107 protein-coding genes and 1 pseudogene (1 of these 108 cut by a window edge) are annotated in these 113476 nt (G+C 75.0%); 41 read left to right on the forward strand and 67 right to left on the reverse strand.

Translation table 11 applies throughout. The features are described from left to right. Positions 1-641: 641 nt before the first annotated feature. From ZF1_RS17785 to ZF1_RS17800, 4 genes are all read right to left on the reverse strand, one after another. Positions 642-1076, reverse strand: coding sequence for a GlcG/HbpS family heme-binding protein (locus ZF1_RS17785; protein WP_073574172.1), 435 nt, complete (start codon positions 1074-1076; stop codon positions 642-644). Between the two features lie 67 nt (positions 1077-1143). Then, positions 1144-1566, reverse strand: a complete 423-nt coding sequence (locus ZF1_RS17790) for a nitroreductase/quinone reductase family protein (RefSeq protein WP_224402117.1) — start codon at positions 1564-1566, stop codon at positions 1144-1146. 12 nt (positions 1567-1578) lie between these two features. Then, positions 1579-2292, reverse strand: coding sequence for a M50 family metallopeptidase (locus tag ZF1_RS17795; RefSeq protein WP_482637844.1), 714 nt, complete (start codon positions 2290-2292; stop codon positions 1579-1581). Between the two features lie 27 nt (positions 2293-2319). Further along, positions 2320-3213, reverse strand: coding sequence for a TIGR03619 family F420-dependent LLM class oxidoreductase (locus ZF1_RS17800; RefSeq protein WP_251785026.1), 894 nt, complete (start codon positions 3211-3213; stop codon positions 2320-2322). Positions 3214-3250: 37 nt separating this feature from the next. Between ZF1_RS17800 and ZF1_RS17805 the strand changes: the two genes are divergently transcribed. After that, entirely contained in the window at positions 3251-4216 is a 966-nt protein-coding gene (locus ZF1_RS17805) for a MerR family transcriptional regulator (protein ID WP_482637845.1), read from the forward strand. Here ZF1_RS17805 and ZF1_RS17810 read toward each other — a convergent pair. Beyond that, complete coding sequence (locus ZF1_RS17810; protein ID WP_482637846.1) at positions 4195-7230, reverse strand: bifunctional [glutamine synthetase] adenylyltransferase/[glutamine synthetase]-adenylyl-L-tyrosine phosphorylase; 3036 nt, start codon at positions 7228-7230, stop codon at positions 4195-4197. The two genes, ZF1_RS17805 and ZF1_RS17810, sit on opposite strands and share 22 nt — an antisense overlap. A 68-nt stretch (positions 7231-7298) precedes the next feature. On the opposite strand from ZF1_RS17810, the gene ZF1_RS17815 reads away from it, so the two are divergent. Next, entirely contained in the window at positions 7299-8513 is a 1215-nt protein-coding gene (locus tag ZF1_RS17815) for an FAD-dependent monooxygenase (protein WP_482637847.1), read from the forward strand. A gap of 50 nt (positions 8514-8563) precedes the next feature. Next, positions 8564-9453 (forward strand): IS5 family transposase gene (locus tag ZF1_RS17820; RefSeq protein WP_482638720.1). Its coding sequence is split into 2 segments (ribosomal slippage): positions 8564-8936 and positions 8936-9453, totalling 891 coding nucleotides; the frame shifts between segments, so codons are not numbered across the junction. Here ZF1_RS17820 and ZF1_RS17825 read toward each other — a convergent pair. The 3 genes from ZF1_RS17825 to ZF1_RS17835 form a co-directional block, all read right to left on the reverse strand. After that, on the reverse strand, positions 9450-9935 hold the full coding sequence (locus ZF1_RS17825) for a cupin domain-containing protein (protein WP_208822393.1): 486 nt from the start codon (positions 9933-9935) through the stop codon (positions 9450-9452). The genes ZF1_RS17820 and ZF1_RS17825 overlap by 4 nt on opposite strands. Beyond that, positions 9932-11275 carry a type I glutamate--ammonia ligase gene (gene glnA / locus ZF1_RS17830; protein ID WP_073574178.1) on the reverse strand — a complete coding sequence of 448 codons (1344 nt, stop codon included), beginning with the start codon at positions 11273-11275 and terminating at the stop codon, positions 9932-9934. Before glnA ends, ZF1_RS17825 begins: the two co-directional genes overlap by 4 nt. A 93-nt stretch (positions 11276-11368) precedes the next feature. After that, positions 11369-12997 (reverse strand): alpha/beta hydrolase, encoded by a 1629-nt coding sequence (locus ZF1_RS17835; RefSeq protein ID WP_482637848.1) that lies wholly within the window; start codon positions 12995-12997, stop codon positions 11369-11371. A gap of 178 nt (positions 12998-13175) precedes the next feature. Between ZF1_RS17835 and panB the strand changes: the two genes are divergently transcribed. Next, positions 13176-14030, forward strand: a complete 855-nt coding sequence (gene panB / locus ZF1_RS17840; RefSeq protein WP_482637849.1) for a 3-methyl-2-oxobutanoate hydroxymethyltransferase — start codon at positions 13176-13178, stop codon at positions 14028-14030. Between the two features lie 57 nt (positions 14031-14087). Here panB and ZF1_RS17845 read toward each other — a convergent pair whose 3' ends face one another. Then, positions 14088-15245 carry a glutamate-cysteine ligase family protein gene (locus ZF1_RS17845; protein WP_482637850.1) on the reverse strand — a complete coding sequence of 386 codons (1158 nt, stop codon included), beginning with the start codon at positions 15243-15245 and terminating at the stop codon, positions 14088-14090. Positions 15246-15428: 183 nt separating this feature from the next. Here ZF1_RS17845 and ZF1_RS17850 point away from each other — a divergent pair, with 183 nt between their 5' ends. Further along, on the forward strand, positions 15429-15596 hold the full coding sequence (locus ZF1_RS17850) for a hypothetical protein (protein WP_405416510.1): 168 nt from the start codon (positions 15429-15431) through the stop codon (positions 15594-15596). 4 nt (positions 15597-15600) lie between these two features. Beyond that, positions 15601-16404: a hypothetical protein gene (locus ZF1_RS17855; RefSeq protein ID WP_346109142.1), complete on the forward strand. Its 804-nt coding sequence runs from the start codon at positions 15601-15603 to the stop codon at positions 16402-16404. Here ZF1_RS17855 and ZF1_RS17860 read toward each other — a convergent pair. The 3 genes from ZF1_RS17860 to ZF1_RS17870 form a co-directional block, all read right to left on the reverse strand. Continuing rightward, entirely contained in the window at positions 16387-17172 is a 786-nt protein-coding gene (locus ZF1_RS17860) for a maleylpyruvate isomerase family mycothiol-dependent enzyme (protein ID WP_251785034.1), read from the reverse strand. The two genes, ZF1_RS17855 and ZF1_RS17860, sit on opposite strands and share 18 nt — an antisense overlap. Further along, positions 17169-18008, reverse strand: coding sequence for a fumarylacetoacetate hydrolase family protein (locus ZF1_RS17865; protein WP_346109140.1), 840 nt, complete (start codon positions 18006-18008; stop codon positions 17169-17171). Before ZF1_RS17865 ends, ZF1_RS17860 begins: the two co-directional genes overlap by 4 nt. A 397-nt stretch (positions 18009-18405) precedes the next feature. Continuing rightward, the gene (locus ZF1_RS17870; RefSeq protein WP_476651888.1) at positions 18406-20781 is read right to left on the reverse strand and encodes a xanthine dehydrogenase family protein molybdopterin-binding subunit; all 2376 of its coding nucleotides are present in this window, start codon (positions 20779-20781) and stop codon (positions 18406-18408) included. Positions 20782-20892: 111 nt separating this feature from the next. Here ZF1_RS17870 and ZF1_RS17875 point away from each other — a divergent pair, with 111 nt between their 5' ends. Next, positions 20893-22542 carry a fumarate hydratase gene (locus ZF1_RS17875; protein ID WP_073574184.1) on the forward strand — a complete coding sequence of 550 codons (1650 nt, stop codon included), beginning with the start codon at positions 20893-20895 and terminating at the stop codon, positions 22540-22542. 179 nt (positions 22543-22721) lie between these two features. Here ZF1_RS17875 and ZF1_RS17880 read toward each other — a convergent pair. The 3 genes and pseudogenes from ZF1_RS17880 to ZF1_RS17890 all read right to left on the reverse strand — a co-directional run. After that, positions 22722-25421 (reverse strand): annotated as a pseudogene (locus ZF1_RS17880) (bifunctional acetate--CoA ligase family protein/GNAT family N-acetyltransferase); the annotation flags it as partial. An 8-nt stretch (positions 25422-25429) separates the two neighbouring features. Continuing rightward, a complete protein-coding gene (locus ZF1_RS17885) occupies positions 25430-26602 on the reverse strand; it encodes an acetoin utilization protein AcuC (RefSeq protein WP_208826907.1) in 1173 nt (390 codons plus the stop codon). 34 nt (positions 26603-26636) lie between these two features. Continuing rightward, positions 26637-27575 (reverse strand): sulfurtransferase, encoded by a 939-nt coding sequence (locus ZF1_RS17890; RefSeq protein ID WP_482637851.1) that lies wholly within the window; start codon positions 27573-27575, stop codon positions 26637-26639. 72 nt (positions 27576-27647) lie between these two features. Between ZF1_RS17890 and ZF1_RS17895 the strand changes: the two genes are divergently transcribed. Together ZF1_RS17895 and galE are read left to right on the forward strand one after the other, a co-directional pair. Further along, the gene (locus ZF1_RS17895) at positions 27648-28364 is read left to right on the forward strand and encodes an iron-dependent transcriptional repressor DtxR (RefSeq protein WP_405416501.1); all 717 of its coding nucleotides are present in this window, start codon (positions 27648-27650) and stop codon (positions 28362-28364) included. A 15-nt stretch (positions 28365-28379) separates the two neighbouring features. Beyond that, the gene (gene galE, locus ZF1_RS17900; protein ID WP_482637852.1) at positions 28380-29348 is read left to right on the forward strand and encodes a UDP-glucose 4-epimerase GalE; all 969 of its coding nucleotides are present in this window, start codon (positions 28380-28382) and stop codon (positions 29346-29348) included. A gap of 17 nt (positions 29349-29365) precedes the next feature. Here the strand turns inward: galE and ZF1_RS17905 are convergent, their stop codons facing one another. Next, positions 29366-30520, reverse strand: coding sequence for a DUF4192 domain-containing protein (locus ZF1_RS17905; RefSeq protein ID WP_482637853.1), 1155 nt, complete (start codon positions 30518-30520; stop codon positions 29366-29368). A 69-nt stretch (positions 30521-30589) separates the two neighbouring features. Then, entirely contained in the window at positions 30590-31849 is a 1260-nt protein-coding gene (locus tag ZF1_RS17910; RefSeq protein ID WP_482637854.1) for an FAD-binding domain-containing protein, read from the reverse strand. Positions 31850-31952: 103 nt separating this feature from the next. Here ZF1_RS17910 and ZF1_RS17915 point away from each other — a divergent pair, with 103 nt between their 5' ends. Together ZF1_RS17915 and sthA are read left to right on the forward strand one after the other, a co-directional pair. Then, a complete protein-coding gene (locus ZF1_RS17915) occupies positions 31953-33446 on the forward strand; it encodes an FGGY-family carbohydrate kinase (RefSeq protein ID WP_482637855.1) in 1494 nt (497 codons plus the stop codon). Between the two features lie 57 nt (positions 33447-33503). Next, positions 33504-34943 (forward strand): Si-specific NAD(P)(+) transhydrogenase, encoded by a 1440-nt coding sequence (gene sthA / locus ZF1_RS17920; RefSeq protein WP_482637856.1) that lies wholly within the window; start codon positions 33504-33506, stop codon positions 34941-34943. Between the two features lies 1 nt (position 34944). Here sthA and ZF1_RS17925 read toward each other — a convergent pair whose 3' ends face one another. After that, complete coding sequence (locus tag ZF1_RS17925; RefSeq protein WP_476651898.1) at positions 34945-35928, reverse strand: M23 family metallopeptidase; 984 nt, start codon at positions 35926-35928, stop codon at positions 34945-34947. 492 nt (positions 35929-36420) lie between these two features. Between ZF1_RS17925 and ZF1_RS17930 the strand changes: the two genes are divergently transcribed. The 3 genes from ZF1_RS17930 (at position 36421) to ZF1_RS17940 (ending at position 38759) form a co-directional block, all read left to right on the forward strand. Continuing rightward, positions 36421-37239, forward strand: a complete 819-nt coding sequence (locus ZF1_RS17930) for an SGNH/GDSL hydrolase family protein (protein WP_405416492.1) — start codon at positions 36421-36423, stop codon at positions 37237-37239. A 111-nt stretch (positions 37240-37350) separates the two neighbouring features. Next, positions 37351-38175 (forward strand): glycerophosphodiester phosphodiesterase, encoded by an 825-nt coding sequence (locus ZF1_RS17935; RefSeq protein WP_482637857.1) that lies wholly within the window; start codon positions 37351-37353, stop codon positions 38173-38175. Positions 38176-38288: 113 nt separating this feature from the next. Continuing rightward, positions 38289-38759: a hypothetical protein gene (locus tag ZF1_RS17940; protein ID WP_145983027.1), complete on the forward strand. Its 471-nt coding sequence runs from the start codon at positions 38289-38291 to the stop codon at positions 38757-38759. Here ZF1_RS17940 and ZF1_RS17945 read toward each other — a convergent pair. Next, complete coding sequence (locus ZF1_RS17945; RefSeq protein WP_482637858.1) at positions 38735-39130, reverse strand: YkvA family protein; 396 nt, start codon at positions 39128-39130, stop codon at positions 38735-38737. The genes ZF1_RS17940 and ZF1_RS17945 overlap by 25 nt on opposite strands. 78 nt (positions 39131-39208) lie before the next feature. Beyond that, positions 39209-39652 carry a CBS domain-containing protein gene (locus ZF1_RS17950; protein WP_208824165.1) on the reverse strand — a complete coding sequence of 148 codons (444 nt, stop codon included), beginning with the start codon at positions 39650-39652 and terminating at the stop codon, positions 39209-39211. 119 nt (positions 39653-39771) lie between these two features. Between ZF1_RS17950 and ZF1_RS17955 the strand changes: the two genes are divergently transcribed. Both ZF1_RS17955 and ZF1_RS17960 read left to right on the forward strand, forming a co-directional pair. Then, on the forward strand, positions 39772-40236 hold the full coding sequence (locus ZF1_RS17955) for a MarR family transcriptional regulator (RefSeq protein ID WP_405416488.1): 465 nt from the start codon (positions 39772-39774) through the stop codon (positions 40234-40236). A gap of 11 nt (positions 40237-40247) precedes the next feature. Then, positions 40248-40802, forward strand: a complete 555-nt coding sequence (locus tag ZF1_RS17960; protein WP_224402097.1) for an NADAR family protein — start codon at positions 40248-40250, stop codon at positions 40800-40802. 16 nt (positions 40803-40818) lie between these two features. Here the strand turns inward: ZF1_RS17960 and ZF1_RS17965 are convergent, their stop codons facing one another. Next, entirely contained in the window at positions 40819-41169 is a 351-nt protein-coding gene (locus ZF1_RS17965; protein ID WP_178373413.1) for a hypothetical protein, read from the reverse strand. Positions 41170-41459: 290 nt separating this feature from the next. Here ZF1_RS17965 and ZF1_RS17970 point away from each other — a divergent pair, with 290 nt between their 5' ends. Beyond that, on the forward strand, positions 41460-42161 hold the full coding sequence (locus ZF1_RS17970) for a PadR family transcriptional regulator (protein ID WP_405416486.1): 702 nt from the start codon (positions 41460-41462) through the stop codon (positions 42159-42161). A 136-nt stretch (positions 42162-42297) separates the two neighbouring features. Here ZF1_RS17970 and ZF1_RS17975 read toward each other — a convergent pair whose 3' ends face one another. Then, positions 42298-43596, reverse strand: coding sequence for an MFS transporter (locus tag ZF1_RS17975; protein WP_482637859.1), 1299 nt, complete (start codon positions 43594-43596; stop codon positions 42298-42300). Positions 43597-43743: 147 nt separating this feature from the next. On the opposite strand from ZF1_RS17975, the gene ZF1_RS17980 reads away from it, so the two are divergent. Continuing rightward, a complete protein-coding gene (locus tag ZF1_RS17980) occupies positions 43744-44718 on the forward strand; it encodes a proteasome assembly chaperone family protein (RefSeq protein ID WP_062396020.1) in 975 nt (324 codons plus the stop codon). Positions 44719-44744: 26 nt separating this feature from the next. Here ZF1_RS17980 and ZF1_RS17985 read toward each other — a convergent pair whose 3' ends face one another. The 6 genes from ZF1_RS17985 to amiA all read right to left on the reverse strand — a co-directional run bounded on the left by ZF1_RS17985 (position 44745) and on the right by amiA (position 49856). Beyond that, positions 44745-45167 (reverse strand): hypothetical protein, encoded by a 423-nt coding sequence (locus tag ZF1_RS17985; RefSeq protein ID WP_482637860.1) that lies wholly within the window; start codon positions 45165-45167, stop codon positions 44745-44747. A 681-nt stretch (positions 45168-45848) separates the two neighbouring features. Further along, complete coding sequence (locus ZF1_RS17990; protein WP_482637861.1) at positions 45849-47210, reverse strand: YcaO-like family protein; 1362 nt, start codon at positions 47208-47210, stop codon at positions 45849-45851. Continuing rightward, positions 47207-47917: a CocE/NonD family hydrolase C-terminal non-catalytic domain-containing protein gene (locus ZF1_RS17995; RefSeq protein WP_482637862.1), complete on the reverse strand. Its 711-nt coding sequence runs from the start codon at positions 47915-47917 to the stop codon at positions 47207-47209. The genes ZF1_RS17990 and ZF1_RS17995 overlap by 4 nt, the downstream gene beginning before the upstream one ends. A 334-nt stretch (positions 47918-48251) precedes the next feature. After that, positions 48252-48812, reverse strand: a complete 561-nt coding sequence (locus tag ZF1_RS18000; protein WP_482637863.1) for a CocE/NonD family hydrolase — start codon at positions 48810-48812, stop codon at positions 48252-48254. Further along, complete coding sequence (locus tag ZF1_RS18005; protein ID WP_482637864.1) at positions 48809-49636, reverse strand: hypothetical protein; 828 nt, start codon at positions 49634-49636, stop codon at positions 48809-48811. Before ZF1_RS18005 ends, ZF1_RS18000 begins: the two co-directional genes overlap by 4 nt. 100 nt (positions 49637-49736) lie before the next feature. Beyond that, positions 49737-49856 carry a streptamidine family RiPP gene (gene amiA / locus ZF1_RS18010; protein ID WP_345652532.1) on the reverse strand — a complete coding sequence of 40 codons (120 nt, stop codon included), beginning with the start codon at positions 49854-49856 and terminating at the stop codon, positions 49737-49739. Between the two features lie 159 nt (positions 49857-50015). Between amiA and ZF1_RS18015 the strand changes: the two genes are divergently transcribed. Next, positions 50016-51257: an MFS transporter gene (locus tag ZF1_RS18015; RefSeq protein WP_208824181.1), complete on the forward strand. Its 1242-nt coding sequence runs from the start codon at positions 50016-50018 to the stop codon at positions 51255-51257. Between the two features lie 208 nt (positions 51258-51465). On the opposite strand, the gene ZF1_RS18020 is transcribed toward ZF1_RS18015, so the two are convergent. The 6 genes from ZF1_RS18020 to ZF1_RS18045 all read right to left on the reverse strand — a co-directional run bounded on the left by ZF1_RS18020 (position 51466) and on the right by ZF1_RS18045 (position 58588). Then, positions 51466-52257 carry an ABC transporter ATP-binding protein gene (locus tag ZF1_RS18020; protein ID WP_405421769.1) on the reverse strand — a complete coding sequence of 264 codons (792 nt, stop codon included), beginning with the start codon at positions 52255-52257 and terminating at the stop codon, positions 51466-51468. Between the two features lie 2 nt (positions 52258-52259). After that, positions 52260-53324 carry a FecCD family ABC transporter permease gene (locus ZF1_RS18025; protein WP_482637865.1) on the reverse strand — a complete coding sequence of 355 codons (1065 nt, stop codon included), beginning with the start codon at positions 53322-53324 and terminating at the stop codon, positions 52260-52262. Beyond that, positions 53321-54370, reverse strand: coding sequence for an iron chelate uptake ABC transporter family permease subunit (locus tag ZF1_RS18030; RefSeq protein ID WP_482637866.1), 1050 nt, complete (start codon positions 54368-54370; stop codon positions 53321-53323). Before ZF1_RS18030 ends, ZF1_RS18025 begins: the two co-directional genes overlap by 4 nt. Then, positions 54367-55434, reverse strand: a complete 1068-nt coding sequence (locus ZF1_RS18035; RefSeq protein ID WP_476651916.1) for an ABC transporter substrate-binding protein — start codon at positions 55432-55434, stop codon at positions 54367-54369. Before ZF1_RS18035 ends, ZF1_RS18030 begins: the two co-directional genes overlap by 4 nt. Next, positions 55431-56219 (reverse strand): sugar phosphate isomerase/epimerase family protein, encoded by a 789-nt coding sequence (locus ZF1_RS18040; RefSeq protein ID WP_476651918.1) that lies wholly within the window; start codon positions 56217-56219, stop codon positions 55431-55433. Before ZF1_RS18040 ends, ZF1_RS18035 begins: the two co-directional genes overlap by 4 nt. Before the next feature lie 68 nt (positions 56220-56287). Further along, complete coding sequence (locus ZF1_RS18045; RefSeq protein WP_179762386.1) at positions 56288-58588, reverse strand: transketolase-like TK C-terminal-containing protein; 2301 nt, start codon at positions 58586-58588, stop codon at positions 56288-56290. A 173-nt stretch (positions 58589-58761) separates the two neighbouring features. Here ZF1_RS18045 and ZF1_RS18050 point away from each other — a divergent pair, with 173 nt between their 5' ends. The 5 genes from ZF1_RS18050 to ZF1_RS18070 all read left to right on the forward strand — a co-directional run bounded on the left by ZF1_RS18050 (position 58762) and on the right by ZF1_RS18070 (position 65461). Then, entirely contained in the window at positions 58762-59304 is a 543-nt protein-coding gene (locus ZF1_RS18050; protein ID WP_073574206.1) for an Lrp/AsnC family transcriptional regulator, read from the forward strand. Further along, a complete protein-coding gene (locus ZF1_RS18055) occupies positions 59301-60122 on the forward strand; it encodes a DNA/RNA non-specific endonuclease (RefSeq protein WP_482637867.1) in 822 nt (273 codons plus the stop codon). The genes ZF1_RS18050 and ZF1_RS18055 overlap by 4 nt, the downstream gene beginning before the upstream one ends. A 26-nt stretch (positions 60123-60148) precedes the next feature. Next, the gene (locus ZF1_RS18060) at positions 60149-61498 is read left to right on the forward strand and encodes a serine hydrolase domain-containing protein (protein ID WP_482637868.1); all 1350 of its coding nucleotides are present in this window, start codon (positions 60149-60151) and stop codon (positions 61496-61498) included. A gap of 134 nt (positions 61499-61632) precedes the next feature. Continuing rightward, positions 61633-63432, forward strand: coding sequence for a BCCT family transporter (locus ZF1_RS18065; protein WP_482637869.1), 1800 nt, complete (start codon positions 61633-61635; stop codon positions 63430-63432). A 286-nt stretch (positions 63433-63718) separates the two neighbouring features. Then, a complete protein-coding gene (locus tag ZF1_RS18070) occupies positions 63719-65461 on the forward strand; it encodes a hypothetical protein (RefSeq protein WP_179762383.1) in 1743 nt (580 codons plus the stop codon). Between the two features lie 6 nt (positions 65462-65467). Here ZF1_RS18070 and ZF1_RS18075 read toward each other — a convergent pair whose 3' ends face one another. From ZF1_RS18075 to ZF1_RS18085, 3 genes are all read right to left on the reverse strand, one after another. Next, positions 65468-66433 carry an NADPH:quinone oxidoreductase family protein gene (locus ZF1_RS18075; protein WP_350589178.1) on the reverse strand — a complete coding sequence of 322 codons (966 nt, stop codon included), beginning with the start codon at positions 66431-66433 and terminating at the stop codon, positions 65468-65470. An 85-nt stretch (positions 66434-66518) separates the two neighbouring features. Beyond that, positions 66519-66827: a hypothetical protein gene (locus tag ZF1_RS18080; RefSeq protein ID WP_073574211.1), complete on the reverse strand. Its 309-nt coding sequence runs from the start codon at positions 66825-66827 to the stop codon at positions 66519-66521. A gap of 185 nt (positions 66828-67012) precedes the next feature. Then, positions 67013-67438 (reverse strand): hypothetical protein, encoded by a 426-nt coding sequence (locus tag ZF1_RS18085; protein ID WP_073574212.1) that lies wholly within the window; start codon positions 67436-67438, stop codon positions 67013-67015. Positions 67439-67723: 285 nt separating this feature from the next. Between ZF1_RS18085 and ZF1_RS18090 the strand changes: the two genes are divergently transcribed. The 4 genes from ZF1_RS18090 (at position 67724) to ZF1_RS18105 (ending at position 70552) form a co-directional block, all read left to right on the forward strand. After that, positions 67724-68290: a hypothetical protein gene (locus ZF1_RS18090; RefSeq protein WP_073574213.1), complete on the forward strand. Its 567-nt coding sequence runs from the start codon at positions 67724-67726 to the stop codon at positions 68288-68290. A 168-nt stretch (positions 68291-68458) separates the two neighbouring features. Next, positions 68459-68815 carry a hypothetical protein gene (locus tag ZF1_RS18095; protein ID WP_073574423.1) on the forward strand — a complete coding sequence of 119 codons (357 nt, stop codon included), beginning with the start codon at positions 68459-68461 and terminating at the stop codon, positions 68813-68815. Positions 68816-68841: 26 nt separating this feature from the next. Continuing rightward, positions 68842-70197: an MFS transporter gene (locus ZF1_RS18100; RefSeq protein WP_253069008.1), complete on the forward strand. Its 1356-nt coding sequence runs from the start codon at positions 68842-68844 to the stop codon at positions 70195-70197. Next, on the forward strand, positions 70163-70552 hold the full coding sequence (locus tag ZF1_RS18105) for a hypothetical protein (RefSeq protein ID WP_139282694.1): 390 nt from the start codon (positions 70163-70165) through the stop codon (positions 70550-70552). The genes ZF1_RS18100 and ZF1_RS18105 overlap by 35 nt, the downstream gene beginning before the upstream one ends. 5 nt (positions 70553-70557) lie before the next feature. On the opposite strand, the gene ZF1_RS18110 is transcribed toward ZF1_RS18105, so the two are convergent. The 3 genes from ZF1_RS18110 to ZF1_RS18120 are packed head-to-tail and all read right to left on the reverse strand — an operon-like array spanning position 70558 to position 72299. Beyond that, complete coding sequence (locus ZF1_RS18110; RefSeq protein ID WP_073574216.1) at positions 70558-70926, reverse strand: hypothetical protein; 369 nt, start codon at positions 70924-70926, stop codon at positions 70558-70560. 52 nt (positions 70927-70978) lie between these two features. Next, positions 70979-71815 carry an Fpg/Nei family DNA glycosylase gene (locus ZF1_RS18115; RefSeq protein WP_073574217.1) on the reverse strand — a complete coding sequence of 279 codons (837 nt, stop codon included), beginning with the start codon at positions 71813-71815 and terminating at the stop codon, positions 70979-70981. Between the two features lie 28 nt (positions 71816-71843). Beyond that, positions 71844-72299: a DoxX family protein gene (locus ZF1_RS18120; protein WP_073574218.1), complete on the reverse strand. Its 456-nt coding sequence runs from the start codon at positions 72297-72299 to the stop codon at positions 71844-71846. Between the two features lie 147 nt (positions 72300-72446). On the opposite strand from ZF1_RS18120, the gene ZF1_RS18125 reads away from it, so the two are divergent. The 3 genes from ZF1_RS18125 (at position 72447) to ZF1_RS18135 (ending at position 75066) form a co-directional block, all read left to right on the forward strand. After that, positions 72447-73673: a threonine synthase gene (locus ZF1_RS18125; RefSeq protein WP_179762380.1), complete on the forward strand. Its 1227-nt coding sequence runs from the start codon at positions 72447-72449 to the stop codon at positions 73671-73673. A gap of 40 nt (positions 73674-73713) precedes the next feature. Continuing rightward, positions 73714-74196, forward strand: a complete 483-nt coding sequence (locus ZF1_RS18130) for a hypothetical protein (protein WP_062396040.1) — start codon at positions 73714-73716, stop codon at positions 74194-74196. 84 nt (positions 74197-74280) lie between these two features. Beyond that, positions 74281-75066, forward strand: coding sequence for a TauD/TfdA dioxygenase family protein (locus ZF1_RS18135; protein WP_179762379.1), 786 nt, complete (start codon positions 74281-74283; stop codon positions 75064-75066). A gap of 101 nt (positions 75067-75167) precedes the next feature. On the opposite strand, the gene ZF1_RS18140 is transcribed toward ZF1_RS18135, so the two are convergent. The 7 genes from ZF1_RS18140 to ZF1_RS18170 form a co-directional block, all read right to left on the reverse strand. Continuing rightward, entirely contained in the window at positions 75168-76208 is a 1041-nt protein-coding gene (locus ZF1_RS18140) for a D-alanine--D-alanine ligase family protein (RefSeq protein WP_350589183.1), read from the reverse strand. A gap of 3 nt (positions 76209-76211) precedes the next feature. Then, positions 76212-77669 carry an ATP-grasp domain-containing protein gene (locus ZF1_RS18145; protein ID WP_482637870.1) on the reverse strand — a complete coding sequence of 486 codons (1458 nt, stop codon included), beginning with the start codon at positions 77667-77669 and terminating at the stop codon, positions 76212-76214. Continuing rightward, positions 77666-78442 carry an O-methyltransferase gene (locus ZF1_RS18150; RefSeq protein WP_073574223.1) on the reverse strand — a complete coding sequence of 259 codons (777 nt, stop codon included), beginning with the start codon at positions 78440-78442 and terminating at the stop codon, positions 77666-77668. Before ZF1_RS18150 ends, ZF1_RS18145 begins: the two co-directional genes overlap by 4 nt. Next, positions 78439-79668 (reverse strand): sedoheptulose 7-phosphate cyclase, encoded by a 1230-nt coding sequence (locus tag ZF1_RS18155; protein WP_073574224.1) that lies wholly within the window; start codon positions 79666-79668, stop codon positions 78439-78441. Before ZF1_RS18155 ends, ZF1_RS18150 begins: the two co-directional genes overlap by 4 nt. Positions 79669-79800: 132 nt before the next feature. Beyond that, a complete protein-coding gene (locus ZF1_RS18160) occupies positions 79801-80466 on the reverse strand; it encodes an HAD family hydrolase (RefSeq protein ID WP_179762375.1) in 666 nt (221 codons plus the stop codon). Positions 80467-80683: 217 nt separating this feature from the next. Further along, positions 80684-81616 carry a TauD/TfdA dioxygenase family protein gene (locus ZF1_RS18165; RefSeq protein ID WP_482637871.1) on the reverse strand — a complete coding sequence of 311 codons (933 nt, stop codon included), beginning with the start codon at positions 81614-81616 and terminating at the stop codon, positions 80684-80686. A 67-nt stretch (positions 81617-81683) separates the two neighbouring features. Continuing rightward, on the reverse strand, positions 81684-82322 hold the full coding sequence (locus ZF1_RS18170) for a hypothetical protein (protein ID WP_253067832.1): 639 nt from the start codon (positions 82320-82322) through the stop codon (positions 81684-81686). 150 nt (positions 82323-82472) lie between these two features. Between ZF1_RS18170 and ZF1_RS18175 the strand changes: the two genes are divergently transcribed. After that, a complete protein-coding gene (locus ZF1_RS18175) occupies positions 82473-84455 on the forward strand; it encodes a M13 family metallopeptidase (protein WP_482637872.1) in 1983 nt (660 codons plus the stop codon). Positions 84456-84505: 50 nt separating this feature from the next. Continuing rightward, complete coding sequence (locus ZF1_RS18180) at positions 84506-84724, forward strand: hypervirulence associated TUDOR domain-containing protein (RefSeq protein WP_062396049.1); 219 nt, start codon at positions 84506-84508, stop codon at positions 84722-84724. On the opposite strand, the gene ZF1_RS18185 is transcribed toward ZF1_RS18180, so the two are convergent. After that, positions 84693-86072, reverse strand: a complete 1380-nt coding sequence (locus ZF1_RS18185; protein WP_482637873.1) for an amino acid permease — start codon at positions 86070-86072, stop codon at positions 84693-84695. The two genes, ZF1_RS18180 and ZF1_RS18185, sit on opposite strands and share 32 nt — an antisense overlap. Positions 86073-86201: 129 nt before the next feature. Further along, entirely contained in the window at positions 86202-86732 is a 531-nt protein-coding gene (locus ZF1_RS18190; RefSeq protein WP_100878103.1) for a GNAT family N-acetyltransferase, read from the reverse strand. A 53-nt stretch (positions 86733-86785) separates the two neighbouring features. Between ZF1_RS18190 and ZF1_RS18195 the strand changes: the two genes are divergently transcribed. Further along, positions 86786-88084 carry an MFS transporter gene (locus tag ZF1_RS18195; protein WP_482637874.1) on the forward strand — a complete coding sequence of 433 codons (1299 nt, stop codon included), beginning with the start codon at positions 86786-86788 and terminating at the stop codon, positions 88082-88084. A gap of 63 nt (positions 88085-88147) precedes the next feature. On the opposite strand, the gene ZF1_RS18200 is transcribed toward ZF1_RS18195, so the two are convergent. The 7 genes from ZF1_RS18200 to ZF1_RS18230 all read right to left on the reverse strand — a co-directional run bounded on the left by ZF1_RS18200 (position 88148) and on the right by ZF1_RS18230 (position 94579). Next, complete coding sequence (locus ZF1_RS18200; RefSeq protein WP_253067829.1) at positions 88148-89167, reverse strand: hypothetical protein; 1020 nt, start codon at positions 89165-89167, stop codon at positions 88148-88150. A 79-nt stretch (positions 89168-89246) separates the two neighbouring features. Further along, positions 89247-90476 carry a DUF418 domain-containing protein gene (locus ZF1_RS18205; RefSeq protein WP_482637875.1) on the reverse strand — a complete coding sequence of 410 codons (1230 nt, stop codon included), beginning with the start codon at positions 90474-90476 and terminating at the stop codon, positions 89247-89249. A 74-nt stretch (positions 90477-90550) separates the two neighbouring features. Continuing rightward, complete coding sequence (locus tag ZF1_RS18210; RefSeq protein ID WP_073574233.1) at positions 90551-90979, reverse strand: pyridoxamine 5'-phosphate oxidase family protein; 429 nt, start codon at positions 90977-90979, stop codon at positions 90551-90553. 17 nt (positions 90980-90996) lie between these two features. Beyond that, positions 90997-91398 carry a transglycosylase family protein gene (locus ZF1_RS18215; RefSeq protein WP_100878118.1) on the reverse strand — a complete coding sequence of 134 codons (402 nt, stop codon included), beginning with the start codon at positions 91396-91398 and terminating at the stop codon, positions 90997-90999. A gap of 199 nt (positions 91399-91597) precedes the next feature. Then, positions 91598-92818, reverse strand: a complete 1221-nt coding sequence (locus ZF1_RS18220; protein ID WP_482637876.1) for an MFS transporter — start codon at positions 92816-92818, stop codon at positions 91598-91600. A gap of 182 nt (positions 92819-93000) precedes the next feature. After that, on the reverse strand, positions 93001-93876 hold the full coding sequence (locus ZF1_RS18225) for an alpha/beta hydrolase (protein WP_482638721.1): 876 nt from the start codon (positions 93874-93876) through the stop codon (positions 93001-93003). Positions 93877-93967: 91 nt separating this feature from the next. Further along, positions 93968-94579, reverse strand: a complete 612-nt coding sequence (locus ZF1_RS18230; protein ID WP_482637877.1) for a DUF1275 family protein — start codon at positions 94577-94579, stop codon at positions 93968-93970. Positions 94580-94624: 45 nt separating this feature from the next. Between ZF1_RS18230 and ZF1_RS18235 the strand changes: the two genes are divergently transcribed. After that, entirely contained in the window at positions 94625-95119 is a 495-nt protein-coding gene (locus tag ZF1_RS18235) for a hypothetical protein (RefSeq protein WP_161152389.1), read from the forward strand. An 89-nt stretch (positions 95120-95208) separates the two neighbouring features. Here the strand turns inward: ZF1_RS18235 and ZF1_RS18240 are convergent, their stop codons facing one another. Both ZF1_RS18240 and ZF1_RS18245 read right to left on the reverse strand, forming a co-directional pair. Beyond that, the gene (locus ZF1_RS18240; protein ID WP_482637878.1) at positions 95209-95700 is read right to left on the reverse strand and encodes a Dps family protein; all 492 of its coding nucleotides are present in this window, start codon (positions 95698-95700) and stop codon (positions 95209-95211) included. Between the two features lie 127 nt (positions 95701-95827). After that, positions 95828-96247 carry a universal stress protein gene (locus tag ZF1_RS18245; protein WP_073574428.1) on the reverse strand — a complete coding sequence of 140 codons (420 nt, stop codon included), beginning with the start codon at positions 96245-96247 and terminating at the stop codon, positions 95828-95830. Between the two features lie 150 nt (positions 96248-96397). Here ZF1_RS18245 and ZF1_RS18250 point away from each other — a divergent pair, with 150 nt between their 5' ends. From ZF1_RS18250 to ZF1_RS18260, 3 genes are read left to right on the forward strand one after another with little or no spacing between them, the layout of a single operon-like run. Beyond that, on the forward strand, positions 96398-97396 hold the full coding sequence (locus ZF1_RS18250) for a Bug family tripartite tricarboxylate transporter substrate binding protein (RefSeq protein WP_482637879.1): 999 nt from the start codon (positions 96398-96400) through the stop codon (positions 97394-97396). Continuing rightward, entirely contained in the window at positions 97393-97935 is a 543-nt protein-coding gene (locus ZF1_RS18255) for a tripartite tricarboxylate transporter TctB family protein (protein WP_482637880.1), read from the forward strand. Before ZF1_RS18250 ends, ZF1_RS18255 begins: the two co-directional genes overlap by 4 nt. A 4-nt stretch (positions 97936-97939) precedes the next feature. Further along, the gene (locus ZF1_RS18260) at positions 97940-99445 is read left to right on the forward strand and encodes a tripartite tricarboxylate transporter permease (RefSeq protein WP_253067823.1); all 1506 of its coding nucleotides are present in this window, start codon (positions 97940-97942) and stop codon (positions 99443-99445) included. Here ZF1_RS18260 and ZF1_RS18265 read toward each other — a convergent pair whose 3' ends face one another. The 5 genes from ZF1_RS18265 to ZF1_RS18285 all read right to left on the reverse strand — a co-directional run bounded on the left by ZF1_RS18265 (position 99446) and on the right by ZF1_RS18285 (position 105076). Beyond that, entirely contained in the window at positions 99446-100489 is a 1044-nt protein-coding gene (locus tag ZF1_RS18265) for an LLM class flavin-dependent oxidoreductase (protein WP_482637881.1), read from the reverse strand. Next, positions 100486-101376, reverse strand: coding sequence for an SCO6745 family protein (locus tag ZF1_RS18270; RefSeq protein WP_312888924.1), 891 nt, complete (start codon positions 101374-101376; stop codon positions 100486-100488). Before ZF1_RS18270 ends, ZF1_RS18265 begins: the two co-directional genes overlap by 4 nt. Before the next feature lie 55 nt (positions 101377-101431). Then, positions 101432-103237 carry an NAD(P)/FAD-dependent oxidoreductase gene (locus ZF1_RS18275; protein ID WP_179762361.1) on the reverse strand — a complete coding sequence of 602 codons (1806 nt, stop codon included), beginning with the start codon at positions 103235-103237 and terminating at the stop codon, positions 101432-101434. A 158-nt stretch (positions 103238-103395) separates the two neighbouring features. Beyond that, positions 103396-104199 (reverse strand): DUF1684 domain-containing protein, encoded by an 804-nt coding sequence (locus tag ZF1_RS18280; RefSeq protein WP_337825917.1) that lies wholly within the window; start codon positions 104197-104199, stop codon positions 103396-103398. 49 nt (positions 104200-104248) lie between these two features. Further along, positions 104249-105076 carry a hypothetical protein gene (locus ZF1_RS18285; protein ID WP_482637882.1) on the reverse strand — a complete coding sequence of 276 codons (828 nt, stop codon included), beginning with the start codon at positions 105074-105076 and terminating at the stop codon, positions 104249-104251. 100 nt (positions 105077-105176) lie between these two features. On the opposite strand from ZF1_RS18285, the gene ZF1_RS18290 reads away from it, so the two are divergent. Genes ZF1_RS18290 through ZF1_RS18300 form a run of 3 tightly spaced genes read left to right on the forward strand, consistent with a single transcriptional unit; the run spans position 105177 to position 109175 of the window. After that, positions 105177-107048, forward strand: a complete 1872-nt coding sequence (locus ZF1_RS18290; RefSeq protein WP_482637883.1) for a hypothetical protein — start codon at positions 105177-105179, stop codon at positions 107046-107048. A 47-nt stretch (positions 107049-107095) separates the two neighbouring features. After that, positions 107096-108385 carry a DNA polymerase IV gene (dinB, locus tag ZF1_RS18295; protein ID WP_482637884.1) on the forward strand — a complete coding sequence of 430 codons (1290 nt, stop codon included), beginning with the start codon at positions 107096-107098 and terminating at the stop codon, positions 108383-108385. Between the two features lie 49 nt (positions 108386-108434). After that, positions 108435-109175, forward strand: a complete 741-nt coding sequence (locus ZF1_RS18300; RefSeq protein ID WP_482637885.1) for a Clp protease N-terminal domain-containing protein — start codon at positions 108435-108437, stop codon at positions 109173-109175. Between the two features lie 39 nt (positions 109176-109214). On the opposite strand, the gene ZF1_RS18305 is transcribed toward ZF1_RS18300, so the two are convergent. The 4 genes in view from ZF1_RS18305 to ZF1_RS18320 are tightly spaced (each overlapping or abutting the next) and all read right to left on the reverse strand, a layout consistent with a single transcriptional unit that may run on beyond the window. Next, positions 109215-110090: an HTD2 family dehydratase gene (locus ZF1_RS18305; protein WP_073574245.1), complete on the reverse strand. Its 876-nt coding sequence runs from the start codon at positions 110088-110090 to the stop codon at positions 109215-109217. Then, positions 110087-110881, reverse strand: coding sequence for an alpha/beta fold hydrolase (locus tag ZF1_RS18310; protein WP_073574246.1), 795 nt, complete (start codon positions 110879-110881; stop codon positions 110087-110089). The genes ZF1_RS18305 and ZF1_RS18310 overlap by 4 nt, the downstream gene beginning before the upstream one ends. Continuing rightward, the gene (locus tag ZF1_RS18315) at positions 110878-112314 is read right to left on the reverse strand and encodes a wax ester/triacylglycerol synthase domain-containing protein (RefSeq protein ID WP_161151302.1); all 1437 of its coding nucleotides are present in this window, start codon (positions 112312-112314) and stop codon (positions 110878-110880) included. The genes ZF1_RS18310 and ZF1_RS18315 overlap by 4 nt, the downstream gene beginning before the upstream one ends. Beyond that, positions 112311-113476, reverse strand: partial view of an HAD-IB family hydrolase gene (locus ZF1_RS18320; RefSeq protein ID WP_100878128.1) — the 3' portion only. The gene runs 352 nt beyond the window's last position; only the last 1166 of its 1518 coding nucleotides appear in the window; its start codon lies beyond the right edge, outside the window; the stop codon is at positions 112311-112313. Before ZF1_RS18320 ends, ZF1_RS18315 begins: the two co-directional genes overlap by 4 nt.

Consider the following 113476-nt stretch of genomic DNA (forward strand, 5'->3'; position numbering starts at 1 on the left):
GTCCCCGGTGGTCACCGTTCGGATGCGATCAGGAGACGAGGGAACATCGGCCCGCTCCGGCTGCTCCGAACGGCACCGTGGAGACGCCCGTCCGCCGACCGGTGTACGGCCGTCGGCACCACGCGGTTCCCGATGTCGTGTAGGACGTCGCCGACGCTAACCACTGCCGGTCACGGAAACATCGCAGAACACCCCTGCCCCACCATCAGGTGCCGGAGTTCGCACGGTCGGGGTCTTCCCGGATGCGGACGCGTCACGAGGCGGTCACCGCGGACGGATGCGACCCCCGCTCGGGGTCAGGTCCGCGCGGAGCATCCCGCACGCGGAATCGGTGCAGAGATCATCTCATCGCCCGCGTCCGCGGATTCGTTGACAAGGAAGGGACGCGAATGCTTGACTCAGAGCTACCGTGTTCCAGGTCACACGGAGTGAGGGCCGCACCGGCCCGTCCACTCCGCTCGGTGACACCGCCCGGGTGTCCAAGGAACGGCACCGGCAACGCGCGACCCCCTGCGTCACCCTGCGCCCTCGGCGCGACCACGAACGTGCACGGTCCTTCCTCGGCGGCAGGATCGTGTCCCCTCCGCGCCCCCGGGCTGACCTCGTCGCCCGGGGGTGCGGCACATTCCGGGACGGCGGGACTACTCGGCGCCGGTGACCGCCACCAGACCGGCGGCCTCGATCCCCGCGAGGGCGGCGGCCTCGTCGTTGAGCGACGCGTCGCCGGTCACCCCGACGGCGCCGAGCAGCGCGCCGGCCGCGTCCTTGACGAAGACCCCGCCGGGCACGGAGAGGATCTTGCCGCCGGCGAGGTTCGCCACCGAGGTGAAGAACTCCGGGGAGTCCGCGGCGCGGGCGGCGATCGCGCGGTTGGTCATGCCGAGGGCGAGCACACCGCTGGCCTTGGCGACGGCGAGGTCGGGCCGCAGGAAGCCCGAGCCGTCCTGGCGGGCCAGCGCGACGATCGCGCCGCCCGGGTCGAGCACCGCGACCGTGAGCGGGTTGAAGCCCTGCTCGGTGCCGTGGGCCAGGGCAGCGGCGGCGATGGTCTGGGCCTGCTCGAGGGAGATCGTCATACCGCGAACCCTGCCATCACCGCGCCGCGCACGCCCACCCCGGCCTCACACGGCGGGTGGGCGGCGGTCAGCGCCGGGTGAGGCCCACGAGCGGGATCGTCCGGTCGGTCCTGCGCTCGTAGTCGGCGAAGCCGCCGTTGTTCTCCTTGATCCAGGTCCAGACGCGGTCGCGGTCGGCCTCGTCGAGCTCGGCCGCATGCACCGGCACGGTCTCGACCCCGCCCTCGCCGTCGGCGATCTCGGCGGTGACGTCCGGGTTCGCCATCAGGTTGTGGAACCACGCGGGGTGGCGCGGCGCGCCGGCCGCGGAGGCGACGACGACCCAGCGGTCACCGTCGGCGAACCAGCGCAGCGGCGCGATCCGCTCGGCGCCGCTCTTCGCGCCGACGTGGTGGACCAGGATCATCGGCAGGCCGGTGAACGGCTCGCCGACCCGGCCGTCGTTCTCGCGGAACTCGCGGATCACCCTGGTGTTGAAGTCCTCTGCCATGGCCCCATGCTGTCAGGCGGGCGCCCCGCCGGGGGCGAACACGACCCAGCAGGCGGCGAGCGTCGCGGCGAACGCGACGAGGACGAACACCGCTGCCCACGCCCCGCCGCCGAGCGGGGTGAGCTCGGCGAGCCGGTCGGCGTCGGAGTGGCGCAGTCGGCCCCCGCGACGGCCGCGGCGCAGCTCCAGACAGGCCTTCACCCCGCCGAACAGCAGGAACCAGGTCAGCGCGGCGGCGAACCCGGTCCGCAGGTCGGCCGGGGCACGCAGCGCGACGAGCACGAGCACCGCCCCGGTCGCGACGACGGCCAGCCCGCCGTAGAGGTTGCGGATCTGCAGCAGCGTCGCGGCCAGCAGCACCACCGCGATCCACAGCATCGCCTGCGCCTCGTCCGCCGCGACCAGCACCGCACCGCCGAGGCCGAGCAGCGGCGGGAAGACGTAGCCGGCGAAGAACATCGCGACCACCCCGGGCCCGCGCCCCGCGCCGGTGGAGTGCGTGACGCCGGAGGAGTCGACGTGCAGCCGGATCCCGGCCAGGCCCCGCCCGACCAGGACCGCGACGAGTGCGTGCCCGCCCTCATGGGCGATCGTGACCGCGGTGCGCGTCAGCCGCCAGGTCGGCCGCCACGCGACGACCGTCAGGGCCAGCAGCGCGGCCAGCAGCGACGCCGGCCGGGCCGCGACGAGTTCGTACCCGCGGGTGATCACGTCGAGGTCTGCCACGGACCCCAGTGAACCAGCGGGGTCCGGTCACGCCGCGCCGAGGATCTCCTCGACCGCCTCCAGCGCCGAGTCGGTGTCGTCCGCCAGGTACATGAGGTCGACGAAGGTGTGGTCGACGTCGGTGTCGGTGGCCGCCCGGCGCACCAGCGCGGCGGCGTCGGCGGCGGTCTCCCCCGGCTTCGGGTTCACCCGCAGCACCGCACCGACCGCGTCGGCGGGGCGGCCCGCCTCGGCCGCGGCGGCACGCAGGTCCGCCCAGGGCGCGGAGACCGCGGCGTCGAGGTCGGTGACGTCGGAGGTGACGACCGGCAGGAACCCGTCGGCCCGTTCCGCGATCCTGCGGCGCGCCCGGGGGCTGAAGCCGCCCAGGTAGACCGGCACGTGCTGCGGCCGGGCGTGCACGTACGACGGCGCGACGCTCGCGAACCGCCCGGTGAACTCCACCGGGTCGTCGTGCCACCAGGTGTCGAACAGGTCGAGGGTCTCGTCGAGGCGGGCGCCGCGCTCACCCATCGGGACCCCGACCGCGTCGTACTCCTCGGGCGACCAGCCGATGCCGAGGCCCAGCAGCAGCCGTCCGCCCGACAGGTTGTCGATCGTCGCCGCCTGCCGGGCCAGCAGCGCCGCCGGGTACCAGGGCGCGTTGAGCGTGCTGGTGCCGAGCTGCACCCGCGCGGTGACGGCGGCCGCCGCGGTCAGCAGCGCCAGCGGGTCGTGCGCGGCGGTGAACTGCTCGGGCACGCTGCCCGGGCCGCCGGGCCCGCCGCCGTAGCCGACCGTCGGGTCGACGGCCACCAGCAGCCGGTCGCCCGTCCACAGGCTCGCCGCGCCGCGCTCCTCGGCGCCCGCCGCGAACCGCATCGTCCCGTCCACGTGGGCCGCGGACGCACCGAACTGCGGGATCCCGAAACCGATTCGCACTTGACCTCCAGCCGCTGGAACACCCGACGCTGTACCCGTGACCGCACCACCTACCGATGATCACCCTGTCACGCTGACGATCGGGCAGCTCGCCCGGCGCAGCGAGGTCCCCGTGCGCACGCTCCGTTTCTGGTCGGACGAGGGGCTCGTCCCCGCCGACCGCAACGGCGCGGGCCACCGGGTCTACGGACCGGCCGCGGTCGCACGGCTCGACCTCGTGCGCACCCTGCGCGAGCTCGGCCTGGGCCTGGACGACGTGCGCGCCGTGCTGTCCCGCCGACGGGGGGTCGGCGAGATCGCGGCGGCACACGTCCGGGCCCTGGACGACCGGATCCGCGAGCTACGGGCGCAGCGGGCGGTGTGCGCACTGCTCGCCCGCAACGGAACCGGTGACACCCCACCCGACGAACGGAGCGTGACCCTGATGAACGACCTCGCCCGGCTGTCCGCGGCGCAGCGGCAGCACCTGATCGACGAGTTCGTGAACGAGGCCTTCGCCGGCATCGACGCCGACGCGCCCGGCGCGGGCATCGCCACCGCGATGCGGTCGATGCCCGCCGAGCTGCCCGACGACCCGACCCCGGAACAGGTCGGGGCCTGGGTGGAGCTGGCCGAGCTGGTCGGCGACCCCGGCTTCCGGGCCCGCTGCCGGGAGATGGCCGTCGCCGGCGCCACCGTCCCGGCGCACCGCGAGCGGCAGGCCGACCCGGCCGCGGTGGCCGAGCACGCCGGTGGCGCGCTCGCCGCGGGCGTCGACCCGGCCTCGCCCGCGGCCGCCGCGGCGCTGGCGCGGATCCCCGGCGTCGCCGGACTGTCGATGGGCGAGCGGACCGCCTGGGCGGACACGGTCGACCTGTTCGCCGACCGCCGCGTCGAGCGCTACTGGACGCTGCTCGGGGTGCTCAACGGTTGGCCGGCCCGGGAGCCGGCGATCCCCGCGTTCGAGTGGTTCGCCACGGCGCTGCGCTCGGCACCGGCCGGTCAGTCCTCGGACCAGCCGTAGAACACCCGCTCGACGACCGCGCGGGCCCGCCGCGTGACGCGCTTGTAGTCGTCGAGGAACTCCCCCGGGTCGCCGCCCGCCGGGTACCCGAGCGCGACGGCGACGGCGGCCAGCTCCCGCCCCGAACGCGGGAGCTGGTCGCCGGGCTTGCCCTTGACCAGCATGATCGCGTTGCGGGCCGCGGTCGCGGTGCGCCAGCCCTCCTCCAGCTCGGCGGCGTCCCCGGCGCTGATCAGCCCGGCCTCCGCGGCCTCGTGCAGCCCGTGCAGCGTCGACGGGGTGCGCAGCTCGGGGACGTCGCCCGCGTGCTGGAGCTGCAGCAGCTGCACCGTCCACTCGACGTCGGCCAGCCCGCCCAGGCCGAGCTTGGTGTGGGTGGTGCGGTCCGCGCCGCGGGGCAGCCGCTCGGCGTCGACCCGGGCCTTGATCCGGCGGATCTCCGACACCGCGGCCGCCGACACGCCGTCGGCCGGGTAGCGGATCGGGTCGACCAGCGCGGTGAACTCGCGGCCCAGCGTCCGGTCCCCCGCGATCGGGCGGGCCCGCAGCAGCGCCTGGGCCTCCCACACCTCGCCCCAGCGGGCGTAGTACTCGCGGTAGGAGGCCAGGGTGCGCACCATCGGCCCGGACCGGCCCTCCGGGCGCAGGTCCGCGTCGACCGACAGCTCCGGATCCGGGCTGGGGGAGCCGAGCAGCCGCCGCACGCGTTCCACCACCCGGGTCGCCCACCTCACCGCGGTGTGGTCGTCGACGCCCTCGGCGGGCCTGCAGACGAACATCACGTCGGCGTCGCTGCCGTAGCTGGACTCGCCGCCGCCGAGGCGGCCCATCCCGATCACCGACAGGACGGCCGGGCGCTCGGGCTCCGCGCGCAGCACCGCGTCCAGGGTCGCGGCCAGCACCGCCTCGTTGACCGAGCTCAGCGCCGTGCACACCGCGTCGACGGGCAGCAGGCCGAGCAGGTCGGCGCAGGCGATCCGCAGCATCTCGTGGCGGCGGTAGGACCGCGCCGACGCCACCGCGGCCTCCGGCGTGCTCTGCCGGGCGACGGTGGTGCGCAGCGCCATCGACACCTCGGCCGGGTCCCGGGTCAGCTCCGGGCTCTGCACCCCCGAGGAGGTCGCCAGCATCCGCAGCACCTCCGGCGCGCGGGCCAGCAGGTCCGGGACCAGGGCCGACGTCCCGAGCAGCGTCATCAGCCGCTGCGCGACCGCGCCCTCGTCGCGCAGCAGCCGCAGGTACCAGGGGGTGTCGGCGAGCGCCTCGGACACCCGCCGGTAGGCGAGCAGGCCGCGGTCGGGGTCGGGGCTGCGCGACAGCGAGTCCAGCAGCACCGGCAGCAGCGCCCGCTGGATCGACGCGGCCCGTGACACCCCGCCGGTGAGCGCCCGCAGGTGCCCGAGCGCCCCCTCCGGCGACGCCCAGCCCAGCGCCTTCATCCGTGCCCTCGCCGCCTCCGGAGACAGCACGGCGTCGGCGCCGTCGGCGGCCAGCCGGGACACCGCCGACAGCAGCGGCCGGTAGAACAGCTTCTCGTGCAGCCGGGTGACGCGGCGCGCGTTGCGCTGCCACTCGTCGACCAGCACCCCGACGACGTCGCGGCGCCCGTCCGGGCGGATCCGCGCGGCCCGGGCGAGCCAGCGCAGTCCGTCGACGTCGTCGGCGGCCGGGAGCAGGTGGGTGCGGCGCAGCTTCTGCAGCTGCAGCCGGTGCTCCAGCAGGCGCAGGAACCGGTAGGACGCGGCGAGGTTGGCGCCGTCGTCGCGGCCGACGTAGCCGCTCTCCGACAGCGCGGCCAGCGCGACCAGGGTGTTGCCCGAGTGCAGCGAGTCGTCGCCCCGGCCGTGCACCAGCTGCAGCAGCTGGACGGCGAACTCGACGTCGCGCAGCCCGCCGCGGCCGAGCTTCAGCTCGCGTTCGCGCTGCTCGGAGGGGATGTTCTCGATGACCCGGGCCCGCATGGCCTGCACGTCGGTGACGAAGTCGTCGCGGGTGGAGGCCTGCCACACCATCGGCGACAGCGCCTCGACGTAGGCGGCGCCGAGCTCGCGGTCCCCGGCGATCGGGCGGGCCTTGAGCAGCGCCTGGAACTCCCAGGTCTTCGCCCACCGCTTGTAGTACGCCACGTGCCCGTCGAGGGTCCGCACGAGTGCGCCCTGGCGGCCCTCGGGGCGCAGGTTCGCGTCGACCTCGAAACAGGCCTCCCCCGCGATGCGCATGACCCGCGACGCGAGCTTCGTCGCGGCCTGGGTGAGATCCCCGCCGGGTTCGGCGACGAACACGACGTCGACGTCGGAGACGTAGTTGAGCTCCCGGCCACCGCACTTGCCGAGCCCGATCACCGCGAGCCGCAGCTCCTCGGGCGGGTCCTGCTCGGCCGCGGCCACCGCCAGCGACGCCGACAGCGCGGCCTCGGCGAGGTCGGCGAGCTGGGCGGCGACGTCGTCGACCTCCATCACCGGCAGACCCGGGTCGCCGACGGCGGCCAGGTCGGCCGAGGCGAGGCCGAGCAGCTCGTCGCGGTAGGCCGTGCGCAGCGCCGCGACGGCCTCGGCGCCGGTCAGCGACGCCCGCGCTCCGCCGGCCGTCCCCGGCGGCGGCGCGGCCGGGTCGGCCCCGACCGCGCGCAGCAGGTTCGCGGTGCGCCGGGCCAGGTCCGGCGGCGGGTTCCCGCGCTCGGCGGTGTCGGCCAGCAGCGGCCAGCGGTCCGGGTGGCCGACGAGGTGGTCGCCCAGCGCCGTCGACGACCCCAGGGTCGCCAGCAGCCGCCCCCGCAGCCCGCGGTCGGTGCGCAGCGCCCGGTCGATCGCGGGCCACGGGGCGGTCTGCGCCAGCCGCTCGACCGCCCGCAGGGCGAGGGACTGGTCGGGGCTGCGGGCCAGCGCCCACATGATCTCCTCGCAGCCGGGCGCCGGCCCGTCGGTCGCCCACCAGCCCAGACCGCGCAGGGTCGTGGCCGCGTCCTCACCGGTGAGGCCGAGCCGGGCGAGCGAGGTCCCCGTGCGACGGTCCATGACCGGTGATCCTGCCCCATCGCGGGCCGCCCTTCCCTCAGGGGCGTCCAGCGGTCAGGCTCGGGGGCATGCACGTCGTGATCGTCGGTGGGGGTATCGGAGGACTGACCACGGCCCTGGCCCTCGAGCGGGCCGGGATCGGGTCCACGGTCCTGGAGCAGGGGTCCGGCGCGGGCGAGCTCGGTGTCGGGTTCAACCTGCTGCCGCACGCCGTACGGGTGCTCGACGGGCTCGGCCTGTCCGCGGAGCTGGCCGACGTCGGCATCGCGACCACCGACCTCACCTACGCCCACCGGCTCGGGCAGCCGATCCTGCGCAGACCCTGCGGGGTGGCGGCCGGCTTCGCGTTCCCGCAGGTCGCCGGGCACCGCGGCCGGGTGCACCGGATGCTCACCGACGCCGTGCGCGCACGGCTGGGGTCCGACGCGATCCGCACCCGGCACCTGGTCGCCGGCGTCGAGCACTCCGACGGGGGTGTCCGGGTCCGCTTCGCCGACGACGCCCTGCCGGAGGCGACCGGCGACGTGCTGGTCGGCGCGGACGGCATCCACTCCGCGGTGCGGGCGGGCCTGTTCCCGGGCGAGGGACCGCCGCACTGGAACGGGGTGTCGATGTGGCGCGGCGCGACGGACTGGCCGGCGTTCCGCGGGGGCCGCTCGATGGTCGTCGCGGGCGGGAACGCCGCCAAGCTGGTGGTCTATCCGGTCGGCGCCGGCAGCGCGCCGGGGACGGTCCTCACGAACTGGGCGGTGTGCATCGCGACCGACGCCGACGGCGACCCCGCCCCGCAGCGCCAGGACTGGTCACGGCCCGCCGACCGCGACGAGACCCTCGCCCACGCCCGCCGCTTCCACCTCGACGACGTCGACCACCTCGCGCTGGTCGCCGCGACACCGGAGATCTTCGAGTTCCCGATGTGCGACCGGGACCCGCTGCCGCGCTGGTCGCACGGGCGGGTCACCCTGCTCGGCGACGCCGCGCACCCGATGGTCCCGATGGGCTCCAACGGCGCCGGGCAGGCGATCCTCGACGCCGAGTCGCTCGCCCGGCACCTGGCCGCGGGCGGCGACCCGGCGGCGGCGCTGGCCGCGTACGAGGCCGAACGGCTGCCGATGACCGCCGACGTCGTGCTCCGCAACCGCGTGGGTGGCCCGGAACGGGTCATCGACGAGGTCGAGCGCCGCGCACCCGACGGCTTCGACGACCTCGACGCGGTGATCACCGGCGGGGAGCTCGAGGAGATCTTCGCCGGCTACCACCGCGCGTCGGGCAACACCCGCTAGGGCGTGTCCTGTAAGGGTTCTGACCTGCTGTCGGTGATCATGCTCGGGTGGTGGGTCGGGGTGAGCTGACGGACAAGGCCTGGGCGCGAATCGAGCCGTTGCTGCCCCCGGTCGCAGGGCGAGGCCGGCGGTGGCGCGATCACCGTCAGGTGATCAACGCGATCCTGTGGAAGCTGCGCACCGGCGCCCCGTGGCGCGACCTGCCCGAGCGCTACGGACCCTGGAAGACCGCGCATGAACGCCTGCGGATCTGGACCGCGGACGGCACCTGGGAACGCATCCTCGACGACGTGATCGTCAAGGATGACGCCGTCGGGAACGTGGAGTGGACCTTCAGCATCGATTCCAGCAGCGTCCGGGCTCACCAGCACTCCGCCGGTGCCCGGAAAAAGGGGGCTGCACCACTGGGTGGGTCGAAGCCCTCGCCGTCGACGGAGAAGCCCTCGGACGGTCCCGTGGCGGGCTGACCAGCAAGATTCATCTCGCGGTCGATGGGCGCGGACTGCCGATGTCGGTGATCCTCACCCCGGGCCAGGCCGGGGACAACCCACAACTGCTCCCGCTGCTCGATCAGATCGTGGTCGGCCGAGACGGACCCGGCCGACCACGCACCCGGCCCGACCGGGTGCTGGCCGACAAGGCCTACTCCCACCCCTCGACCCGCGCGGCGCTACGCCGGCGCCGCATCGCGTTCACCAGCCCCGAACGCAGCGACCAGATCCAGCGCCGACGCGCGAAGGGCCCCCGCGGCGGTCGCCCACCGGCGTTCGACCCGGCCCTCTACACCAGTCGCAACGTGGTCGAACGCTGCTTCAACCGGCTCAAACAGTTCCGCGCCCTCGCCACCCGCTACGCGAAGCGCGTGGCCTACTACCGATCGGAGATCATCATCGCCGCGACCGTGTTGTGGCTGCGCACCGACTTACAGGACACGCCCTAGTCGGCGCCGGGGACGCTGCCCGGCGGCAGGAAGTCGACGTCGTGCAGCGCCGACTGCCGCACGACCTCGGCCGGGTCGGTCAGGTCGTGCAGCCGGTCGAACAGCGACGCCAGCCGGCCGGCCGGGCTGACCCAGAACAGCGCGCGGGCGTCGCCCTGCTCCTTGTTGTAGTAGGCGTGCGGCAGGCCCTTGGGCATGAGGACGGTGTCGCCCGGCCCGGCCTTCTCCCACTGCCCGTCCAGGTAGAGCGTGAACACGCCGTCGAGGACGTGGATGTGCTCGTCCTGGGTCGGGTGCACGTGCGGCGGGACGCCCGTGCCGGGCGGGTCGAGGGTCTCGAAGGCGAAGCTGGTCTCGCTGACGGCCTTCGCCCAGTAGGTGTGGCCCAGCACGTTCCACACCCGCTTGTACTGGCCCTCACCGGCCCGCGTGATGCCCTTGGGCAGCGGGCCCAGGATGATCTCGTCCGAGAAGTCGGTCACAGCACGGGAAGATACGTCGCGAGCTCGTGCGGCGTCACGTTCCGGCGGTAGGCGTCCCACTCGGCCCGCTTGTTCCGCAGGAAGAAGTCGAACACGTGCTCGCCGAGGTACTCGGCGACGAGCTCACTCTTCTCCATGACGTCGAGGGCCTCGGTGAGGTTCTGCGGGAGCAGCTCGTAGCCCAGCGCCCGGCGCTCGGTGTCGGTCAGGGCCCACACGTCGTCCTCGGTGGGCGGGGGCAGCTCGTAGCCCTTCTGGATGCCGGTGAGGCCGGCGCCCAGGATGACCGCGTAGGCGAGGTAGGGGTTGCACGCGGAGTCCAGCGTCCGGACCTCCACCCGGCGCGAGGACGACTTGCCCGGCGAGTACATCGGGACCCGGACCAGCGCGGAGCGGTTCGCGTGGCCCCAGGACACCGCGGTCGGGGCCTCGCCGCCGGTGATGAGGCGCTTGTAGGAGTTGACCCACTGGTTGGTGACCGCGGTGATCTCCCGGGCGTGCTTGAGCACGCCGGCGACGAACGCCTTGCCGGTCGCGGACAGCTCGTAGGGATCGTCCGGGTCGTGGAAGGCGTTGTGGTCGCCCTCGAACAGCGAGAAGTGCGTGTGCATGGCCGAGCCGGGGTGCTCGGAGAACGGCTTGGGCATGAACGAGGCCCGCACGCCCTGGGTGAGCGCGACCTCCTTCACGACGTAGCGGAACGTCATGAGGTTGTCGGCCATGGTCAGGGCGTCGGCGTAGCGCAGGTCGATCTCCTGCTGGCCGGGGCCGCCCTCGTGGTGGGAGAACTCCACCGAGATGCCCATCGACTCCAGCGTCTCGATGGTGTTGCGCCGGAAGTGCGGGGCGACGTCGTGGCTGGCCTGGTCGAAGTAGCCGCCGGAGTCCGCCGGGACGGGCCGGGTGCCGTCGCCGGGCAGGTCGCGCAGCAGGTAGAACTCGATCTCCGGGTGCACGTAGCAGGTGAACCCGGCCTCGCCCGCCTTGTTCAGCGCGCGGGTCAGCACGTGCCGCGGGTCGGCCCAGGACGGCGACCCGTCGGGCATGGCGATGTCGCAGAACATCCGCGCCGAGTAGTGCTCGCCCGAGGCGGTCTCCCAGGGCAGCACCTGGAACGTCGACGGGTCGGGCTTGGCGACCATGTCGGACTCGTAGACGCGGGCGAAGCCCTCGATGGCCGAGCCGTCGAAGCCGATGCCCTCGGCGAAGGCGCCCTCCAGCTCGGCCGGGGCCACCGCCACCGACTTGAGGTATCCGAGCACGTCCGTGAACCAGAGACGGACGAAACGGATATCGCGTTCCTCGAGCGTGCGGAGCACGAACTCCTGCTGGCGGTCCATGCGGCGGAGCCTAGGAACCCCGTGTTACGCGGAAGTTACCGGGGTGTGCGGGCGACCCGGTCGTCGTCGCCCGCACACCCCCGACGACGGCCCTCAGCTGGGCGCGAGCGTGCACTCCGCGCCCTGCGGCGGGAGCGTGAGGTTCACCAGATAGTCGATCGCGAGCTTGTCGGTGCACGCGTCACCCTGCAGTGACGCGGTGTGCTGGTTGCCGTTGACCGTGATCAGGCTGCCGTTCAGCTGCTGGGCCAGGTCGACCCCGGCCTGGTACGGCGTGGCCGGGTCACCGGTGACCGACACCACGACGACCGGCGGGAGCCCGTCGACCTTCGGCGTGTGCGGCTCGCTGGTGGGCGGGACCGGCCAGAACGCGCACGCGTCGCGGGCACCGACCGGGCCGCGGCCGGTGGAGCGGAACGGGGCGGCCTCGTCGGCCCGCGTCGCCAGCTCCAGGGCCTCCGACGGCTCCTTCAGCGCCGGCTGGTTCACACAGCTGATCGACTGGAAGGCCTGCAGCATGTTCGAGTAGCGGCCCTGGTCGTCGCGCTCGTAGTAGAGGTCGGCCAGGCGCATCAGCAGGTCGCCGTTGCCGTTCGCGACCTGCGAGATCCCCTGCTGCAGCGCGGGCCACAGCTGGGAGACGTAGAGCGCCTGGCTGACGCCGGTCTGGGCGTCGGAGAAGCTCAGGACGCGCCCGTCTCCGACCTTCGCGGGCGTGTCGATCAGTGGCCGCATCACCGTCTGGAACGCCTGGGTCGCCTTCGCCGGGTCGGTGCCCAACGGGCAGCCGGGGCGGCTGGTGCAGTCCTCGGCGAAGTTGTCGAACGCGAGCTGGAACCCGGCGTTCTGCTTGACCGTGGAGTCGATGGTCGACTGCGTCGGGTCGATCGCGCCGTCGAGCAGCAGCGCGCGGACGTTCTGCGGGAACGCCTCGGCGTAGGCGGTGCCGAGCTCGGTGCCGTAGGAGAAACCGGCGTAGGTCATCTTCTGGTCGCCGACGGCGGCCCGCATGACGTCCATGTCCTTCGCGACGTCACGGGTGCCGACGTTCGCCAGCACGTCGGCCCCGGTGCGCTGGGTGCAGCGCTCGGCGAACTGACGGCTGTCGGCCTCGGCGGCGGCGACCCCGGCGGGCGAGGGGTCGGCGAAGACCTTGGTGCGCTCCTCGTCGTTCTCCGCGTCGGTGAGGCACTGGATCTTCGGCAGACTCGCACCGGTGCCACGGGGGTCGAACCCGACCAGGTCGAACCGGTCCCCCAGACCGTTGGTGGCCCAGGTGGCGGCCTGGCGCGCGACGAACGAGGTGCCCGAGGCACCGGGGCCGCCCGGGTCGGCGAACAGCGAGCCGATCTTCGCTCCGGTCGCCTTCTTGCGCAGCAGCGCGATCTGCATCGTCTTCCCGTCGCCGGGCCGGGCGTAGTCCTGCGGGACGGTCACCCGGGTGCAGTCGAACTGCGGGTCGGCGTAGGTCTGCGCGTCGTCCGCGGTGGGGGCGTAGTCCGCGCAGGGGCCCCACTGCAGCTGCTGGTCGTAGAACTGCGCCAGCTCCGGCGGGTTCTGCGCGGCCTGCGGCTGGTCGCCGGTGCCCGCGTCGGCGCACGCGCCGACCAGGACGAGGGTCGCCGCACCGAGCACGGCGAGCGCGGCCGGACGCGCCCGCCGGCGGGCCGGGGCCGGTGTCTCTCGTCGGTGGGCACGTCGTCGCAACAGCCGAGGGAGCATGACCGTGAGCATGCCACCGACCCCCGACGGTGACCGGTCGCGGGTCACGGCCCGGGTGAGGGTGCCCACACCACGGGGCGGTCGGGGCCCGTGCGCTGCCACCCTGGCGTCCGCCATCGACGGCGAACCCGGGGACCCACGACCAGCGTGGGCCTCGAGGCACGGAAGGAGCTCACCGGTGAGCACACAGGAGAGCGGAGAGGTGGCGGCCCCGTACCGGGCGCCCGCGACCCCGCCGAAGCGGACCCGCGTCCACCACCTGCTGCAGTGGAAGCAGGAGGGCCGGCGCTGGCCCATGCTGACCGCCTACGACGTCTACTCCGCCGAGATCTTCGACGACGCCGGCATCCCGGTGCTGCTCGTCGGCGACTCCGCGGGCAACAACGTGTTCGGCCACGACAACACCATCCCGGTCACGGTCGACGACCTGGTCCCGCTGACCCGCGCCGTGGTGCGCGGCGCCCGCAGCGCGCTCGTCGTCGCCGACCTGCCGTTCGGCAGCTACCAGATCTCCCCCGCGCAGGCGCAGGAGACGGCGTTCCGGTTCATGAAGGAGGGTGGGGCGCACGCGGTCAAGCTCGAGGGCGGTGCGCGCTTCGCGCCGCAGGTCGAGGCGCTCACCGCGTCCGGCGTGCCGGTGATGGGCCACCTCGGGTTCACCCCGCAGAGCGAGCACGCGCTGGGCGGGTTCCGCATCCAGGGCCGCGGCGACGCCGCCGACCGGCTCGTCGAGGACGCGCTGGCCGTGCAGGAGGCGGGCGCGTTCGCCGTCGTGATGGAGATGGTGCCCGCCGACGTCGCCAAGCGGGTGACCGGGGAGCTGCGCATCCCGACCGTCGGCATCGGCGCCGGGCCCGACTGCGACGCCCAGGTCCTCGTCTGGTCGGACATGGCCGGGATGAACCGCGGGAAGGTGCCGCGCTTCGTCAGGAAGTACGCGGAGCTCGGCTCGGCCCTGCACGACGCGGCGGCCGCGTTCGCCGCCGACGTGGCGCACGGCGAGTACCCCGCCGAGGAGCACAGCTACCGCTGAGCCCGACCGGGGCCCCGGCGCGCGTCGCCGGGGCCCGGCCGGCCGGGCGGGACCGGTTCAGCCTGCGCCGTGCGTCGCCGGGTGCCCCAGCCCCGGGATGCCGCCGCCCGCGCGGTGGCGGGCCAGCATCCGGTCCGCGGGGGTCTCGCGGCGCGCCAGCCGCCGTGCCAGCGACGCCAGCCGCGCGCCGTGGGCGTCGTCGCCGGCCAGCGCGGCGGTCGCGGCGTCGAGGACGGCCTGCGACCCCGCCCGCACCGCCGGGTCGGCCCAGCCCCGCAGCGCCGAGCGGCGGTGCGCCGCCGTGTCCGGGGTCCGGCGCCGGCCGGGCAGCGTGTCGTCGCGCAGCAGGCCGGTCAGCAGGCTCAGCAGCGCCGCGGGCAGGTCGGTGCCCACGCCGTCGGCGGGTTCCTCCCCCGCGACCGCCGGGACGGCGTCGAACGCCTTGAACTCGATCCGCCCCACCTCCCCGGGGATCCCCGCGTGCCGCACCAGGGTGGGGTCGGTCACCAGCAGCGGGGCGTCGGGCGGCAGGTAGGCCAGCGCCGCCGGGCGCGCCCCGGTGCGACGCGCGGTGCGCGCCGACAGCCCGCCCCAGACCCGGCCGTCGCGGAACGGCGAGGAGAACGACCACGGCACCAGGTAGGGGCTGTAGAAGGTCAGCTTCGCCGCCGCGTCGGCCAGCACGGCGGGGTCGGTGCCCGACTCGGGGAAAGACAGGTTCAGGTCCGGCCCCCAGGTCACCATGTGCAGGTGCGAGGTCCGCTCCTCCGGCGAGGCCGCCATCAGCGCCCGCTCGTGGGCGTTCGGCGGGGGGTCCAGCCGGTAGGCCGACAGCTGCGGGTGGTGGGCGAACGCGACGGGGCGCAGTCCGTGCCGGGCGGCCACCGCGGCCAGGGTGACCGCGTCGGCGGCCAGCGCGTCGGCGGCGGCCTCGACCGAGTCGTGCACGCGGGTCCGGATCTCGATGCCCTTGGGGTCGAACCGGAGCAGCCCGCCGTTCTCGTCGAGGCGCTCGTAGCCCTCGGCGTACCAGCGCTTGCGGCGGATGCCGGCGTCGCCGATCCGCAGGTCGGTCTGGTCCCCGGGCAGCTCCGGCAGCTCGTCGACGACCGCCGCGACCTGCGCGTGGGTCAGCGACCGGTGGTCGGCCACCGTCCCGTCGTCCCGCAGCAGCGCGAGCTCGTGCTCGAGCCCGTAGCGCGCCTCGCCCCGCATCGACCACCCCCGGTCCCCGTCCTGGCACAGGACGTTACCGAGGCCGGGCCCGGCGCCGGCTGTGATCCGTCCCCGCACCCTCCTCACCCGTTCCGCCCTGGACAACCCCGCGACGAACGGTCAGCCTGGTGACGGCGGCCACGTCCACCAGGTGGCCGGGACCCGGAGCACACGGGAGGCGTCATGAGGCTGGGCCGCAAGATCTCCGAGGGATTCGCCGTGGACCACGAGGCCGACCGGGTGGCCGACGCCCAGGAGCGCCCGCGCCCGGCGCGCACCGTCGAGCCCGAGTTCACCGAGTGGACGCCGGCCGCCCCGCAGCCGGCGCACTCGGGGTCCCACGAGGACTGACCGGGTGCGCGGGCTGTTCCGCCGGACCCCGCTGGAGTACCCGACCGGCCCGCTGGAGGGCCACAAGCTGGCGTTCCCGATGCTGTCCGCGGACGGCACGACGGTGGGCTTCAGCGGTGTGACGCTCGGGCGGGCGCACGTCTACCGCACGGTCGACGACGCGGTGTGCGCGCACGGTTGCCGGCACGCCTGCCCGTCACGGTGGTGCGACTGCGGGTTCTACTGCTTCCACACCGCCGACGACGCCCGCGAGCTGGCGTGCGCGCCCGAGCACCAGGGCGCGATCCTGCTCGAGGTGGCCGTCTCCGGCCGGTTCCGTCGCTACGAGCTGGGCCTGCGCTACGCCCGGCAGCGGGTGCGCACGATCCGGATGCGGCCCTGCCGCTGCGGGGCGCGGGTCGCGGTGCTCGCCGACACCGGCTCCGGGCAGCACGGCTGGCGCCGACTGGAACCGGTGTGCCTGCGGTGCGCCGGGGCCCGTCCGGTGCTGTCGGCGCAGCGCTTCGCCGAGCTGGCCGAGCTCACCCTGCTGCCCGACGACGTCGCGACGGGCCCGCTGACCACGCCCGGCGACGCGGCGGGGTTCGCCGAGCACCCCGACCCGCACGGCACCGAGGCGGCCGACGGGCTGATCGGCGACCCGGTCGCCGCGGCGGGCGCGGTCGCCGTGCTCACCGCGGAGATGGCGCTGCTGCAGGCCCGGCTCGACGAGATGGCCCGCCAGCTCGGCCGGGCCACCGCACGCCTGGACGCGCTCGAGGGCCGCGACCGGCCCGCGGCGGAGCCGGGGTCAGAGCCAGACCGGTAGCGGCGGCGGGAGCTTCCCGTCGGCGTCGCGCAGGCCCTTGTCGAACGGGCGGCCGAGCAGCCAGGCGATGATGTCGTGCGCCTTGCCGCGGACCGTGCCGAGGTCGCGCGGCTCGGCGCCGTCCGGCCCGGCGGGCCCCGGCCCGAACTCCAGCGTCGCGCCGGTGCGGACCTCCTCCAGGCGCACGTGCGGGCAGCCGGGCTTGCGCTCCAGCCGCGCGACCACGTCGGCGACCAGCACCTCCCGCATCGGGATCGGCAGGTCCTTGAACGAGGCGCCGACGTCGAGGTCGACGGCGTGGATCCACACCTCGCGGGCCCGGTTCCAGGGCACCGCCGTCACCGGCATCTCGACGCCCTGCGGGTTGCGCACGGTCGCCGACCAGGCCTTCTCGGGCATCGCCCGGACCGCGTCGGCGAGCCGGTCGGAGGCGGCGACGACGTCGGCGCGGATCTCGTCGGAGCTGCGCCCGGCGCCGGCCTCGATGTCGGCGTCGCGGGACGCGGGATCGGGGTAGGCCGGGGTCTCGACGCCGGTCCGCGCCCAGGTCAGCAGGTTCACCATGGCGTCGGCGTTGCGGGCCAGGTGGGTGAGCACGTGCGCGCGGGTCCAGCCCGGCAGCGCCGACGGGGCGCGGAACGCCTCGCCCGCCATCCGGGTCATCAGCCCGCGCAGGTGGGCCTGGCCGTCGCCGGCCCAGGCCAGCGCGTCGCCCACCGGTGGCGGGACGAGGGCGCGGCCGTCGCCGGGGGTGCGCGCGGGGGTCACCGCACCGCCCGGCACACGTTGCGGCACTCGCCGATCCCCTCCACGGCGGTGACGATCTCGGCGCCGTCGGTGAGGTAGCGCGGGGGCGTGCGCGCGTCGCCGACGCCGCCGGGGGTGCCGGTGGCGATGACGTCGCCCGGGTTGAGCGTGAGGATCTCCGACAGGTAGACGACCAGGTCCACCGCGCCGAACACGAGCTGGTCGGTCGTGGAGTCCTGCATGGTCTCCCCGGACAGCTCCGAGGAGATCCGCAGCGCGCCACCGGCGGCCGGGTCGGCGGGCAGCTCGTCGGGGGTGACCAGCACCGGCCCGAGCGGCGTCGAGTGCTCCCAGGTCTTGCCCTGCAGGAACTGCTTGGTGCGCCGCTGGTAGTCGCGCATCGACACGTCGTTGAGCACGGTGTACCCGGCGATGGCGGCCGTCGCCGCCTCGCGGTCGGCGCGCCGGACCGAACGCCCGATGACGACGGCCAGCTCGGCCTCGTAGTCCACCCGGTCGGACTGCTCGGGCAGCTCGATCTCGTCGTGGGCGCCGACCAGGGCGGGCGCGAACTTGCCGAAGACCGTGGGGTACTCGGGCAGCTCGTTGCCCATCTCGAGCACGTGGTCGCGGTAGTTCAGCCCGATGCAGATGATCTTCTCGGGCGACGGCACCAGCGGCGCGTAGTCCAGGCCGGCGGTCTCGTGGACCGGGCCCGCCGCGCCCGCGGCGTGCTCGGCCCAGTCGGGGCGCTCCAGCAGCGCCCGCACGTCGGCCTCCCCCGTCTCGAGGGCGGTGTCGCCGTCGACGCGCACCGCCCGGTGCCCGGTCGCGGTCCGGATCGTCGCGAGCCTCATCGTGCGGGTGCCTCCCGGTATCGGTTGCCGTCCGGCGGAGAGTCTGCGCCACCGGGGGCCCGCGGGACAGTCAGGGGGTGGGTTACCGCGCGTCCCGGCCGGTGGACGGGCCGAACTCACCCGTACGGCTGACACCGTCGACGGACCGCGACACGCGTTCCGCCACCACGGCGACGGGGCGGCCCCGTCCGGGCATCCGCCCCGCCGGTGCGGCGCCACCCGTCCCGCCCGCAGGTGACCGCCCGCCCTCGCCGACCCGGCCTCGTGGCGGTCCGCAGCCACACCCGCTGTCCGGTGACCACACCCGTTGCAGCAGGTGTGGATGCCGGACAGCGGGTGTGGATCCGCCACGGCACTCCCACGGCCCGGCGGTGACCGACCCGGGCCGGCACCCGGGTCAGATCGCGGCGTCGTCCTCGGCGCCACCGCCGCGCACGGGCAGGTCGTCGAAGACCGCGGGCGGCTCCCGCCACGCCTGCTCCGGCGCCCCGGCGCGGGCCGCGGCGACGGCCCGCCACACCCGCTCGGGGGTGCAGGGCAGGTCGATGTGCCGCACACCCAGGTCCGACAGTGCGTCGACCACGGCGTTCTGCACCGCGGGGGTCGACCCGATCGTCGCGGACTCGCCGATGCCCTTGGCGCCGAGCGAGTTCAGCGGGGTCGGGGTCTCGGTCGTCGCGGTCTCGAAGGAGAACAGGTCGGCCGCGGTCGGGATCGTGTACGCGGCGAGGCTGGAGGTCAGGGGCTGGCCCTCGTCGTCGAACAGGACCTCCTCGTGCAGCGCCTGGGCGACGCCCTGGGCGAGCCCGCCGTGCTGCTGGCCCTCGACGAGCAGCGGGTTCAGGATCCGCCCGCAGTCGTCGACGGCGACGTGCCGGCGCGGGGTGACCCGGCCGGTGTCGGTGTCGACCTCGACCACCGACAGGTGCGCCCCGAACGGGAAGGTCGCCCCGTCCTGCGCGGAGTCGAGCCCGACGTGCAGCTCCTCCCCCGTGGCGGCGGCCTGGCGGTGCACGTCGCTCCAGGTCGCGGTCGGGCCGCCGGGCACACCGGCGACGCCGAAGATGCCCTCGTCGGTGATCTCGACGTCCTCCGCGGCGGCCTCCAGCAGGTGCGCGGCGAGCTTGCGGGCCCGCTCGTACAGCTCGTGCGCGGCCTCGGACACCGCGGTCCCGCCGAGCTGCAGCGACCGCGAGCCGCCGGTCCCGGCGCCGCGCGGGACGAGCGCGGTGTCGGACTGGACGTAGCGGATCCGGTCCATCGGGATGCCGAGCCGGTCCGACACCAGCATCGCGAACGACGTCGCGTGCCCCTGACCGTGCGCCGAGGTGCCGGCCGACACGGTCGCCGTGCCGTCGTCGTGCACGGTCACCGAGCCGTACTCGCCGCCCCCGCCCCCGGCGGTGACCTCGACGTAGACCGCGATGCCGATGCCCAGGCGCACCGGGTCGCCCGCCTCGCGGCGGCGGGCCTGTTCGGCGCGCAGCTCGTCGTAGCCGGCGATGCGCAGGGCCTCGCGCAGCGGCAGGTCGTAGTCGCCGACGTCGTAGCGGGCGCCGGTCGGGGTGGTGTACGGGAAGACGTCGGGCGCGAGCAGGTTGCGCCGGCGCAGCTCGACCGGGTCGATGCCCAGCTCGGCGGCGGCGACGTCGACCAGGCGCTCCAGGTGGGCGGCGGCCTCGGGGCGTCCCGCGCCGCGGAAGGCGCCCATCGGGGTGGTGTTGGTCAGCGCGGAGACGGCGTCGTAGCGCAGGTCCGTGATGTCGTAGACGCCGGTCGCCATGAGGTAGGTGGTGCGCAGCGGGAGCGCGCCGCCGAAGCCGGCGTAGGCCCCGGCGTCCCCGACGACCCGCACGCGCAGGCCGGTCATCCGGCCGTCGCGGGTGAGGCCGAGCTCGTAGTAGCCGACCTGGCCGCGGCCGTGCGGCATCGAGACGAGGTTCTCCGAGCGGGTCTCGACCCAGGCCAGCGGCCGCCCCAGCGCCCGGGCGGCGGCGACGGTGGCGGTGTGCTCGGCGAGCACACCGGCCTTCGCGCCGAACCCGCCGCCGACATGCGGGGCGATCACCCGGACCTGGTCGGCCTCCAGACCGGTCAGTCCGGCGAGCTGGGTGCGGAAGCCGTGCGGCATCTGGGTGGAGACGTGCACGGTGAGCGGGAAGTCGGTGGTGGTGGGGTCGGCGACGATCGCGTTGCCCTCCATCGGGACGGCCGCGACGCGCTGGTTCACCATCCGCGCGCGGACGACGACCTCGGCGCCGTCGAGCGGGTCGCCGGTCCCCCGCTCGCCCGCGGCCAGGTTGCTGCCCTGGTCGGGGAACTGCAGCGGGGCGTCGTCGGCGAGCGCGGCCTCGATGTCGGTGACCGCGGGCAGCGGGTCGTAGCCGACCTCGACGAGCTCGGTGGCGTCGACGGCGGCGGCGCGGCTCTCGGCGACGACCAGCGCCACCGCCTCGCCGACGAACCGCACCCGGTCGGTCGCCAGCGGCGGGCGCGGCAGCGCCGGGTTGAGGACCATCAGGCCGTGGTGGGCGGGCAGGTCGAGGTCGGCCGCGGTGTACACGGCGAGGACGCCGGGCGCGGCCGCGGCCTCGGTGGTGTCGATACCGGTGAGCAGCGCGTGCGCCACCGGCGAGCGGACGAACGCCACATGGGCCAGGCCCGCCGGTGCGTCGGCACCGTGGACCAGGTTGCCGACGAAGGTGCTCGCACCGGTGATCAGGTCGGCGTCCTCGACGCGGCGGACGGAGGTTCCCAGGATCGAGCCAGGCATGTGGCCCACACTACAGCAGTAACCGGAGGCTCGTCCGCTTAGCGCCGGTCACACGTCGCCTGCGTCTCCACCTGCGGTGCCTGCCCGGCAACGGCCGGTAGCGTCCCCGCCATGCCCGAGTTCCACCACACCGACGTGCTCCCGCTCGGCCCGGACGACACCGAGTACCGCGAGCTCGACCTGCCCGCGGGAACCGTGACCGAGGCCGCGGGCCGCACCTTCCTCGAGGTCCCTCCGGAGACGATCACCGGACTGGTCCGCGCGGCCGTCACCGACATCCAGCACCTGCTGCGACCCTCGCACCTGAAGCAGCTGCGCGCCATCATCGACGACCCCGAGGCCTCCGGCAACGACCGGTTCGTCGCCACCGACCTGCTGCGCAACGCCTGCGTGTCCGCGGGCGGGGTGCTGCCGATGTGCCAGGACACCGGCACCGCGATCGTCGTCGGCAAGAAGACCGAGACCGTGCTGACCGGCGGCGACGACGAGGCCGCGGTGTCGCGCGGGGTCTTCGAGGCCTACCAGGAGCTGAACCTGCGCTACAGCCAGATGGCGCCGATCAGCTTCTGGGACGAGAAGAACACCGGCACCAACCTGCCCGCGCAGGTCGAGCTGTACGCCAAGCCGGGCCGGGACCCGTACTACGAGTTCCTGGTCATGGCCAAGGGCGGCGGCTCGGCCAACAAGACCTTCCTCTACCAGGAGACCAAGGCGCTGCTGAACCCGAAGCGGCTCGCGGCGTTCCTGGACGAGAAGCTGCGTAGCCTCGGTACCGCGGCCTGCCCGCCGTACCACCTGGCGATCGTCGTCGGCGGCATGTCGGCGGAGTTCAACCTGAAGGTCGCCAAGCTGGCCTCGGCCCGCTACCTGGACAACCTGCCGACCGAGGGCTCGCCGCTCGGGCACGCCATCCGCGACACCGACCTGGAGCAGCAGGTCCTGGAGCTGACCCGCAACTTCGGGATCGGCGCCCAGTTCGGCGGCAAGTACTTCTGCCACGACGTGCGCGTCATCCGGCTGCCCCGGCACGGCGCCTCGCTGCCGGTCGGCGTCGCGGTGTCCTGCTCGGCGGACCGCCAGGCCAAGGCGAAGATCACCCCGTCCGGGGTCTACCTGGAGCAGCTGGAGCGCGACCCGGCCCAGTACCTGCCCGAGGCCACCGACGCCGATCTGTCCGACGAGGTCGTGCGGGTCGACCTGAACCGGCCGATGGACGAGATCCGCGCGCAGCTGTCGCAGCTGCCGGTGAAGACCCGGCTGTCGCTGACCGGGCCGCTGGTCGTCGCCCGCGACATCGCGCACGCCAAGATCGCCGAGCGGCTCGACGCCGGCGAGCCGATGCCGCAGTACCTCAAGGACCACGCCGTCTACTACGCCGGACCGGCCAAGACCCCCGAGGGCTACGCCTCGGGCTCCTTCGGTCCGACGACGGCCGGCCGGATGGACTCCTACGTCCAGCAGTTCCAGGAGGCCGGCGGGTCCCTCGTGATGCTGGCGAAGGGGAACCGGTCGAAGCAGGTCGTGGACTCCTGCGCCGCGAACGGCGGCTTCTACCTGGGCTCCATCGGCGGCCCGGCCGCCCGTCTGGCCCAGGACTGCATCCGCAAGGTCGACGTGCTCGAGTACCCCGAGCTCGGCATGGAGGCGGTCTGGAAGATCGAGGTCGAGGACTTCCCGGCGTTCGTCGTGATGGACGACAAGGGCAACGACTTCTTCGCCGACACCAGCGCCCCGACCCTGCAGGTCACCTTCCGCACCTGACCGCTGCGACGCCCGCCCCCCGGGGGTGTGCCCGCGGCCCCCGTGCACGGCGCGCCGTGCACCCAGGGGAACCCTCGTAGCGCTCTAAGCCACGAAGGTTCCCCTGGGGGCCACCCGGCGGGTGCCCGGCGACGGCACCGGGGGCTCCCGGGGTGGGCGGGCGGGTCAGCGCAGGCGGCGGGGCCCGCGTCGCGGCGGTCGGGCACCGGGCCGAGCGTCACCCGGGCGCCGGCCACGAACGCGCCCTGCGGCGAGGCCAGCACCGGGTCGAGGGCGAGCGAGCGGACCTGCGGCAGGTCCTCGACGAGCCGCCCGATCCGCAGCACGACGTCCTCCAGCGCGGCGAGGTCGACCGGGTCGGTGCCGCGGTAGCCGGTGAGCAGCGGCGCCGCCCGCGGGGCCCGCACCAGCCGGGCCGCGTCCTCGGTCGACACCGGCAGGACCCGGTAGGCGCGGTCGTCGAGCAGCTCGGTCGCCATCCCGGACAGCCCGAACGCGACCAGCGACCCGAACGACGGGTCGTCGACGACCTCCACCGTGCACGACGTGCCCTTCGGGGCCATCCGCTGCACGTAGACCTCGTCGGACCCGGTCACCCGCGACAGCTCCGCGTGCGCGACGCGCAGGGCCTCCTCCGAGACCAGGTCCAGGCGCACCCCGACGAAGTCGCCGCGGTGCCGCCACTGGTCCGCGGTCGCCTTGATGACCACCGGGTAGCCGAGCTGCTCGGCGGCGGCGACGGCGTCGTCGGCGCCCTTGGCCCGGCGGAAGGTGATCACCTCCAGGCCGTAGCAGGCGAGCAGGTCGACGGCCTCGTCGTCGGTGAGGGGGTGCCGGCTGTCCGGCCCGAACGACGCGATGAGCTCCCGCGCGCGGTCGGCGTCGATGCCCTCGGACACGACGAACTCCCCGACCGGGGTGTCACGCCACTGCGCGTAGCGGCTGACCCGGCCCAGCGCCGACGTGGCCCGCTCGGGGCTGGCGAAGCTCGGCACCGACCCGCGGCCGGGCGTGCCGTCGGCGCCGGGTACCGACAGCTCCGCCGGGATGCCCTCGGCGGCGAGGAACACCGCGATGACCGGGACCCCGGCACCGTCCGCGGCGTCGCGCAGGGCGTGCGCGTGGTCCCGGCCGGCCACCGCGACCGGCGGGACGAACACCGCGATGAGCGCGTCCGGGCGGGCGTCGCCGTCCAGGGTCGCGCGGACCGCGCCGGCGAACGCCTCCGGCGAGGCCTGGGTGCCGACGTCGACCGGGTCCCCCGCCAGCTCCAGGCCCTCGTCGAGCAGCCCGTCGAGGACCAGCAGGTTCACCGCGGTGGAGTTGCCGACGACCGCGACCCGGCGGCCCTTCGGCAGCGGCTGGTGGGCGATGAGCAGGGCGGTGTCGAACATCTGCGGCAGTGTCTGCACCCGGATGACCCCGGACTGCTCGAACAGCGCCTGCACGCTGGACTCGTCGATCGGCGCCCCGACCGAGGCCAGCGACGGCAGCGTCCCGGTGTGCCGGCCGGACTTCACCGCGATCACCGGCTTGGTGCGGGCCAGCCTGCGGGCGACCCGGGCGAACTTGCGCGGGTTGCCGAAGGTCTCCAGGTAGAGCAGCACCTGCTCGGTGCTCGGGTCGGTCTGCCAGTACTGCATCAGGTCGTTGCCGGACACGTCGGCGCGGTTGCCCGCCGACACGAACGACGACAGGCCGAGCCCGCGGGTGCGGGCGTTGGCGAGGATGGCGCTGCCGAGCGCGCCGGACTGGCAGAAGAACCCGGTGCGCCCGTACCCGGGCATCCGCGGGGCGAGGGTCGCGTTGAGCCGCACCGACGGGTCGGGGTTGGCGACGCCGAGTGCGTTCGGCCCGACCACCCGCATCCCGTGCGCCCGCGCCTCGGCGACCAGCCTGCGCTCGGCGACGGTGCCGCCGTCGGCGAAGCCGGAGCTGATCACGACCAGCACCTTCACGCCCTTGGCCAGGCAGGAGTCCATGACCTCGTCGATGTTCGCGGCCGGGACGGCGACGACCGCGAGGTCCACCTCGTCCGGGATGTCGATCACCGACGGGTAGGCGCGCACGCCCCGCACCGAGCGGGCGTCGGGGTTGACCGGGTAGACGGGGCCGGTGAACCCGGCGCGCAGCAAATTCAGCAGGACGGCGTGGCCGATCTTGGTCTCGTCCGCCGACGCACCGATCACCGCCACCGAGGTCGGGTGCAGCAGGTTCGCGACGCTGCGGGCCTCGGCGGCCTGCTCGCGCGCGTAGCGGACCGCGATCGACTTCTCGGTGGGGTCGATGTCGAACTCGAGGTGCAGGACGCCCTCGGCGAAGGCCCGCGTGACGCCGTAGCCGGCCTCGCGGAACACCCGCACCATGGCGTGGTTCTCCACCAGCACCTCGGCCTCGAACCGGGACAGCCCGTTCTCCCGGGCCGCGGCGGCGAGGTGCTCGAGCAGGATCGAGCCGAGGCCGCGGGACTGGTGGTCGTCGCGGACGACGAACGCGACCTCCGCGGAGGTGACCGGCTTGTCGGTGCCCGCTCCCTCCTGGGCGGCCGCCCCGCCGCCGGGGGTCAGCCCCTCGTAGCGGCCGACCGCGATGATCTCGTCGCCGAGCAGCGCCAGGAACGCGACCCGGGTCCGGTGGTCGACGACGGTGAACCGCTCCAGGTCCCGCGCCGAGATCCGCGGGTACGGGCCGAAGTAGCGCAGGTAGCGGGTGCGGTCGGACAGCTTGGCGTGGAAGGCGAGCAGCGCGTCGGCGTCGCCGGGCAGGATCGGGCGCAGGTGCACGATCCCGCCGTCGGAGGCGACGACGTCGGCCTCCCAGTGCCGCGGGTAGGGGTGCCCGGGGGCGTCGGCCGGGGTCTCGTCGGTCTTCTCGGTCATGGTCGGTCTCAGTCCCGCGGGTCGTCGGGGTCGAGGCCGTGCAGCGGGAACACCGCACGACGGGTCTCCAGGATCGCGGAGTCGACGCGCTCGCCGAACGAGCCGCCCCACCGCTCGAAGGCCGGGTCGGCACCGTCGGACATCGAGACCGGCAGCGGCGAACGGGTCCGGGTCGCCGCGAGCGCGGTCCAGTCCGCGGGGATGGAGGTGTCCGGGTCCAGGTCGCGGTCCAGGGCGACGGCCATCAGGTGCGTCCACGAGCGCGGGACCACCCGGTAGAGCGCGTACCCACCGCCGCCGAGCACGAGCCACTTGCCGCCCGCGGTGGTCTCGGCCATCTCGCGCAACGCGTGGTAGATGGCCCGGTGGCCGTCGACGGACAGCTCCAGGTTCGCCAGCGGGTCCTCGGAGTGGGTGTCCGCGCCGCACTCGGTGACCAGCACCTGCGGACGGAACGACTCCAGCAGCGACGGGACGACGCCGTGGAAGGCCCGCAGCCAGCCTGCGTCGCCGGTGCCGGGGGGCAGCGAGACGTTGACGGCGTAGCCCTCGCCGGCACCGCGGCCGATCTCCCCCGCCCAGCCGGTGCCCGGCCACAGCGTGAGCGGGTGCTGGTGCAGCGAGATCGTCAGCACCCGGGGGTCGTCGTAGAAGCAGTCCTGCACGCCGTCGCCGTGGTGGACGTCGACGTCGACGTAGGCGATGCGCTCGTAGCCCTGCTCCAGCAGCCAGGCGATCGCGACCGAGCAGTCGTTGTAGACGCAGAAGCCCGCGGCGCGGTCGCGCATCGCGTGGTGCAGCCCGCCCGCCATGTTCACCGCGCGGTCCGCGCGGCCCTCGGCGATCTCCCGGGCGGCGGCGACCGAGCCGCCCGCGATCAGCGCGGACGCCTCGTGCATGCCGAAGAAGATCGGGTTGTCGGCGGTGCCCAGCCCGTGGCCGACGCCGAACGGCGCCTCCGGCGCGGACTTCACCGCCGTCTGGAAACCGGGGGTGTGCACCCGGGTCAGATCCACCTCGCCCGCCGGGTCCGGGACGACCGGGTCGACGCCGTCGAGCACCCCCAGCCCGCGGGACAGCTCCATCATCAACTCCAGCCGCACCGGGTTGAGGGGGTGGTCGTCGGACAGCTGGTAGGTCAGGAACTCCGGAGTCCACACCACCGACGTGCGAGCGCTCATGGGCCGGAACCGTATGCCAGGCCGGCGGGCGCGGTCACTCCCGCGCGGCCCACGGCCGGTCCCCGGTCTCGGCCGGGCGGTCCGGGTCGGCGCTCCACTCCGACCAAGACCCCGGGTACAGCGCGGCCGGGGCGTCCGGGGTGGTGAGGCCGGACTCCTCCAGCGCGAGCACCAGGGCGCAGGCGTTGACGCCTGACCCGCAGTAGGCGCCGGTCGCGACACCGGGTGCGACGCCGGCGGCGCGGAAGCGCTCGGCCAGCGTGCCGGCGGGCTGCCAGCGCCCGTCCGGGCCGGTGTTCGCCGCGGCCGGGGTGCTGCGGGCACCGGGGACGTGCCCGGCGCGCGGGTCGACCGGCTCGGTCTCGCCGCGGAAGCGGGCGGCGGCGCGGGCGTCGAGGAGCACGCCGTCGCGGGCCAGCGCGGCGGCCCCGTCGGCGTCGACGACGGGCATCCCGCCCGGCCGGACCACCAGATCGCCGGGCGGCAGGGGCTCCGGTTCCGGCGCCTCGGCACCCGGGCCGGTGCCGGCGATCGGCAGCCGCGCGGCCTGCCAGCCGGCGAACCCGCCGTCGAGCACCCGGACCCGGCCGGGCGCGACGCCGGCCCAGCGCAGCAGCCACCAGGCGCGCGCGGCGACCGAGCCGTCGAGGTCGTCGTAGGCGACGACGAGCTGGTCGCCGGCGTCGTCCCGGATCCCGGCCCGGCGCAGGACCTCCTGCAGCGCAGCGGGTTCCGGCAGCGGGTGGCGCCCGCCGGGGCCGGGGCGCGCGGGGCCCGCGGACAGCTCGGTGTCGAGGTCGACGAACACCGCACCGGGGATCCGGTGGGCATCGTGGTCCTCGCGTCCGGGCGGGCCGACCAGACGCCACCGGACGTCGAGCACCACGGGCCGCACGGTGCCGGCGGCCGGGGCGGGTCCCAGCAGGCCGGCGAGTTCGGCAGGGGGGATCATGGATCCGGACACGCGGCCCATCCTGCCCCGGACGGGCTCGCCGTGCGCGGGAGCCGCGCTGGGTAGACTGGACGTCGAACGAAGGGGCCCCACGTGAACGACCTCATCGACACCACGGAGATGTACCTCCGCACCATCTACGAACTCGAGGAGGAAGGCGTCGTCCCGCTGCGCGCGCGGATCGCCGAACGCCTCGGACAGAGCGGGCCGACCGTCAGCCAGACGGTGGCCCGAATGGAACGCGACGCACTCGTCGTCGTGGCCGGGGACCGCCACCTCGAGCTGACCGACGAGGGCCGCGGCCGTGCCGTCGCCGTCATGCGCAAGCACCGCCTCGCCGAGCGGCTGCTGATCGACGTGATCGGGCTCGAGTGGGAGCTCGTCCACGCCGAGGCGTGCCGCTGGGAGCACGTGATGAGCGAGGACGTCGAGCGGAAGCTGCTCCGCCTGCTCGACAAGCCGACCGTGTCGCCCTACGGCAACCCGATCCCGGGTCTGGAGGAGCTGGAGCGCGGGGACGACGCATCGACGTCGTCGTCGGTGCCGCCCACGCTCGAGGTCGGCCTGCAGCGGCTCGACGAACTGGCCCGCCGCGGTGGCGGTCGCGTCGAGATCAGGCGGATCGCCGAGCACGTGCAGCTGGACTCCGACCTCATGGGCGAGCTGAAGCTCGCGGGGATCGTGCCCGGCAACGCGATCGACGTCGGCCCGATCTCCCGCTTCGGCGACCCGGTGCCGGTGAGCTCGGACGACGAGAAGTCGACCGTCGCTCCGCCGGTCGCGCACGCCGTGCTCGTCCGCGCCGTCTGAGGAGGATCCGCACACGTGAAGCTGCTCGTCACCGGCGGCGCGGGCTACGTGGGCAGCGTGTGCGCCGCGCACCTGCTCGACGCCGGCCACGAGGTCGTCGTGCTCGACGACCTGTCCACCGGCCACCGCGACGCCGTGCCCGCGGGCGCGGAGCTCGTCGAGGGTGAGCTCGGGACCCGCGCCGGGGAGGTCCTGGGCCGCGGCGGGTTCGACGGCGTGCTGCACTACGCCGCCCGCTCGCTGGTCGGGGAGTCCGTCGAGAAGCCCGAGAAGTACTGGGACGGCAATGTCGTGGCGTCGTTCCGGCTGCTCGAGGCCGTCCGGGAGCACGCGGTACCGCGGCTGGTGTTCTCCTCCACCGCCGCCACGTACGGCGAGCCGGAGCAGGTCCCGATCCCGGAGACCGCGCCGACCCGGCCGACCAACCCCTACGGGGCGAGCAAGCTCGCGATCGACCACATGATCACCTCCTACGCGACGGCGCACGGCCTGGCCGCGACGAGCCTGCGGTACTTCAACGTCGCCGGGGCGCACCTGTCCGGCGACACCCCGCTCGGGGAGCGGCACGCGGTCGAGACCCACCTGATCCCGCTGGTCCTGCAGGTCGCCGCGGGCACCCGCGAGTCGATCTCGGTCTACGGCGACGACTGGCCCACCCCCGACGGCTCCTGCGTGCGCGACTACATCCACGTCGACGACCTCGCCGAGGCCCACCTGCTCGCGCTGACCCACGCCGTCGCGGGGCGGCACGACATCTACAACCTCGGCAGCGGTCACGGGTTCTCCGTGCTCGAGGTGGTCGAGGCCTGCCGCGCGGTGACCGGGCACCCGATCCCGGCCGTCGTCGCGCCGCGCCGCGCCGGTGACCCCGCGGTGCTGGTGGCCTCGAGCGAGCAGGCCGCGCAGCATCTGGGCTGGAAGCCGTCGCGGACCGCGATCGCCGAGATCGTCGGCGACGCCTGGGAGTTCGCCCGGTCCCGCTGAACCGGCCCGGGGCCGGCTCACCGGGCGGCCGTGTCGTCGGGCGCGTCCGGGTCGAGCATCGCGGTGAGCAGCCGCCGCAGCCCGCCCGGGCCCGCCCACCGTGCGGCGGGTGAGCGCGGGTCGCGGGTGCCGTGCAGGCTCGCCGCCACCACCCCGGCGAGGACGTGGTCGGGCCGTTCGGCCAGCGCCCGCTCCGTCGCCCCGGTCGCGAGCGCGCCGTCGCCGCGCAGCAGGGCGCACACCGCGAGCAGGGCCAGCGGGTGCGCCCGCTGCGGTGACGGCAGGGCCGCGACCAGCACCGCCCACAGCTGCTCTGCGTCCGCCGCGCGGGGGCCCAGGCAGCGGCGCAGCGCCTCGTCGCGCACGTCGCCGACGTCGAGGGCGCCGCACAGGGCCAGCGCCAGCCCGTCGTCCACGACGAGCCGGCTCGCCGCGGCCTCGTCCAGGCAGGCGTCGAGCAGGGCGGTGCCGGTCGCGGCACCTACCCGGGCCGGTGCGGCGCCGGTGTCGCGCAACCGGGCCCGGCGACGACGGGTGCCGGCGTCGGAGTCGAGCGGGGCGAGCACCGCGGCGCGGTCGGGCAGGACGGCCCGGCCGTCGCGGACCGCGGCCGTGACCCCGAGCGTGGTCGACGCGGCGTCGGGCAGCAGCCCGCCGCAGGTGCAGGGCAGGTCGAAGCAGCCCCACCGGTCCCCCGCCCGGGTACCGGTCGCCCAGAGTGCCGCGATCGGCTCGATCCCGGCGTCGAGCAGCTCCCGCCGCGCGGCGGCCCCCACGTCCCGGCGGCTCCGCCGGGGACCCGGCCCGGCGGGGCCCGGGTCGCGCACGACGAGCGCCAGTGCCCGGGCGGGCCGTTCCCCGGCGAGCACCCCGACCGCCTCCCGGCACACCCGGCGGGCCGACGCCGACGAGCGCGGCAGGTCGACCCGCACGGTGAGCCCCAGCCGGTCGTGGAGGTGCGGCCCGGTGACCGAGACGAGCACCAGCGAGTCCCGGGGGTGGAAGCCGAGCAGCACCGGGACCGCGGCGATCAGCTCGGCGGGCCGGTCGAGCCGCAGACCGGGACCGGACGCGGTGCCGGGGGGCCATCCGGTGGCGGGCAGGTCCTCCGACCCCGGCGACGGGCCGGGGCCGGGGCCGGGGAGGGGGTCGGGCTGGGGGCAGGCGGTCATACCGCCACCGTCGTCGCGGGCCGGGACGTGCGGAACGCCGTCACCCGACCGGCTGTGGACGGTCCCGCCTCACACCCCTTGCCGAGGGGGTGTCGTGGATGGTTTCCCCCCACGCCGGGGCAGTCGCCTGCGCCACGCGGTGAACGAGGTGACCGGACCGGCGTGCGGGCGGTACAGCCACGGCCAGGGGTGCACCACGACCGGGCGGACGGCGGCGGAGCGCGTGGTGAACCCGGGGACCGGGGCGTGGGTGACCGCGACGGGCGTGCCGTCGAGCTCGTCGGCGACGACGCCGCGGTGCACCAGCACGGCACGGCGTTCACCCAGGTCGGCGAGGGTCTGCGCGAGGAACACCAGCCGTTTGCCGGACAGCCGCAGCCGGCGCAGCAGCGGCTCGTCGAACACGAACACCGCGGGCAGGTCCGGGTGGGCGTCGAGGGCGGGGTCGGCGTCGCCGAGCGACTCCGCCGTCAGCCACACCGCCTCCGGCGCGGCGCCGGTGGAGACCGGGGCGGCCGGCCCCCCGGTCGTCTCCGGGTCGGGGTCCGAGCGCAGCCGCGGGTCGTGCTCGGGGGCCGGGCGCGACGGCGGATCGGCGGGCCAGTGCTCGATCGGGCAGGCGTCGGACAGCGCGCAGCTCCCGCACAGCTGCGGGGCGCGCTTGCGGACCTGCCAGCGGGAGAAGCCGTAGGGCTTGCCGGTGCCGGCGCCGACGGTCCACTGCCAGCCGAGCCGGTTCGCCGCGCGGGAGCCGTCGAGCAGGTGCGCGAAGAACTCGCTCTCCCCGCCCGCCCACTCGTGCCCGGCGCGCACGGTCCACTGCGAGGACAGCCACATGCGGGTCTGGTTCACCAGCCAGCCGTCGGTGTGCAGCTCGGTGAGGCAGGCGTCGACGCAGGCCATCTCGGCGGGCCACGGCTCGTCCCATCCCTGTTCGGCGCGGGCGGGGGCCGCGCGCAGGGCGGAGCGGGTGCGGGTACCGAGCCGGGCGTAGAGGTGGCGGGCGTACTCCTGCCAGCACAGCTCGTCGCGGAACTTGGCGCGGTCGCGCGGCGGGGCGTCGGCGGCGGCGTCCCAGGCGGTCGGCAGGTCGACCAGCCCGTGCCGGATCCACGGCGACAGCGCCGTCGCACCGCGCCGCGACACCGGCAGCACCTCGTTGCGCCGCTTCGCATAGCCGGTCAGGTCCAGTGCCGCGACGGCGGCGTCGGCCGCGGTCTGCCCGCCCCGGAACGCTCCGGAGGCGACGGGCTCGTCGCGGCAGAGCTCACCGAGGTGCTCGCGCACCCAGTCGGTCGCGGTGTCCGGGTGGGGTGTGGGCAGCTGCACCGGAGAAGTCTGCGGCGCCCCGGCCCACCGCGCGCGTCGACCTGCACGAATGTTCTGCGCCCGTTCTGTGTGCACCGCGGGCGGGGGACGGTAGGAACGTCCCATGCACGTGTATCTGGGCGTCGACATCGGTACGTCGGGTTCGAAGGGCGTCCTCGTCGACGCCCGCGGCCGGGTACTGGCCCGGGCCGACCGGGCGCACGAGACCGCACAGCCGCTGCCCGGCCACGTGGAGCACGACGCCGAGGCCGTCTGGTGGGGCGACTTCGTCGCGGTCGTGCGGGAGCTGCTGCCCGCCCTCGACGACGGCACCGAGCTCGCCGGGCTGGGGGTGTCGGGGATCGGGCCGACCCTGCTCCCCGCCGACGGCGACGGCCGCCCGCTGCGCCCGGCGATCCTCTACGGCGTCGACACCCGCGCCGGCACCGAGATCGACGAGCTGAACGCGGAGCTGGGCGAGGACGCGATCCTGGCCCGGGCCGGGACACCGCTGTCCTCGCAGGCGGTGGGGCCGAAGTGGCGGTGGCTGGCCCGGCACGAGCCGGAGGTGTTCGACCGCACCGAGATGTTCCTGATGTGCTCGTCCTACCTGGTGCACCGGCTCACCGGCGAGTACGTGCTCGACCACCACTCGGCCAGCCAGTGCGACCCGATGTACGACCTGGCCGCCGCGGACTGGGCGCCCGACTGGGCCGAGCGCACCGCCCCGGGCATCACGCTGCCCCGGCTGCTGTGGCCGACCGAGGTCGCCGGGCGGGTGAGCGCGGCGGCGGCCGCCGCGACCGGGCTGCCGGAGGGGCTGCCGGTCACCGCCGGCACCGTCGACGCCTGGGCCGAGGCCACCAGCGCCGGCGTCACCGGCGCCGGGGAGGTCATGGTCATGTACGGGACGACGATGTTCCTCATCGAGGTCATCGACCGCCCGCACCCGCACCCGGCGATGTGGACGACCCGCGGCGTCGTACCGGGGTCGTTCACCCTGGCCGCGGGGATGGCGACGTCCGGGGCGATCACGAACTGGCTGCGCGACCTCACCGGGGAGGGCTTCACCGGGCTCGTCGCCGAGGCCGCGGAGGTGCCGCCGGGCAGCGGCGGGCTGCTGCTGCTCCCCTACTTCGCCGGGGAGCGGACCCCGCTGTTCGACCCGGGCGCCCGCGGCGTGCTCGCCGGGCTGACCACCGGGCACACCCGCGGCGAGGTCTACCGGGCCGCGCTGGAGGGCATCGCGCACGGCGTCCGGCACAACCTGGAGGTCATGCGGTCCGCGGGCGGCGGCACGAAGCGCCTGGTCGCCGTCGGCGGCGGGGTGCAGGGCGGGCTGTGGACCCGGATCGTCACCGACGTGACCGGGGTCCCGCAGGACGTGCCGGAGCAGACCGTCGGCGCCGCGCTCGGCGACGCGTGGCTGGCCGCCGTCGCGACCGGGGCCGAGCCGCGGCTGCGCGACTGGAACCCGGTCGCCCGCACGGTCGAGCCGGACCCGGCGGCCCGCGAGGTCTACGACCGCTTCCACCCGCACTACCGCTCGCTCTACACCGCCACCCGGGAGACCGCGCACTTCCTCGCCGACGAACGGAGACGCTCCTACCGCGCGTGACACGCTGTTCACACCGGCGTGGTTGCCGCGCGGCGCGGCGGCCACCACGCTGGGCGGGTGAGTGCCGACGAGTCACCCGCCCACGACTACGACCTGCTGGTGATCGGCTCCGGTCCCGGGGGGCAGAAGGCCGCGATCGCCGCGGCGAAGCTCGGGAAGCGGGTGGCGATCGCCGACCGCGGCCACATGATGGGCGGGGTCTGCGTCAACACCGGCACCATCCCGTCGAAGACGCTGCGCGAGGCGGTGCTGTACCTGTCCGGGTTCAGCCAGCGCGAGATGTACGGCGCCAGCTACCGGGTCAAGTCCGAGATCACCATCGACGACCTGCTGGCCCGCACCCGGCACGTGATCGGCCGCGAGACCGAGATCGTGCGCAGCCAGCTGTTGCGCAACCACGTCGACATCCTGACCGGGACGGCGCGCTTCACCGACCCGCACACCGTCGTCGTCGAGGGGACGGGGCGGGGTGACCACAACCAGGTCACCGCCTCGAACTTCGTCGTCGCGACCGGGACCCGCCCGGCCCGCCCGGCCCGCCCGGACACCGTCGCGTTCGACGGCGAGCGGGTCGTCGACTCCGACCAGGTGCTGCAGCTGGGCCGGGTGCCGGGCTCGATGGTCGTCGTCGGCGCGGGGGTGATCGGCATCGAGTACGCCTCGATGTTCGCCGCGCTCGGCACGCGGGTGACCGTGGTGGAGAAGCGGGACTCGATGCTCGGGTTCTGCGACCCGGAGGTCGTGGAGTCGCTGAAGTTCCACCTGCGCGACTCGGCGGTCACGTTCCGGTTCGGCGAGGAGGTGTCCGCGGTCGAGGTGAACGGCCGCGGCACGGTGACCAGCCTGGCCAGCGGGAAGAAGATCCCGGCCGACATGGTCATGTACTCGGCGGGCCGCCAGGGCATGACCGAGGAGCTGGGCCTGGACGCGGCCGGTGTGCGGGCCGACGACCGGGGGCGCATCGAGGTCGACAAGCAGTACCGGGCCTCGGTCGAGCACATCGCGGCGGTCGGCGACGTGATCGGGTTCCCGGCCCTGGCGTCGACGAGCATGGACCAGGGTCGGCTCGCCGCCTACCACCTGTTCGGCGAGCCCGTCCGCGAGCTGCACGAGCTGCAGCCGATCGGCATCTACACGATCCCGGAGATCTCGTTCTGCGGGCGGACCGAGGCCGAGCTGACGGCGGCGTCGATCCCGTACGAGACCGGGCTGTCGCGCTACCGCGAGCTCGCGCGCGGAGCGATCGTCGGCGACTCCTACGGCATGCTCAAGCTGCTGGTGTCGCCCGAGGACCACCGGCTGCTCGGGGTGCACGTGTTCGGCACGAACGCCACCGACCTCGTGCACATCGGGCAGGCCATCATGGGCTGTGGCGGGACGGTGGACTACCTCGTCGACACCGTCCTGAACTACCCGACGCTGTCGGAGGCGTACAAGGTCGCCGCGCTGGACGCCACGAACAAGATCCGTGCGCTGGAGTCGGTCCAGAACTCCTGACTCAGGTGTAGCGGAACCCGTTCGCGTCGAGCCACGGCTTCGGGTTGATCTTGGTTCCGCTCGGATCGACGACCTCGATGTGCAGGTGCGGGCCGGTGGACTGGCCGCGGTTGCCGACCTCGGCGATCTGCTGGCCTGCCGCCACCTTCTGGCCGACCGAGACCAGCGAGCGGTTGATGTGGCCGTAGACGGTGACCGTGCCGTCGGCGTGCCGGACCCGGACCCACATACCAAACCCGCTGGCGGGGCCGGAGCTGATGACGGTGCCGGCGATCGGTACGTGGATCGGGGTACCGATCGGGGCGGCGATGTCGAGGCCCATGTGCTTCGTGCCCCAGCGGGAACCGAAGCCCGAGGTGACCCGGCCGGTCACGATCGACACCGCACCGCCTGCGGAGGCGGACTGCAGCGCGCCGGTGGCACCCGCGGCGCGGGCGGCCTCGACCGCCCGGGCGCGCTCCTCGGCGGCCTTGCGGACCTGGTCGACCGAGGCGGTGGCGGCCTGGACCGCGGAGGCGGCCCTGGCGCGGCCGGTGTCGGCGACGGCGACGGTGCGCGCGGCCGCCGAGGGGGCGGCGGCCGGAGCGGCCAGCGAGGCGATGGTGGCCGGGTCCGCGATCGGCGAGGCGGCGTCGTCCGCGGCGGCCCGCGGGGCGGGCACGGCGGCGGGGAGCGCGGCGTCCTGGCTCGACACCGACGACGATCCCGCCGTGTCGAACCAGGACGTCACGGTCGCGGACAGGTCGCCGGAGCCGACACCCGCGTGGGCGGTGGCGGCGATGCCGCCCACCGCGACGACGGCGGCGGTGATCCGGGTCGAGGCCGCCCAGCGTGAGCCGTCCTCGGCCCCGGCGTCACGGGCGCGCCGGACGTGCGGACCTGCGGGGAACGAGCCGACCGGGACCCCGATCCCGGCCACCGCGAACTGCGGGGCCAGGAGCGCGAGGCTCGCCTGACGGCTCCGGGGGGAGCGATGCCGTGCCACGACCCTTCCTTCCGGATCCCGGAACGGCGGACAACCCGTGGGGAGCGGGCGGCCCCCTGGGGAGGAGCCGCGTCCGGTTCGTGACCGTTCCGTGATCTGGCACCGACGCTAGCCGGACGCAACGGACGGAAGAACCCGATCGGGTGATCACGAGACCGACGGGACGTTGCGGGCGGTGAGCGGACGCCGCCGGCCACTCGCCCCGGCCACCTGCCGTTCACCGTGGCGCCGGCCCGGCCGGTCCACCTCGGACAGGGCCCTGAGCTGGGCTTTCCGTCGGCCGCGCGCGGCGGCCGAGTGGTCGTGGCCGGGGGCGTCGCGGTCCACGCCCTCACCCACGGTGAGGACGCGTGCGCGGTGGCTCCGCGACGCGCGCTCCGCGCAGGCGGCCGGCCCGGGACCCGTTCGGCGCACCCCGTCGTCGACGGCGCGTGCACCCGCTCACCCGGTGCCCGGATTGCCGTCACGGTGTCGCGCGGGTTGTCTGGATGGGTGCGCCGCCTCCTGGTCCCCCTGCTGACGTGCGCGTTGCTGGTCGTCCTGGCGCCGGCGGCCCTCGCCGACCCGGCACCGGCCACCGCGGCCGCCGCCCCCGTCCGGTACGTCGCGCTCGGTGACTCCTACGCCGCGGGCGTCGGGGCCCGGCCGGACCCGGCCACCGGCGACTGCCGGCGCAGCACCGCGTCCTACCCGGCACTGTGGGCGGCCCGGCACGACCCGGCGTCGTTCGTCAGCGTCGCCTGCAGCGGCGCCACCAGCGGCGAGGTGATCGCCCGGCAGGTGCGCACCGTCTCCGCGGACACCACCCTGGTGACGATCACCGTCGGCGGCAACGACACCGGGTTCGGTCCGGTCCTGGCCGCCTGCAGCACCGCCCGCGACGACGAGACCTGCCTGCGCGCCGTCCGGGGCGGGGAGCGTGCCGCCCGCTGGGTCGCGCCCGGCGGGCTGATCTCGACCATCGTCGGGGTCCGGCTGCAGGCCCCCGGCGCGACGATCCTGGTCCTGGGCTACCCGCGGCTGTTCGAGCCGGGCGCCGACTGCGACGTCCCCGGCGTCCCGAACGCCGTCCGCCGCGAGGCGCTGAACCGGGCGGCGGACACCCTCGACGCCGCCCTCGCCGACGCGGCAGGGCGGTTCCGGGGCCGGTTCGTCGACGTCCGCGCCGCCTTCGCCGGGCACGGGGTCTGCTCCGCCGACCCGTGGATCACTCCCCCGCCCGCGTCGGCCCCGGCGGTCTACCACCCGACCGCCCAGGGCTACCGCGACGGCTACCTGCCCGCGTTCGAGGCGGCGGTCACCCTCCCCTGACCACCAGGTCCTCGCCCGCTCGTCCCCCGGCGGACACCCGCTCGACACCGGCCGGACCGGCCACGCCACGATGGTTCCCAGGCACCGCCCCCGATCCTGAGGACCCACCTCGTGCGACGCCTGCTCGGCACCCTCCTCGTCCCGGCCGCCCTCCTCGCGACGGCCACGTCCGCCCTCGCCGACACCGACCGTCCCCGGTCCGGTCCGGAGGTCGTCGCGCACCGCGGCGCCTCCGCCGACGCCCCGGAGAACACCCTCGCCGCCGCCGACGAGGCACTGGTCCAGCGGGCCGACGCCGTCGAGGTCGACGTCCAGCGCACCGCGGACGGCCACCTCGTGCTCGTCCACGACGCCACGCTGGCCCGCACCACCGACGTCGCACGGGTCTTCCCCACCCGCGCCCTGGCAGCGGTCGGTGCGTTCACCCTCGCCGAGCTGCGCCGTCTCGACGCCGGGTCCTGGTTCTCCCCCGCCTCCGCCGGGGAACGCATCCCGACCCTCGGGGAGTTCGCCGACCGGCTCCGCGGCCGCGCGGACCTGCTGGTCGAGCTGAAGGACCCGGCGCGGTACCCGGGAGTGGAGAAGGAGGTCGCCTACGAGGTCGACGGCCGGCGCGGGGTCGTCGTGCAGTCCTTCGACCACGACGTGATGCGCAGCTTCGCCGAGGCCGCCCCGGACGTCCCGGCCGGATGGCTGTTCGACGGGCGCCCGACCGCGGCGCAGCTCGACGACGCCGCCGCCCACGGGGTCACCCAGATCAACCCGTCGTTCGAGGTCGTCGACGCGGCACTGGTCGCCGAGGTCGCGGCGCGCGGGATGCAGACCGGGACGTACACGGTCGACGCCCCCGACGACATGCGGCGGATCGCGGACACCGGGGTAGACCGGATCATCACCGACCGGCCCGCGGTGCTGCGGACGGTCCTCGCGGGCTGACCCGATCCGCGTCCGCGCCGCCGACCCACCGCCGACATCCACCTCACACCACGCGCCCTAGACTTCTCCTCGCGGCGCGGACACCTTCCCCGCCGGTGAGCGGAGGATCGGGGATGACGGCTGTACGGCGGCCAGGACTGCTCGTCCCGGCGGCACTGGCCCTGCTCCTGGTGGGGGGCTGCGGCAGCTCGCTGGCGACCCAGCCGGGTTCGTCGTCCCGCACGGTCGTCACGACCCAGAACCGCCCCTCCAGCCCCTTCTGCGACGCCGTCGAGGCGAGCCGGACCGCCACCCAACCGTTCAACGGGGTGGGCATCGGCCGCTCGATCTCCGACGTCGGCGAGGTCACCGCGAACGTCCGGCAGGCGAACCAGCAGGTCACCTCGCTCGCACCGCAGGAGATCCGCGCGGACTTCGAGCGGGTGGACCAGCTCGTCGAGCGTCAGCTCGCCCTGCTGGAGGCCAACGGCGGGGACACCCTCGCCGTCGCCCGTGACCCGGGGATCGCGCAGGACCGGGCGGACCCGGAGTACCAGGCCGCGTCGCAGCGGATCCGGGACTACGTGCGGTCGACCTGCACCTGACCGTCGACGACGACCGGTGCGGTACGCCGCCACCCCAGGTAGCGGTCGGCCTCGACCAGCAGGGCCCCGCCCAGCCACATCGCGACGACCGCGTCGTCGCCGAGGCCGAACACGGTCAGGAACGCCTCGGGCACCAGGTCGACCGGCGACACCAGGTAGGCCAGGGCCATCAGGAACAGCGCGACCCGGCCCTTGCCGAGGTGCGGGTAGGTGCCGCGCCAGGCGTCGCCGGCCATGGCGGGCAGTGCCCGGAACCGTCCGACGGGGCCGGGCTCGCCGGGGCGGCCGCGACGGGTGAGGGCACGGAACAGTGTCGCGAACGCGGCCGTGCGGCCGGCGCGGCGACCTGCGGTGGCACTCGCTGCAGTCATGTCCGGTCCAACGCACGGCGCACCCCGGTCGTTCCCGGCGAAACGGTCACGTCACACCGGGGACGACCGGGGGCGGGGTCAGTGCGAGGCGAGGTAGATGTCGCGCAGCACCCCGGCCTCGGTGCTCATCTCGGCCAGCCGCTGCTTGACGACGTCACCGATGCTGATCATCCCGACGAGCCGTCCGCCGTCGACGACGGGCAGGTGGCGGTGGCGCCAGCGGTTCATCAGACCCATGGCCTCGGTCAGCGAGTCCTCCGGCGAACAGGTCACGACGTGGCGGGTCATGACGTCGGCGACGGTGAGATCCAGCAGGCCCGCGCCGTCGGTGGCGAGCCGGCGCACGATGTCGCGTTCGGAGACGATGCCGTCGACGCGTTCGCGACGGCCGTCGTCGGAGACGACGAGCGCGCCGATCGCCGGCGGACCGGCGAGCCGGGTCGCGGCCTCGGCGATGGTGTTCCACGACAACACGGTGTGCACCGTGTCGCCCTTGATCCGCAGGATGTCCGACACCTTCATGGAACTCTCCCTTCGACGTCCCTATTGTTGCGCTTGCGCAGTAGTTGTGCAATGGCAGAGATTGATCGCCGCAACGGTCAGCGCGGAGTAAAGATCGCTGGTGAGGGAGGTGGACGGGGATGACCGACGCACACGGCCGAGAGCGGGATCACCCGGACGGCGCGACGGTGGAGGCGGGCCTGGCGCTCGCGCGCGCGTTCACCGGCATCAGCGTGCGCGCGGTGGCGGCGGCCGGGGACGCCGTGACCGTGCCCCAGCTGCGGGTCCTCATGCTGATCGCGGACGCGGGGCGCACCAACGTCACCGCGGTCGGGCGTGAACTCGACGTCCACCCGTCGAACGCCACCCGGGTGCTCGTGCGCCTCGGGCGGGCCGGCCTGGTCGAACGCCGCCCCGACCCGGACGACCGGCGACACCTGCTCGTCGAGCTGACCCCGGCCGGACGGGAGCTGATCGGCGAGGTCGACGCCCACCGTCGCGCCGCGGTCGCCGACCTGCTGGGCCGGGTACCGCCCGAGCGACGGGTGGGTGCGGCCGAGCTGCTGTCCGCGCTGGCCGACGCGGCGGCCCCGCCGACGCCCTAGGATCGGAGGGCGTGAGCGAGGACGCCCCGACCGACGTCGCCTCCCTGCGGGCCGCCGTCGCGGCGGGGGCGCGCCCGCGGTTCGTCCCGTTCTGGGGCTCCGAGCCCGCACCGGGCGACGTGCACGTGCTGAGCCAGTGGCATCCGTCGCCGTTCGTCGTCGACGGGGTCCGCTACGCCACCGCCGAGCACTGGATGATGGCGGCCAAGGCCCGCACCTTCGGCGACGACGACGCGCTCGCCCGCGTCCTGTCCGACGACGACCCGGACACCGCCAAGCGGGCCGGGCGCGAGGTCCGGGGCTTCGACTCGCAGGTGTGGGCCGCGCACCGGGTCGAGGTCGTCGTCGAGGGCAACCGGGCCAAGTTCCGCTCCGCCGAGCGGCTCACCGCGGCCCTGCTGGGTACCGGCGACGCGGTGCTCGTCGAGGCCTCCCCCGTCGACCGGATCTGGGGCATCGGCCTGGCCGCCGACGACCCCGACCTCGGCGCGCCGGACCGCTGGCCCGGCCGGAACCTGCTGGGCTTCGCCCTGATGCGGGTGCGCGCCGGGCTCGGGAGCCACTGACCCCGATCCGCCCCGGTCAGACCGCCCCGGGGTACCGGGAGCGGCGCGGACGGCGGGCCCGGCGCGCCACCAGCACCGCCCCCACCCCGGTCGCGACGGCGCCGCCGACGTAGGGCACGGCGGCCCGGGCGATCTCCCCCGCCCGTCCGACGAGCGCCGCACGCCGCGCCGCGAGACCCGCGCCGAGCCGGTCCAGGCTCGCCCGCAGCTCGCGCGCGGCGTCGACGACCTGGTCGTCGCGGCCGTCGGACCGCGCGGAGAGCCGGTCCCGCAGCTGCGCCGCGGAGACATCGCTGAGGTCGAGCTCCTCGGCCGTGTCCTCCGGTGCCTCGCCGGCCGGGCCGGCTCCTGCGTCGTGACGCCCCACGACTCCCCCTCACATCCGGCGGACCGCCCGCCGGCCCGCCGGGACAGTGAACCCGCCACGGGCCGCTCCGCGCACCCTCAGGACATTCTCAGACCATCACCGTTGCAACGCAGAGCAGTCGCGATATATCGTGATGGCACACGAGCCGATCGACGAGGAGGCTCACGACGAGAGGACCACGCGTCATGACCACGCGCGACATGTTCCGGAGCCCCTTCGGGCCCCGCACCCACCGACACCCCCGGGGCCACCGCGGCGCCGGGTTCCCCTGCGGCCCGGAGGAGGCAGCCATGCACGACACCCCCGACGTCCACGGCGACGACCGTGACGATCCCCGCGACGAGGGCGGACCCGGCCACCGCCGCGGTCGCGCCCACCGCCACGGACGCGGGCCCGGCGGGCGGGGCTTCGGTCCCGGCCGCGGGTTCGGCCCCGGCGGCCCGTTCGGTCCCGGAGGCCCGTTCGGCCCCGGAGGCTTCGGCCCGGGCGGGTTCGGTCCCGGCGGGTTCGGCCCCGGCGGGCCCCGCGGCCGGCGCGGAAAGCGTGCCCGCGGCGACGTGCGCACCGCGGTGCTCGCGGTCGTCGCCGACGGCCCGCGGCACGGCTACGAGATCATCCAGGAGATCACCGGCCGCTCCGGCGGGCAGTGGAAGCCGAGCCCCGGCTCGGTGTACCCGATGCTGTCCCAGCTGGAGGACGAGGGCCTGGTCCGGTCCGAGCAGACCGAGGGCCGTCGGGTCGTCCACCTGACCGAGGAGGGCACCCGGCACGTCGAGGAGCACCGCGCCGAGCTCGACGCGGTGTGGGCGCCGTTCGCCGAGGACGCCGAGGCCGCCGAGTCGGACCCGGCGACCGGCCTGGTCACCGAGCTCGGCCGGCTCGCCGCCGCCGCGCGGCAGGTCGCCGAGGCCGGCTCCGAGGCGCAGGTGGCGTCGGCGACCGAGGCGCTGACCGAGGCCCGCAAGGCGCTGTACCGGCTGCTGGCCGAGTGAGGCTCGCCGAACGAGCAGACCACACCGGGTGAGGCTCGCCGAACGAGCATACGCTCGGTGAGAGCACCCGGTTCTCGGTGAGGGCCGGATGTGGGCGACGGGGGCGGGACCGCGATGGTCCCGCCCCCGTCGTCGTCTAACGGGTCTGTCGCCGGCGCCGGTTGCGGCGCAGCGCCTCCCGCAGTGGCGGGACGACGGTGCCCTCGGCGGCCATCACCCGGCGGGCCTTGCGCCGCGCGAGGACGACCGCGACGGCGGTGAGCGCCCAGATCGGGAACTGCACGAGCCAGGCCAGCCGGAACGCCTCGGGGGTGTAGCCGCCGGACACGCTGAGCACGAGCCCGACCAGCAGTGTGGTGGTGAGCGAGGCGGTGAACCCGCCGACGTTGACGATCCCGACGGCGGTGCCGCGCCGGTGGGCGGGGTTGAAGGTGCGGGCGTAGTCGAAGCCGACGGCCGAGCAGGGGCCGTTCGCGGCGAGCACCACCACGAGCAGCACGAGCAGCCACAGCGGCGCGGGCGGCGGGACGAGCAGCACGACCGTCCACACGAGCGCGGTCGCGCCGATGACCGACAGCACGAGCCAGGAGCGGCGCAGCGGGTGGCGGGCGGTGAACTCGCCGAACACCGGGCCGACGACGGCGCCGGCGAGGACGAGCACGGTCAGCATCACCGAGGCGCCGGTGGGGGCCATCCCCTGCCCGGCGACGAGGTAGGGCACGCCCCACAGCAGCGCGAACACCAGGCCGGAGAACTGGGTGCCGGCGTGCGACCAGAGCCCGAGGCGGGTGCCCGGGTGCGCCCAGGCGCCCTTGAGGCCGTCGACGACCTCGCGGGGGCTGCTCGCCGGGGCCGGGGCCGGGCTGCCGGGCGGGCGGTCGCGGAACACGGCGAGCACCGCGACCGTGGCGACGACGCCGATCCCGGCGGCGGACAGGAACGCGGTCGTCCAGCCGTAGGCGTGCAGGACGGTGGCGAGCGGGATCGCGGAGAGCACCTGGCCGAACTGGCCGAGCAGCGCCGTGATCTGCGTCATCAGCGGCACCCGGCGCGGCGCGAACCAGGTGGCCAGCACCGACAGCACCGAGATGAAGGTCAGGGCGTCGCCGACGCCGACGAGCACGCGGGCGGCGATGGCCAGCGGCAGCGAGGTGGCGAGTGCGACGAGCACCTGCGCCGCGGTCATGGTGACGGCGCCGGCGAGGACCATGGTGCGGGCGCCGAACCGGTCGAGCAGCAGCCCGACCGGCACCTGGAGGGCGGCGTAGACCAGCAGCTGCAGGACGAGGAACCCGGCGAGCACGGTCGGGGACGCACCGAACCGCTCCGCCGCCTCCAGCCCGGAGACGCCGAACGAGCTGCGTTGCAGCACCGCCACGACGTAGGCGAACAGACCGGCGGACCAGACGAGGTAAGCGCGACGTGACGTGTGCATGACGAACGACCATTCTGGTCCATCCCGGGCGGGCGGGGTGTACCGGCGGGGCCGTGTCACACGGGGTCGGTGGTCACACCGCGCCCGGGCAGGCCGACGCGGGCTCCGGATAGGGTCGCGGTGCACGCCACGACTCGGAGGACGCCGGTGCTCGATCCCGCTCAGCTGTACCAGGTCGATCCGGCCGCGCCGGCGCTCGACGAGCCGGTCCTGATCGTCGTGCTGGACGGTTTCGTCGACGCCGGCAACGCGGGTGCGCTCGCGGTCGGCGCGCTGACCGACGAACGCGAGGCGGTCCGGGTGGCCCGGTTCGACGTCGACCAGCTCGTGGACTACCGGTCGCGACGCCCGCCGCTGCGGTTCGAGACCGACCGCTGGGCCGACTACGACCCGCCGGAGCTCGACGTCGTCGCGCTGACCGACACCGGGGACACGCAGTACCTGCTGCTCGCCGGTCCGGAGCCGGACATGCAGTGGGAGCGGTTCGTCGCCGCGGTCGGGCTGCTGGTCGAGCAGCTCGGGATCCGGCTGGTGATCACGTTGCAGGGCATCCCGATGGCCGTGCCGCACACGCGTCCGATCGGGGTGACCGCGCACGGCACCCGCCCGGAGCTGGTGGAGGGTCACACCCCGTGGTTCGCGACCGCGGACGTCCCGGGCAGTGCCGCGGCGTTGCTGGAGTACCGCCTCGGGCAGGCCGGGCAGGACGTCGTGGGCTACGCCGTGCACGTGCCGCACTACCTGTCGCGCTCGGCGTACCCGCAGGCCGCGCGGGTGCTGCTGGACCACGCGGGGTTGTCGGCGGGGCTCTACCTGCCGACCGAGACGCTGACCCGTGCCGCCGAACAGGCCGAGTCCGAGATCGCCGAGCAGATGGCGGCGTCGGAGGAGGTCGGCCAGGTCGTCTCGGCGCTGGAGGAGCAGTACGACCAGGTCGTCGCGGCCCGGGAGTCCGGTGACCTGCGGGACGGCCTGGAGGGCGGCGAGCTGCCCAGCGGCGACGAGCTGGCCGCGGAGTTCGAGCGTTTCCTCGCCGGCGGTGGCGACGACAAGCCGGGCGGGAAGTCCGGCGACGAGCCGCCGCACGAGCCGCCCGCTCCCCCGCTGCCGCCCGCGACCTGACCGGTCCTCCCCCGGCGGCCGGCGGGTCAGGCGCCGAGCGCGAGGGCGTGGTGCACCCGGCCCCGGCCGCCGGGTCCGTGCAGCACCGCCTCGACCCAGCAGCCGACCGGCCGGGCCGTGAGCCCGGCCGCGGTGGCGGTCAGCCAGGCGTCGTGGACGGCGAGGCCGGCCCGGACGTGCTGGGCGACGGTGTCCGGGCCGGGGTCGACGTCCCCGGTGACGACGAGCAGCCCGCCGACGCCGGTGAGGTCGGGCAGGCCGCAGGCCCGCCGGGTAAGCGCCCGCGAGCGGGTGGCCCGCGTCGAGCAGGGTCGCGTGCTGTCCCGCGCCGAGCCGGGTCCGGGCGACCCGGTCGAGCCCGGGGTCCGCGACCGGCGGACGGAGGCTCGCGAACGGCGCCGAGCGGCGTGCGCGGAGCACGCCCGCCGGGTACGGGTCCGCGCTCGCACCGAGCGGGACGGCGCCGTCGGGGCCGGGTCCGCTCGTGAGCACGACACGGGAGCGGTCGCCGTCGGGGACGAGGTGGGCCGTGCGGGGTCGGCGCAGCGTCGCCGAGGCGGCGAGGACGGCGGCGGCCGCGTGGCCGAGGTCGAGCAGCAGCACCGGCAGCGAGCGGGGGCCGTAGCGCCACGTGGTCCGCTCCGGTGCGAGGTGGAGGACGAGGTCCGCGTGGTCGTCGGGACCCGGGTCGGCGGGACCGCCGTCGAGGGCGTGGGCGAGCGGGTCGTAGACGCGACCGCCGTCGCGGCCGCCCGTGGTCGGGTCGTGGACGCGGGCGTCGACCGGGTAGCGGCCGCCCGCCGACGGCACCCGGCGCAGCCGCACCCCGCCGACCACCCGGTCCGGGGCGGCGGCCAGCGACAGCGCCAGCAGTGCACCGGTCCCCGTGCCGTCGCGGGGCAGGGGCACCGGCCGGGCCGCCGTGGTCGCCTCGGCGGGGCGGGCGGTGTGGTCGGTGGGGCCCGGGTCGGCGCCGGACCAGGCGAGCCGGAACGCCGCGGCGGTCCGGGCCTCCTCGGCGCCGCCGGTCCGGTGCCGCTGCCCCTCCGGTCCGGGCCCCGGTGCGGCCCCGCCCGGGGGCGGTGCGGCCGGGCCCGGGGGCGGTGCGGCCCGGCCCGGGGGCGGCACCGTCACAGGAACGGCGGCGGGCAGTGCACGAGCCCGTCGGGACCGGCGGCCGGGTCGAGGTCGAGCCCGTGGGCGCGGGCGGTGTCGCGCCAGCGGGGCAGCCCCCAGTACCGGAACGCGGCGGGCGCGTTGGGGACGAGCCCGGTGGCGCAGGTGCGGACCACCCGCCAGGGGGTCTCGGCGACGTCGGGCGTGGTGAGGTCCACGCGGGCGATGCGGTGCCCGTCGGCGAGCAGCGCGGCGGTCAGCGACGCGAGGTCCCCGGCCGGCCCGGTGCGCAGCGGGCCGCGGGTCGCGGGCGCGGTGAACCGGGGCAGATGCTCCTCCTGCACGCGCGGGTCGAGCCACACCTGCACCTGGGCGCCGAGGTCGCGCACGGCGGCGTAGCGCCCGCCGGCGTCGTCGCGGTAACGGCGGTCGGTGCGGTGGTCGAGGTAGAGGCCGCGGGCGAGGACACCGGCGTCGATCGAGGCGTACACCCAGCCGTCGGGGTCGAGCAGTCCGCGGGTGAACACCCAGGTGTGGACGGCCTCCAGCACCGCCTTGGTGGCGGCCTCGGCGGCGTCGAAACGGGCGGCGCCGCCCCCGGCGACGATCCCGGTCTCCGGGTCGACGACGACGGCACCGACCACGGCCGCCGGGTACTCGGTGGGCAGCTCGACGAGGTGGACGTCGAACGCGGCCCCGGCCAGCGCGGCGTCGAGGCCGGGGACCGAGGCACGGTCGATGCCGTGCGAGGGCAGCCCGAGGTGCCACCAGCGTTCCAGCGCGTCGCGTTCGACGAGCTCGAGCAGGCCGCGCCGGTGGGCGTCGACGGCGCCGTCGCCGGTGGCGATGCCGGCGTAGTTGAGGTGGTGGAAGCGGGGCTCGTCGCGACGGGCCCCGCTGTGGTGGTTGAGCAGCGCCCAGGAGGCGGGCAGCCAGGTCGGCTCCTCGTCGGCCTCGACGCCGGCGATCCAGCGGATCGGCAGGTCCTCGGTGAAGCGCTGGTAGGGGCGGCCGTCCTGCCAGTGCGCGAGCAGCGGCAGCTCCTCGGGTCCCCAGCACCGGTGTCCCGCGGCGCGCAGCTCCGCGGCCGTGGTCAGCGGCAGGTCGCGCGGGACGCGGTTGCCGCAGTAGCGCTCGACCGCCTCGCCGAGTGCGGCGGTGCGGGCGCCGTCGCGGTCGCCGAAGGTGGTGCCGAGGCTGACCCGGTCCGCGGGCCAGGCGCCGAGCCGGCGCGCGTCGGACACCTCCGCGGTGACGGCGGTGTAGGCGGCGGGCAGCCCCGGCACGGGGGCGACGTCGACCAGCCGGCGGACGATCCCGCCCAGCGGGTCGACCAGCGCCTCCACCGGCAGTACGGGAACGGTCGGTGCCGTCACAGGGTGACCTCCTCGGGGATGGCGGCCGCGGTGACCTCGTCGCGGCCGGGTCGGACGTGCGGCAGGTCCAGGCGCAGCGCGTGGACGGTGCGGCGGTCGGCGCGCAGCTCGGTCGCGTGCGCCGGGTCCCGCCCGGTGTGCGGGTTGCGGGCGTGTGCGGGCCAGTGGTGCCCGGCGATCTCGATGCGCAGCCGGTCGCCCTCGGCGAGCGCGGCACCGACCGGCGGGGTGGTGACGACGACCTCCCGCGACGCCGGACCGCGGCGCCGGTGCACGGCGGTGACGAGGTCGTGGCCGCGGAGTCCCACCCGGACGACCCAGTCGGCGTCCGGGGCGTCGGTGTCACCGGTGACGGTGACGACCAGGGGCCCGGCGAGCACCCCAGCCGGCAGGGGCGGGGTGTGGGCGACGACCCGGTCGGCAGGACGGCCCGCGGCGGCCGACTCGGTGGTCGCGGCGGTGGTCGCGCTGGTGTTTGCGGCGATCGTCGCGCTGGTGGTTGCGGCGGTCGTCCCGGTGCTGGTGGCGGTGGTCGCCGCAGGGGGCGTAGCGGCGGGAGCGGCGCCGTCGGTCGGCGCGAGAGCCGGCGTGGGTGCGCCGGGCGGGCGGGACCGGACGGGCCGCTCGGGGTCGGCGACGAAGCCGGCGGGGAACCCGTCCGGCGGCGACGCGGCGACCGTGACTTCCGGCCCGTCCCCGGCCCGCACCCAGCGCCCCGTCTCCCCACCGCGACGAGTGCCCCGCGCCCCCGCGGCCGGCCCTGCACCGCGGCGCGGGCCCAGGCGGCGTAGACCGCGCCGATCCGCCGCCCGGCCAGGACCGCGCCGGGTGCGGGGGCGTCGAGCTCGTGCCCCCACGGCCCCAGGACGAGCCGCGACGGCCCGCCCCAGCGCCGGGCGAGCTCCCGGGTCCGGGCGGCGAACGGGTCCGCGGTGCCCCCGACGGCGAGCAGCGGCATCGCGGCCCGCGCGATCCCCGACCACAGCCACGGGGTCTCCTCGGGTGCGTCCCACAGGTCGGCCCACCCGTCCGGGGCGGGTGTCAGGGCACCGGAGACCGGCAGGGTCGCGGCCGCCGACGGGGCGGCGGGACGCGCGCCCGCACCGTGCTCGGACCACCAGCCGATCCGGCAGGCCAGCCGGGCGGCGCCGCCGGGTTCGCGGGCGGTCTCGCCGGGCCCGAGTGCCGGTACCGCGGCGAGCACCCGCACACGCCGGGGTCGGCGAGGGCACCGGCGACCGCGCAGTGCGCCCCGTAGCTGGCGCCGGCCAGCACGACCCGGCCGTCGCAGCCGGGGGTCGCGCGCAGCGCGGCGAGCGCGGCGACGCCGTCGCCGGTCTCGTGGGCGTAGGGCCGGAACTCCCCCGTGGAGCCGCCGCGCCCCCGGACGTCGACGACGAGGCAGCCGAACCCGTGCGCGGCCCAGCCGCGGGCCTCGGGCAGCAGCCGCCCGCGGCCGTAGGGGGTGCGGATGAGCACCGCGGGCCAGGTCGCTGCGGCGGGGCGGACGAGGGTGGCGGCGAGCCGCACCCCGTCGGGCGCGGTCAGGTCGAGGTCGTCGGCGCCCTGGACGGCCGGGCCGGGCCGGGCGGGGTCGGTCACGGCGCGCTGTCGGGGACCGGCAGGAGTGGGTGGTCGGCGATGGCGGCGGTGTCGAGGTCGACCACCCGCAGACGGCGCCGGGCCGGCAGGGCGGACGGGACGAGGTCACCGACCGCCGGGACGTCGTGGCCGGCGGCCCAGGCGCGCACGTCGGCGGCGAGCAGCGCGGCCAGCAGGGCGTGGTCGCCGGGCCCGGTCGGGGCGGCCGGGGCGGCCTCCCAGTACGCGAGCAGGTGCGGGTGCCCGGATCCGGCCGCGGCGAGACGGCGGGCGCGGACGTCGGCGTGCCCGGCGTCGCCGGGGTGTACGGCGGGAGGTTCCAGGATCCCGTGCCGGCCCTCGACGGCGAGCCGGAACACGGCCGTCCCGCGGTCGGGCAGCCGGTCCAGCGCGGTCCAGGAGGCGGGTGCCGGCCCGTCGGCGACGACGCAGACCGCGGTCGGCGTCGTGGACGCATCCGCGCCATCCGTGGGGTCGACGCCGGTCGCCGGGCGCGAGGGGTCCGGGCGGGCCGGGAGCTCTCCGACCGTCCCGCGCAGCACCCGCACGGTGGGCCCGGCGAGCGCGGTGGCGACGGCGTCGGCCAGCGCGCCGTCACCGCCGACGGTCACGGTGGCCGTCCGGGCCGGGCGGGTGTCGTCGAGGTACCCGGCCGCGGCGAACGCGCCGCGCTCCGGGTCGAGTCCCGGCGGAGGTGTGGGGTCGGCGCCGTCGAACCAGCGGGTCAGTGCCTCGACCGTGCCGCGGGGCAGCTCGACCCCACGCAACCGGCCGGAGGCCTCCCGCAGCGCCGAGCCCCGCCCGGGGACCTCGAACACGCTCACGCCCGGTCGCAGTCGTTCCACTGGCACTCCCTGGTCCGTCGGTCGGTCACGGCAGACCGCGGGCCCGGCACCGTCACCGGTGCCGGGCCCGCGGCGGGTGTCACTCCTGCTCGGCGGCCTGCTCGGTCGCGAACGGGTTCTCGACGAGGGCGTTGGAGTGGCTCGCGGAGTTGTGCGGCAGGGCGCGCTCGGCCTCGAGCTCGGTGAAGACGTCCTTCATCGTTTTCTCCTCCAGTGGGTGACTTCGTCCGGTTCCGGACCACTCCATCGTGATCACAAACGACATCGATTTTCAACAGTGGTTCACGTCTCGTTACCCACTATTGGTGATGACTGTCGTTTCACACTATGGTTCGCGCATCCCCGACGGAAGGACCCCGTGAGCGAGACGGCCCCGACCGCCCCCGAGCACGAACGCGCCGACCTGCGCCGCTACCTCGCCGCCCGGGTCGTCTCGGTCGCCGGCTCCCTGGTCGCCGCGGTCGCCCTGCCCGTGCTCGTCTACCGGCTGACCGGCTCGCCCGCGTGGACGGCGGCGATCGCGACCGCGGAGGCACTCCCCTACCTGCTGTTCGGGCTGGTCGCGGGAGCGCTGGCCGACCGGGTCGACCGCAGGCGGCTCATGGTCGGCGTCGACCTGGCGTGCGGCGCGGTGCTCGCGGGGATCCCGCTCGCCTGGTGGGCCGGGGTACTCACCCCGTGGCAGGTGCTCGGCACGGCGGTCGCGGTGCAGACCGGTTTCGTCTTCTTCGACGCCGCGAACTTCGGCGCCCTGCCCACGCTGGTCGGGCCCGACCGGATCACCGCGGCGTTCTCCACCCTCTACGGCGCGACGACCGTCGTCGAGCTGGTCGTGCCGCCGCTCGCCGGGCTGGCCGTCGCGACCCTGGCCCCGGCCGGGCTGCTGTCGGTCACCGCGCTCACCGCGGTCGCGTCGGCACTGCTGATCCGGTCGGTCGCCGGGAGCCTGTCCCCCGGGCCCGGCACCCGCGCGCCGACCCGGATCCTCGCCGACGTGCGCGAAGGCCTGGCACTGCTCATGGGCCATCCGGTGGTCCGCACGCTGACGCTGGTCGGCACCACCCAGGCCGTCGCGGGCGGTGCCTGGCTCGCGATGACCGTGCCGTGGGCGGACCGGGTGCTCGGCATCCGCGCCGACGGCGACGCCCGGCTCGGCCTCCTGTTCGCCTGCTGGGGTGTGGGCGGGCTGGCCGCGGCCCGGCTGGTCCCGCGGCTGTCGGAGCGCTGGGGCGGGGCGCGGCTCGCGCTGGCCGGGCTGCCGGTGTCGCTGGCCTGCGCGGTCGCGGTGGTGTCCGCGACGCACTGGGTCCCCGCACTCCTCGCCGCGACGGCGTTCGGGGCGGCGTACTCGACGGTCGTGCTCAACGCCGTCACCTACCGGCTGCAGGTCACGCCCGAGCACGCCCGCGCCCGGGTCTCGACGACCGCACGGATGCTGTCCTGGGGCCTCGGCACCCCCGCCGGGGCGGCCCTGGCCGGCGTCGTGGCGACGACACCGGCGGGCCCGCGCGGCGGTCTGGCGGCCGGGGCCGCGGTGCTGGCCGCCGGGGTCGCGCTGGCGTGGCTCACCCCGCCGCTGCGCCGGGCCGCCCGCGGGTAGGGCCCGTCGCGGGTCCCGCGAGATGCACGTTTCCGCCCCGGAGAGGGCCGGAACGTGCATCTCGATCGTCGGCCGGCCGCCGGCGGTGACGACACGGTGGCCGGAACCACGACAACGCGACGCCCGGCGACGCGGGCGCCGCGGCCGGGGTCGGACGCAGCTGCCGGGGTCGGCGCGCCGACTCCGGACCAGGGCGCCGACGCCGGGCTCAGGCGCTGACGCTGCGGACCGGGTCGGCGTCGAGGTAGCTGCAGGTCAGCCGCCCCTCGTGGGTCGAGACGACCCCGCGCACGCCGAACACCTCGGCCAGCAGCCGGTCGTCGACGACGTCGCCGGGTGCGCCGTCGGCGTGCACCCGCCCGTCGCGCAGCGCGACGATCCGGTCCGCGCACCGCGCGGCCTGGGCGAGGTCGTGCAGCACCGCGACGACGGTCAGGCCGCGCTGCTCCTGCAGCTCCCGGACCAGGTCGAGCACCTCCAGCTGGTGGCGGACGTCGAGGTAGGTGGTGGGCTCGTCGAGCAGGAGCACCGGGGCGTCCTGGGCCAGGGCGAGCGCGATCCGCACCCGCTGGCGTTCCCCGCCCGACAGCAGCTCGACCGGGGTGTCGGCCCACGCCTGCGTGCCGGTGGCCGCCAACGCGTCGGAGACCGCCGCGTCGGCGCCGCCGCCGAGCATGCCCAGCGGCCCGCGGACGGCGTAGCGGCCCTGTGCGACGAGCGCCCGCACGGTCACCCCGCCCAGCGGCGGCAGGGCCTGGGGCAGCACCGCGACCCGCTTCGCGACCTCCCGGCGCGGGGTCCCGGCCAGCGGCCGGTCGGCCAGGTGCACCGCGCCCGCGTCGGGCCGGTGCAACCCGGCGAGCACCCGCAGCAGCGTGGTCTTCCCGCAGCCGTTGCGTCCCACCAGCGACAGCCACTGCCCGCGGTCGACCGCCAGGTCGACGCCGTCGAGCACGGTGCGCCCGTCGAAGCGCACCGTCACCCCCTCGGCCCTGAGCACCGTCACAGCGCACCTCCCACCGTCGTACGGGACCGTCGGCGGACGATCCCGATGAGCACCACCGCGCCGGCGACCGCCGTCACCGCTCCCGCGGGCACCCCGATCGGCCGGTCCCCGGCCGGGGCGAGCGCCGTCAGCACCTGGGCGACGACGTCGGCCGCGACGACCGTGCCCGCCCCGGCCGCCGCCGACGCGGGCACGAGCAGCCGCGGGTCGGCCGCGCCCCGCAGCCCGAGCACCGCACGGGCCAGGTGCGGGGCGAGCAGCCCGACGAACGCGAGCGCCCCGACCGCCGCGACCGCCCCGCCGGTGGCGAGCACGGCCAGCAGCACCGCGGCCGAGCGCCACCCGGACACGGCGAGGCCGACGCCGCGGGCGTGGTCGTCGTCGACGCCGAGGACGGCGAGCACCGGGCCGAGCAGCACCGCGAGGACCACCGCGGTCAGCGCGACCGGCCAGAGCGCGTCCCAGTGCTCCCAGCCACGCCCGTTGAGCGAGCCGACCAGCCACCGGACCATCGACCCGGCCAGCTGCGGGCGGGCGGTGAGCAGCATCAACGTCGTCCCGCCGAGCACCGCCGACACCAGCACCCCGACGACGGCCAGCCGCAGCGGGTCCGCGGTGCCCGGCCCCGCGGCCCGACCGGCGAGCAGCCACAGCACCCCGCCGCCGAGCGTGCCGCCGAGCAGGGCCACGCCGAGCACGCCGAGCGGGGTGCCGACCGGTCCGCCGAGCACGGTCCCCAGCACCGCGCCGAGCACCGCGCCGGAGCCGACGCCGGTCACCTCCGGGGAGGCGAGCGGGTTGCGCAGCACCGCCTGCAGCACCGTCCCGGCGACGCCGAGGCAGGCACCGGCCGCGAGCCCGACCAGGACCCGCGGTGCCCGCAGCTCCCGGACGAGGTCGGTGGACAGCGGGTCCGCGACCCCGGCCAGCGCCGCGAGCGCGGTGCCGGGCCCGACGGCGGTGCCGACCAGGAGCCCGGCCAGGGCCGCGACCGCCACGCACAGTCCGAGCAGCCCGAACCGGGCCACGAGCGGCACGCCCCGGCCCACCGGGCGGTTCACCGGTCCACCGCCGCGGCGGGACCGTCGGTGCGGACGGGACCGGCCGTGCGGGCGGGACCGGCCGTGCGGGCGGCCCGCGGGCGTCGCCACACCAGCAGCAGCCCGCCCGCGACGATCGCGACCCCCGCGGTGAAGCCGCCGACCGGCAGCTCCACCGGGTAGAGCACGGTGCGGGCCAGCAGGTCCGCGACGACGACCACGGCCGCGCCCGCCCCGGCGCAGGCCGCGGCGCGGGGAAGCGGCCGGGCCGCGGGGAGCAGCACCCGCACCAGCTGCGGGGCGAGGAACCCGACCCAGGCGACCGGCCCCGCCGGGCCGACGACGGCCGCGACGAGCAGGCAGGCCACGCCCAGCACCGCCGCCCGGGCCGCCCCGGTGCGCAGGCCCAGCGCGGAGGCGGCGTCGTCGCCGAGACGCAGCGGCCCCAGCAGCGGCAGCACCGCGACCCCCGCGACGAACGCGACCGCCAGCGCGGGCAGCACCGGCGTCACCGTCGCCCACGTCGTGCCGGTCAGCGAGCCCAGCAGGTAGCGCACCAGCACGCCCTGCTCCGAGGAGCCGGTCATGGCGACCGCCGCGAGCAGCAGCGCCTGCAGCGCCGCGCCCACCCCGGCTCCGATCAGCAGGACCGCGGCCGGGCCGACGGCGCCGCGGACGGCGAGCAGGGTGAGCGCTCCCCCGGTCACCGCGCCGACCACGGCGGGCAGCAGCGGCGCGAACGGGACCGCGGCCCCGGTGACGACCGTGACCGCCACCGCGGCCGCCGCACCGGAGGACACCCCGAGCAGCTCGGGGACGGCGAGCGGGTTGCGCAGACCGTCCTGCAGCAGCAACCCGGCCAGCCCGAGCGCGGCGCCGGTGAGCACACCGAGCAGCAGCCGCGGCACCCGCAGCTCGGTGACCACGACGTGCTCGATCCCGCCCGCCGCGCCCAGCACGGCGGGCAGCCGGTGCGGCGCGACGGCCGGGGTGCCGGTCCCGAGGACCAGCGCGGCGAGCAGCACCGCCCCGGCCGCGACGGCCAGCAGCAGCAGGGCCCGTCTCACCGGCCGGGGACCACCGCGAGCGACTGGGTGACGATCGCGCCCAGGCTGCGCGTGCCGCGCCCGCTGCCCCACAGCCGCGGGTCCATCTCGTGCACGTTCCCCTGCTGCACCGCGGGGACCTGGGCCCACACCGGGTTCGCGGCGAGCTGGTCGGTCAGGGTGCGGTCGGCGGAGGAGAACAGCAGCGAGAACGCGAACACCACGTCCGGGGCCTGCGCGAGGATCTCCTCGACGCTGTAGGTGCTCGCGGTCTCGACGTCGGCGCCGCGCGGGACGAACGGGTAGTCGTAGAGCGTCGCGAGCAGGTTCCCGTTGACCGTGTCGGTGGTGTCGACGCCGATCGTGTCGGCGCTGCCGTACATCAGCAGGACCTTCCGGTCGGCCTGGCCGGTGGCGCGCGCCCGCTCGACGCCGTCGGCCAGCGTCGTGCGGAAGCGCCGCTCGCCCGCGGTGGCCTCGGCGGTGCGTCCGGTGAGCGACCCCAGGTCCCGCAGGTAGCCGACCGACTCCTCCCAGGTCGTCGGCTGCACCAGCCACAGCGGGGCGAACCGCTCGATCGCCGCACGCAGCGGCTCGTGCACTCCGCCGAGCCCGATCACCAGGTCGGGGCGCAGCGCGGCGATGGACTCGACGTCCTCGCTGCCGAAGCTGCCGGCGACGGTCGGGACCTGCGCGGCGCGCTCGCCGAGCAGGACGGGGTTCTTCAGCAGGGCCGGGGTGGAGGTGCCGGCCGGGGTGAGCCCCAGCTCGACGACCATGTCGTCGCACAGGCCGGTCAGGCAGACGATGCGCGTCGGCGGGGCCGGCACGGCGACGGCGGTGCCGCGCGGGTCGGTGACCGAGAGTGCCGGCTCCAGCGGTGCGACGTCCCGGCTGACGGCGGGCCGCCCGGCGGCCGCCTCCGGCGCGGGCGCGGCCGTCCCACCGCACCCGGCGAGCAGCAGGGCGACCAGCGCGACCGGCAGCAGGGCGGCGATCCGGGAGGCACGGGACCGGGCGGCGGCGGTGCGAGCGGCTGCGGCGGAGCCGGCATCGGCATCGGCGGGCAGGCGACGGGCGCTCATCGCGCACCGGCCAGGTCGCGACCGGCCCGCAGGTCGCGCAGCGCGGCGGCGTCGCGGCTCAGCGAGGCGGCGGTGTCGCCGGGGACGAACTCCAGCAGCACCTCGGTGTCGGTGCCGTCGTCGCGGGACTGCGCGGTGAGCTCGGCGAGCACCGGGGCCCACAGGTCGGCGCGGTCGCCGAGCGGCAGCCGCTCGGTGTATCCGTCGGCGCCCCAGGAGAACGCGTGCACGGTGGCCGGGCGCAGCGCGCGGACCTCGGCCAGGCAGACGTCGGTGTCGGGCAGCTCGCGCGGCTGCCAGTGGGTGACCAGGGCGGGGTGGCCGACCTCGGCGCGCAGCCTCAGCGCGGTGTCGAGGCCGTCGGTGAGGGACTCGACGTGGTGCTCGACGAGCAGCCCCATCCCCCGCTCGGCGACGGCGTCGGCACAGCGCCGCAGCGCGTCCACGGTGGCGGCGCGCCCGGCGGGCGACACGTCGGCCGAGGCCGCCGTCCCGGCCCAGACCCGTACCCGCGGGGCGCCGAGCTCGGCCGCCGTCGCGACGACGGCGTCGAACTCGCCGGGGTCGGACGCACCGGCCTTGTGGTAGCTGCCGTAGGTGCCGATCCGCAGCCCTGCGCCCGCGCAGGCACCGCGGGCCGCCGACGCCGCCGCCCGGTCACCGGGGCGGACGTGCCGGTCCCCGGCCCACTCGACGACCTCGGACCCGGCGTCGACCGCCAGGCGCACGACGTCCGGAACGGACCTCTCACGGAAGGTGACCGACGCCAACCCCAGAAGCAGCATGGTCGGTAACCGTAGTCATTATCGATTGCGCGATCCAGCGACGTACGTCACCCGATGTCCGGTTCCGCCTAGAGCAGGTCGAGTCCGGCCGCCACGACCGTGTCCGCGTCGAGCCCGTGGTGGGCGTAGACCGAGGCGAGGTCGCCGGACTGACCGAAGCGGTGCACGCCCAGGTGCGTCGCGGGGACCCGGTTGACCCCGGCGAGGAACGCGAGGGTGTGCGGGTGCCCGTCGAGCAGGGTGACCAGCGGCGCGGCCCGGCGCGCGGGGAACGCCGACTCCAGGATCCACGGCTCGGCCTGCGGACGGGCGGGGCGTCCGGCACGGGCCTGCAGGGCGTCGAACAGCAGCCCCGGACTGGTCACCACGACGACGTCGACGTCGTGGCCGAGCTCGGCGAGCCGGTCCGCCGCGGCGAGCGCCTCGGTCGTCGGCGCACCGGCGACCGCGATGGTCAGCGCCGGTGTGCCCGCGGCGCGGCGGAGCGGGTAGGCCCCGGCGACCACCTGACGCCGGCGCCGCTCGCGCGCGGCCGGGTCGGCCGGGACCGCCGCGAGGGTCTGGTCCACCGGCCGGGTCGACAGGCGCAGGTAGGCGCTGGTGCCGTCCGGACGGCCGAGCCGGGCCAGCGAGGCGAGCAGCGTCCACTCGGTGTCGATGGCGAACGCCGGCTCGTAGGTGACGCAGCCGGGCTGCTCCAGCCCGACCGACGGCGTCGTCACCGACTGGTGGGCACCGCCCTCGGGGGCCAGCGACACCCCGGAGGGCGTGCCGACGAGGATCGACTGGCCACCCGCGTAGATGCCGAACGACCACGGCTCCAGCGCGCGCTCGACGAACGGGTCGTAGAGCACCCCGATCGGCAGCACCGGACGGCCCCAGCGCGACCAGGTCGCCCCCAGCTCCCCCAGCGCCCCGACGAGGTTCCCCTCGGCGATGCCCAGCTCCAGGTGCTGGCCGGTGGGCCGCTCGCGCCAGTGCAGGATCGTCTCGGGATCGTCGTCGAACCAGTCCTTGCGCTCCGCGGTCGACCAGACGCCGACCTTGTTCACCCAGCCGCCCAGGTTCGTCGACGACGACACGTCCGGACAGAGCGTGACCACCCGGCCGGCCGCCTCGGGGGCCTCGCGGGTGAGGTCGAGCAGCGCCCGGCCGAGCGCGGCCTGGGTGGTGGCCCGCCCGGTCGGGGTGCGTCCGATGTCGGTCGGCAGCGGCGGGACCGGCTGGTCGTCGACCGGGTCGCGGTGCAGCCGCTGCGCCGCGCCGGCCACCACCTCGCCCGCCGGGGACTCCGGGTCGAAGCGCCGCCAGGGGTCGTCGGGGTCGGCGCCGACGGCGTCGGCCAGCTCGCGGACCTGGTCGGCGCTCAGGATCGAGCCGTGGTTCTGCGGGTGGCCCGCGGTCGCGAGGCCGTGGCCCTTGACCGTGTAGGCGAGGATCACCGTGGGCCGGGTGTCGTCGATCGCGGAGAACGCGTCGCGCAGCGCGGCGGTGTCGTGCCCGCCGAGGTTGCGCACCGCGGCGAGCAGGGTGTCGTCGTCGAGGCCGGCGACGAGCTCCGCCAGGTCGGCGTGTCCGTCGGGGAGCCGGGTGCGGACCTCGTCGGCGTCGCAGCGCAGCAGCCGCTGGTACTCCGCGTTCTGCATGGTGTCGATCCGGGCGCGCAGCGCGTCGCCGCCGGGGCGGTCGAACAGCTCGTGCAGCAGCCTGCCGTACTTGACGGTGAGGACCTGCCAGCCGGCCGCGGAGAACATGCCCTCGATCCGCGGCGCGCCGATCGCGGGGACGACCCGGTCCAGGGACTGCCGGTTCAGGTCGACGATCCACACGACCTCGCCCAGCTCACCGACCATCGGGTCGAGGATGGCCTCCCAGACGGCGCCCTCGTCGAGCTCGGCGTCGCCGACCAGGGAGTACTGCCTGCCCTCTCCGGCACCCCCGAAGTGGGTGTCGACGTAGCGGCGGGCCAGCGCACCCCAGATCGGGGCGGTCGCGCCGATGCCCACCGAGCCGGTCGAGTAGTCGACCGGGTCGGGGTCCTTGGACCGCGACGGGTAGGACTGCAGCCCGCCGAAGGCGCGCAGCGTGCTCAGGTAGCGCTCGTCGAGCTCGCCGAGCAGGTAGTTGATCGCGTGCAGCACCGGCGAGGCGTGCGGCTTGACCGAGACCCGGTCCCCGGCCCGCAGGTGCTCGAACCACAACGAGGTCATGATCGTCGTCATCGACGCCGACGACGCCTGGTGCCCGCCCACCTTCAGCCCGCTGGGGTCACCGCGCCGGTTGGCCGCGTCGACGATCGCGGTGGACAGCCAGAGCACCCGCTTCTCGATCTCGACGAGCGTGTCCGTCGTCACCGTCTGCGTGCCCATCGCCCACCACTCCAGCCTCGTCGCCCATGCAGCCTGCCCAGTCAGCCCACCACCACATCGACGAGTGCACAACCACAGCCCGTACGACTGAGCAGAGTGCACGCGCCGGGCCGGGCGGGACGCGCGCCGGGACGGCATAATGCGCACCTGCGGACACGAGGAGGGGGCACCAGGTGACGGGAACGACCGGTGACGGGCGGGCCGCGCTCGACGGCCACGACGCCCGGCTGCTGCTGGCCCTGGCGCAGGACCCGCGCGCGACGGTGCTCGCCCTCGCCGAACGGGTCGGCCTGTCCCGCAACACCGTGCAGGCCCGGCTGGCCAAGCTGGACCGGCTCGGCGCACTGGACACCTTCGAGCGTCGGGTCGACCCGGCGGCGCTCGGCTACCCGCTGACCGCGTTCGTGACGGTGCGGGTGGTGCAGCGCGAGCTCGCCGCCGTCGCCGACGCACTGGACCGGGTACCGGAGGTGCTGGAGGTGCACGGCGTCTCCGGACCGGAGGACCTCCTGGTGCACCTGGTCGCCCGCGACGCCGACGACCTCTACCGGATCGCCGGGCACCTCCTCGCGATCGGCGGGGTGGAGCGCACGTCGACGTCGCTGGTCATGCGCTCGCTGGTCGGGTTCCGCACCGCCCCGCTGCTGCACCGCCTGACCGACGGCGGCGCAGGCGCACCCGCCGTTCACCCGGCACCGCTACCGTCACGCCGATGAGCGCCCCCGCCGCCCCCGGTTTCGACCCGGACTTCCTCGGCGTCGCGACGCCGATGCCGACGCTGCCCGGGACCGACACCGTGCTGCTCCCCTACACCCACTTCGCGACCCTGCACCGGCCCGACCGGCGCCTGGCCGCGGCCACCGCCGTCGCGATCGACGGGGCGACCCTGCGCCGGCTCGAACGTTCCGACGACTGGCGCCTCGACGACCGGCTGCCCGCCGGGCAGCAGGCCGGCGCCGAGCTCTACGCCGACAACGACCTCGACCGCGGCCACCTGGTCCGCCGCCAGGACCCGGTGTGGGGCGGGGCCGCCGAGGCCGCGACGGCGGAGTCCGACACGTTCCACTACACCAACGCCGCCCCGCAGGCCGCCGCGTTCAACCAGGACAAGCAGACCTGGGGCGGGCTGGAGGACTACCTGCTCGACAACGCGGGCGACCACGACCGGCGGCTCGTGGTGTTCACCGGCCCCGTCCTGGCCGACGACGACCCGGAGTACCGCGGTGTGCGCATCCCGCGGCTGTTCTGGAAGATCGGCGCCTTCGTCGTCGGCGGCGCGCTCGGCACCACCGCCTACCTGCTGGACCAGACACCCCTGCTCGGCGACCTCGCCGAGCCGGCGCCCGGGGACCCGCCGCCGCTGGGCCCGTACCGCACGTTCCAGGTGCCGGTGGCCCGGATCGGCGAGCTCACCGGGCTCGACCTGGGCCCGCTGACCGCGGCGGACCGGATGCCGGTACCCGAGCCGGTGCCCGCCGCACTGTCGGAGCGGGCCGTGCGGCTGCGCTCGTTCGCCGACATCCGCGGACTGTGAGCACGCCGGGGATCTAGGGTCGCCCCGTGACCGAGCTGCTCCCCAGCACCCAGCGCACCCTGCTCGCCCGCGTCGCCCGCGCCCAGCGCGACGGCCGCGTCCCCTCCCTCGTCGCCGGGGTGGTCCGCGACGGCGCCCTCGTCTGGCACGCCGGGCGTGGAGCGCTGCCGGACGCGGCCGCCGAGGACGACGTCCAGTACCGGATCGGCTCCATCTCCAAGACCGTCTGCGCGGTCACCGTCCTGCGGCTGCGCGACGAGGGACTGCTCGACCTCGACGACCCGCTGGACCGGCACCTCCCCGGCACCCCGCTCGGCGACCGCACCCTGGGTCAGCTGCTGTCCCACCTGGCCGGGGCCGGCTCGGAGAGCCCCGGCCGGTGGTGGGAGCGCACCCCCGGCGGCACGCTGGAGGAGCTGGGCCTCGGCGACGCCGACCGGGTGCTGCCCGCCGCGCGCCGCTTCCACTACTCCAACCTCGGCTTCGGGCTGCTCGGCGAGGTCGTCGCCCGCCTCCGCGGCCGCGCCTGGACCGACGTCGCCCGCGACGAGGTGCTGCTCCCGCTGGGCATGACCCGTACCTCCACCCGCCCGCAGCAGCCCGCCGCGGCGGGACGGGCGGTGCACCCGTGGGCCGACCTCGTGCTGGCCGAGCCCGAGCACGACGCCGGGGTGATGGCCGCCGCCGGGCAGCTGTGGTGCACCGCGGCGGACCTGGCCCGGCTCGGCGCCCTGCTGCTCGGCGACACCGGCGAAGTGCTCTCCCCGGCGACGGTCGAGGAGATGACGCTGCCCGCGGGCGTCGACCCGACGTCGCCGGTCTGGGCAGGCTACGGCCTGGGCGTGCAGGTCCTGCGGTTCGACCGGCCCGAGGGCGGCGGCACGACGACGCTGGTCGGGCACGGCGGATCCATGCCCGGCTTCCTCGCCGGGCTCTGGGTGGACCGCGAGGAGGGCGCCGGCGCCCTGGCGATGGGCAACACCACCTCCGGGATGGACAGCGGGCTGGCCGCCGGGCTGCTGAACGACCTGCGGGTCGCCGAGCCCCGCATCGTCGCGCCGTGGGCCCCGCAGCCCTGCCCGGTCGACCCCGAGCTGCTCGGACCGTGGTTCTGGGGTCCCTCCCCCTACGCGCTGCGCTCGGTCGGCGGCGGGCTGCTGCACCTCGGCGGCCTCGGGCGCCCCGGACGCGCGTCGCGGTTCCGGCCCGGCCCGGACGGCACCTGGGTCGGCCTGGACGGCTACTTCGCCGGGGAGACCCTGCGGATCGCCCGCGACCACCTGTGGCTGGCGACGTTCGTCTTCACCCGCACCCCCTACGACCCGGCCGCACCGGTCCCCGGTGGCGTCTCCGACGAGGGCTGGACCACCTCCTGACATCACGGTTCGGCCTGCACAGCGACACGGGACGGTCCAGTACCTACACTTTCGGCACACAAACGACTTGTGCACAATTTCTGCACGAACGAGAGCGGAGGGGGGATGCGCCCGACATGCGGGCGTGACCACGTATGACACAGGCCCAATCACCACCGGACGGCCGTCCGGACACGACCGGGGACGACCGGCCCCGCACCGACTGGATCGTGTTCGGCGTCGGCGCCGCGCTCGCGCTGCTGTTCGTGCTGTGGGGGCTGCTCAGCGCCGACACCCTCGGTGCCACGGCCGAGGCGATGCTCGGCGGGCTGATGCGCGGCGGCGGCTGGGGCTTCATCCTCGCCGCGACCGCCTTCGTGGCCTTCGCGCTGTTCCTGGCCTTCAGCCGGTTCGGGCGCATCAAGCTCGGCGCCGACGACGAGGAGCCCGAGTTCCGCACGGTCTCCTGGATCGCGATGATGTTCTCCGCCGGCATGGGCATCGGGCTGATGTTCTTCGGCGTGAACGAGCCGCTGACCTTCTTCCAGTCGCCGCCGCCCGGCGCGGCCGAGCCCGGCACCATCGACGCGCTGCAGACCTCGATGGCGACCTCGCTGTTCCACTGGACGCTGCACCCGTGGGCGATCTACGCCGTCGTCGGCCTCGCCATCGCCTACTCCACCTTCCGCAAGGGCCGCCGTCAGCTCATCAGCCAGGCCTTCATACCGCTGATCGGGCGCAAGGCCGCCGAGGGCTCCATCGGCCGGGGCATCGACATCCTCGCGATCTTCGCGACGCTGTTCGGCTCCGCGGCCTCGCTGGGCCTGGGCGCGTTCCAGATCGGCGGCGGCATGCAGACCGTCGGCTGGGTCGACGGCCAGGTGAGCCCCTGGGTACTCGCCGCGATCATCATCGTGCTGACCGCCGCGTTCATCCTCTCCGCCGTCTCCGGCGTCGAGAAGGGCATCCAGTGGCTGTCCAACACCAACATGGTCCTGGCGGCGGTGCTGGCGTTCTTCGTGTTCGTCGTCGGACCGACGGTGATCATCCTTGACCTGATCCCGACGTCGATCGGCGCGTACTTCTCCCAGTTCTTCGAGATGGTCGGACGCACCGAGGCCGTCGGCGGCGCCCCGATGCTCGAGTGGCTGTCCGGCTGGACCGTCTTCTACTGGGCGTGGTGGATCTCGTGGACGCCGTTCGTCGGCATGTTCCTGGCGCGGATCTCGCGCGGGCGCACCATCCGTGAGTTCGTCGGCGGCGTCATCCTCGCGCCGAGCCTGGTCTCGCTGGTCTGGTTCTGCATCTTCGGCGGCACCGCCATCACCCAGGCCCAGCAGGGCACGCAGTTCTCCGACGACTCCAACGTCCAGCTCTTCCAGATGCTCGGCGCCTACCCGTGGGCGACCTTCACCGGCCTGCTGGTCATGCTCCTGGTCGCGATCTTCTTCGTGTCCGGCGCGGACGCCGCGTCGATCGTCATGGGCACGCTGTCCCAGCGCGGCACCATCGAGCCCAGCAAGTGGGTCGTGGTCTTCTGGGGCTCGGTCATGGGTGCGGTCGCCGTGCTGATGCTCGTCACCGGCGGGGAGAACGCCCTGGACGGCATCCAGAACCTGACCATCCTGGTCGCGGCGCCGTTCGTCGTGATCATGGTGCTGCTGTGCTTCGCACTGTTCAAGGACCTGCGTCGCGACAAGGTCGTGCTGCGGGACGAGAAGGGCGCGCAGGTGCTGGAGCAGGCGGTCGACTGGGCCACCGACAACCACGGCGAGAACTTCTACGTCAAGGTCGGTGCGTTCGACACGACCGACGGGAACGCACCCGCCGACGGCAATGACAGCTCCGGCAACGGTCCCGTCGCGGCCGGGGCCGACGAGCCGGAGGGGCGGACCGGCGACGAGTCGACCCGGGCGACCGCCGAACGGCGCGACAGCCCGGTCGGCGGCGACTGACCACCTCTCGTCGCACACGACGGTGGCCGGACACCCTCCCCGGGGTGTCCGGCCGCCGTCGTCCGTGGCAGGGTCGAGGGCTCACGGTCGCGGGGACGGCCGGACGATCGGACGACCCGTGAGCGACCGCCCACCGACGGTGAGCGGTCGGGAGTGACCCGGGCCGACCGCGCTCGTTGGACCTCCTGCGACCACCCGGTGCACGGCCCCCGCGCGCACCGACGATCATCGGAAAGTGCTGCGCCGCAGCCGGAGCGGATGGGAGGGACCTGACACAGTGGGCCGGATGCGTCTCGTCTTCACCCCGGGGGACGACCAGGGGTACGCCGAGGCCCGCAGCCGCCTGCTGGAGCAGTTCTCCCTCTGGGCCCGCCGCCGTCGCGTCGAGGTGGACACCGCGCTCGTCGCCGCCGTGCTGGACTACAAGTACGCGCGCGACCGCAGGCTGGGCCGCTGGACGCGCTCGCACATCGCCGACGCGCTGGGCATGTGGTTCCCGCGCAAGGTGACCGTGCTCGAGCCCGACGACGTCGCCCCCGCCTTCCATGCACTCATCGACTTCGTCGACGAGCACGACTGGTTCGACCCGCAGTCGCACCCGGCGGACGCGCTGCACCGTCAGGTCCTCGACTCCACACCCGCCCTGCACGACGGTCTCGCCGACGAGCGCAACTACGACCTCGGCAAGTTCTGGGGCGTGCAGCTGCACCGCCACGGCGTCGACCCCGCGGACCCGGCCGCGGTGCAGCGGTTCCTCGACCGCGCCGGCGCCGGGCAGACCGACGTCGACCGGCACGCGCTCGCCGAGATCATGCGGCGCGAGGCGCAGCGTCCCACCCGCGCCGAGTGGAACCCGGAGCTGCCGCCGGTACCGATGCCCGGCGCCGCGGCGCTCGTCGACGCCGCGGAGCGCTCCGAGGCCCTCGAGCTGCTCCGCAAGCTGACCCTGTGGGTGCGGGCGGGGCGCCGGCTCACCTCCGACGGTCGCCTCGACCGCACCGACGCGCTCGACCTCGCCGCGCACCTGCAGCTCGACCACATCTACCGCGAGACCGCCCGTACCAGCGACGACCTGCCCGAGGTGTCGCTGCTGCTGCGCTGGGCCCGCTCGGCGCGCCTGGTCCGCGTGGTGCGTGGGCGGCTGCTGCCGGTCAAGAGCGCGGGCCCGCTGCTGAACCGGCCGATCGAGCTGTGGCGCCGGGTGTTCGAGTCGGTCGGACGTCTCGGCGACAGCCTGGGCGGGACCGACGTGTTCGGCGCACCGTCGCTGTTCGGGATGTCGATGTCCCAGGCGTTCCCGATGCTGTGGGTCGGCCTCTACGCCACCGGCGGCGGGCAGGTCCCGCTCGAGCACTTCCACCGCCAGGTCCGCGACGCCGTCAACGACGAGGCCGGCTGCGTGGTCGACGACCTCGCAGGCGACGTCGAACAGCGGCTGTGGCGCCGCGACGTCACGGCCCTGCTGGATGCCTGCGAGCTGCTCGGGGCGATCGAGCTGACCGAGACCCTCGATGCCGACGAGCTGGACGAGCTGTCCCGGGTCGCGCACCGCGACGACCCGGACCCCACGGTCGTCGCGCTGACCCCGATGGGGCTGTGGGCGGTGCACGAGTACCTGACCGAGCAGGGCATGCACCTGCCCGCGCCGGGGGAGCTGGCCGACGAGGACGTCGAGTACGTGTGCGTGCGGATGAGCGGGGTGCGGGCCGACGTCGCCGAGGCCGAGCTCGCCGCGTGGGCGCTCGCCCGCCACCCCGGGGACGCCGTGCGCGAGCTGGACCGCTTCCTGCGCCGCTGCGAGGTCCCGGCGCACCGGGCCCTCGCGCTGCACGCGCTGACCGCGACCGGCCCGGCCGGGCGGGCGGTCGCCGCCCGCCACCGGTTGCACGTCGCCGAGCCAGTGGTGGTGCCGGCGCCGCACCGCCACGTCGGCCCCACCCCGGCGCCGCGGACCGCGGCGGCGGCCACCGAGACCACGGCGCCGCTGCCGCGCACCGCGGTCCGGCACAACCTCGAGCCGGCAGGCTGACCCGGCTCAGGTCAGGAGCACGACCTTGCCCGTGACGGTGCGGTCGTCGATGCGCGACAGGGCGGTCGCGGCGTCGTCGAGACCGAAGCGCTCGCTGATCAGCGGGTCGAGCGCGCCGGAACGCAGGTGCGGGAGCAGGGCGTCCCACTCCGAGCGGATGAAGTCCGGGCGTCCCAGCGCGTAGGCACCCCAGCCGACCCCGCGGACGTCGACGTTGTTCAGCAGCAGCCGGTTCACCTTCACCGTCGGGATGTCCCCCGCGGTGAATCCGACGACCATGAGACGGCCGAGCGGGCCGAGGCAGCGCACCGAGTCGGTGAAGCGGTCCCCGCCGACCGGGTCGACGACCATGTCGACTCCCGCACCGCCGGTCAGGCCCTTGACCGCGTCCTTGAACCCGTCGACGCCGACGGTGTGGGCAGCACCCGCGCGCCGGGCGACCTCGGCCTTGGCCTCGGTGGAGGTGACGCCGATGACGGTGGCCCCCATCGCGGCGGCCAGCTGGATCACCGCGGTCCCGATGCCCCCGGCCGCGCCCTGGACGAGCACCGTCTCCCCCGCCCGCAGGCCACCGCGGGTGTCGAGGGTGAAGTGCGCGGTCAGGTAGTTCATCGGCAGGCAGGCGCCCGCCGCGAACTCCACCTCGTCGGGCAGCGGGAAGACGTGCTGCTCCGGAGCGGAGACGGTCTCGGCGAACACCCCGGACATGGTGAACGCGACGACCCGGTCCCCGGCGGCGAACCGGCTGTCCGGGCCCGCCTCGCGCACCGTGCCGGCGCACTCGGAGCCGAGGGTGAACGGCGGCTCCGGCTTGTACTGGTACATCCCCTTGGTCAGCAGGACGTCCGGGAAGTTCACCCCGGCCGCGGCGACGTCGATCAGAACCTCGCCGTCACCGCGGACCGGCGGCTCGACCTCCGCGACACGGACCGCGGACGGCCCGTCCAGCTCGCTGACCTGCACTGCACGCACGTGTGCTCTCCCTCGTGGTCCGACGGCGGTGTCCGCCGGTCATCGAACCACGGGCGCGGGTGATCCACATGGGCCGCGGGCGGGGCTACACGGGCTGGGCGTCGCCGTAGCGCGGGGTGCGCGGCTCGGTGAGCGCGTCGCACAGCTCGGAGAGCCGGTTGTCGATGCGGTCCTGCACCCGCTCGAGGGCGTCGAGCTCCAACATGAGGTCCAGGGCGTCACCGGTGGTGCCTCCGGAGAGGACGCGCTCCAGCTCGGCGCGGCGCTCGGCGGCGCGCCGACGGCAGGCGTCCGCGGTGGCCTTGTGGGCGCGCAGCCGGGCACGGGCGGGGTCGGCGAGATCGCGACCGCCGTTGACGGTGGCGACGCGCTCCTCCAGCAGGTGCGGGTTCACGGGGCCCTCCGATGCGTGGTGGTGGGAACGTCGGCTCGACCGTGACGTGACCGCCGACACATCCCACGCTAGACGATCAGCGTGTGCCGCGCATCACATCGGTGTGACATCCGTGGGGAACCGGCCTCGGACGCGCGACGACCCCCGGTGCCGCGGCACCGGGGGTCGTCGGATGTCGGGTCGGGTCAGTCGCCGCGGCGCGGCTGCGGGATGAGCTCCGCCGGGCCGCGACGGCGCTGGGCGACGGCGTCGGTGGTCAGGTGGTAGTGCCCGCGGCGGGACCGCCGGCACAGGTAGGCCCGCTGCGGGCGCCCGCCGAGGGCCTCCAGCTCACGGGCGGCGCTCTCGGCCGCGTCCCGGTCCGGGTAGATGACCTTGCCGTCGCTGCCGGTCGCGGAGGCGCCGAACCGCTCGCGCTCGGAGATCTCGCGCCGCCCGGGGAGGCAGACCTCCGGCCGGCCGGACCGCATCAGCCGCGCGTAGCGGGCCAGCACGCGGCCCCGCTCGCCGTCGACCACACCTCGTCCGGACGGCAGGTTCTCCACCGAGCGCCGTGCCGCGGGGATCATCCCCGGGTGCACCGCCGGAACCCTGTCGAACTGCCCGTCCATGTCGCCTCCACGTCGCCGTCACTTGTGGATCGCTCGACTCATCCTGCCTCGTTACCGCCTGCGGCGGGCTCGCTCGATCGTGTCATCTGTCACGCAGACACCGGCATATCCGCTCACACACTGTGACATCGCGTGCTGATCGGCGTGTCGGCGACGCCGTTCACCGCCGCGTCGGTCGTGTCATCACACCTGTGGGTACGGCCGCGTGCACCAGCCTGTGCGCCCGTCCGGACCGTCCTATCCTGATCTCCCGGGAACGCGCGTGCCCCGGGTCGGGGGACGAAGATGGCGATCCAGCCCGAGACGGGTGTCGGGAACGGGGCGTCCGGCGGCCCGCGGTGGGACGAGGTGTTCACCCCGTCCGACCTGGCCGAGGGCGTGTTCGACGTGCGCTGGGACCTGCGGCCGCGACTACGCCGGTGGCTGGCCGACCAGGGGCTGGCCACCGCGTCGGGGCGCGAGACGCACCGTCCCGCGATCGACGCCTGGGCCATGCTCGACGGCGGTGTGATCGCCGTGTCCGCGGTGAGCCTGCCCGGCACGCCGCCCGGTGCGGTGCCGCTGCCCGGGCAGGAGACCGCCGCCGGCACCACTCCTCCGCGGAACTCCGCGCTGCTGTCCCCGGGTATGCGACTGATCGGGCACCGCACGCTGCGCCTGGTCGTCGCCCGCCTCGGACTGCCCGGTGGCGACGAGCCGCTGCCCGGGGAGCACCGCGACGTGCCCGGCCTGGTCGAGGACCTGTTCGACGCCCGTCGCCGCGACGCCGGGAGCGCCGAGCAGGCCGAGCTGCTCGCCACCTGTACCGACCGGACGTCGCTGCGCTGGGTGGTCGCCGCGCTGCGGCCGTAGGCGCGCGCAGGATCGCGCCGGTACACCTCGTCCGGTTCGACCGGCGCCGACCGTGACGACCTGATCATCACGTGTGATGACCCCGGCGGTCCGTCGACAACGGCTTACCACGATCGACGCATCGTCCGACGGCGACGCACCCGGCGCGCCGTGGCAGGCTCGGCCCTCGTGACGACCTGGACCAGCGACGAGTGCGCCGCCCACTGGGGCGTGCAGGTGGGCACCTGGAACTCCTACGTCTCCCGCGGCCAGGCGCCGGCCCCGCTGCCCGACCCCGGCCCGGGCGGCCGCAAGGTCTGGGACGCCGACGCCGTCCGCGCGTTCTCCCGGCCCGGGGTGGGCCGCCGCCGGGGATCCGCCGAGTCCGCGGCCGTGCTGGAGGAACTGCGGGCGGCGGCGGACGCGCCGCGCGAACGTCGCCGCGCGCTGCTGCGCGCCGGGCGCGAGGCCGGCTGCGAGGTCAGCGCGATGGCGGCGGCGCTCGGTGTCTCCCGGCACACCGCCTACGCCTGGTTGAAGGACTGACCGTCCGGCGGAGAGACTGCGCGGGCGTGCGCACCGCAACGGAGGGGGAAGGCGTGCTGGTCTCGACGGCCGTACGGACGGCGACGAAGCGGCTCATCCCGCTGCTCGCCCTGGCCTATCTGCTGAACTACATCGACCGGGTCAACGTCGGGTTCGCGTCGCTGACGATGAACGCCGACCTGGGCCTGTCCGCGGCCGCCTACGGCCTGGGCGCCGGGCTGTTCTTCATCGGGTACTTCTTCTTCGAGGTCCCGTCCAACGTGATCCTGCACCGGGTCGGCGCCCGGATCTGGATCGCCCGGATCATGGTGACCTGGGGCATCGTCGCGTCGTCGACGGCGTTCATCCAGGGCGAGATCGGCTTCTACGTCGTGCGGGTGCTGCTCGGCATCGCCGAGGCCGGCTTCTTCCCCGGCATCATCCTGTACCTGACCTACTGGTTCCCGAGGGTCGAGCGGGCACGGATCGTCGCGCTGTTCTTCCTGGCTGTGCCGCTGTCCTCGGTGGTCGGCGGGCCGCTGTCGACGTGGCTGATCTCGGTCGGCGACGGCGCCCTGGGCTTCGACGCCGGCTGGCGCTTCATGTTCTTCGTCGAGGGCATCCCGGCGGTGCTGCTGGGGATCGCGGTGCTGTGGCTGCTGCCGGACCGCCCGACCCGGGCCCGGTGGCTGCCCGCCGACCAGGCGGTCGCGCTGGAGGAGCGGATCGCCGCCGAGGACGCGGCGGCGGCCGGGCAGGACCGCGGCGTCGCCGCCGCCCTGCGCGACGGCCGGGTGGTGGCCCTCTCGGTGGTCTACTTCGGGATCGTGTTCGGGCTCTACGTGCTGGCGTTCTTCCTGCCCCAGATCGTCGCCGGGTTCGAGCAGCAGTTCGGCGCCGACTACTCGCTGGTCGAGGTCGGTCTGATCACCGCGGTGCCGTACGCGATCGCGTCGGTGACGATGGTGCTGTGGGCCCGGCACTCCGACCGCAGCGGTGAGCGGGGGCTGCACGTGGCCGTCCCGGCCGTCGTCGGGGCGGTCGCGATCGCGGGCGCGCTGTACATGGACTCACCGCTGCTGGTCATGGTGTGCGTGACCGTCTGCGCGATCGGGGTCTTCGCCGCCATCCCGCCGTTCTGGGCGCTGCCGAACGCGTTCCTCACCGGTGCCGGGGCGGCCGCCGGGATCGGGTTGATCAACTCCTTCGGCAACCTGTCCGGGTTCGCCGGGCCGTTCGTCGCAGGGTGGCTGAAGGACCTGACCGGCGACTCCCGCGCCGGGATGTGGGTGGTCGCGGTGATGATGCTGATGTCCGCCGCGATCGTGCTCGGCTTCCGCCGGACGGCGCAACGGGTTCCGGCGGCCGATGCAGCCGACCGGGCCGGCGATCATCAACAGTGATGAACCGGTCAAGGATTCCGGAAACGGCGACGTAATCTCGGTGGCCGGGGCGGCGACAGGGGGTCGCGCGCTCCATTCATCGGGGGCGACGAGAATGACGCAATTCCTGCTGTCTGCGGCCGAGGAACAGGACGGGGCGAGTGGGACGACCATTCTGGTGATCCTCGGCGCGGTGGCCCTCGTCCTCTATATCGGGTCGCTCTACCTGCATCCCCTCACCCGGTGCGGGCGCTGCAAGGGCAGCCCGCGACACTACGGCGCACTCGCCACGAAGTCCTGGCGGAACTGCGGTGCGTGCAACGGCTCCGGCCGCGAGACCCGGCTCGGGGCACGCATTCTGGGAATCGAACCCTGAATGGTTCAGTATCCGATCGCGCTCGCGTAGTGGACCGCGCCGAAGGCGACGGCGGAACCGGTCACGGCGAGGGTGACCACCGCGAAGGGCCAGGCAGGGCGCCGTTCGACGATGCGCAGGACGGTCATGGCGAGCCCGGCGACACCGGCGGCGGCCGCGATCACCAGCGACCCGCCGACCGAGACGAGCACCGCCGAGGAGCTGCACGTCCGCGGCGGGCAGTAGTCGAGGAACGCGACGAGGAAGACGGCGCCGAACACGCCCAGTGCGACGAGCATCCCGGTCGCGGCCAGCGCGGCCCCGGACAGCGCGGCGTCCCAGCGGATGATCGGCCGACGCCCCGCTTCCGGACGAGCGGGACCGGTCGACAGCATGACGTCAACGGTACCGCTACCGCCCGGTACAGGACAGATCGGACATCCATCGTCACCGTTCGGTGAGCGGCCGGGCGCTGCCTCCGGCCTGGCAACCGGGGCACCAGAACAGGTTCCGCGTGCGGACCTCGGCGTGCGCGATCGGGGCGCCGCAGACCAGGCAGGGCTGTCCGGTGCGGCGGTAGGCGTAGACGACGCTGGCGCAGACCGCGCCGCGGTCGGGGGGCGCCAGCTGGGCCGGGTCGTGCTCGGGGCGCAGCGTCTCGATCCGGCCGCGCCGCTCGCCGTCGCGGAGCATCTCGGTCAGGTCGTCCCAGAGCAGGGCGAAGGACCGGTCGTCGAGGTCGCGGGCCGGGGTCATCGGATCCAGTCCGGTGCGGAACAGCGTCTCGGCGCGGAAGACGTTGCCGATGCCCGCGATCACCGACTGGTCCATGAGCAGGGCGGCCAGCGGGACACGGGAGCGGGCGAACCGCTCCCGGACACGCGCCGGGTCCGCGTCGTCGCGCAACGGGTCCTCGCCGAGGCGGGCCCGCAGCTCCTTCACGCCCACGTCGTCCAGCAGTTCGCAGGCGGCCGGGCCGCGCAGGTCGGCGTAGTGCGTCTCGCCGACCATCCGCATCCTGACCTGGCCGCGGGGCGGCTCCTGGGGGAGCGTCCGGTTCGGGAACCGGCCCCACAGTCCGAGGTGGACGTGCACGGTGGTGTCCGGCCCGTAGTGCTGGAACAGGTGCTTGCCGTGGGCCTGCACGTCGACCAGCACCCGCCCGTCGACGATCTCGGCGCCGGTGGTGAACCGGCGCTGCGGGCTGGAGACGGCCACCGGCCGTCCGGCGTAGCGGCGGCGCTGCAGCCGCGCGAGCCGGTGCACGGTGTGTCCCTCGGGCATGCGGAGGGATCCCCCGTGCGGGCGGGTACTACTCCCCCGCGGACACACCCACCGCGTGCCGGGCGGGCGTGCGACCGCGTCCGGCGACGAGCGCGTCGACGGAGAACCGGCCCGGTCCGGTCGCGGCCAGCGCGAGTCCACCGGCGGCGATCACGCCGACCAGCTCCCAGCCGCCCGAGTCGACGAACGGGTTCAGGCCCACGTGCGCGAAGAGGTAGGCCCCCGCCATCGCGACGACGACGGCCAGCCCCGCCACGGTCGTCGCGGCACCGGCGATCAGCAGCAGACCGCCCCCGAGCTCGGCCGCGATGACGAACAGCGCGGAGACCGTGGGCAGCGGGATGCCCATGCCGGCGAAGCTCGACGCGACCCCGCCGACACCACCCGAGAGCTTCTGCAGGCCGTGGGCGACGAGGACGACGCCGACGAGCAGCCGGACGAGCAGGAGTGCAGTGTCGGAGAGCGGCGCGGGGAGCGGTCGCATGGGTTCCTCTCAGTTGTTGAACTTTCACGCTTGCGCTCCCGAGGCTAACAGGATCGTCGCAACGGCGTAGTCGTGGCGACCTGCTCCTGCCCCGCCGCCGTCACCCCTCCGGTTGCGCCGCGGCACGGCGGGAGATCAGCTGGACCCGTGCCCGAGTTCTCGACGCTGTCCCACCTGGAGTGCTCCCGTACCGGCGAGGTCCTCGACGCCGACACGGTGCAGGGCACCTCGGCCTCCGGTGCCCCGCTGCTCGCCCGCTACGACCTCGACCGGGCCCGGACGCTGGTGACCCCGGCCGACATCGCCGCCCGCCCACCGGACCTGTGGCGCTACCACGAGGTGCTGCCCGTGCGGGACCCCGCGCACGTGGTGACGATGGGCGAGGGCATGACCCCGCTGCTCCCGCTCCCCCGTGCCGGTGCCCGCCTCGGGCTGCCCGGCCTGCGGATGAAGGACGAGGGGCTGGTCCCGACCGGGGCGTTCAAGGCGCGCGGCGCCGCCGTCGGGGTGTCCCGGGCCGCCGAGCTCGGAGTCCGGGCGGTCGCGATGCCCACCAACGGCAACGCCGGTGCCGCCTGGGCCTGTTACGCCGCGCGCGCCGGGCTCGGTGCGCTGATCGCGATGCCGGTCGACGCCCCGGAGATCACCCGGCGCGAGGTGGTCGTCTCCGGCGGGGAGCTGTACCTGGTCGACGGCCTGATCGGCGACGCCGGGAGGCTCGTCGCCGACGCCGTCGCCCGCCGCAACTCCGCCGGGGCGGGGTACCAGGACACCTCGACGCTGCGCGAGCCCTACCGCATCGAGGGCAAGAAGACGATGGGCTACGAGATCGTCGAGCAGCTCGGCTGGCGCTGCCCGGACGTCATCCTCTACCCCACCGGCGGCGGCGTCGGGATCATCGCGATCCACAAGGCCCTGGCGGAGATGCGGGAGCTCGGCTGGATCTCCGGTCCCCTGCCCCGGCTGGTCGCGGTGCAGGCCACCGGCTGCGCGCCGATCGTCGACGCGTTCGAGGCCGGGCTGCGCGAGTCGACGGCCCCGGCCGACCCGCACACGGTCGCGTTCGGGATCACCGTGCCCCGGGCGCTGGGCGACTTCCTCGTGCTCGACGCCGTGTACGACACCGGCGGGACCGCCGTCGCCGTCTCCGACGACGAGCTGCTCGCCGCCGAGCACGCCCTCGCCCGCGACGAGGGCACCTGGATCTGCCCGGAGGGCGCGGCCTGCGTCGCCGCGGCGGGCCGGCTGCGGGAGTCGGGGTGGCTCGACGGGTCGGAGACGGTCGTCGTGCTGAACACCGGCAGCGGCCTGATCTACCCCGACACCGTGACCGCCGACGCGCCGGTGCTGGCGACGGACGGGCGCATCCCGTGACCCACGGCGACCTCGTCGTGATCACCGGTAGCCTGCGCACGTGTCACTCCTGCGACCCGGATCCGAGCCGTCACCCGCACCGCTCTCGCGGTACTGGCGGACCTACGTGGCCGAGTGCACCGAGCAGGTGCAGCGCTTCCACCGGATCACCACGGTGATCTCGGCGATGCAGGTGCGGACGTGGCTCACCGAGATCGGCAAGCGGCTGGACTCCGAGCTGGAGGCGGTGCAGCGCCTGGCCGCCGTCGGCGACTCGATCGAGCCGGCACGGTTCCGGCTCACCGAGCCGCCCGCGAAGCGGATCGCCGCCCGGCTGAACAAGGCCAAAGCGTCGCTGAAGCAGTCGGTCGACCAGGCCGCGGAGATCGCCGAGCAGGCGGTGCTGGACCCGACCCACGACGACGTCCGGGTACACCTCAAGGTCCTCAACGAGCAGGTCGGGCGGCTCGCGATCGCCGCCCCGATGGAGGACGAGCCCGCCGACCGCCCGCGTCGCCGCCGGTGGGGCCGCACGGCGTCCTGACCCCGGCGTCGGGCCCGTGTCCGCCCCCGGGGCCGGCCCCGCGTCCGGCGCGCGGGTGACCGCGGGCGCCCGCACACTCGGGTGATGGACATCGAGGCCCTGCACCCGGTCGGCGCCCGCGTCACCGGGACGTCCCTGCCCGACCTCGACCCGGACGCGCTCGGGGCGCTGCTCGCCGAGCACGGCGTCCTCGTCCTGCCCGGTCAGGACGACGTCGGCGACGACGACTTCCTCGCCTTCCTCCGCGGTCTCGGCCCGCTGGCGTTCACCACCGGTGAGACGCCGCTGGAGACCCACCCGGACCTCAACGTGATCTCCAACGTCGGCCGCGACACCCCGCCGCGCAGCTCGTTCCACGTCGACACCAGCTACGTCGCGGCCCCGCCCGCCTACACCGCGCTGCGGGCGGTGACCGTCCCCGCCCGGGGCGGCGCGACGCAGTTCTCCAACCAGTACCGCGCCTACGAGACGCTCCCGGAGCCGCTGCGGACCCGGCTCGACGGCCGCAGCATCCGCCACGTCGTCACCGGGCTGTCCCCCGACGACGCCGGTACCGAGACCGAGGCCTGGCACCCGGTGTTCCGCCCGCACCCGCGCACCGGCCGGACCGCGCTCTACCTGTCGACCGCGGCCCGCTGCGCCGAGGTCGGCGGGATGGACACCGAGGAGTCCGCGGCGACCGTGCGGGAGCTGATCGAGCACTCGACGCGGCCGGACAACGTGCTGGACCACCGGTGGGCACCGGGCGACGTCGTGATCTGGGACAACGCCTGCGTGCTGCACCGCGCCGATCACGCGGGCGTCGTCGGGGACCGGGTCATGCACCGCGGCATGGTGCGCGAGCACGTCCGGCCCCGCGCCGCCCGCTGAGTTCCCGTCGCGCACCCGGACGCGGTCGCCGCACCCGCCGCGGAGGTGCGCGGGCCACCTGCGGGGTGCGACGGCGCGACCCACCGGCGGCGGGAGCCGGATCAGCGGTCGGAGCCGGGTGGGGCGGTGGTGCGGGCGGCGGCGCGGGTGACGGCGTCGGCGAACAGGTCGGCGACGCCGATCCCCGCGGCCTCGGCCATCGTGACGACCACCGAGGTGCGGGCGAACGAGCAGTACAGCCCGGCCTCCAGGAACCAGGGCCGGCCGTCGGGGTCGATGCGGAAGTCGAACAGCCCGTAGTCGCGGCAGCCCAGGGCGCGGAACGCCGCGCGGGCGGCGTCCTGCACCGGCCGGGTGACCGGGTCGCCTGCGTCGACGATCCAGGACCGCGCGTCCTTCGCGACCAGGCGCAGGTCGCCGTCGCCGGTGCGGGCGAGCTTGTCGTCGGCGAGGCGGACCGGCTTGTCGACCGCGTCCATCCGGTACTCCTCCAGCGGCAGGCCGACCAGGTCGCCGTCGCGCTCCACCACCGCGCACCGGACCTCGCGGCCCAGCGGCACGAACTCCTCGACCAGGGCGCGGTCGCCGTGGACCAGGGCGGCCTTCACCGCCACCTCGAACCCGTCCGGGTCGTGGACGAGGGTGACGCCGACCGAGTTGTCGGTGTCCGCCGGCTTGACGACGGCGGGCGGCCGGACCGTCGGCGCCTGCCCGGCGCGCACCGTCTCCCCCGCCGGGACGGCGACCCCGCCCTCCGCGACGACCGCGCGGGCCAGGGCCTTGTCCGCGCCCAGCGCCATGACCTCCGGGCTGTTGCCGACGTAGCCGATCCCGAGGAGCTCGAACAGCGCCCGGTGGTGGGTCATCCCGGGCCGGCAGAACATCTGCGGCACCATCACGTCCACCTCCGCCCGGGCGATCTCGGCGACCGCCTCGGGGAGGGTCCGCAGTGGCGCGGCAGCGATCTGCTCCGGGTCGAGCCCGGCCGGGAACCGCCAGCCCTGCGGCGTCACGTACGCGACGACGAACTCGTAGCGCGCCGGGTCGGCGGTCGCGGCGAGGCAGTCCGCGGCGTAGAGCCGGGACAGGTCGCAGAAGAACTCGTCGACGCCCGAGCCGACGAGGTGCAGGACACGCAGCACGGTTCAGTCCCCCGCCGGTTCGACGAGCTTGCCGATGTTCACGTCGACGGTCACCCACGGCCGTCCGCGCAGCAGGTTGCCCAGCAGCAGCGAGGCGATCTGCAGGTGCGGGACCAGCAGGAACGGCAACGGGTCGTGCACGTCGAGCAGCGCCTCCCGTCCGTCGCGCACGATCCGCAACCGTTCCCGCCACGACCCGGGGTCGCCGAGGAGCCGGCCCAGCTCGTGGTGCAGCCAGTAGGTCGGCCGAGTCGCCGGTGCCGGCACGAGTGTGCCGGCACCGGCGTCGAGGTAGGCCGCGGCGACACCCGGGTGGTCGTGGAACAGGGTGATCGCGGAGTGGGTGCGCGGGTTGCACTCGATGGCCAGGACCCGGCCGTCGGGTGCCTCGATGAAGTCGAACGACAGCTGCCCGGTCACCCCCAGCTCGCCGCAGAACCGCCGCACCCAGTCCTCGATCGCCGGGTGGTCGACGTGGTCGTAGTTGAGGAGGAAGCTCGACGACGGACAGCAGCAGTACAGGCGGACCTCGCCGTCGCGGACGGTGGCGTGGGTGCAGTACTCGGTGCCCTCGACGAACTCCTGCAGGATCCAGGGGTTGTCCGGTGAGATCGGCAGGGTCGCCACGAACGCCGCGGTCTCGACGCGGGTCGGGCGCGGCAGCCGGGTCAGGTCGCGGCGGCGCACCGGGTCGTAGCGCAGCGACTTGAGGATCCAGGTGCGCCCCGGGGTGGCGGCGAAGTCGTGGTCGACGACCTGCGCCGGGTCGGTGATGCGCCGCGCCGCGGGCACCGGCAGGCCGAACCCGGCGGCGGTCGCGGTGAACCGGTGCTTGTCGTCGAGCATCGCGACGACGTCGGCGTCGGGATGCACGACCGCGCAGAACGGTTCGAGCAGCCGCTTGGCGTCGGCGTCGTACCAGCTCGCGACGGGGCTGCACACCGGCACGTAGACGTCGGCCCCCTCCCGGCGGGCGATGTCGGCGAGCGCGTGGGCGTAACCCGGCGCGTCCGGGGCGGGGACGACGTGGAACGCGTCGACCGCCCGGGAGAACCGGTGCCCGGTGAAGCGGTAGCGGGCCTGCTCGACGAGCACGACCCGGTGGCCGGCACGGTGGAGGGCCCGTGCCAGCTCCAGCGCCTTGGTCATCTTCCCGCCGCTGAGCAGCACGGTCAGCGGCCGGTGCGGCCGGGCCCGCTCACGTCGGCGCAGGAGCCCGGCCAGCGCGGCGACGCCGGTGATCGCCAGGTCGGCGGGCAGGGCGGCGGCGAGCAGGGCGAGGGTGCCCGCGGTACGGACCCGGGTCGCCGCCGTGCCCTCGCGCGGGGCGCCGTCGCGGCCGGTGCCCAGCGCACGCCCGGCGAGCCCGGCGGCGGCGAGCGCGACGACGCCCGAGGCGAGCCGCGCCGGGGCCGGACCCGACGAACGGGCCCGGCCCCTCAGGGCGGTGGTGCGGCTCATGCGGACCGTCGGATCAGGGTCAGCCCGTCGCGCAGCGGCACCAGCACCTGTTCCACGCGGGGGTCGTCGGTGATCCGGCGGTTGAACGCGGCGATGGCGTCGCCGTTCGCCGTCCGGTCCCCGGTCCAGGGCAGGCCCTGCATCAGGGTGTTGTCGACGCAGACCACCCCGCCCGGGGCGAGCAGACCGCCGTCGAGGACGGTGTCGAGGTACCCGGCGTAGCCGGCCTTGTCGGCGTCGACGAACACCAGGTCGAACGCGGTGCCCCGCAGCCGTTCCAGGGCGTCGGCGGCCGGGCCGACCTCGACCCGGATCCGGCGTCCCGCCGGGGACGCGGCGAAGCAGTCCCGCGCGAACGCCGCCACGTCGGCGTCGAGCTCGCAGGCAACCAGCTCGCCGTCCTCGGGCAGGGCCTCGGCCATCGCGAGCGCCGAGTAGCCGGTGAACATGCCGACCTCGAGGACCCGCCGGGCGCCGGTCATCCCGACGAGGAACGCCAGGAACCGGCCCTCGACGTGACCAGACAGCATCTCCTGCTCCAGGGTCCCGGTCCACGCCGCGGACCGGGTGCGCGCCTCCAGCTCGACCAGTGCCGACGACGCCGGCGAGGTGTGCTCGTCGAGGTAGGGGTCCAGGCCAGCGGCCAGGTCCCGGGCCCGGACGAGGTCGGCGTCGGCGCCCGGCCCGGCGCGGGTGACGAGGTCGTCGAGCAGCTCGGCGAGGATCGTCGTCGGTGTGACCGGGCGGGCGGGCCGGGTCGGTGCGCCGGTCACTTCAGCGACCACATGTCCACCCCGCCCGCCGCCGTCGGCAGGTCGGCGACGACCTCCTTGTGCGCGGCCAGGGCCGCGGTCAGCTCCGCGGGGGTGGCGTCGTTGACGAAGTGGCAGGTGCCGATGGGCTTCGGCACCGCCGCGCGCAGCAGCCCGGCCCGGGTCTGGGTGATCGACTCGGTGGCCTCGGTCAGCAGCTCCGGGGTGAGGTACGGGCTGTCGACGGTGAGCCCGAGCCCACTGAACAGCCGGTGGACGCGGTCCCGCTCGCCGGTCGAGATGTAGCCACGCCGCTCGGCGAGGGTCGCGGAGAACGCCATGTCGACACTGATCGCGTGCCCGTGCAGCATCGGCGTCTCCGGCGCCAGCTCCAGGGTGGGGCTCCAGGTGTGGCCGAAGGCGATGACCCGGTCGAGGTCGAGCTCGTGCAGGTTGCGGTGCTCCAGCTCGAGCATGGTGCGGACGGCGTCGTAGGTGGCGCGGTGGGAGATCTCGCGCAACTCCGGCGTGCCGTCCCGGTGCCCGAACCCGGTGGCCAGCAGGTCCTCGCCGTACTTCTCCAACAGGTCGAAGAGGTCGGCGTTCGCCACCGTCGCGATCTTGATCATCTCGGCGACGCCGTTGCGGACCTGCGCCTCGGGCAGCGTCGCCAGGAACGAGAAGTCCAGCAGCACGTCGTGCGAGGCGTGGAACGCGCCGAGCCGGTTCTTGTGCTTGCCGTGGTTGACCGCGACCTTCATCGCGACGCTGGCGTCGATCAGGCCGATCAGCGTGGTGGGGATGCGGATGTAGGGGGTGCCCCGCTTGTAGGACGCGCAGGCGAACCCGGCGACGTCGGTGGTCAGCCCACCCCCGACGACGAGCGGCGGCTCGGTGCGGTTCAGCCCGAACTCGGCGAACGCGTCGACGATCCTCTCCAGCGTCCGCAGGCTCTTCGCGGTCTCCGCGATCGTCAGCGGGACGGTGGTCAGCGCGATGCCGTGATGGTCGAAGTAGGCGCGGATGCGGTCGCCGTAGAGCTCGTGCACCGTCTCGTCGACGACCATCAGGCAGCGGCCCCGGTCCCGGTACAGGTCCGCGACATGCGTGTTCTCCGGCGCGAAGGCGCCGTCGACGTAGGAGAGGGTGAACTCGATCCGCTCCCAGCTCTCGACCCGGAACGCGGTGTCGGTCGTGGTCAGCGTCGGGCTCGGCGGCAGGGTCTGCGCTGCCTGGGGATTGCTCATGTCCTCTGGTCTCCGATCAGGTCGATCCGGGGCGGGGCATGGGACTCGTGGGCACGCCCGTGCCGGGCCCGGTCGGTGCGACCGGGCCCGTCGGGCCGTGCGGAGGGTGGAGCGGGGTGGCGCCGCCGGGCGTCAGCGGGTGACGCCGGCCAGCAGCGCACCGTCGTCGAGCGACTCGACGCGCTCGGTGGCCTGGGAGAAGTCGTGACCCGCGGTGTTGGCGTTCGGGAAGGCGACGACGCGCACACCCGCACCGTTCGCCGAGGCGACGCCACCGACGTTGTCCTCGATGGCGACGACGCTGTCGGCGGTCTCGCCGAGCGCGGCGATCGCGTGCGTGTACGCCGCGGGGTCGGGCTTGGGCGCGGACACGACCGCGCGGTCGATGAGCAGCGCGAAGTCCGTGCGCGTCACGTCCGGTCCGAGCGCGTCGAGGACGGCGTCGACGTTGTCGCGGGAGGTCGTCGTGACCAGCCCGACGGTGACCCCGCGGCCGTGCGCGGCCTTGATGGTCTCGCGGACGCCGGGGCGCGGGGTCCCGCCGGACTCCCGCAGCTTCTCCCGGAAGACCTCGGACTTGGTGGCGTGCACGGCGTCGGCGTCGACGGTCTCGCCGGTGGCTGCGGCGTGCTCGGCGATGCGCTGGGCGCCGCCGTTGGACTCCAGCATGGCCAGGTAGTCCTCACGGTCCCAGTGCCAGTCGAGGCCGTGCCGGGAGAAGGCCTCGTTGAACGCCTCCCGCTGCAGCTCGGAGGTGTCGACGAGGGTGGAGATGGAGCCGAACAGGATCGCGGGCACAGCAGTGCTCCTTCGCGGTCGGGGCAGGCCGACGCACGCCCCGCCCCGGCCGGCGGCGGGACGGATGCGCGTGCGGACGCTCGTGGGAGGCGCCGATCCTGTCGCGTGTGGACACGCCGGACCGACCGGTTCGCGGTGGCGGCCGCTCCGGTGGACCGCCTCCTCCCAGTATCGAGGGGCCCCGGGGTTCGGCAACTCGAACTCGGCCCGCCGACCCTCAGAAGGGTCGGTCACCCGCGATCGCGACACGCTCGGCGATCCGCGTGTGCGGGTGGTAGTCGCCGACCGCGTAGTGCTGGGTGGCCCGGTTGTCCCAGAACGCGAGCGTCCCCTCCGACCAGCGGTAGCGGACCTGGAACTCGGGCACGTGGGCCTGGGCGAACAGGTGCCGCAGCAGCGCGTCGGACTCCTCGCGGGGCAGCCCGACGATCGCCGTGGTGAACGACGCGTTCACGTACAGCGTGCGCCGCCCGGTCTCCGGGTGGGTCCGGACGACGGGGTGGGTCACCGGCGGGAACAGGTCCTGCACCCGGGCCAGCCTGTCCGGGTCCAGGAAGCGGGCGAAGCCGGGCACCATGTCGTGCACGGCGACGGCGTCGTCGATGCGGGCCTTCACCTCGTCGGTGAGGTTGTCGTAGGCGACGGCCATGTCGGCCCACATCGTGTCCCCGCCGAACGGCGGCGTCTGCACCATCCGCAGCATGGCGCCCATCGCCGGAGCGGTGCGGAACGTGGTGTCGGCGTGCCAGATGTTCTCGTAGGTGCGCTTCCCGGTGCCGAAACGGACGACGTCGGCGGAGTCACCGGTGTCGAGCATCGGGTTGGTCTCCAGGTCGCCCCAGAGCAGGGCGAGCTCGCGTTGCCGGTCGCCGGTCAGGTGCTGGCCGGGGAAGAACAGCACCTTCCACTCCAGCAGTGCCCGGTGCAGCTCGGCGCGCAGCTGCTCGTCGACCTGCTCCCGCAGGTCGACCCCGGTGATTTCGGCGCCCAGGGTGCGCCCGAGCGGGGTGACGGTGAACGCCTCGTACCGCGCGCCGCTCCGGTCCGGCCCGTCGCCAGGCAGACGGGCGAGCAGGCGCTCGCCCTCCAGCAGGTCGATGGCGGGAGTGGTGCGGGGCCGGGTCACCGGCGCGTCGAAGTTGATCGTCACACCGCGATGGTGCGCGCCGGCTCCGGTGGCCGACAAGCCGGGGTCCACCCGGCGGAGTCCTGTCCGGTCAACTCCGGCGTGCGCCGCCCCGGACCCACTCGAGCGCGGCGTGCCCGGCCGGGGTGAGGGCGACGGTCAGCTCCCGTACCGCGGTGTCGGACAGCGGGAACCGCGCCCCCTCCCGGGTGGACGCCCACACCGACGCGGCCAGATCCGCCGGGCCGGCCATCTTCACCAGCAGCGGCACCACCCGCCGGTACTCCGAACGCACCAGCGCGTCGAGCGCGGTCGCGGCGACCGACACGTCGAAGTCCAGGTCCCCCGGGTCGGTGGAGTCGGCGAGGTCCAGGCTTCGCCGCTCCGCGATGATCCCGAGCAGGACCGGGTGCAGGCGCGGGTGGTCGCCCAGCACGCGGTCGGGGTCGACGTCCCACTCCCCCGGCACGCCCAGGTCGAGGGCGCGGGCGCAGAATTCGCGGTGGAACATGTTCAGCGCGAGCAGCCGCAGGACCAGCTCGCCACGCTCGTACTCGGTGCCGGCGGCGGCCAGGCCGGCGCGGGTGAGGATCGACCAGGCCCAGGCCGCCCACTCCGGCTCGGAGCCGTCGTAGCAGAGGTCGAAGACGCTCGTCGCGAGCTCGTGGAGGTCCCCGAGGACCTCGGCGGCGTCGGGGGGTTCGTACAGGTCGTCCCACATGTCGGTCATCACCGCCGGTTCTACACGCGTGCCGCGGTTGGCCCGGCGGCCACGGGGTACCACCGGCGCAGCACTCCCACTTCCGCGGCGGACCGGGCGGCGCGGGCGTGTCGGCGTCGGCTGCTCGAAACCGTCGGTTCCGACAGGCAGGATGGCCCCATGACGACCACCGAGTCCGCCCCGACCTCGCGACCGTCCGGTCTCGACCTCAACTGGGTCGACCCGGACGTCCGCCCCCAGGACGACCTGTTCGCCCACGTGAACGGCCGGTGGCTGGCGACCCACGAGATCCCCGATGACCGCTCGCAGGACGGCGCGTTCCGCGTCCTGCGCGACCGGGCCGAGGACCAGGTCCACGAGATCGTCGAGGAGTGCGCGTCCTCGGCGGAGCCCGGCACCGAGGCCCGCAAGGTCGGCGACCTGTACCGCTCCTTCATGGACGTCGAGCGGGCCGAGGAGCTCGGGACCGCGCCACTGCGCCCGCTGCTCGACGAGATCTACGCCGCGACCGACCGGGCGGCGCTGGCCGGCGTGCTCGGCCGGCGCCAGCGCGAGGGCCGTGCCGCGCTGTTCGGCGAGTTCATCGCGACCGACCTCAAGGACTCCTCCCGCTACCTGGTGAACCTCAACCAGGCCGGGCTGGGACTGCCCGACGAGTCGTACTACGGCGACGAGGGCGACCCGGAGATCCGCACGAAGTACGTCGAACACCTCCAGCGTCTCGCCGAGCTGGTCGGGCTGGCCGAGCCGGAGCGCGTCGCCGAGCAGGTCATGGACCTGGAGACCGCGCTCGCCGACGCGTCGTGGGACCGGGTCCTCAACCGGGACGCCGAGAAGACCTACACCCTGATGACCCGCGACGAGCTCCGCGCCGCCGCCCCGGGCTTCGACTGGGCCGAGTGGGAGTCCGCGCTGGGGGTGCCCGCGCACGCCTACGACGAGGTCATCGTCCGCCAGCCGAGCTTCGTCACCGCGGCCGGTGAGCTGTGGGCCGGGCGCCCGCTGGAGCAGTGGCAGGCGTGGCTGGCGCTGACCGTCGCCGGGTCGTGCGCGGAGTTCCTGTCCGCCGACCTGGTCGAGGCCGACTTCGACTTCTTCGGCCGCACCCTGTCCGGCACCCCGGAGCTGCGCGAGCGGTGGAAGCGTGGGGTGTCACTGGTGGAGGGCGCGCTCGGCGAGGCCGTCGCGAAGATCTACGTCGAGCGGCACTTCCCGCCGCACGCCAAGGAGCGCATCACCGAGCTGGTCGACAACATCGTCGAGGCCTACCGCCGGTCGATCTCCACCCTGGACTGGATGAGCCCGGCGACCCGGCAGCGGGCGCAGGACAAGCTCGGCAAGTTCACCCCGAAGGTCGGCTACCCGGAGAAGTGGAAGGACTACTCCGACCTGCAGATCGACCCGGCCGACCTGCTCGGCAACGCGGGCCGGGCCGCGGAGTGGCGCCACGACTTCGAGTACGCCAAGCTCGGCGGCCCCGTCGACCACGACGAGTGGCTGATGACCCCGCAGACGGTCAACGCCTACTACCACCCGCGGCTCAACGAGATCGTGTTCCCGGCCGCGATCCTGCAGCCGCCGTTCTTCGACCCCGACGCCGACGACGCCGCGAACTACGGCGGCATCGGCGCAGTCATCGGCCACGAGATCGGCCACGGCTTCGACGACCAGGGTTCCCGCTACGACGGCGACGGCAACCTCACCGACTGGTGGGAGGCCGCCGACCGGACCGAGTTCGAGTCCCGCGCGAAGATGCTGATCGACCAGTACGACGGCCTGTCCCCGGCCGGCCTGCCCGACCACAAGGTCAACGGCTCACTGACGGTCGGCGAGAACATCGGCGACCTGGGCGGCCTGACGATCTCACTGAAGGCCTACGGCATCGCGCACGAGGGCTCCGAGCCGCCGGTGATCGACGGCCTGACCGGCGAGCAGCGGGTGCTGTTCGGCTGGGCGCAGGTGTGGCGGGCGGTGACCCGCGACGCCGAGGCGATCCGGCGGCTCACCACCGACCCGCACTCGCCGCCGGACCTGCGGTGCAACGCGGTCGTCACGAACCTCGACACGTTCCACGAGGCGTTCGGGGTGACCGAGGACGACGGGCTCTACACCGACCCGGACCGGCGCGTCCGGATCTGGTGAGGCGTTCCCCCGCGCCGGGTTGACCGGCCGGCGCGGGGGTATCCGGTCCCATGACGCAGAAGTTCGCCAAGGGAACGTGGGTCGCGTGGAACTGGGGCAACGGCACCCCGACCGGCAAGGTCGTGGACCACTCCACCGACCGCATCGAGAAGACCATCGACGGGTCGAAGCAGTCCCGCAACGGGACCGAGGACAACCCGGCCTACGTGCTCGAGCAGGAGGACGGCCAGACCGTCCTCAAGCTCCACTCGGAACTGAAGAAGGCGTGACCCGCCGGCGGCGGCGCCGCACCACCAGGTAGACCACGACGAGCAGGGCCAGGAAGGGCACGCCCGCCTGTGCCGCCGTCGCGAACTGGGTGGTGAACGGCGTCGTCGCCAGCACCGCGGCGACGAACAGCATCGCCGCGACGGTCGTGTACGGGGCGCCCCACAGCCGTACCGGGGACTCCTGCCCCGCGCCGGACCGGCGGAACGCCAGGTGCGCGGCGAAGATCAGCAGCCAGGTCACCAGCGCCCCGAACAGGGCCAGCCCGACGAGCAGCGGGAAGGCGGTGGCCTCGGCGAACACCGAGACCAGCGAGGCGAGCGCCAGGCCGACGGCGGACAGCGCGAGCGCCCGCTGCGGGGCGCCGTGCCGGTTGACCCGGGCGAGCGAACGGGGCGCGTAGCCGTCGCGGGCCAGCGAGTAGGTCATGCGCGCGGTCACGTAGAGGTTCGTGTTCATCGCCGACAGCGCCGCGGTCAGCACCACGACGTTCATCACCGCGGCCGCCGCGGGCACCCCGGCCAGGGCGAACAGGCGGACGAACGGCGACTCGGTGACGTCGTCGCCGGTCGTCACGGTGTTCCACGGCAGCAGGGTCACCACCACCAGCATCGCCCCGACGTAGAAGACCGCGAGGCGCACCACGGTGCGCCGGGCCGCACGCGGGATGTCGCGGACCGGGTCCGAGGACTCGGCCGCGGTGACGGCGACGGCCTCGGTGCCGAGGAACGAGAAAGTCACCACGGTCAGGGCGAGCCAGATCGCGCCGAGGCCGTTCGGGGCGAACCCGCCGTGCGCGGTGAGCGCGCCGAGGCCCACGGGTTGCTGCCCGGGCAGCCCGAACACGATCGCGACGAGGCCGACGACGATGAACGCCACGATCGTCACGACCTTGATCATCGCGAACCAGTACTCGGTCTCGCCGAAGAAACGGACCGCGCCCGCGTTGACCGCGAGCATCACCACCGAGAACCCGACGACCGGGATCCACAGCGGCAGGTCGGGATACCAGAACGTCAGGTAGAGCCCGGCCGCGACGACCTCGCTGCCGATGTTCACGACCTGCGCCGCCCAGTACATCCAGCGCTGCACGAACCCGGCACCGTGCCCGAGGTAGCGCTGGGTGATGGGCCCGAATCCCCCGGCCTCGGGGTGGCGCACCACCATCTCGCCCAACGCGTAGGCCAGGACCAGCGCGACGACGGCGGCGACGACGTAGGCGACGATCACCGCCGGCCCGGCGATGGAGATGGCGAGCCCGGAGCCGAGGAACAGCCCGGTGCCGATCGCGCCGCCCACGGCGATCATGCCGATCTGGCGTCCGTCGAGTTCACGGCGCAGGCCGTCCATGGTGCTCCCCGTGCGGTACCGCTCCCCCGGCCCGGGTCACGGGCGGGGCGCGCCGGCGCCGGTCCCGGCCGGTGGGCCGGAACGGTGCGGGGCGCAACGGGCGGTGATCCTCGCACGCGCCCGGCGGTGTCAGTCCCGGGGGCCGTCCGGCGGCGCCTCGACCAGCGCCCGCCGGAACCAGGTCACGTCGCGCCACGCCCCGTGCTTCCAGCCGACACCGCGGAACGTCCCGACCTCGCTGAACCCCAGGGCGCGGTGCAGCGCGGCGCTCGCCTCGTTCGGCACGGTCATCCCGGCCACGGCGACGACCATGCCGCGCGCGACGAGTTCGGCGAACAGCGCCTCGTACAGCGCCCGGCCCAGCCCCCGCCCCTGCGCCGACGGGGCCAGGTAGACCGAGACCTCGCAGGTCCACGCGTAGGCCTCGCGGGACTTCCACGGCCCGCCGTAGGCGTAGCCGAGCACCTCACCGCCGGGGCCGACGGCGACCAGCCAGGCGTGCCGTTCGCGGGCGGCGGCGATCCGCTCGGCCATCTCCACCGGGCCCGGCGGCTCGGCCTCGAAGCTGATCGCGGTGTCCCGGACGTAGGGGGCGTAGACGGCGGCGCAGGCGTCGGCGTCCTCGGCGGTCGCCGGGCGGATGACGGGTCGGTTCGGCACGGTTCACAGCGAATCACGGTGCAGCGGTCGCCCGGGCGGGTGAGGATCGTCGTGTGCTCCTGTCGATCGTGCTCGGACTGCTCTTCGGCCTCGCCGGCACCTCGACATCGGGGGTGACGGTCGCGTTGCCGTTGCTCGCCGACGGGCTCGGCGTCGACACCGCGGTCGCGACCTGGATGGTGAGCGGGTACGCGGTCGCGCTGGCCGTCGCCACGCCGGTGCACGGACGGCTCGCCGACGCCGTCGGCATCCGGGTGCCGCTGTGTGTCGGGGTGGGCCTGCTCGGGCTGGGAGCGCTCGCCGCGGCGGCCGCGCCGAGCTTCGGCCTGCTGATGGCGGCCCGGATCGTGCAGGGGCTGGGCGCGGCCTCGGTCCCGGTGCTCGCCTCGGCGCTGCTGTCGGCCAGGACCCCGCCGGAACGACGCGGCGGCGTGCTCGGGCGGCTGGCCGGGATCTCGGCCGCGTTGTCCGCGCTCGGCCCGCTGATCGGCGGGGCGCTGACGACGGTGGGCGGCTGGCGGGCCGCGGTCGCGCTGCCGGTGCTGGCGCTGCTCGCGGTCCCCTACCTGTGGCGGCACTCGGTGGTCCGCGGCGACGGCGCCCGGGTGGACCTGGTGGGTGCGGTGATCGTCGCGACGGCGGTGACCGGGCTGGTGCTGCTGGTGCAGTCGCCCAGCGCGGGTGCGGTCGCGGCCGTCGCCGGCGGGGTGCTGCTCGCGGTCGGCGTCCCGGCGACGGCGCTGTGGGTGCGGGCCCGGCCCGACGGGTTCCTGCCGCGCGGGGTGGTCGGCAACGCGACGGTGGTGCGCAGCTCGCTGTGCGCCTCGGCGGTGCCGGCCAGCTGGTTCGCCCTGCTGCTGGGCATCCCGCTGGAGCTCGCCGAGCGCGGCTGGAGCCCACTGGCCACCGGGCTGGTGCTGGTGCCGTCGGCGGTGGTGGCGTTGGCGTGCCCGGCGGCGTCGGCGTTCCTGCAGGCCCGGATCGGGCCGCGGCAGACCCTGACGTGCGCCTGCGCGACGACCGTCGTCGGGCTGGTCGTGGCCGTGGCCGGGGTGGCGAGCCACCTGCCGTGGGTGCTGGCGCTCGCGCCGATGCTGGTGACGCTGGCGTTCGGCACCGGGCAGCCCGCGATGATCGCCGCCGTCGGCACGGCGGTGCCGCAGGACCGGCGCAGCGGCGCGATCGGGGTGGCGACGCTGTGCTTCCTCACCGGCGCCGGGATCGGGGCGGCGGTGATCGGCGGGTTCGCCGCCGTCGTCGGGCTGAGCGCGGCACTCGCGCTGCTGCTGGTGCTGCCCGTCGCCGGGACCGCGGTACAGATGCTCGCGGGGCGCCGGTCCGGAACGGCGTGATCCTCCAGCCGCGCCCCGGTGACGGCCGGTGGTCGCCGGGCCGGTCGTCGCCGGCCGAGCCGCTCAGCGGCCCGCCCGGACCGAGCGCCGTACCTCGTCGGTGTAGCGCAGGCGCAGCGCCGCGGTCCGGGCGGTCCCGACCAGCCGCGGGTCGGTGCCGGGGGTCTCCCGGGCCACGACGTCGTCGAGCCACACCCGGAAACAGCCGTGCAGCCCGCGGACCAGGCCGTCGAGCAGGCACGACGCCGGGTCGAGCGGGTCCAGCACGGTCGAGACCGCCCGGTGGCCCTCCTCGGGATGCGGTGGCTGCTCCGGGCACACGATGAACCAGCCCTGGCGGGCCAGGACGGCCTCCTGGAGCAGGTCGAGGACCACCACCTCCTCACCGACCCCGGCCAGGGTGCACAGCACGTGCCGGGCCACCGGGAGGTCCTCGTGCCCGATCGCCTCGGCGAGCGCGACGACGTCGGGCACCGTGTGCCCGACCCGCTCCGCGACGAGCACGGCCGAGGCCCGCAGCCAGCGCAGGGTCGCGACGGCGGCCGCGTTCGGCTCGACCGACGTCACGATCGCGGGCGGGCCGAGCGGGTCGTCGTGCAGCAGCGCGTGCGCGACGAGGAGCTGCTCGGCCGGGGCGTCGCTCCGGGGGTGGACGACGGCCTGGGCGGAGCGTCCGGTGAGGACGCCGTCGTCGGCGTCGAGGACGGCGTCGGTCTCGGCGCGGACGTCGGCGACGACGGCGTCGCGGAACGCCCGCCCCGGTGCCCGCGCCACGATCCGGCCCAGCAGGTGCGCGGTCTCGGCACAGCCGTCCTCCATGACGCGCAGGAGGTCCCCCACCGGCTGGTTCGGGTGCCGCACGGCCGCGGCGAGCGCCGCCGGGTCGAGCTCGTGGGCGGCCTGGTCGGCGTAGGTGGCCCACAGGTGCGTCGACAGGGCGCTCAGCGCCTTCGCGGTGCGGCGGGCCAGGGAGTGGTCGAGGGCCTTCGGGACGCGGGCGGCCCGGCAGGCGACGGCGCCGTCGCCGGTGGGCCAGCAGGCGACGATCGTCGAGGCGACCGGGTCGTGGGCGTAGGTGGTCATGCGGCTTGGACGAGGCCCGGGCCGCGGCGGTTCCGCCGGGTCCGCGGCCGGGTACCGATGGCCGCGCCCGACCGCCGGGTCACCGTCCCGGCCGGTACACCAGCCGTCGCAGCAGTTGCTCGGCCGGGCCCGTACGACCGGCCCGTTCGAGTGCGACGGCGACAGCGACGGTCACCGTCCACACCCCGACCGCGTAGACGGCCATCCCGGCGCTACCCAGCAGCCCACCCACCCCGAGCCCCCAGGCCGCGAGGACCGGCGCGCACAGCACGGACTGTCCCAGATAGCCGGTCATCGACCGCCTGCCGAGCGCGGTCACCGCCGACGCGACCCGCCCCGGTGGCCGCCCCTCGAGCCGGGCGGCGAGCAGACCGAACACCGCGACGTAACCGATCCCGCACACCAACCCGGTGACCATCTGTACGGCGGTGAACGCCCAGACGACCGTGCCGAGCTCCGGCAGCACGCCGACGTGGGCGAGCGCGTGCGGCAGCCCGCCGAGCCAGCCGACCGCGACCCCCACGACGGCCGCCGGCCACAGCAGCCGCCGGTGCTCGGCCGGCCGTTCCAGCACCCTGCGCCGGGCGGCCCAGACCCCGAGGAGCATCGCAACCGGTACCGCGATCCCGAACAGTCCCTGGCCGAGCACGATGAACGGCCACAGCAGCATCCGGTCCAGCGCCGCCGTGAGCGGGTCGGTGGCCGAGGCGCTCGCGGTCACGAAGGCGGGGAGCCCTCCGCCCTGCACCGGCACTCCCTCGACGACGACCGCCCAGGCACCGTAGAGCGAGAACGCGGCGAACGCCGTGAGGACGACAGTGCCCAGCGCCGACCACACCAGCAGGGTCCGGTCGGAACGTCGCAGGAGCAGCCAGGTCAGCACCAGCCCGCACAGGCCGTACGCGCCCAGGACGTCGCCACCCCACAGCAGCAGGGCGTGCACGAGACCGAACGCGATCAGCCACAGGTTGCGGCGGCGGAGCACCGCGAAGGCCCGGGCGTCCGGCACCCCGGCCTCGGCCTGCCGCCGACGGATCACCGCGAGGCCGTACCCGAACAGGAACGCGAACATCGGGTACACCCGCATGTCCACGCCGATGATCAGCGCGGCCTGCACGACCCGGTCGACGGGCGAACCGTCGACCGGGTGGAAACCGGCCTCGGAGTGGGCCCGTCCGTACAGGTAGAACGGTGTGTTCGCGAGCGCGATGAGCAACAGCATCGCCCCGCGGGCGAGGTCCGGCGCCGGTGCGCGCTCCGCCGTCCCGAGCGGGCCGACCGGCTGCGGGCCAGGTTGCCCGGCCGTCACGACATCCTCACGCGGACCATCGCACCGCGTGACGTACCGGACAGGCAAGTGGAATCAGGCAGTGGGCCGTCCGGTCAGTGGTTCCCGACCACCCGCTCCGGCACGACGAGCACCGCGGCCCGCCGCTGCTCGGCCATCACCCGGTCGTACTCGGCCCAGTCGTCGTGGGTCCCACCGCACGCGACGAACACGTCCCGGAGGAGCTGCGGTACGTCGACGCCGTCCCGCGGGTCGTCCGGCCCGAAGATCTCGGAGCTGCCCTCGACGGCCACCCAGCGCCACCCGGCCCGCCAGTGCAGCGACGTCGCGGGTCGCGCACGCAACGCCGTCAGCTTGACGGGGCCGTAGGTGACGTAGGCGGCCACCGGGGCGCCGGTGACGGGGTGGTCGAGCACACCGGCGTTGACCAGCGAGGTGTGCGGGCGGCCGTCGGCGCGTACGACCGCCACGGTGCACAGCCCGGAGTCCTCGGCGACGATCCGCCGTACCGCGTCCAGATCCATGCGGCCAGTGTGGCGGGTCAGCGCCAGCCGAGCTTCTTGGTGCAGGCCGGCCAGGCCTTCCAGCCCTGCTCGTCCTGCACCTTCTTCGCGATCTCGATCTGCTGGGCCTTGGTGGCCTGCTCCGCGCTCGGCGCGTACTGGCGGCCGCCGAACTCCTTCCAGGTCGACGGCGTGAACTGCAGGCCGCCCTTGAAGCCGTTGCCGGTGTCGGCGTCCCAGTTGCCGGTGCTCTCGCAGTGCGCGAGCTTCTCCCAGGTGGCCGAGCGCTCGACGGACGGGGCCGACGGGGCCGACGAGGTCGACTCGGCCGCCGAGGCGGTCCCGGCGACGCCCAGCGGGGCGGCCGCCATCGCAGCGAACGCGCTGATCCGGGCGACCTGGCGGCCGGTCTCGGTGGGTTTGCGGTGTCGTCCAGCCATGGTCGTTCCTCTACCTCGGGGAGCAGGTACCGCCCGGGCCGGAGTGCGGGGAGGACCCGGAGCGGCCGACACCGTAACCACGCCGAGACCATCGGTCACAACCCGTGACACCCGCCCACCGCGGAGTACGCGACGAGTGGTCGCCTGCCCGCGTTCACCGACGGATGGGGTAACGCATACCGCTCGCGCCGTCCGCCGATCAGGCTCCGCAGGTCGGCGCGGGGACCGGTTCTCCGGTCGCGGGAACCGGCACACGGCGGCCCAGCACGGCCGCGACGACGGCCAGCAGCGCGACGACGCCGCCGTACACCAGCGCCGTGGGGCGCAGCTCCCCCAGCGTCGCGGCGACGCCCGCGACCATCGCCGGCACCGAGAACGCCAGGTAGGCCAGTGTGTAGAGGGCGGCGAACAGCTCGCCGCGCTCGTGCGGGGCCGCGAGCGTGGACATCGTCCCGAACGTGGCGTAGGCGGCCGCACCGAATCCGAGCCCGGCGACGACCGCACCGACGGCGGCGAGCGCGAGCAGCCCCGTCGACACCCCGGCCAGGGTGACGACGGTGCCGGCGGCCAGCAGCCCGGCCGCCGGGACGAGCAGCGTCGACGGCACCCGCCCGCGCAGCGCGAACGCCGTCACCGCGCCGGTCCCGACGAGCGCGACGACGGTGAGCCCGCCGACCAGGTGGTCGTGCACCCCGAACACCTGCGCGACGACCGAGCCCCCGAGCGACAGGTAGAGCCCGCCGAGCGCCCAGCTGGCCAGCAGGATCGGCACGATCGCGACGAAGCCGGCCCGCACCCGTGGCGGCACCCCGACCCGCGGCCGCAGCGACCCGAGCGCCCCGGGCCGACGGTCGATCGTCTCCGGGATCAGCGCGACCAGCACGGCGGCCAGGACCAGGCCGGCGACCAGCAGCGCCCAGACCAGGCGGGTCGGGGCGGGCGCGTACTCGACGAGCAGGCCGCAGCCGAGCGCACCGAGCGCCAGCCCGGCGAGCGGAGCGGTCCCGTTGATCGCACCCGCCCGGTCCGGCCGGTCACCGCGGGCGGCGAGGTCGACCAGCGTCGCGGGCAGCGTCGCCGTCGCCGCACCGGTCGCGACGCCCTGGACGACGCGCGCGCCGAGCAGCCAGCCGACGCCGTCGGACAGCAGGAACAGCACCAGGGACACGACCTCCAGCGCGATCGCACCGAGCAGCACCGGCTTGCGTCCGATGTGGTCGGACAGCGACCCGGCCACGAGCAGGGCGGCGATCAGCGCGAGGACGTAGACCGCGAACACCGTGGTCAGCGTGAACTCGGTGAACGCGAACCGCTCCTGGTAGACGACGTAGAGCGGGGACGGCGCGGACGACGCGGCGAGGAACCAGACGAACGTCGCTGCGACGACGGCGAACGCCACCGGCGGGGACAGGCGGGGCACGGTGCTCCTCGGGTCGGACGGCCTACTGAGCATCGGCAACGACCGGCCCGGGGCCCGCATTCCCACGCCGCTGCGTGGCCGGCCACCCCCACCCCGCCCGGGCTGCTCCCAGGGTCACCCTCGTAGCCCTCTAAGCCACGAAAGTGCCCCTGGGGGCAACCCCGGGGTGAGGGCGCACCGGGTCAGGCCAGGGCGGCGCGCAGGGCTGCTCCCGCCTCGTCGAGCAGGGCGCGGCTGTCGTCGACCGCGGCACCGAACTGCAGAAACCCGTGGATCATGCCCGGCGACTCGCGCAGCTCCGTCTTCACGCCCGCGACGTTCAGCGCCGCGGCGTAGGCGGCGCCCTGGTCACGGAGCGGGTCGAACTCGGCGGTGACGACCAGCGCGGGCGGCAGCCCGGACAGGTCGGTGGTGCGGGCCGGGGACATGCGCGGGTCCAGGGCGTCCTGCTCGCCGGTGAGGTAGTGGCCCATGAACCACTCCATCCAGGCGACGGTCAGCAGCGGGCCCTGGGCGTTCTCGGTCATCGACGGGCTCTGGTCGGCGGCGTCGACGGCCGGGTAGACCAGCAGCTGGAACCGCAGGGCGGGGCCGTGGTCGCGGGCGTGCTGGGCGACGACGGCCGACAGGTTCCCGCCCGCGGAGTCGCCACCGACGGCGATGCGGGACGGGTCGCCGTCGAACTCCGCGGCGTGGGCGTGCACCCACTCCAGGGCGGCGACGGCGTCGTCGACGGCGGCCGGGAACCGGTGCTCGGGGGCGAGCCGGTAGTCGACCGCGACGACGACGGCGCCGGACCGGTTGGCCAGCGACCGGCAGACCGGGTCGTGGCTGTCGAGGTCGCCGATCACCCAGCCGCCGCCGTGGTAGAAGACCAGGACCGGGAACGGGCCGGTGCCCTCGGGCCTGTAGATGCGCACCGGTACGTCGCCGGCGCGGTCGTCGCGGACCGCCGCGACCGGCTCGGGCGGACCGGACACCGCGGCCATCTCCCGGATCATCGCGCGGTTCTGCGCGACGGTCATGGTCTCCGGCGGCGCCCCGCCCTGCTCGGCCATGAGGTTCAGGAGGGCTTCCACCTGCGGGTGCAGCGGCACGGTCGGTGCTCCTTCGACGTCGTCGTCCTGCGGGGCGGTGGGCCCCACCGGATCATCCTGCACCCGCCGGTCCCCCGACGGCACGGACCACGACCGCGGCCGCGGCGAGCAGTGCCGCCAGCGCCGGGACGACGGCCGGCAGGTGCGCCAGCGCCAGCCCGCCGGCGACGGCGCCGAGCACGATCGCCGCGAGCTGGCGCAGCGCGGGCCACCGCCGCCCGTCGCCGGTGGCCAGGTCGGACACGGCGCCGGTCAGCGTGCCGGTCATGTACGTCGTGGACTGTCCGAGCAGCTGCGCGACGCTGCTCTGCCCGCCCATCGCCAGTGCGGCGCCGGCGAGCAGCGGGAGCGTCGCGCCCGGGGCGAGCGGCCAGGCCACCGCGAGCACGACGAGCACCACCAGCTCGGCGACGAGCGGGACCGACACCGCCGTCGGCCACCGGCGTCGCAGCAGCGACCACAGCGCGACGCCGACGACGAACCCGGCCACCGCGACCGCAGGCGGCAGCAGCCGGGCCGGCTCGGCGACGGCGAGGGCGTACCCGGCCGTCACGAGGTTGCCGGTGACGACACCGGCGAACGCGCCGCCCAGTGCGACCACGGCCCAGACGTCCACCACCCCGGCGCACGCGGCCAGCAATGCGAGGACCACCGCACGGTTCACCGCGTGATCCTCCCGCGGCGGCGGCGCCGGTGGCACGCTGGGCGGGTGCAGCTGCGTGCGACCTCCACCCCGGCGGGCCTGCTCCGTGTGCGCTACGAGGTCACCGCCGACGGCCGGGCCGTCACCGGGTGGAGCGCGCGGGCCTGGCACTCCCACCGGGACCTCGTCATCGACGGACACCCCTACGCGCTGCGGTCGGAGGGGATCGCCCGGTTCGCGCTGGAGGGCGACATCCGGGCGCACATCCAGCGATCGGTCGACCACCCGGACGGGCCGCTCTCCCGCCCGCGGTGGACCGTCGAGCTCGGCGACCTGACCTACCGGCTCACCGGTTCCGGGATCGGGCGCCGCTTCGCCCTGCTCACCACGGCCGACGCGGTCAACGAGGCCGGGCGGGTGTGGCGGACCGGCGGACTACGGCCGTCCTACGGTGCGGACCTCCCCGACGCCCTGCCCCTGCCGGTCGGGGTGTTCGTGCTCTGGGCGGCGATGGCTATCTGGCGGGCCACGGTCACCGCGGCCGCGACGGCGGTGCGCTGAGCCGGCCCCGGACACCACGCCCCCGGACACACGACGGCCCCGGACGTCGTGGTGGGGACGCCCGGGGCCGGTGGTCGTGCGGGTGCTGCTCAGACCTCGCCGCGGTAGCCGGCGGCCTGCGCCTGCCACATCCAGCGGGCCTCCTCCAGCGCGCGGCCCAGCTCGATGAGCAGGTCCTCGGTGAGCGGGTCGGCCTTGCCGGCCTGCTCGATGCGCGGACGCAGCCGGTCGACGGCGGCGTCGACGGTCGCCGAGATGGTGAGCACGGTGTCGGAGTCGGACACGTAGCCCGCCGGGTACTCGGGCAGCCCGGTGTCGCGGCCGACGGTCCGCGCGCGACCGTCGGGGGCGACACCGATCGTCGCCGCCCGCTCGGCGACCGAGTCGCCGTGCTCGCGGGCCAGGTCGACGAGCTCGTCGAGGTGCAGGTGGATGTCGCGGAACTGCCTGCCGACGAGGTTCCAGTGCGCCTGCTTCGCGACCAGGGACAGGTCGACGAGGTCGACGAGGGTCTCCTGCAGCACGCGGCCGGTGATGTCGGTGGCGCCGCTGTCGAGCGGGCTGGTGATCGGGGTGGCCATGGTGCCCACCGCTCCTTCCGATGTCGGTTCGGGACGTACCGGGAGTGCCCCGCCCCCGGGACGCCCACACCCGTTCGTGATCCGTCCGACACCCGGTGAGGCGCGCCTGACCTGGGGAAAGCCGAGCCTACGAGCGCGCCGCGTGGGTCACGAGGACCGGGATCGGGGAGTCCAGGATGATCCGCTGCGCGGTGCTGCCGGTGAGCAGCTTGCCGACCGGGCTGCGCCGCCTCACCCCGACCACGAGCAGCTGCGCGTCCTCCTGCGCGGCCAGGTCGAGGATCGCCTCGGCGGGGTCGCCGCCGTCGTCGACGACGCGCACCGCGGTGGTCGGGTCGCCCTCGGCGCGCAGCCCGGCGAGCCGCGACCCGATGGTCACCTCGAGCGAGGCGTGGTCGTGGGTCCCGGTGCCGTCGGCGTCGAACAGCTCCTGGCGGCCGGTGGCCAGCACCGTCAGCGGGGCGCCCCGCAGCCGGGACTCGCGGACCGCCAGGTCCAGGGCGGCGTCGCCCTCGGGCGTCGGGCCGTAGGCCACACAGATCGTCATGTCGCTCCCCATCAGGCGTTCGCGGACGGGACGGAGACTAACCACGCCGAACGGACATACCGGAGAAAAGTTCGTTGTGGTCACAGAGATCGTAGAGTTTCCGATCCGGACCATGGAGGACGGAGCGGACGTGTGCCAACGTCTGCCCCCATGCCACGACGGCAGGTCATCGCAGCCCTGGGAATCGTCCTCGTCGCCGCACTCGCGGTGACCGCCTTCGCCGACGCCGCCCGGTCCGGGGAGGGACAGGCGGCGCGCTCCAACCTCACCCTCATCGCCCCCGCGGCCGCCGGTGGCGGCTGGGACCTGGTCGCCCGCGAGGCGCAGCAGGCCATGCGCACCGGGAACATCGTGAACACCGTGCAGGTGGTCAACATCCCCGGTGCCGCCGGGACCATCGGCCTCAACCAGCTCGCCGGTCTCGCCGGCGAGGAGACCACCATGATGGTCACCGGCACCGTCATGCTCGGCGGGATCAGCCAGTCCGGCAGCGCGCTCAGCCTGCAGGACACGACGCCGATCGCCCGGCTCGCGGAGGACTTCGAGGTCGTCGCGGTCCCGGCCGAGTCACCGTTCCGCACGCTCGACGACATGCTCACCGCCTGGGCCGCGAACCCGGCCGCGCTACCGATCGGCGGCGGCTCGGCGGGCGGTATCGACCACATGGTCGCCGCCCAGCTCGCGCAGGCCCGCGACATCCCCGTCGAGCGGATGGTCTACACCCCGCACCCCGGCGGCGGCGAACTCACGCTGAGCCTGCTGTCGACCGCGGCCGGCACCGTCGGCGTCGGGATCTCCGGCTACAACGACTTCCGCGACCTGGTGGAGTCCGGGCAGCTGCGGGTGCTGGCCGTCGTCGCGCCCGAACGCCTGCAGGGCGTCGACGCCCCGACCATGGACGAGCTGGGCATGCCCGAGGTCGACCTCGTCAACTGGCGCGGGCTCGTCGCCCCCGCCGGGATCACCCCCGAGGTCCGCGCGGAGCTGGAGCAGATCGCCCGCGAGATGGTCGGGACCGAGTCCTGGGGCGAGGCCGTGACCCGCAACCGCTGGGTGCGCAGCGAGACCTACGGCGAGGACTACGACCGCTACCTGGTCTCCGAACAGGCCCGCATCGACGACCTTCTGAAGGAGCTGGGGCTGGCATGAGCGGCCGTCCTGCACACCTGTCCCGGGGCGCGCTCGTCGTGCCCGCGATCCTCGCCGCGCTGGGGGTCTTCCTGACCTACGGCACGCTGACCATGCGGGTCGTCGGCGACGGCGGCCTGTTCGGCCCGACCACCATGCCGTGGATCGTCGCGATCCTGTGCTACGTGGTCGCGGCGCTGCTGGCGTTCGACATCCTGCGGCCACGGCCGGAGTTCGACGCCCCGGCCCCGGCCGCGGCGGCCACCGGTGACGGCGACGTCGAGGGCGCCGCAGGCGGGGACGCGCCGGCCGACACCGGGGTGAACGCCCCGGCCGTGCTGACCGCGGTCGGCGGCGTGGCCGCGTTCATCGTCGTCCTGCCCTACCTGGGGTGGATCCTGTCCGCGACCGGGCTGTTCGTCACCGTCGCCGCCGCCCTGGGCAACCGGCGCTGGCCCGCGATGGCGCTCGGCGGGCTCGCCGTGTCCTCGGCGGTCCAGGTCGTGTTCAGCATGCTGCTCGGGATCTCGCTGCCCGCCGGCTTCGTCGGAGGGTTGTAGACCCGTGGAACAACTGACCAACCTGCTCGGCGGCTTCGCCGACGTCCTCAGCCCCTCCGCGCTGCTGTTCGTGTTCCTCGGTGCGCTGATGGGCACCGCGGTCGGGGTCCTGCCGGGTCTGGGCTCGGCGATGGCCGTGGCGCTGCTGCTCCCCCTCACCTTCGTCCTCGAGCCGACCAGTGCGCTGATCATGTTCACCGGCATCTACTTCGGTGGCCTGTTCGGTGACTCCATCGCCGGGTTCCTCATGAACACCCCCGGCAACTCGACCGCCATCGCCAGCACCTTCGAGGGGCATCGGATGGCGCTGCGCGGCAGGGCCGCCCAGGCGCTGGCCACCGGCGCGATCGGCGCGTTCATCGGCGGCATGGTCGCCTCGGCGCTGGTGGTGTTCTTCGCCCCGACCCTCGCCCGGCTCGCCACCGGGTTCGGCCCCGCCGAGTTCCTCGCACTCGCCGTGTTCGCCTTCGTCGCGATCTCCGCCGTCGTCGCCGACTCCGCGATCCGCGGCGTCGCCGCGCTCGCGATCGGCCTGACCCTGGCCCTGGTCGGGATCGACCAGCCGACCGGCACACCCCGGTTCTCCTTCGGCTTCTCCCCGCTGCTCGACGGCGTCTCGATCGTCGTGATCACGGTGTCGCTGCTGGCGCTGGGCGAGGTGTTCAGCCAGGCCGCGAAGGTCGGCCGGGCCGAGGAGACCAGCGCCGTCATGCCGACCGGCCGATGGTGGCTGTCGAAGGCCGAGTTCCGCCAGGCGCTGCCCGCGTGGCTGCGCGGCACCGCGATCGGCGTCCCGTTCGGTGTCATCCCCGCCGGTGGCGCCGAGGTGCCGACGTTCCTGGCCTACGGGACCGAGCGCAGGCTCGACCGGCGCAAGGCCGAGCCGACCTTCGGGAAGGGCGCCATCGAGGGCGTCGCGGCGCCGGAGGCCGCGGGCAACGCCACCGCGGGCACCGCGATGGGCGCGCTGCTCGCGCTCGGCCTGCCCACCTCCGCGACGGCGGCGATCCTGCTCGCCGCGTTCCAGCAGTACGGCCTGCAGCCGGGCCCGCTGCTGCTGGAGCGCTCCGGGGACATCGTGTGGGCACTGCTCGCCGGGTTCTTCCTGGCGATGATCGTGCTGCTGATCCTCAACCTGCCGTTCGCGCCGCTGTGGGCGCAGCTGCTGCGGGTCCCGAAGTCCTACCTGTACGCGGGCATCGCGGTGTTCGCCGCGTTCGGCGTGTACGCCTCCGGGGCGAGCCAGGTCGACCTGGTGATCATGCTGGTGGTGGGTGTGCTCGGGCTGGCGATGCGGCTCTACGACATCCCCGTCGCGCCGGTGCTGATCGCGGTGATCCTCGGGCCGCTGGCGGAGTACTCGCTGCGCGACGCGATGGGCAACTCCGACAACGACCCGGCGGTGCTGGTGTCGAGCCCGATCACCGTGGTGCTGTACCTGCTGCTGCTGGCCGGCCTGGTCTGGACGGCGTGGCGCCGGTTCGCCGAGAAGCGCGCCGCCGACGTGTGATCACCCCGCGGCGCGGGCCAGCTCCACGGCCCGCGCCAGCGTGGTGAGGCGCTCGTCGAGGGTCTCCCCCGCCGGGTAGAGCCGGACGGTGCCGACGCCGGCGGCGGCCCAGTCCCGCAACCGCGCGGCGACCCGTTCCTCGGTGCCGACCAGCGTCGTCCCCAGCACCATCTCGTCGGTCACCAGGGCCGCGGCGCCGGCCCGGTCCCCGCCCTGCCAGGCGGCGCGGACGGCGTCGGCCCGCTCGCCCCAGCCCTGGCGGCGGTAGGCGTCGAAGTAGAAGTTCCGCTCCGCGGTGCCCATCCCGCCGAGGCTGAACGCGATACCGGGGCGGCGGGCGTCGACCATCGCCGCCTGGTCGGCCTCGTCGGTGGCGAAGGCGACCTCGGCGCCCTGGCAGACCTCGATCGCGGACCGGTCCCGCCCGGCGGCGCGCAGACCGGTGTCGAGGTGGGCGAGGTAGGCGTCGGCACCCTCGGGGACGAAGCTCGTGCCCAGCCAGCCGTCGGCGACCCGCCCGGTGAGCTCCAGCATCCGCGGGGACAGCGCGGCGACGAACACCGGCAGGTCCGGCACCGGCGTGGTCGACAGCCGCATCGGGCGGCCCTGTCCGCCGGGCAGCGGGATCGCGACGGTCTCGCCGTCGTAGGCGATGCGCTCCCCCGCGCAGGCGGCCCGGACCACCTCGATCGTCTCGCGCAGCCGGGTGAGCGGGCGGGCGAACGGCACCCCGTGCAGGCCCTCGATGACCTGGGGGCCGGACGGGCCGAGCCCGAGCAGGAACCGTCCCTGCGACATGTCGTGCAGGGTCAGCGCGGCCTGGGCGATCGCGACCGGCGAGCGGGTGCCGACCTGGATCACCCCGGAACCGAGCCGCATGCGTCCGGTGCGGGCGGCGAGGTAGCCCAGCGCGGACGGCGCGTCGGACCCCCACGCCTCGGCGACCCAGCAGTCGTCGAGGCCCAGCTTCTCGGCCTCGACGACGAACTCGACGGTCTCGCGCCAGTCACCGCCGGAGGCCTCGACCGTCGTGGCGGTCCTCACCGGCCGTCCCGGACGAGCCCGACCGGGCCGTGTACGGGCACGTCCCCGGCGGCGAGCACCGCCGTCGCCATCGGCGCCAGCAGCGCGGCGAGCTCGGCGGTCCGTTCCGGGCCGAGTGCGCCCCACGGGCGGGCGGCGGCCCGGTCGGTGAGCCGTTCGATCTCGTCGTGCTCGTCGGCGCCGGCGGCGGTGAGCGCGCCGGTGGCGTCGACCCAGCCGCGGGCCCGCAGGTCCTCCGCGCCGGCCGCCCAGGCGTCCGGGTCGACGCCGCGGGCGGTGCGCAGCCACTCGCCGTCGGTCTCCCCGGCGGCGATCTTGAGGTGGTGCGCGGCGACCGGGCCGACACCCCGCGCGACCAGGACCGCGACGTGACCGTCCCCGCGGTGCTCGCGCAGCGTCGTCGTCGCCTGCCAGAGGGTCTCGAGGTCGCCGTCGGGGCGGGGCAGCGCGGCGTTCGCGGCGGCGAGGACGCGGCCGTCGACGTCGACCTCCCCGGCGGCGGCCCAGGCGAGCTCCGCGGCCCGGTGCAGCGCGGCCGGGTCGGCGGCCGGGCCGGCGCCGTCGAGCCCGGACCGGCGCAGCGCGGCGGCGGAACCGGCGAGCCGGGCCGCGAGCGCCCCGTCGGGGGACCCCGGCGACCAGACCCCGGGCAGCGCACGGGCGACCATCGACGGGTGGAAGCCGTGGAACGCGGCCGTCACCGGAGCCGCGCCCACCGGCCCCAGCGGGGCGGCGCGCATCGCGAAGTAGCCGCGCCAGAACCCGCGGAACCCGGCCGCCTCGGCGGCCGCCCGCGCCTCGGGGGCGAAGTACACGACGTCGTGGACCGGTTCGAGCTCGGCCCACAGCGCCCGCGCGGCCTGCACCGCGATGTCGGGGACGGTCACCACCGCACCGTAGTGCGGCGGTGACCGTCCCCGACAGGTCTCTCCCGCTCGGCGGTCAGGAGAGGTGGTGGCGCTCCTGCAGCGCGTAGACGGGGGTGTCGATGCCCGCCTCACGCGCCTTGAGCTGCAACGCCAGGTACAGCGAGTAGAACCGGCTCTGGTGCAGGTTGCCGCCGTGGAACCACAGGTTCTGCTGCTGGGTGGGCTTCCACATGTTGCGCTGCTCGCCCTCCCACGGACCGGGGTCCTTGGTCGTCTCCGAGCCCAGGCCCCACACCTTGCCCACCTTGTCCGCGACGTCCTGGCCGACGATGTCGGCGGCGAGGCCGTTCATCGACCGGTAGCCGGTCGCGAACACGACGAGGTCGGCGTCGAGCTCGGTGCCGTCGGCGAGCCGCACCCCCTTCTCGGTGAACTCCTGCATCTGCCCGCGGACCAGCTTCACCTTGCCGTCGGCGACGAGCTCGGCGGCACCGACGTCGATGTAGTAGCCCGAGCCTCGGCGCAGGTACTTCATGAACAGGCCGGAGTCGTCGTCGCCGAAGTCCAGCTCGAACCCGGCCTCCTCCAGCCGCCGGTAGTAGTCCGCGTCGACCTCGCGGGCCTTGTCGTAGGCGGGCTTCTGGAACGTGTGCATGATCCGGTACGGCAGCGACGCGAAGATCATGTCGGCGGTGTGGGTGTCGACGCCCGCCTTGACCGCGCGCTCGGAGTAGAGGTCCCCGAGGCCGTACTCCATCAGCGTGTCGGACTTGATGATGTGGGTGGACGAGCGCTGCACCATGGTGACGTCGGCGCCGACCTCCCACAGCGAACCGCAGATGTCGAACGCGGAGTTGTTCGACCCGATGACCACGACCTTCTTGCCCCGGTAGGCGTCCGGGCCGGGGTGCTGCGACGAGTGCTGCACCTCGCCCCGGAACTGCTCCCGGCCCGGGAAGTCGGGGATGTTCGGCTTGCCGGAGACGCCGAGCGCGATCACGAGCTGGCGCGGGCGCAGGGTGATCTGCTCGCCCGCCTTGTCGACGACGACGCTCCATCGGCCGGACGCCTCGTCGAACTCGGCGCTGCGCGCGGTGGTGGAGCCCCAGTAGTTCAGCTCCATGATCCGCGTGTAGAACTCCAGCCAGTCGCCGATCTTGTCCTTCGGCGCGAACACCGGCCAGTTGTCCGGGAACTTCAGGTACGGCAGGTGGTCGTACCAGACCGGGTCGTGCAGGGCGAGGCTCTTGTAGCGCTTGCGCCACGAGTCGCCGGGCCGCTCGTTGCGCTCGACGATGATCGTGTCGACGCCGAGCTGGCGCAGCCGGGCGCCCAGCGCGATACCGCCCTGGCCGCCGCCGATGATCACGACCTCGGGGTCGCGGGTGCGCCCCAGCTCGGCCAGCTCGGCCTCGCGGCGCTCCTTCCAGGTGACCCGGTCCGGGTTGGCGCCGTGTTCGGTGCCGAACGGCCGGTTCTCCCCGCGGGGCTCCTCGTGCCCCTTCAGCTCGTCGAGGGTGGTGAGGAACGTCCAGGCCTTCCCGTCGACGAGGCGGGCGTGCCCGGAGCCGCGCCCGACGGCGGTCTCGAAGGTGAACCACACGTCGGTGACACCGCCGGCCTCGGTCGGCTCCGCAGAGATCTCCCAGTGCGACGGGTCGGTCCCGTCGAGGGTGTTCTCGAGCAGGTCGCGGACGCCGTCGTGATGCTCGACGGTCTTCAGGTTCCAGGTGAACGCGACCAGGTCGCGCCAGTAGCTCTCGTCGGCGAACAGCGCGACGGCGCGGTCGATGTCGCGGGCGGACAGGGCGTCGGCGAAGGCGGTGAGCCAACCCTCCGCGGTCGTGCGTGCGGCGGACTTCTCCTGCGTCGTGGTCACGGGCACCTCCTGCGAGCGGTTCGCCACGACCGGGGCGGCGCTCGCCGTCCTGCCGCGGTCGTCGGGGCAACGGAGGTGAGTGAACACCACCCGCGTGATCCACGACACCGGTTGCGGGGAGGTTGCAACTCCCCCTCACCGCGGTAGGACCGGGGGCCTCAGGCGAGGTCGGGCCGCAGCGGGCTCTTCTCCCCCGCCTCGACGGCCACGTCCAGGGTGTTCCCGGCGGGCGGCAGCGGGCAGGTGGCGTGGGCGGTGAACGCGCACGGCAGGTTCACCACCCGGTTCAGGTCCACCTCCAGCGTCCCGTCCGGCGCCGGGTCGTCGGTGCGCAGGATGCGGCCGCCGCCGTAGGTGGTGTCTCCGGAGGTGGCGTCGCGGAAGTGCAGCGACAGGCCGCCGTCCTTCCCGGCCAGCGCCACGAGCCGCTGCGGAGCACCGGCCCAGGTGAACGCGACCTCGCCGACCGCGGTCGGGAAGTGCTGCACCCCGGCGACGACGGCGTCGACCGTCACCGTCCGCGGCGCGTCGTAGGGCGTGAACACGGCGTCGACGACGGCGGCCGGGTCGTAGGGCCAGGCGGGTACCCCGGTGAACGCGGTCCGGGTGCGGGCCTGCGGGTCGCGCACGCGCAGCGCCCACGCGTCGGTGCGCCGCGCGATCTCGACCACCCGCTCCCCCACCGTGACCATCACGCCGGGGGCACCGTCGACGGGCCGGACGTGCGCGGTGCCGTCGAGCGGGCCGGTCGCGCCGGGCAGCACGATCCCGTCGTCCGCGACGGCGGTGACCGCGACCTCGTCGGGACCCGCGGCACGCCAGGTTCCGGGCAGCCCGGGGACGGCACCGTCACCGTCGTCGAGCCAGTGCAGCGCGGTCAGGGACAACCAGCCGTGCGGCTCGCGGAGGGTCTGCTCGCGCGCGGTGCGCCACGCGTCGTGGGCGGTGAGGGTGCTCGTCATATGGGGGCAACACCACAGCCGGGCGGAGGTGTTCCCCCGGGGCCGCGGCTCAGTGCACGCGGCGGCGGACCGACTCCGGGTCCGGGCGGGTCAGCGCGACCACCCCGCCGAGCGCGACGAGGACCCCGGCCAGCGCCGCCCCCTCCCAGCCGGGCCGGATCCGGTCGCCGAGCAGCGCGATCCCGACGAGACCGGGCACGACCACCTCGGTCACCGACAGCACCGCCGTCGCCGGGCCGACGGCGCCGTCCTGCAGGGCGCGGGCGAAGGCCAGCACCCCGAGCACCCCCATCGCGACGACGCCGTACACCAGCGGGTCGAGCAGCAGGTTGCCCGCGGTCTCCCATCGGAGCGGGCCGGGGTGGATCGCGCGGACGGCCAGCGCGGTCCCGCCGAAGCCCAGCCCGGCCAGCAGCGCCAGCAGCATCGGCCGTCCGGCCCGCCACACGAACGGGGCGGCGGCCAGGATCACCACGAACGACACCAGCAGGACCGGGGTGGCCACCGGGGGCAGCGCGTCCGGGCGGTCCGGCTCGGCGCTCGCGGCGACCACGACCAGCCCGGTCAGCACCGCGGCGACCGCCCACCGGTCGCGCCGGATGAGGTTCCACGGGTTCCAGCCGTGGTCGGCCAGCGTGGTCAGCGCGATCGCGCCCGCCAGGATCGACTGCACCGCGAAGACCGGCAGGTACCGCAGCGCGACGACGGTGAGCACCCAGGCCACGACGTCGGCGAGCAACCCGGCCAGGAACCACGGCTGCAGCCACACCGGGCGCCCGTACTTCGCCAGCCTGCTGCCGCGGGCCTCCCAGAGGGCGGCGACGGTGTTGCCGACCATCGCGGTCCCGGCGATCAGCAGGGCGAACAGTGTGGTCATGTCCGGGCCCATCCTGCCCGCCCGCGGCACGACCTGCTCCGGACACGCCGATCGGCGCCCGCGGGTGTGGTGGCCGGTGCCGGGCGTGCACACTCGGCCCATGCGCATGCGGTTCGGCCCGGACTCCGACGACGAGTTCCACGCGGCCGCCCAGGAACTGCTCGACGGGTTCGCGGCGTGGCTGACCGAGAACGAGGTGGTCGCCGAACCGATGTCGGCGGAGCTGCTGCTGCAGTACAAGTGGCTCGCCGGCGACGGCGACCTCGCCGACTGGCCGCTGGAGCACGTCGAGACCTTCCTCGACGGCTGGTGCCCGCACATCGTGCTGGAGCACCGGCTGCCGGTGCGGCTGGTGCCCGCCAGCGTCGCCGCGTTCGTGGAGTACCTCGACGAGCGCGGGCTGCTCGCCCCGGGCTCGCCGCGGCCGTCGCAGGTGCGGCGGCTGTGCGGCGAGTACGTCGAGGAGTACGACGAGCTGGAGGCCGGGGCCGGGTCGCCGCTGCTCACCGAGCTGGGCGACGACCCGGACCCGGTGCGGATCCCCTCGCCCGCCGACCGGGCGGCGTCCGCGGCGCAGGCCCGGATCCTGCACGACGCGCGGGCGCTGGCCGGCTGGTGCGGCCCGCGCGGCCGGTCCCTGACCGCGACGGGCAACCTGCGCCTCGCCGACGCCCGCGAGCTGGTCGGTCTGCTCGGCACCGGCGACGAGCCGGACCGTGTCGTCCGCCTCGACCGTTCGACCCGGCTGCGGACCCTGACCTGGGTGCTGGAGACGAGCGTGCGCGCCGGCGCGGTCCGGCGGGAGTCGGGGCGGCTGGTGGCGGTGCCGCGCTTCGCCGGGCTGGACGACACCTCCGCCCACGAGGACCTGGTGCTCGCCGCCCGCGAGGTGGGCGCGCTGTCGACGGGCTGGCCGCACGTCGCCGCCGAGGACACCGTGGACCCGGACCTGCCCGTCCGGGAGGCCGCGCCGACCCCGGTCGACGACACCGCACCCGACGCGGACGTGGTGTTCACCGGTGAGATCGACGACGAGGCGATCGAGGCGCTGCTGCGCGCCGAGGCGGGTCCGCCGTCGGAGGACGCGACCCCGGCCCTGCTGTTCCTGCTGCGCCACGTCGACGACGGCGTCGACCACGACGACCTGCGCCACGCCCTGGACGTGCTGCTCGACTGGACCGAGGACGCCGACGGGGACGCCGACGTCGCCTCGCTCCGGACCGCGACGCTGCTGGATCAGCTGGAGCGGCTCGGGATGGTCGCCTGGACCGGGTCGCGCCACGAGCCCGACGGGGCGGAGGAGGTCCGGGTCGGCGGCATCGTGCAGCTCACCCCGGGCGGGGTCGCGTGCGCGCTGCTGCTGCTCGCCGCGGAGGACCTGCACTACCCGACCCGGCCGGACCCGGCGGTCGCCTCGGCCGCGGAGATCGTCGAGCTGGCCGGGGAGGTCCCGCCCGACGAATGGCGCCGCGACATCGACGCCTGGCACGCCGCGCAGCCCGATCCGGCGCGGGCGGTGGCCGAGTTCGTGGCGGCGGCGCTCGCGCCGGGCCAGCCCCTGCTCGTCGCCCTCACCGCGACCGGCGTGGCCGCGGACCGCTTCGGCGCCGAGGCCGTCGACACCCTGCTGCACGACCACCTCGACGGCCCGCACCGCGGCATGGTGGCGCGCCGGCTGGTCGCGCGCGGCGAGCTCGACGCCGACGCCGTCGAGCCGGAGCTGCTTCTCACCGCCTCGATCGACGTGCTGGCCGTCGCGCTGGACACCGTCGACGCCGAGGACTGGCCGGACGCGTTCGCCGCCGAGTTCCCGCCCGAGACCCTCGAGGTGTTCGACGCCGTGTGGCAGCTGGACCACCCGCGGGTCGGCGAGGTGCTGGCCGCGCTCGGCGAGCACCACCCGGACGCCGCGGTGGCCAAGGCCGCACGCCGGGCCCGGGAACGCTGGCGCAGCCGGACCGGGGGCGCCTGAGCCGTCGGGCGCAGCCGCTCGCCGCGGACCCCGCCGCATGCGAACATGTGTTCGTGCGCGGCCTGGCCACCATCCTGCATGCCGACCTGGACTCGTTCTACGCGTCGGTCGAGCAGCGCGACGACCCGCGCCTGCGGGGGCGGCCGGTGGTCGTGGGCGGCGGTGTCGTGCTGGCCGCGAGCTACGAGGCCAAGGCGCACGGCGTGCGGACCGCCATGAACGGCCGCCAGGCGCGGGCGCTGTGCCCGCAGGCGATCGTCGTCCCGCCGCGGATGGCGGCCTACTCCGAGGCGAGCCGCCGGGTGTTCGCGCTGTTCCGCGACACGACCCCGGAGGTCGAGGGGCTGTCGATCGACGAGGCGTTCCTGGAGGTCGGCGGGCTGGCGAGGATCGCGGGCACGCCCCGGGAGATCGCCGCGCGGCTGCGCGAGCGGGTGGCCCGGGAGGCGGGGCTGCCGATCAGCGTCGGCGTGGCCCGCACCAAGTTCCTCGCCAAGGTGGCCAGTGGGGCGTCGAAACCGGACGGGCTGCTCGTCGTCGACCCGGCGCGGGAGCGGGAGTTCCTGCACCCGCTGCCGGTGCGCAGCCTGTGGGGCGTCGGGGCGGTGACGGCGGGGCGACTGCACGAGGTGGGCGTGCGGACCGTCGCCGACGTCGCCGCGCTCGGCGAGGCCGCGCTCGTGTCCTACCTGGGGCCGGCCGCGGGACGGCACCTGCACGCGCTCGCGCACCTGCGGGACTCCCGCCCGGTGGACACGCACCGGACACGCCGCTCGATCGGGTCGCAGCGGGCCCTGGGTCGCCACCCGCGCACCGACACCGAGCTCGACGGCATCCTGGCCTCGACCGTCGACCGGCTGGCCCGCCGCCTGCGCGCCCCCCGCGGGTCCGACCGCGACGAGCCGGACGAGACCGTCGACATCGACGGCCCGTCCGTACCGCGCGACGCGGGTGGGGCCGCGACGGGCGGCCGGGTCTGCCGCACCGTCGTGCTGCGGGTGCGGTTCGGCGACTACGCACGGATCACGCGGTCGCACACGCTGCCGGTCGCGACCGCGCACACGCCGACGATCCTCTCCGCCGCCCGCCGGCTGCTGAGCGACGCCCTGCCCGAGATCCACGCCCGCGGCATCACCCTGCTCGGCCTGTCGCTGACCAACCTGGACCGCGACGACGCCCTGCAGCTGGAGCTTCCCCTCGACGCCCACGCCGGTCCGGCCCTGGACACCGCGCTCGACGCCGTCCGGAGCCGGTTCGGCTCGGCCTCGGTCGGCCGCGCCAGCCGCCTCGGCCACGACGAGGGACTGCAGGTGCCCCTGCTGCCCGAACACGAGTGATCGTCAACCCGAGGTTGACGAACAAGCGTCGTCAACTTACGGTTGACGCATGACGTCACCGACACCTCTGGGGGGCACCGTCCGCCTCGACGACCTCATCCACGCCATCACCTCGGTCCACCAGGACCCGCTGGAGCAGCTCTCCGACGCCGTGCTCGCCGGGGACCACCTCGGCGAGGTCGCCGACCACCTGATCGGCCACTTCGTGGACCGGGCCCGCCGGGCCGGGGCGTCGTGGACCGACATCGGCCGCAGCATGGGGGTCTCCAAGCAGGCCGCGCAGAAGCGGTTCGTCACCCGTCCGGACGCCCCGGAGAACATGGCGCAGGGCTTCGAGCGGTTCACCCCGCGGGCCCGCAACGTCGTGGTCTCCGCGCAGAACGAGGCCCGTACGGCCGAGAGCGACCGGATCACCCCGGCGCACCTGGTCCTCGGGCTGCTCGCCGAGCCGCAGGGGCTGGCCGTCGCGCTGCTGACCGGGCTGGGGACCGACACCACGGCGCTGCGCGCGACCGCCGTCGCCGCGCTCCCGGAACGGGCGACGACGGTGCCCGCCCTGATCCCGTTCGACCCGGCCGCGAAGAAGGCCCTGGAGCTGACCTTCCGGCACGCACTGCGGATGGGGCACAACTACGTCGGGACCGAGCACGTCCTGCTGGCCCTGCTGGAGCAGGAGGACGGCGACGGTGTCCTGACCCGGTCGGGCGTCGACGGTGAGCGGGTGGAACAGGCCGTCACCGAGGCGATCGCCGCGATGACCGGGGCCGGGGCCGGGGCCGGGGGGAGCTGACGGCGGCGCCGTGGTGCACCGGGGCACGCCCCGGGAGGCTCAGGTCGCGAGCTCGATGCTCCCCCGCACCGACTCCGGTGCCCCGTCGGACCCGGCCGCGACGTCGATGCGGTCCCCGTCCGGGGTCCCGCCGACCCAGACGTCGGCGCCGGCGAAAGCCGGTGCGGTGAGGCGGTACTCGAAGCCGCGCACGAACGCCGTCGGGCGGTGGCGGCGCGCGATCTCCAGGCCGAGCAGGGCGAACAGCGGGCCGTGCACGACCAGGCCGGGGTAGCCCTCGACGCCGGTGACGTAGGGCAGGTCGTAGTGGATGCGGTGGGTGTTGTAGGTCAGCGCCGACATCCGGAACAGCAGCTCCGGGCCGGTCGGCACGGTGAAGGCCCACTCGTGCTCCGGGCGCGGCGCCGGGTCCGGCGCGACCGTGCCCCGGACGGTGCCGGCCGGCTGCGAGCGGTAGACGATGTCCTGCTCCTCGACGCAGAGCAGCGTGTCGCCGCGGCGGAACTCCGCCCGCGTCGTCACGAACGCCATCTCGCCGCTGCGGCCCTGCTTGACCCGGACCGGGCCGAGCTCCTGGCGGCGGGTCACCGGTTCGCCGACCCGCCACGGGGCGTGCCAGGTCAGGCGTCCGCCGGCGAACATGCGTCGCCGGTCCGGGACCGGCGGCAGGAAGTGGCCCTCGCGGGGGTGGCCGTCGTCGCCGAGCGCGGACATCGGCGGGGTGTCGAGGAAGGCGAGCCAGTGCCACAGCGGCGGGAGCGGGTCCCCGTCGGCGGCGACCGGGTCGAGGTCGAGCAGCCCGGAGAACGCGGCGACCGACCACGGGGTGACGGTGTCGGTGCCGACGAGCGGTCCGGGGGCCCAGCCGTCGAGGGCGGCGGAGAGGTCGGCGGGGGCGTTGCCGGGGCCGGTCACGACGCGACCTGGTAGCGGGTGTGCTGCAGGATCGTCCAGGCCACCAGCGCCGGGTTGTCCACCATCGGCACGTGGCCCACGCCGGGGAGCACGACCAGCTCGGCGCCGGGGACGGCGTCCATCAGCGGGCGGCCGTAGCGGCCGTAGGGGATCGTGCGGTCGGAGCCGGCCCAGGCGACCCGCACCGGGCAGGGCAGCTGCTCGAACGGTGTGATGGCGGTGTCCATCCGCGCCGCGGACAGCAGCGGCTCCAGGATGGTGCAGCCGGCGAGGTCGTCGAACAGCTCGGCCACCTCGTCGGCGGTGTAGCGGTCGGCGTGCTCGGCCACGGTGAGCAGGAGCAGCCTGCGGATCGCCCCGCACGAGGCCAGCGTGCGCATCGGCGCCCACCCGGCGAGCAGTGCCCCGAGCCGGAACACCACGAGCAGCCGGTACAGGTCCGAGGGCACCGACCAGGCCCCGGCCGGGGACAGCCCGACGACCGAGCGGGCCCGGCCGCGGCGGGCGAGCTCCAGCGCGGCCCAGCCGCCCAGGGAGTTGCCGACCACGTGCGGCCGTTCCGGCACACCCAGCGCGTCGAGCTCCTCGACCAGGGCGTCGACCATCAGGTCCATGCTGAACTCGCCCTCGGGCATCGACGGGCCGTCGAGGTGCCCGGGCATCGTGACCGCCCAGACCTCGTGGTGCTCCTCCAGCATGGGCAGCAGCGGCTTCCAGGCCCGCCAGGAGGAGGTCATCCCGTGGAGCAGCAGCAGCGGCTCCCCCGAGCCGCCGACGTGGTGTGCGCTCATCCGACGATCATGGGCTCGGCGGCCCCGGGCTGCAGCGCGAGGACCTCCGCGAACCCCCCGGCCAGGCAGCGGGCGAACTCCTCGCGGTCGGTGATCGCGGCCGCGTCGATGTTCGCCCCGACGCAGCACAGGTCCCCGTGGGTGACCACCGAGATCATCGCCGCGCAGCCGGGCAGCGGCGCGAACGGGTAGACGCGGTCGATCCGGGCGCCGCACAGGAACGCCTCGGACCGCAGCCCCGGCACGTTCGACGCCTGCAGGTCGTTGCCCTGGGTCGAGCCGCCCGCGACCAGGGTCAGCAGCGGGCCGGGCAGCCGGGCCAGCAGCGGCGCGACGACGTCGGGGCTCTCCAGCGCGGGCTCGGAACGGGCGGCACGCATCTGTTCGGACACCTCCCGGATCCGCCGGGCCGGGTCGGCGACGCCCATCGGCGCGGCGAGCCGGGCCGGTGCCCAGCGGTTGCCGCCTGCGGCGTCGCCCTCCCTGCGCACCGACACCGGTACCGAGGTGCGCAGCGTCGCGTCGCCGGTGACCGGGTGTCCCATCGCCTCGTGGTAGAGCCGGAAGGCGCCCAGCAGGGACGCGACGAAGGCGTCGTTGAACGAGCCGCCCACCGACTTGCCCGCCGCCCGCAGGTCGGCGAAGTCGACGTCGAGCGCCACGAACCGCCAGGACATCCCCCGCGGTCGCAGCAGCTCCGAGGCACCGCCGGGCGGCGGGGACAGCACCCGCAGCGCCGAGTCGAGGTAGCGGGCGGTGTCGCGGGCCGCCGACAGCGGGTGGGTGAGCGCGCCGACGACGTCGCGGGCGGCACGGGCGGCCGCCGGGACGATCCCGGCCTCGCGGCGGACCAGCCGGTCGACCTCGGCGAGCGGGTCGGGCGAGGTCGGCTCGGGCGCGGCGGGCTGCGGCTTGGTGTCGTCGTGCTCGCGCTTGCGGCTGTGCAGCTGCGACAGGAGCTGGACCACGCCCATGCCGTCGGTGAGCACGTGGTGCAGCTTCAGCAGGAACGCCGCACGCCCGCCGGGCAGCCCCTCGACGAGCATGGCCTCCCACGGCGGACGCTCCCGGTCGAACGGGGTCATCATGAACTGCTCGGCGATCGGGGACAGCTCCGCCCAGAAGCCCGGTCCGGCGCCGGGGATCCGCACCCGGCGCAGGTGGTAGTGGAGGTCGAACTCGAGGTCGTGGATCCAGTACGGCGTACCGAGCCCGCCCAGCGGCTCCCGGATGCGCTCGCGGAAGCGCGGGACCATCCGCGTCGCCCAGTCCACGGCGGCGACGAGCCGGTCCCAGTCGGGCTTGGCGTCGAGCAGCTCGACGGCCAGGACCGGGGACCGGAAACGGGGGTCGTCACCCTCGGCCCGCCACATCATGACCTCGAACGGCGACATCTCGCGGGCCGAACCCCAGCCCGCCGGGGAGTCGCTCATGCCGGGTCCTCCTGGCTGTGGTCGCTGCGGTCGTACTGCTGGGCGATGCGGCGCTCCGGCCACGCGGCGAGGGTGTCGAGGAACCGGCCGCGGACCTCCTCGGCGTACTTCCCGGCGTCCTCGGGGACCCAGGACGAGGTGTCCACCGGAGGCAGGACGGCGACCTGCACGGTCCCGCCGCGCAACGTCTGGGCGCCGCGCCACATGATCTCCCCGGCGTTGCGGATGACCACGGGCACGATCGGCACCCCGGCCTGCATCGCGATGTGGAACGCGCCCTTCTTGAACGGGCCGAGCCGGGGCGTCGGCGAGCGCGTGCCCTCCGGCGCCATCGCGAGGGAGATCCCCTCGTCGCGCAGCTTGTCGACGGCCGGCTGCAGCGCCGCGCGGGCGGCGCGGGAGTTGGAGCGGTCGATGAACGCGACGTCGGCGGCCCAGAACAGCTGCCCCCACACGGGGATCTGCGCGGCCTCCTTCTTCGCGACGCCGGTGAAGCTCTCGCGCAGCAGCTTCATCAGCACCGGCACGTCGAACTTGGACTGGTGGTTGAACACGAACACGCACGGCCGCGCGGAGTGCAGGTACTCCGCGCCGGTCACCTCGACGTCGATCCCGGCGAGCCCGAAGGCGACGTCGGCGCCGACCGAGCCGGCCATGTCGACGAACCGGCGGCGCGAGCCGTGCAGCAGCCCGGCCCCGGCCGCGGCGGCCAGCCCGCCGGCCATGCCGCCGTAGAAGACAGCCGTGCGGGCGACGTCGGTGACGCTGGGGAACAGCCCGCCGCGGGGTGCGCAGTCGAGCACCGGCCATCCCCGCTCGCCGGCGAGCGCGCGCAGCGAGTCGGTCGGTGACACCGCGACCGCGTGGCCGACGGCGGACAGGAACTCCGCGTCCTCGGTGCCGTTGGCGTAGCCGAAGCAGCCCGCCAGGTCGACACCGTGCGCGGCGGCGTCGGCGCGGACCGCCTCGGCCTTGCCGGTGCCCCACAGCGAGGTGCCCGCGACCCGGCCGGTGAGCACGCCGTCGTGCACCTCCAGCTCGGTGCACAGCACCCGGTCCGCGCCGAGCTCGTCGGCCATCGGCTGCACCTGGAACCGCGTCGCCGAGGACGCCATCACGACCTGGTGGCCCTGCTCCTGGTGGGCGGCGACCAGCTCCCACA

This window comes from Pseudonocardia sp. ZF1 (assembly GCF_056835605.1).

Excerpts from the sequence above, each read along its gene's own strand:
- ZF1_RS17915 (WP_482637855.1), top strand. The coding sequence starts at position 31,953 with ATGCACGTGTATCTGGGCGTCGACATCGGTACGTCGGGTTCGAAGGGC.
- ZF1_RS17975 (WP_482637859.1), bottom strand. The coding sequence starts at position 43,596 with ATGCACACGTCACGTCGCGCTTACCTCGTCTGGTCCGCCGGTCTGTTC.
- ZF1_RS18055 (WP_482637867.1), top strand. The coding sequence starts at position 59,301 with ATGAGCGCCCCCGCCGCCCCCGGTTTCGACCCGGACTTCCTCGGCGTC.
- ZF1_RS18200 (WP_253067829.1), bottom strand. The coding sequence starts at position 89,167 with ATGACCACCTACGCCCACGACCCGGTCGCCTCGACGATCGTCGCCTGC.
- ZF1_RS18035 (WP_476651916.1), bottom strand. The coding sequence starts at position 55,434 with ATGAGCGCCCGTCGCCTGCCCGCCGATGCCGATGCCGGCTCCGCCGCA.
- ZF1_RS18145 (WP_482637870.1), bottom strand. The coding sequence starts at position 77,669 with ATGAGCCGCACCACCGCCCTGAGGGGCCGGGCCCGTTCGTCGGGTCCG.
- ZF1_RS17810 (WP_482637846.1), bottom strand. The coding sequence starts at position 7,230 with ATGGACCGTCGCACGGGGACCTCGCTCGCCCGGCTCGGCCTCACCGGT.
- ZF1_RS18240 (WP_482637878.1), bottom strand. The coding sequence starts at position 95,700 with ATGGCCACCCCGATCACCAGCCCGCTCGACAGCGGCGCCACCGACATC.
- ZF1_RS17875 (WP_073574184.1), top strand. The coding sequence starts at position 20,893 with ATGCCCGAGTTCCACCACACCGACGTGCTCCCGCTCGGCCCGGACGAC.
- ZF1_RS17790 (WP_224402117.1), bottom strand. The coding sequence starts at position 1,566 with ATGGCAGAGGACTTCAACACCAGGGTGATCCGCGAGTTCCGCGAGAAC.
- glnA (WP_073574178.1), bottom strand. The coding sequence starts at position 11,275 with ATGGACCGCCAGCAGGAGTTCGTGCTCCGCACGCTCGAGGAACGCGAT.
- ZF1_RS17845 (WP_482637850.1), bottom strand. The coding sequence starts at position 15,245 with ATGCGGGGCGAGGCGCGCTACGGGCTCGAGCACGAGCTCGCGCTGCTG.
- ZF1_RS18170 (WP_253067832.1), bottom strand. The coding sequence starts at position 82,322 with ATGACCGACATGTGGGACGACCTGTACGAACCCCCCGACGCCGCCGAG.
- ZF1_RS17950 (WP_208824165.1), bottom strand. The coding sequence starts at position 39,652 with ATGAAGGTGTCGGACATCCTGCGGATCAAGGGCGACACGGTGCACACC.
- ZF1_RS17870 (WP_476651888.1), bottom strand. The coding sequence starts at position 20,781 with ATGCCTGGCTCGATCCTGGGAACCTCCGTCCGCCGCGTCGAGGACGCC.
- ZF1_RS17835 (WP_482637848.1), bottom strand. The coding sequence starts at position 12,997 with ATGCTCCCTCGGCTGTTGCGACGACGTGCCCACCGACGAGAGACACCG.
- ZF1_RS17945 (WP_482637858.1), bottom strand. The coding sequence starts at position 39,130 with ATGACTGCAGCGAGTGCCACCGCAGGTCGCCGCGCCGGCCGCACGGCC.
- ZF1_RS18290 (WP_482637883.1), top strand. The coding sequence starts at position 105,177 with ATGCGCATGCGGTTCGGCCCGGACTCCGACGACGAGTTCCACGCGGCC.
- ZF1_RS18245 (WP_073574428.1), bottom strand. The coding sequence starts at position 96,247 with ATGACGATCTGTGTGGCCTACGGCCCGACGCCCGAGGGCGACGCCGCC.
- ZF1_RS18250 (WP_482637879.1), top strand. The coding sequence starts at position 96,398 with ATGCCACGACGGCAGGTCATCGCAGCCCTGGGAATCGTCCTCGTCGCC.
- ZF1_RS18300 (WP_482637885.1), top strand. The coding sequence starts at position 108,435 with ATGACGTCACCGACACCTCTGGGGGGCACCGTCCGCCTCGACGACCTC.
- ZF1_RS18070 (WP_179762383.1), top strand. The coding sequence starts at position 63,719 with ATGCGTCTCGTCTTCACCCCGGGGGACGACCAGGGGTACGCCGAGGCC.
- ZF1_RS18280 (WP_337825917.1), bottom strand. The coding sequence starts at position 104,199 with ATGACGAGCACCCTCACCGCCCACGACGCGTGGCGCACCGCGCGCGAG.
- ZF1_RS18210 (WP_073574233.1), bottom strand. The coding sequence starts at position 90,979 with ATGGATCTGGACGCGGTACGGCGGATCGTCGCCGAGGACTCCGGGCTG.
- ZF1_RS18110 (WP_073574216.1), bottom strand. The coding sequence starts at position 70,926 with ATGCTGTCGACCGGTCCCGCTCGTCCGGAAGCGGGGCGTCGGCCGATC.
- ZF1_RS18215 (WP_100878118.1), bottom strand. The coding sequence starts at position 91,398 with ATGGCTGGACGACACCGCAAACCCACCGAGACCGGCCGCCAGGTCGCC.
- ZF1_RS18085 (WP_073574212.1), bottom strand. The coding sequence starts at position 67,438 with ATGGACGGGCAGTTCGACAGGGTTCCGGCGGTGCACCCGGGGATGATC.
- ZF1_RS18175 (WP_482637872.1), top strand. The coding sequence starts at position 82,473 with ATGACGACCACCGAGTCCGCCCCGACCTCGCGACCGTCCGGTCTCGAC.
- ZF1_RS17865 (WP_346109140.1), bottom strand. The coding sequence starts at position 18,008 with ATGAGGCTCGCGACGATCCGGACCGCGACCGGGCACCGGGCGGTGCGC.
- ZF1_RS18040 (WP_476651918.1), bottom strand. The coding sequence starts at position 56,219 with ATGCTGCTTCTGGGGTTGGCGTCGGTCACCTTCCGTGAGAGGTCCGTT.
- ZF1_RS18180 (WP_062396049.1), top strand. The coding sequence starts at position 84,506 with ATGACGCAGAAGTTCGCCAAGGGAACGTGGGTCGCGTGGAACTGGGGC.
- ZF1_RS18090 (WP_073574213.1), top strand. The coding sequence starts at position 67,724 with ATGGCGATCCAGCCCGAGACGGGTGTCGGGAACGGGGCGTCCGGCGGC.
- ZF1_RS17955 (WP_405416488.1), top strand. The coding sequence starts at position 39,772 with ATGACCGACGCACACGGCCGAGAGCGGGATCACCCGGACGGCGCGACG.
- ZF1_RS18315 (WP_161151302.1), bottom strand. The coding sequence starts at position 112,314 with ATGAGCGACTCCCCGGCGGGCTGGGGTTCGGCCCGCGAGATGTCGCCG.
- ZF1_RS18105 (WP_139282694.1), top strand. The coding sequence starts at position 70,163 with ATGCAGCCGACCGGGCCGGCGATCATCAACAGTGATGAACCGGTCAAG.
- ZF1_RS18065 (WP_482637869.1), top strand. The coding sequence starts at position 61,633 with ATGACACAGGCCCAATCACCACCGGACGGCCGTCCGGACACGACCGGG.
- ZF1_RS17885 (WP_208826907.1), bottom strand. The coding sequence starts at position 26,602 with ATGAGCGCTCGCACGTCGGTGGTGTGGACTCCGGAGTTCCTGACCTAC.
- ZF1_RS17850 (WP_405416510.1), top strand. The coding sequence starts at position 15,429 with ATGAGGCTGGGCCGCAAGATCTCCGAGGGATTCGCCGTGGACCACGAG.
- ZF1_RS18285 (WP_482637882.1), bottom strand. The coding sequence starts at position 105,076 with ATGACCACACTGTTCGCCCTGCTGATCGCCGGGACCGCGATGGTCGGC.
- amiA (WP_345652532.1), bottom strand. The coding sequence starts at position 49,856 with ATGAAGGACGTCTTCACCGAGCTCGAGGCCGAGCGCGCCCTGCCGCAC.
- ZF1_RS17905 (WP_482637853.1), bottom strand. The coding sequence starts at position 30,520 with ATGACCGCCTGCCCCCAGCCCGACCCCCTCCCCGGCCCCGGCCCCGGC.
- ZF1_RS17940 (WP_145983027.1), top strand. The coding sequence starts at position 38,289 with ATGACGGCTGTACGGCGGCCAGGACTGCTCGTCCCGGCGGCACTGGCC.
- ZF1_RS18135 (WP_179762379.1), top strand. The coding sequence starts at position 74,281 with ATGGACATCGAGGCCCTGCACCCGGTCGGCGCCCGCGTCACCGGGACG.
- ZF1_RS18225 (WP_482638721.1), bottom strand. The coding sequence starts at position 93,876 with ATGGCCGAGCAGGGCGGGGCGCCGCCGGAGACCATGACCGTCGCGCAG.
- ZF1_RS18045 (WP_179762386.1), bottom strand. The coding sequence starts at position 58,588 with ATGGGCACGCAGACGGTGACGACGGACACGCTCGTCGAGATCGAGAAG.
- ZF1_RS18120 (WP_073574218.1), bottom strand. The coding sequence starts at position 72,299 with ATGCGACCGCTCCCCGCGCCGCTCTCCGACACTGCACTCCTGCTCGTC.
- ZF1_RS18155 (WP_073574224.1), bottom strand. The coding sequence starts at position 79,668 with ATGAGCAATCCCCAGGCAGCGCAGACCCTGCCGCCGAGCCCGACGCTG.
- ZF1_RS17785 (WP_073574172.1), bottom strand. The coding sequence starts at position 1,076 with ATGACGATCTCCCTCGAGCAGGCCCAGACCATCGCCGCCGCTGCCCTG.
- ZF1_RS18185 (WP_482637873.1), bottom strand. The coding sequence starts at position 86,072 with ATGGACGGCCTGCGCCGTGAACTCGACGGACGCCAGATCGGCATGATC.
- ZF1_RS17970 (WP_405416486.1), top strand. The coding sequence starts at position 41,460 with ATGCACGACACCCCCGACGTCCACGGCGACGACCGTGACGATCCCCGC.
- ZF1_RS17890 (WP_482637851.1), bottom strand. The coding sequence starts at position 27,575 with ATGGGCCGCGTGTCCGGATCCATGATCCCCCCTGCCGAACTCGCCGGC.
- ZF1_RS17815 (WP_482637847.1), top strand. The coding sequence starts at position 7,299 with ATGCACGTCGTGATCGTCGGTGGGGGTATCGGAGGACTGACCACGGCC.
- ZF1_RS18255 (WP_482637880.1), top strand. The coding sequence starts at position 97,393 with ATGAGCGGCCGTCCTGCACACCTGTCCCGGGGCGCGCTCGTCGTGCCC.
- ZF1_RS18115 (WP_073574217.1), bottom strand. The coding sequence starts at position 71,815 with ATGCCCGAGGGACACACCGTGCACCGGCTCGCGCGGCTGCAGCGCCGC.
- ZF1_RS18310 (WP_073574246.1), bottom strand. The coding sequence starts at position 110,881 with ATGAGCGCACACCACGTCGGCGGCTCGGGGGAGCCGCTGCTGCTGCTC.